The 115,343-nt window shown below is 41.2% G+C and carries 108 protein-coding genes and 3 tRNA genes (2 of these 111 only partly in view); 54 read left to right on the top strand and 57 right to left on the bottom strand.

What is annotated here, in order from left to right; genetic code table 11:
- The 5 genes from FD725_RS05725 to FD725_RS05705 form a co-directional block, all read left to right on the top strand.
- Positions 1–1,013, top strand: partial view of a pitrilysin family protein gene (locus FD725_RS05725; RefSeq protein WP_179051432.1) — the 3' portion only. 274 nt of this gene lie to the left of the window's left edge; only the last 1,013 of its 1,287 coding nucleotides appear in the window; its start codon lies beyond the left edge, outside the window; its stop codon occupies positions 1,011–1,013.
- A gap of 5 nt (positions 1,014–1,018) precedes the next feature.
- Positions 1,019–1,642, top strand: coding sequence for a Uma2 family endonuclease (locus tag FD725_RS05720; RefSeq protein WP_179047235.1), 624 nt, complete (start codon positions 1,019–1,021; stop codon positions 1,640–1,642).
- 490 nt (positions 1,643–2,132) lie between these two features.
- Positions 2,133–4,103: an ATP-binding protein gene (locus tag FD725_RS05715; protein WP_179047234.1), complete on the top strand. Its 1,971-nt coding sequence runs from the start codon at positions 2,133–2,135 to the stop codon at positions 4,101–4,103.
- Positions 4,104–4,257: 154 nt separating this feature from the next.
- Complete coding sequence (locus tag FD725_RS05710; protein WP_179047233.1) at positions 4,258–5,205, top strand: peptidoglycan-binding protein; 948 nt, start codon at positions 4,258–4,260, stop codon at positions 5,203–5,205.
- 283 nt (positions 5,206–5,488) lie between these two features.
- Complete coding sequence (locus FD725_RS05705) at positions 5,489–5,842, top strand: phage holin family protein (RefSeq protein WP_179047232.1); 354 nt, start codon at positions 5,489–5,491, stop codon at positions 5,840–5,842.
- A 145-nt stretch (positions 5,843–5,987) separates the two neighbouring features.
- On the opposite strand, the gene FD725_RS05700 is transcribed toward FD725_RS05705, so the two are convergent.
- Positions 5,988–6,479 (bottom strand): cobalamin biosynthesis protein, encoded by a 492-nt coding sequence (locus FD725_RS05700; RefSeq protein ID WP_179047231.1) that lies wholly within the window; start codon positions 6,477–6,479, stop codon positions 5,988–5,990.
- Between the two features lie 644 nt (positions 6,480–7,123).
- Entirely contained in the window at positions 7,124–8,407 is a 1,284-nt protein-coding gene (locus FD725_RS05695; protein ID WP_179047230.1) for an ankyrin repeat domain-containing protein, read from the bottom strand.
- Between the two features lie 288 nt (positions 8,408–8,695).
- On the opposite strand from FD725_RS05695, the gene FD725_RS05690 reads away from it, so the two are divergent.
- Positions 8,696–9,166 carry a DUF4079 domain-containing protein gene (locus FD725_RS05690; protein WP_179047229.1) on the top strand — a complete coding sequence of 157 codons (471 nt, stop codon included), beginning with the start codon at positions 8,696–8,698 and terminating at the stop codon, positions 9,164–9,166.
- A 77-nt stretch (positions 9,167–9,243) separates the two neighbouring features.
- Here FD725_RS05690 and FD725_RS05685 read toward each other — a convergent pair whose 3' ends face one another.
- Positions 9,244–9,906, bottom strand: a complete 663-nt coding sequence (locus tag FD725_RS05685) for a DUF1997 domain-containing protein (RefSeq protein WP_179047228.1) — start codon at positions 9,904–9,906, stop codon at positions 9,244–9,246.
- Between the two features lie 262 nt (positions 9,907–10,168).
- On the opposite strand from FD725_RS05685, the gene FD725_RS05680 reads away from it, so the two are divergent.
- On the top strand, positions 10,169–10,825 hold the full coding sequence (locus tag FD725_RS05680) for an SDR family oxidoreductase (protein ID WP_179047227.1): 657 nt from the start codon (positions 10,169–10,171) through the stop codon (positions 10,823–10,825).
- A 208-nt stretch (positions 10,826–11,033) separates the two neighbouring features.
- Positions 11,034–11,705 (top strand): glycoside hydrolase family protein, encoded by a 672-nt coding sequence (locus FD725_RS05675; RefSeq protein WP_256871934.1) that lies wholly within the window; start codon positions 11,034–11,036, stop codon positions 11,703–11,705.
- A 7-nt stretch (positions 11,706–11,712) separates the two neighbouring features.
- Here the strand turns inward: FD725_RS05675 and FD725_RS05670 are convergent, their stop codons facing one another.
- The 3 genes from FD725_RS05670 to FD725_RS33085 all read right to left on the bottom strand — a co-directional run bounded on the left by FD725_RS05670 (position 11,713) and on the right by FD725_RS33085 (position 13,260).
- The gene (locus tag FD725_RS05670; RefSeq protein WP_179047226.1) at positions 11,713–12,438 is read right to left on the bottom strand and encodes a cytochrome b/b6 domain-containing protein; all 726 of its coding nucleotides are present in this window, start codon (positions 12,436–12,438) and stop codon (positions 11,713–11,715) included.
- Between the two features lie 187 nt (positions 12,439–12,625).
- Positions 12,626–12,811: a hypothetical protein gene (locus FD725_RS05665; protein ID WP_179047225.1), complete on the bottom strand. Its 186-nt coding sequence runs from the start codon at positions 12,809–12,811 to the stop codon at positions 12,626–12,628.
- A 299-nt stretch (positions 12,812–13,110) separates the two neighbouring features.
- A complete protein-coding gene (locus FD725_RS33085; RefSeq protein ID WP_372726723.1) occupies positions 13,111–13,260 on the bottom strand; it encodes a hypothetical protein in 150 nt (49 codons plus the stop codon).
- Between the two features lie 233 nt (positions 13,261–13,493).
- On the opposite strand from FD725_RS33085, the gene FD725_RS05660 reads away from it, so the two are divergent.
- Both FD725_RS05660 and trpD read left to right on the top strand, forming a co-directional pair.
- Positions 13,494–14,339: a DNA adenine methylase gene (locus tag FD725_RS05660; protein ID WP_179047224.1), complete on the top strand. Its 846-nt coding sequence runs from the start codon at positions 13,494–13,496 to the stop codon at positions 14,337–14,339.
- A 241-nt stretch (positions 14,340–14,580) separates the two neighbouring features.
- Positions 14,581–15,672: an anthranilate phosphoribosyltransferase gene (gene trpD, locus FD725_RS05655; protein WP_179047223.1), complete on the top strand. Its 1,092-nt coding sequence runs from the start codon at positions 14,581–14,583 to the stop codon at positions 15,670–15,672.
- Here the strand turns inward: trpD and FD725_RS05650 are convergent.
- The gene (locus tag FD725_RS05650) at positions 15,602–16,654 is read right to left on the bottom strand and encodes a TIGR02281 family clan AA aspartic protease (protein WP_179047222.1); all 1,053 of its coding nucleotides are present in this window, start codon (positions 16,652–16,654) and stop codon (positions 15,602–15,604) included. The two genes, trpD and FD725_RS05650, sit on opposite strands and share 71 nt — an antisense overlap.
- Before the next feature lie 239 nt (positions 16,655–16,893).
- On the opposite strand from FD725_RS05650, the gene carA reads away from it, so the two are divergent.
- From carA to FD725_RS05625, 5 genes are all read left to right on the top strand, one after another.
- On the top strand, positions 16,894–18,039 hold the full coding sequence (gene carA / locus FD725_RS05645) for a glutamine-hydrolyzing carbamoyl-phosphate synthase small subunit (RefSeq protein ID WP_179047221.1): 1,146 nt from the start codon (positions 16,894–16,896) through the stop codon (positions 18,037–18,039).
- Between the two features lie 256 nt (positions 18,040–18,295).
- A complete protein-coding gene (locus FD725_RS05640) occupies positions 18,296–18,697 on the top strand; it encodes an STAS domain-containing protein (RefSeq protein ID WP_179047220.1) in 402 nt (133 codons plus the stop codon).
- A 264-nt stretch (positions 18,698–18,961) separates the two neighbouring features.
- Positions 18,962–19,414, top strand: coding sequence for a Mini-ribonuclease 3 (locus FD725_RS05635; protein ID WP_179047219.1), 453 nt, complete (start codon positions 18,962–18,964; stop codon positions 19,412–19,414).
- Between the two features lie 97 nt (positions 19,415–19,511).
- Positions 19,512–20,669 (top strand): 23S rRNA (guanosine(2251)-2'-O)-methyltransferase RlmB, encoded by a 1,158-nt coding sequence (gene rlmB, locus FD725_RS05630; protein WP_179047218.1) that lies wholly within the window; start codon positions 19,512–19,514, stop codon positions 20,667–20,669.
- 99 nt (positions 20,670–20,768) lie between these two features.
- Positions 20,769–21,071, top strand: coding sequence for a DUF1816 domain-containing protein (locus FD725_RS05625; RefSeq protein WP_179047217.1), 303 nt, complete (start codon positions 20,769–20,771; stop codon positions 21,069–21,071).
- 299 nt (positions 21,072–21,370) lie between these two features.
- On the opposite strand, the gene FD725_RS05620 is transcribed toward FD725_RS05625, so the two are convergent.
- The gene (locus FD725_RS05620; protein WP_179047216.1) at positions 21,371–22,198 is read right to left on the bottom strand and encodes an alpha/beta fold hydrolase; all 828 of its coding nucleotides are present in this window, start codon (positions 22,196–22,198) and stop codon (positions 21,371–21,373) included.
- A gap of 157 nt (positions 22,199–22,355) precedes the next feature.
- Here FD725_RS05620 and FD725_RS05615 point away from each other — a divergent pair, with 157 nt between their 5' ends.
- Together FD725_RS05615 and FD725_RS05610 are read left to right on the top strand one after the other, a co-directional pair.
- Positions 22,356–22,640 carry a type II toxin-antitoxin system RelE/ParE family toxin gene (locus tag FD725_RS05615; RefSeq protein ID WP_179047215.1) on the top strand — a complete coding sequence of 95 codons (285 nt, stop codon included), beginning with the start codon at positions 22,356–22,358 and terminating at the stop codon, positions 22,638–22,640.
- 13 nt (positions 22,641–22,653) lie between these two features.
- Positions 22,654–22,962, top strand: coding sequence for a HigA family addiction module antitoxin (locus FD725_RS05610; protein WP_179047214.1), 309 nt, complete (start codon positions 22,654–22,656; stop codon positions 22,960–22,962).
- Between the two features lie 5 nt (positions 22,963–22,967).
- Here FD725_RS05610 and FD725_RS05605 read toward each other — a convergent pair whose 3' ends face one another.
- Positions 22,968–23,540, bottom strand: a complete 573-nt coding sequence (locus FD725_RS05605; protein WP_179047213.1) for a CAP domain-containing protein — start codon at positions 23,538–23,540, stop codon at positions 22,968–22,970.
- Positions 23,541–23,679: 139 nt separating this feature from the next.
- Positions 23,680–24,384 carry a CAP domain-containing protein gene (locus FD725_RS05600; RefSeq protein WP_179047212.1) on the bottom strand — a complete coding sequence of 235 codons (705 nt, stop codon included), beginning with the start codon at positions 24,382–24,384 and terminating at the stop codon, positions 23,680–23,682.
- A 566-nt stretch (positions 24,385–24,950) separates the two neighbouring features.
- Between FD725_RS05600 and FD725_RS05595 the strand changes: the two genes are divergently transcribed.
- Both FD725_RS05595 and rpiA read left to right on the top strand, forming a co-directional pair.
- Complete coding sequence (locus FD725_RS05595; protein WP_179047211.1) at positions 24,951–28,532, top strand: response regulator; 3,582 nt, start codon at positions 24,951–24,953, stop codon at positions 28,530–28,532.
- 277 nt (positions 28,533–28,809) lie between these two features.
- Positions 28,810–29,520 (top strand): ribose-5-phosphate isomerase RpiA, encoded by a 711-nt coding sequence (gene rpiA / locus FD725_RS05590; protein ID WP_179047210.1) that lies wholly within the window; start codon positions 28,810–28,812, stop codon positions 29,518–29,520.
- Between the two features lie 387 nt (positions 29,521–29,907).
- Here the strand turns inward: rpiA and FD725_RS05585 are convergent, their stop codons facing one another.
- The 3 genes from FD725_RS05585 to FD725_RS05575 all read right to left on the bottom strand — a co-directional run bounded on the left by FD725_RS05585 (position 29,908) and on the right by FD725_RS05575 (position 37,210).
- Positions 29,908–31,002 (bottom strand): hypothetical protein, encoded by a 1,095-nt coding sequence (locus FD725_RS05585; RefSeq protein ID WP_179047209.1) that lies wholly within the window; start codon positions 31,000–31,002, stop codon positions 29,908–29,910.
- 212 nt (positions 31,003–31,214) lie between these two features.
- The gene (locus tag FD725_RS05580) at positions 31,215–34,607 is read right to left on the bottom strand and encodes a virulence factor SrfB (protein WP_179047208.1); all 3,393 of its coding nucleotides are present in this window, start codon (positions 34,605–34,607) and stop codon (positions 31,215–31,217) included.
- A gap of 62 nt (positions 34,608–34,669) precedes the next feature.
- Positions 34,670–37,210, bottom strand: coding sequence for a proteasome protein (locus FD725_RS05575; protein ID WP_179047207.1), 2,541 nt, complete (start codon positions 37,208–37,210; stop codon positions 34,670–34,672).
- 218 nt (positions 37,211–37,428) lie between these two features.
- Between FD725_RS05575 and FD725_RS05570 the strand changes: the two genes are divergently transcribed.
- From FD725_RS05570 to FD725_RS05560, 3 genes are all read left to right on the top strand, one after another.
- A complete protein-coding gene (locus FD725_RS05570; RefSeq protein ID WP_179047206.1) occupies positions 37,429–37,812 on the top strand; it encodes a VOC family protein in 384 nt (127 codons plus the stop codon).
- Positions 37,813–37,870: 58 nt separating this feature from the next.
- Positions 37,871–38,761, top strand: coding sequence for a ribosome biogenesis GTPase YlqF (gene ylqF / locus FD725_RS05565; protein WP_179047205.1), 891 nt, complete (start codon positions 37,871–37,873; stop codon positions 38,759–38,761).
- Positions 38,762–39,109: 348 nt separating this feature from the next.
- The gene (locus FD725_RS05560) at positions 39,110–40,750 is read left to right on the top strand and encodes an adenylate/guanylate cyclase domain-containing protein (protein ID WP_179047204.1); all 1,641 of its coding nucleotides are present in this window, start codon (positions 39,110–39,112) and stop codon (positions 40,748–40,750) included.
- Between the two features lie 14 nt (positions 40,751–40,764).
- Here the strand turns inward: FD725_RS05560 and FD725_RS05555 are convergent, their stop codons facing one another.
- The 7 genes from FD725_RS05555 to FD725_RS05525 all read right to left on the bottom strand — a co-directional run bounded on the left by FD725_RS05555 (position 40,765) and on the right by FD725_RS05525 (position 47,858).
- A complete protein-coding gene (locus tag FD725_RS05555; protein WP_179047203.1) occupies positions 40,765–41,010 on the bottom strand; it encodes a hypothetical protein in 246 nt (81 codons plus the stop codon).
- A gap of 652 nt (positions 41,011–41,662) precedes the next feature.
- Positions 41,663–42,247, bottom strand: a complete 585-nt coding sequence (gene rdgB / locus FD725_RS05550) for an RdgB/HAM1 family non-canonical purine NTP pyrophosphatase (protein ID WP_179047202.1) — start codon at positions 42,245–42,247, stop codon at positions 41,663–41,665.
- A 94-nt stretch (positions 42,248–42,341) separates the two neighbouring features.
- Positions 42,342–43,778, bottom strand: a complete 1,437-nt coding sequence (locus FD725_RS05545; protein WP_179047201.1) for a phosphoglucomutase/phosphomannomutase family protein — start codon at positions 43,776–43,778, stop codon at positions 42,342–42,344.
- Between the two features lie 312 nt (positions 43,779–44,090).
- Positions 44,091–44,576: a plasmid segregation centromere-binding protein ParR gene (locus FD725_RS05540; protein WP_179047200.1), complete on the bottom strand. Its 486-nt coding sequence runs from the start codon at positions 44,574–44,576 to the stop codon at positions 44,091–44,093.
- Between the two features lie 5 nt (positions 44,577–44,581).
- Positions 44,582–45,730, bottom strand: a complete 1,149-nt coding sequence (locus FD725_RS05535) for a ParM/StbA family protein (RefSeq protein WP_179047199.1) — start codon at positions 45,728–45,730, stop codon at positions 44,582–44,584.
- A 223-nt stretch (positions 45,731–45,953) separates the two neighbouring features.
- The gene (locus tag FD725_RS05530) at positions 45,954–46,571 is read right to left on the bottom strand and encodes a DedA family protein (protein WP_179047198.1); all 618 of its coding nucleotides are present in this window, start codon (positions 46,569–46,571) and stop codon (positions 45,954–45,956) included.
- Positions 46,572–46,781: 210 nt separating this feature from the next.
- Positions 46,782–47,858 (bottom strand): Gfo/Idh/MocA family protein, encoded by a 1,077-nt coding sequence (locus tag FD725_RS05525; RefSeq protein ID WP_179047197.1) that lies wholly within the window; start codon positions 47,856–47,858, stop codon positions 46,782–46,784.
- Positions 47,859–48,569: 711 nt separating this feature from the next.
- On the opposite strand from FD725_RS05525, the gene queC reads away from it, so the two are divergent.
- Positions 48,570–49,247, top strand: a complete 678-nt coding sequence (gene queC / locus FD725_RS05520) for a 7-cyano-7-deazaguanine synthase QueC (RefSeq protein ID WP_179047196.1) — start codon at positions 48,570–48,572, stop codon at positions 49,245–49,247.
- Positions 49,248–49,333: 86 nt separating this feature from the next.
- On the opposite strand, the gene FD725_RS05515 is transcribed toward queC, so the two are convergent.
- The gene (locus FD725_RS05515) at positions 49,334–50,683 is read right to left on the bottom strand and encodes a hemolysin family protein (protein WP_179047195.1); all 1,350 of its coding nucleotides are present in this window, start codon (positions 50,681–50,683) and stop codon (positions 49,334–49,336) included.
- A gap of 45 nt (positions 50,684–50,728) precedes the next feature.
- On the bottom strand, positions 50,729–51,427 hold the full coding sequence (locus FD725_RS05510; RefSeq protein WP_179047194.1) for a hypothetical protein: 699 nt from the start codon (positions 51,425–51,427) through the stop codon (positions 50,729–50,731).
- 203 nt (positions 51,428–51,630) lie between these two features.
- On the opposite strand from FD725_RS05510, the gene FD725_RS05505 reads away from it, so the two are divergent.
- Positions 51,631–51,703, top strand: a tRNA-Ile gene (locus FD725_RS05505).
- Positions 51,704–51,789: 86 nt separating this feature from the next.
- Here the strand turns inward: FD725_RS05505 and FD725_RS05500 are convergent.
- Positions 51,790–52,227: a hypothetical protein gene (locus FD725_RS05500; RefSeq protein ID WP_179047193.1), complete on the bottom strand. Its 438-nt coding sequence runs from the start codon at positions 52,225–52,227 to the stop codon at positions 51,790–51,792.
- 101 nt (positions 52,228–52,328) lie between these two features.
- Between FD725_RS05500 and pyrE the strand changes: the two genes are divergently transcribed.
- The 4 genes from pyrE to FD725_RS05480 all read left to right on the top strand — a co-directional run bounded on the left by pyrE (position 52,329) and on the right by FD725_RS05480 (position 55,673).
- Complete coding sequence (gene pyrE, locus FD725_RS05495; protein WP_179047192.1) at positions 52,329–52,949, top strand: orotate phosphoribosyltransferase; 621 nt, start codon at positions 52,329–52,331, stop codon at positions 52,947–52,949.
- A 98-nt stretch (positions 52,950–53,047) separates the two neighbouring features.
- Positions 53,048–53,641 (top strand): Uma2 family endonuclease, encoded by a 594-nt coding sequence (locus tag FD725_RS05490; RefSeq protein WP_179047191.1) that lies wholly within the window; start codon positions 53,048–53,050, stop codon positions 53,639–53,641.
- Positions 53,642–53,682: 41 nt separating this feature from the next.
- Positions 53,683–54,276 carry a Uma2 family endonuclease gene (locus tag FD725_RS05485; protein ID WP_179047190.1) on the top strand — a complete coding sequence of 198 codons (594 nt, stop codon included), beginning with the start codon at positions 53,683–53,685 and terminating at the stop codon, positions 54,274–54,276.
- Between the two features lie 215 nt (positions 54,277–54,491).
- Positions 54,492–55,673, top strand: coding sequence for a M20 family metallopeptidase (locus tag FD725_RS05480; RefSeq protein WP_179047189.1), 1,182 nt, complete (start codon positions 54,492–54,494; stop codon positions 55,671–55,673).
- A gap of 86 nt (positions 55,674–55,759) precedes the next feature.
- Here FD725_RS05480 and FD725_RS05475 read toward each other — a convergent pair whose 3' ends face one another.
- Positions 55,760–56,143: a DUF4359 domain-containing protein gene (locus FD725_RS05475; RefSeq protein ID WP_179047188.1), complete on the bottom strand. Its 384-nt coding sequence runs from the start codon at positions 56,141–56,143 to the stop codon at positions 55,760–55,762.
- A gap of 123 nt (positions 56,144–56,266) precedes the next feature.
- Here FD725_RS05475 and FD725_RS05470 point away from each other — a divergent pair.
- Positions 56,267–56,339: transfer RNA gene (locus FD725_RS05470), tRNA-His, on the top strand.
- Positions 56,340–57,058: 719 nt separating this feature from the next.
- Here FD725_RS05470 and gatC read toward each other — a convergent pair.
- From gatC to FD725_RS05455, 3 genes are all read right to left on the bottom strand, one after another.
- The gene (gatC, locus tag FD725_RS05465; RefSeq protein WP_179047187.1) at positions 57,059–57,349 is read right to left on the bottom strand and encodes an Asp-tRNA(Asn)/Glu-tRNA(Gln) amidotransferase subunit GatC; all 291 of its coding nucleotides are present in this window, start codon (positions 57,347–57,349) and stop codon (positions 57,059–57,061) included.
- A gap of 160 nt (positions 57,350–57,509) precedes the next feature.
- A complete protein-coding gene (locus FD725_RS05460; protein WP_179047186.1) occupies positions 57,510–58,031 on the bottom strand; it encodes a photosystem I assembly protein Ycf3 in 522 nt (173 codons plus the stop codon).
- 37 nt (positions 58,032–58,068) lie between these two features.
- Positions 58,069–58,749 carry an SOS response-associated peptidase gene (locus FD725_RS05455; protein WP_179047185.1) on the bottom strand — a complete coding sequence of 227 codons (681 nt, stop codon included), beginning with the start codon at positions 58,747–58,749 and terminating at the stop codon, positions 58,069–58,071.
- 203 nt (positions 58,750–58,952) lie between these two features.
- On the opposite strand from FD725_RS05455, the gene FD725_RS05450 reads away from it, so the two are divergent.
- Complete coding sequence (locus FD725_RS05450) at positions 58,953–59,585, top strand: glutathione S-transferase family protein (protein ID WP_179047184.1); 633 nt, start codon at positions 58,953–58,955, stop codon at positions 59,583–59,585.
- 8 nt (positions 59,586–59,593) lie between these two features.
- Here the strand turns inward: FD725_RS05450 and FD725_RS05445 are convergent, their stop codons facing one another.
- The 3 genes from FD725_RS05445 to FD725_RS05435 all read right to left on the bottom strand — a co-directional run bounded on the left by FD725_RS05445 (position 59,594) and on the right by FD725_RS05435 (position 60,901).
- Positions 59,594–59,815: a DUF167 domain-containing protein gene (locus FD725_RS05445; protein WP_179047183.1), complete on the bottom strand. Its 222-nt coding sequence runs from the start codon at positions 59,813–59,815 to the stop codon at positions 59,594–59,596.
- Positions 59,787–60,209 carry a DUF2809 domain-containing protein gene (locus FD725_RS05440; protein ID WP_179047182.1) on the bottom strand — a complete coding sequence of 141 codons (423 nt, stop codon included), beginning with the start codon at positions 60,207–60,209 and terminating at the stop codon, positions 59,787–59,789. Before FD725_RS05440 ends, FD725_RS05445 begins: the two co-directional genes overlap by 29 nt.
- Positions 60,210–60,349: 140 nt before the next feature.
- Entirely contained in the window at positions 60,350–60,901 is a 552-nt protein-coding gene (locus tag FD725_RS05435; RefSeq protein ID WP_179047181.1) for a DUF2231 domain-containing protein, read from the bottom strand.
- Between the two features lie 337 nt (positions 60,902–61,238).
- Between FD725_RS05435 and FD725_RS05430 the strand changes: the two genes are divergently transcribed.
- The 3 genes from FD725_RS05430 to FD725_RS05420 all read left to right on the top strand — a co-directional run bounded on the left by FD725_RS05430 (position 61,239) and on the right by FD725_RS05420 (position 64,259).
- Positions 61,239–62,294 carry a hemerythrin domain-containing protein gene (locus tag FD725_RS05430; protein WP_179047180.1) on the top strand — a complete coding sequence of 352 codons (1,056 nt, stop codon included), beginning with the start codon at positions 61,239–61,241 and terminating at the stop codon, positions 62,292–62,294.
- A 347-nt stretch (positions 62,295–62,641) separates the two neighbouring features.
- Positions 62,642–63,451, top strand: a complete 810-nt coding sequence (locus tag FD725_RS05425) for a TPM domain-containing protein (protein ID WP_179047179.1) — start codon at positions 62,642–62,644, stop codon at positions 63,449–63,451.
- Between the two features lie 184 nt (positions 63,452–63,635).
- Complete coding sequence (locus FD725_RS05420) at positions 63,636–64,259, top strand: precorrin-8X methylmutase (protein ID WP_179047178.1); 624 nt, start codon at positions 63,636–63,638, stop codon at positions 64,257–64,259.
- Positions 64,260–64,381: 122 nt separating this feature from the next.
- On the opposite strand, the gene FD725_RS05415 is transcribed toward FD725_RS05420, so the two are convergent.
- The 3 genes from FD725_RS05415 to psaK all read right to left on the bottom strand — a co-directional run bounded on the left by FD725_RS05415 (position 64,382) and on the right by psaK (position 66,422).
- Positions 64,382–65,074, bottom strand: a complete 693-nt coding sequence (locus FD725_RS05415) for a phosphate ABC transporter permease (RefSeq protein ID WP_179047177.1) — start codon at positions 65,072–65,074, stop codon at positions 64,382–64,384.
- Positions 65,075–65,099: 25 nt separating this feature from the next.
- Entirely contained in the window at positions 65,100–65,936 is an 837-nt protein-coding gene (dapB, locus tag FD725_RS05410) for a 4-hydroxy-tetrahydrodipicolinate reductase (RefSeq protein WP_179047176.1), read from the bottom strand.
- A gap of 225 nt (positions 65,937–66,161) precedes the next feature.
- Positions 66,162–66,422, bottom strand: a complete 261-nt coding sequence (gene psaK, locus FD725_RS05405; protein ID WP_179047175.1) for a photosystem I reaction center subunit PsaK — start codon at positions 66,420–66,422, stop codon at positions 66,162–66,164.
- Positions 66,423–66,745: 323 nt separating this feature from the next.
- Between psaK and FD725_RS05400 the strand changes: the two genes are divergently transcribed.
- On the top strand, positions 66,746–67,951 hold the full coding sequence (locus FD725_RS05400; RefSeq protein WP_179047174.1) for a hypothetical protein: 1,206 nt from the start codon (positions 66,746–66,748) through the stop codon (positions 67,949–67,951).
- 462 nt (positions 67,952–68,413) lie between these two features.
- Here FD725_RS05400 and prmC read toward each other — a convergent pair whose 3' ends face one another.
- The 4 genes from prmC to FD725_RS05380 form a co-directional block, all read right to left on the bottom strand.
- The gene (gene prmC / locus FD725_RS05395) at positions 68,414–69,328 is read right to left on the bottom strand and encodes a peptide chain release factor N(5)-glutamine methyltransferase (protein ID WP_179047173.1); all 915 of its coding nucleotides are present in this window, start codon (positions 69,326–69,328) and stop codon (positions 68,414–68,416) included.
- Positions 69,329–69,330: 2 nt separating this feature from the next.
- On the bottom strand, positions 69,331–70,170 hold the full coding sequence (locus tag FD725_RS05390) for a Tic22 family protein (RefSeq protein WP_179047172.1): 840 nt from the start codon (positions 70,168–70,170) through the stop codon (positions 69,331–69,333).
- Between the two features lie 716 nt (positions 70,171–70,886).
- Positions 70,887–70,960, bottom strand: a tRNA-Pro gene (locus FD725_RS05385).
- A gap of 73 nt (positions 70,961–71,033) precedes the next feature.
- Complete coding sequence (locus FD725_RS05380; protein WP_179047171.1) at positions 71,034–71,585, bottom strand: GNAT family N-acetyltransferase; 552 nt, start codon at positions 71,583–71,585, stop codon at positions 71,034–71,036.
- Between the two features lie 412 nt (positions 71,586–71,997).
- Here FD725_RS05380 and FD725_RS05375 point away from each other — a divergent pair, with 412 nt between their 5' ends.
- Both FD725_RS05375 and FD725_RS05370 read left to right on the top strand, forming a co-directional pair.
- Positions 71,998–72,717, top strand: a complete 720-nt coding sequence (locus tag FD725_RS05375; protein ID WP_179047170.1) for a hypothetical protein — start codon at positions 71,998–72,000, stop codon at positions 72,715–72,717.
- Positions 72,718–72,926: 209 nt separating this feature from the next.
- Complete coding sequence (locus FD725_RS05370) at positions 72,927–73,838, top strand: alpha/beta fold hydrolase (protein ID WP_179051430.1); 912 nt, start codon at positions 72,927–72,929, stop codon at positions 73,836–73,838.
- A gap of 96 nt (positions 73,839–73,934) precedes the next feature.
- On the opposite strand, the gene tsaD is transcribed toward FD725_RS05370, so the two are convergent.
- Complete coding sequence (gene tsaD, locus FD725_RS05365; RefSeq protein WP_179047169.1) at positions 73,935–74,975, bottom strand: tRNA (adenosine(37)-N6)-threonylcarbamoyltransferase complex transferase subunit TsaD; 1,041 nt, start codon at positions 74,973–74,975, stop codon at positions 73,935–73,937.
- Between the two features lie 198 nt (positions 74,976–75,173).
- Here tsaD and FD725_RS05360 point away from each other — a divergent pair, with 198 nt between their 5' ends.
- From FD725_RS05360 to FD725_RS05350, 3 genes are all read left to right on the top strand, one after another.
- Positions 75,174–75,668: a Photosystem I reaction center subunit III gene (locus FD725_RS05360; RefSeq protein WP_179047168.1), complete on the top strand. Its 495-nt coding sequence runs from the start codon at positions 75,174–75,176 to the stop codon at positions 75,666–75,668.
- Positions 75,669–75,707: 39 nt separating this feature from the next.
- The gene (gene psaJ, locus FD725_RS05355) at positions 75,708–75,857 is read left to right on the top strand and encodes a photosystem I reaction center subunit IX (protein WP_179047167.1); all 150 of its coding nucleotides are present in this window, start codon (positions 75,708–75,710) and stop codon (positions 75,855–75,857) included.
- 395 nt (positions 75,858–76,252) lie between these two features.
- Positions 76,253–76,771 carry a photosystem I reaction center protein subunit XI gene (locus FD725_RS05350; RefSeq protein WP_179047166.1) on the top strand — a complete coding sequence of 173 codons (519 nt, stop codon included), beginning with the start codon at positions 76,253–76,255 and terminating at the stop codon, positions 76,769–76,771.
- A gap of 116 nt (positions 76,772–76,887) precedes the next feature.
- Here the strand turns inward: FD725_RS05350 and gmk are convergent, their stop codons facing one another.
- The 3 genes from gmk to FD725_RS05335 all read right to left on the bottom strand — a co-directional run bounded on the left by gmk (position 76,888) and on the right by FD725_RS05335 (position 79,803).
- A complete protein-coding gene (gmk, locus tag FD725_RS05345) occupies positions 76,888–77,487 on the bottom strand; it encodes a guanylate kinase (protein WP_179047165.1) in 600 nt (199 codons plus the stop codon).
- 186 nt (positions 77,488–77,673) lie between these two features.
- On the bottom strand, positions 77,674–77,940 hold the full coding sequence (gene remA, locus FD725_RS05340; RefSeq protein WP_179047164.1) for an extracellular matrix/biofilm regulator RemA: 267 nt from the start codon (positions 77,938–77,940) through the stop codon (positions 77,674–77,676).
- Positions 77,941–78,513: 573 nt separating this feature from the next.
- Positions 78,514–79,803, bottom strand: coding sequence for a DNA cytosine methyltransferase (locus tag FD725_RS05335; protein WP_179047163.1), 1,290 nt, complete (start codon positions 79,801–79,803; stop codon positions 78,514–78,516).
- Between the two features lie 127 nt (positions 79,804–79,930).
- Between FD725_RS05335 and FD725_RS05330 the strand changes: the two genes are divergently transcribed.
- Positions 79,931–80,515, top strand: coding sequence for a Uma2 family endonuclease (locus FD725_RS05330; protein ID WP_179047162.1), 585 nt, complete (start codon positions 79,931–79,933; stop codon positions 80,513–80,515).
- 55 nt (positions 80,516–80,570) lie between these two features.
- On the opposite strand, the gene FD725_RS05325 is transcribed toward FD725_RS05330, so the two are convergent.
- Complete coding sequence (locus FD725_RS05325; protein ID WP_179047161.1) at positions 80,571–81,491, bottom strand: serine protease; 921 nt, start codon at positions 81,489–81,491, stop codon at positions 80,571–80,573.
- A 468-nt stretch (positions 81,492–81,959) separates the two neighbouring features.
- Between FD725_RS05325 and FD725_RS05320 the strand changes: the two genes are divergently transcribed.
- Positions 81,960–82,229, top strand: a complete 270-nt coding sequence (locus tag FD725_RS05320) for a hypothetical protein (RefSeq protein ID WP_179047160.1) — start codon at positions 81,960–81,962, stop codon at positions 82,227–82,229.
- Positions 82,226–82,645 (top strand): putative toxin-antitoxin system toxin component, PIN family, encoded by a 420-nt coding sequence (locus FD725_RS05315; RefSeq protein ID WP_179047159.1) that lies wholly within the window; start codon positions 82,226–82,228, stop codon positions 82,643–82,645. Before FD725_RS05320 ends, FD725_RS05315 begins: the two co-directional genes overlap by 4 nt.
- A 38-nt stretch (positions 82,646–82,683) precedes the next feature.
- Here FD725_RS05315 and FD725_RS05310 read toward each other — a convergent pair whose 3' ends face one another.
- Positions 82,684–86,319, bottom strand: coding sequence for a CHAT domain-containing protein (locus tag FD725_RS05310; RefSeq protein ID WP_179047158.1), 3,636 nt, complete (start codon positions 86,317–86,319; stop codon positions 82,684–82,686).
- Between the two features lie 272 nt (positions 86,320–86,591).
- Here FD725_RS05310 and FD725_RS05305 point away from each other — a divergent pair, with 272 nt between their 5' ends.
- From FD725_RS05305 to FD725_RS05290, 4 genes are all read left to right on the top strand, one after another.
- Positions 86,592–86,861 (top strand): hypothetical protein, encoded by a 270-nt coding sequence (locus FD725_RS05305; RefSeq protein ID WP_179047157.1) that lies wholly within the window; start codon positions 86,592–86,594, stop codon positions 86,859–86,861.
- Positions 86,862–86,979: 118 nt separating this feature from the next.
- Positions 86,980–87,201, top strand: coding sequence for an addiction module protein (locus FD725_RS05300; protein WP_179047156.1), 222 nt, complete (start codon positions 86,980–86,982; stop codon positions 87,199–87,201).
- Complete coding sequence (locus tag FD725_RS05295) at positions 87,198–87,497, top strand: type II toxin-antitoxin system RelE/ParE family toxin (protein WP_179047155.1); 300 nt, start codon at positions 87,198–87,200, stop codon at positions 87,495–87,497. Before FD725_RS05300 ends, FD725_RS05295 begins: the two co-directional genes overlap by 4 nt.
- Before the next feature lie 160 nt (positions 87,498–87,657).
- A complete protein-coding gene (locus FD725_RS05290) occupies positions 87,658–89,139 on the top strand; it encodes a YARHG domain-containing protein (RefSeq protein WP_179047154.1) in 1,482 nt (493 codons plus the stop codon).
- A 597-nt stretch (positions 89,140–89,736) separates the two neighbouring features.
- On the opposite strand, the gene FD725_RS32330 is transcribed toward FD725_RS05290, so the two are convergent.
- A complete protein-coding gene (locus FD725_RS32330; RefSeq protein WP_179047153.1) occupies positions 89,737–93,537 on the bottom strand; it encodes an FG-GAP-like repeat-containing protein in 3,801 nt (1,266 codons plus the stop codon).
- A gap of 409 nt (positions 93,538–93,946) precedes the next feature.
- Here FD725_RS32330 and FD725_RS05280 point away from each other — a divergent pair, with 409 nt between their 5' ends.
- Complete coding sequence (locus FD725_RS05280) at positions 93,947–96,577, top strand: CHAT domain-containing protein (RefSeq protein WP_179047152.1); 2,631 nt, start codon at positions 93,947–93,949, stop codon at positions 96,575–96,577.
- Between the two features lie 89 nt (positions 96,578–96,666).
- Here FD725_RS05280 and FD725_RS05275 read toward each other — a convergent pair whose 3' ends face one another.
- The 3 genes from FD725_RS05275 to FD725_RS05265 form a co-directional block, all read right to left on the bottom strand.
- Complete coding sequence (locus FD725_RS05275) at positions 96,667–97,077, bottom strand: ASCH domain-containing protein (RefSeq protein WP_179047151.1); 411 nt, start codon at positions 97,075–97,077, stop codon at positions 96,667–96,669.
- A gap of 113 nt (positions 97,078–97,190) precedes the next feature.
- On the bottom strand, positions 97,191–98,321 hold the full coding sequence (locus FD725_RS05270) for an aldo/keto reductase (RefSeq protein ID WP_179047150.1): 1,131 nt from the start codon (positions 98,319–98,321) through the stop codon (positions 97,191–97,193).
- A 215-nt stretch (positions 98,322–98,536) separates the two neighbouring features.
- On the bottom strand, positions 98,537–99,034 hold the full coding sequence (locus FD725_RS05265; RefSeq protein WP_179047149.1) for a bifunctional nuclease family protein: 498 nt from the start codon (positions 99,032–99,034) through the stop codon (positions 98,537–98,539).
- A 337-nt stretch (positions 99,035–99,371) separates the two neighbouring features.
- On the opposite strand from FD725_RS05265, the gene FD725_RS05260 reads away from it, so the two are divergent.
- A complete protein-coding gene (locus FD725_RS05260) occupies positions 99,372–100,049 on the top strand; it encodes a riboflavin synthase (protein ID WP_179047148.1) in 678 nt (225 codons plus the stop codon).
- A gap of 209 nt (positions 100,050–100,258) precedes the next feature.
- On the opposite strand, the gene FD725_RS05255 is transcribed toward FD725_RS05260, so the two are convergent.
- The 6 genes from FD725_RS05255 to FD725_RS05225 form a co-directional block, all read right to left on the bottom strand.
- A complete protein-coding gene (locus FD725_RS05255) occupies positions 100,259–101,851 on the bottom strand; it encodes a M23 family metallopeptidase (RefSeq protein ID WP_179047147.1) in 1,593 nt (530 codons plus the stop codon).
- Positions 101,852–101,946: 95 nt separating this feature from the next.
- Positions 101,947–102,891, bottom strand: a complete 945-nt coding sequence (locus FD725_RS32320) for a biotin--[acetyl-CoA-carboxylase] ligase (RefSeq protein ID WP_256871928.1) — start codon at positions 102,889–102,891, stop codon at positions 101,947–101,949.
- 502 nt (positions 102,892–103,393) lie between these two features.
- Positions 103,394–103,609, bottom strand: coding sequence for an NAD(P)H-quinone oxidoreductase subunit O (locus FD725_RS05240; RefSeq protein ID WP_179047146.1), 216 nt, complete (start codon positions 103,607–103,609; stop codon positions 103,394–103,396).
- A gap of 85 nt (positions 103,610–103,694) precedes the next feature.
- Entirely contained in the window at positions 103,695–104,585 is an 891-nt protein-coding gene (locus tag FD725_RS05235) for a DNA-formamidopyrimidine glycosylase (protein WP_179047145.1), read from the bottom strand.
- A gap of 196 nt (positions 104,586–104,781) precedes the next feature.
- Positions 104,782–104,991 carry a photosystem I reaction center subunit IV gene (locus tag FD725_RS05230; protein WP_179047144.1) on the bottom strand — a complete coding sequence of 70 codons (210 nt, stop codon included), beginning with the start codon at positions 104,989–104,991 and terminating at the stop codon, positions 104,782–104,784.
- 427 nt (positions 104,992–105,418) lie between these two features.
- A complete protein-coding gene (locus FD725_RS05225) occupies positions 105,419–106,003 on the bottom strand; it encodes a PAP/fibrillin family protein (RefSeq protein WP_179047143.1) in 585 nt (194 codons plus the stop codon).
- Positions 106,004–106,223: 220 nt separating this feature from the next.
- Between FD725_RS05225 and FD725_RS05220 the strand changes: the two genes are divergently transcribed.
- From FD725_RS05220 to FD725_RS05205, 4 genes are all read left to right on the top strand, one after another.
- Positions 106,224–106,460, top strand: a complete 237-nt coding sequence (locus tag FD725_RS05220; RefSeq protein WP_179047142.1) for a DUF3134 domain-containing protein — start codon at positions 106,224–106,226, stop codon at positions 106,458–106,460.
- Between the two features lie 79 nt (positions 106,461–106,539).
- Positions 106,540–107,643 carry a phospho-N-acetylmuramoyl-pentapeptide-transferase gene (gene mraY, locus FD725_RS05215; protein ID WP_179047141.1) on the top strand — a complete coding sequence of 368 codons (1,104 nt, stop codon included), beginning with the start codon at positions 106,540–106,542 and terminating at the stop codon, positions 107,641–107,643.
- 87 nt (positions 107,644–107,730) lie between these two features.
- Positions 107,731–108,984, top strand: coding sequence for an ABC transporter substrate-binding protein (locus FD725_RS05210; protein ID WP_179047140.1), 1,254 nt, complete (start codon positions 107,731–107,733; stop codon positions 108,982–108,984).
- Between the two features lie 211 nt (positions 108,985–109,195).
- A complete protein-coding gene (locus FD725_RS05205; protein ID WP_218653156.1) occupies positions 109,196–109,387 on the top strand; it encodes a hypothetical protein in 192 nt (63 codons plus the stop codon).
- Here the strand turns inward: FD725_RS05205 and FD725_RS05200 are convergent.
- Both FD725_RS05200 and FD725_RS05195 read right to left on the bottom strand, forming a co-directional pair.
- Positions 109,384–109,836, bottom strand: coding sequence for a nuclear transport factor 2 family protein (locus FD725_RS05200; RefSeq protein WP_179047139.1), 453 nt, complete (start codon positions 109,834–109,836; stop codon positions 109,384–109,386). The two genes, FD725_RS05205 and FD725_RS05200, sit on opposite strands and share 4 nt — an antisense overlap.
- 18 nt (positions 109,837–109,854) lie before the next feature.
- Positions 109,855–110,067 (bottom strand): hypothetical protein, encoded by a 213-nt coding sequence (locus FD725_RS05195; RefSeq protein ID WP_179047138.1) that lies wholly within the window; start codon positions 110,065–110,067, stop codon positions 109,855–109,857.
- A gap of 105 nt (positions 110,068–110,172) precedes the next feature.
- Here FD725_RS05195 and FD725_RS05190 point away from each other — a divergent pair, with 105 nt between their 5' ends.
- Both FD725_RS05190 and FD725_RS05185 read left to right on the top strand, forming a co-directional pair.
- A complete protein-coding gene (locus FD725_RS05190) occupies positions 110,173–110,790 on the top strand; it encodes a TetR/AcrR family transcriptional regulator (protein ID WP_179047137.1) in 618 nt (205 codons plus the stop codon).
- Positions 110,791–110,833: 43 nt separating this feature from the next.
- Positions 110,834–112,516: an RluA family pseudouridine synthase gene (locus FD725_RS05185; RefSeq protein ID WP_179051429.1), complete on the top strand. Its 1,683-nt coding sequence runs from the start codon at positions 110,834–110,836 to the stop codon at positions 112,514–112,516.
- A 170-nt stretch (positions 112,517–112,686) separates the two neighbouring features.
- Here the strand turns inward: FD725_RS05185 and FD725_RS05180 are convergent, their stop codons facing one another.
- Together FD725_RS05180 and FD725_RS05175 are read right to left on the bottom strand one after the other, a co-directional pair.
- Entirely contained in the window at positions 112,687–113,172 is a 486-nt protein-coding gene (locus FD725_RS05180) for a hypothetical protein (RefSeq protein WP_179047136.1), read from the bottom strand.
- A 205-nt stretch (positions 113,173–113,377) separates the two neighbouring features.
- A protein-coding gene (locus tag FD725_RS05175; protein WP_179047135.1) for a COR domain-containing protein crosses the window boundary here: on the bottom strand, positions 113,378–115,343 show its 3' portion. The gene runs 854 nt beyond the window's last position; only the last 1,966 of its 2,820 coding nucleotides appear in the window; its start codon lies off the right edge, out of view; its stop codon occupies positions 113,378–113,380.

The following is a 115,343-nucleotide window of genomic DNA, read 5'->3' as shown; positions in this document are numbered from 1 at the left end:
CTACCGACTACTTTTTATTGTCATTGAAGACCGTTACAGCCGACTTTCCCGAAATTTTAGCATTGGCAGGGAAAATTTTGCGATCGCCCACCTTCCCCGAAACCCAAATCGAACTAGAACGGCGTTTAGCACTGCAAGATATTCGCTCTCAAAAAGAACAGCCTTTCACCCTCGCCTTAGAACAAATGCGCCAGGCGATGTACCAAAACCATCCTTACGCCATGTCAGTTCTGGGGGATGAAACGACCATGAGTAGTTTGACCAGAACAGACTTGGTAGAATATCACCAAACTTATTTTCGTCCAGACAGCCTAGTTATTAGTATTGCTGGTAGACTGACATTACAAGAAGCGATCGCCTTAGTAGAACAAGTATTCGGTGATTGGCAAATACCAGATATAGCCACACCAGCAATTAATTTACCCACAATCACAGCCAATCCCCAACACAAGTTAAAACCTGTACAAACCCAGCAATCTATCGTCATGTTGGGTTACTTGGGCGCATCGGTGAGTTCTCCTGATTATCCTGCACTAAAACTTCTGTCTACCTATTTAGGCAATGGCTTATCTAGTCGTTTATTTGTGGAACTACGAGAAAAACGGGGTTTAGCTTATGAAGTCTCAGCCTTTTACCCCACAAAACTCTATCCAGCCTCATTTGTAGTTTACATGGGTACAGCCCCAGAAAATACCACCATTGCCTTAGAAGGATTAAGTACAGAAGTAGAATTATTATCTAACACGGAAATATCAGAAAGTAGCCTACAAGCCGCCAAGAACAAAATCCTCGGACAATATGCTTTAGGTAAACAAACCAACGGGCAAATTGCTCAAATATATGGTTGGTACGAAATCTTAGGTTTAGGCATTGATTTTGACACCGCATTTCAAGAATTGATTGCGGCGGTAAGTTCCCAAGATACCCTGACAGCAGCACATCAATACTTACAGGAACCGTACTTGTCTTTAGTTGGTCAAGAAGAAGCGATTAACAGCTACAAAAAATCCTAAAAATCATGACACAATCTCTACAAAAATTATTTACATTCGCTGAATTTTTAGATTTTTTAGCAACACAACCCGAAAATATCCGTTATGAATTACACGATGGATATATTATTCAAATGCCACCCCCATTTGGAAAACATGAGGAAATCGTAGCTTTTTTAACAATGATTTTAGGGTATGAGTGTCTTCGCCTTAAACTTAATTACGGTATACCTAAAACCGCTACAGTGAAGCCAGAAAAGAAAATGTCAGGGTACTATCCAGATGTTTTGTTAATAAATTTTTCTAACTTGGATAATGAACCATTATGGGAGAAACAATCAATCCTTAGTCAACCAGATTCAATTCCGTTAGTAATTGAGGTCGTGAGTACTAACTGGAGAGATGATTATCATAAAAAGCTTGCTGACTACGAAGAAATGGGTATCCCAGAATATTGGATTGTGGATTATACTGCTTTGGGTAGTAAGGAGTTGATAGGTGATCCCAAACAGCCAACAATCACAATTTACTCTTTAAGTGATGAGGGTGAATATCGTAGTAAACTGTTTAGGGGAGACGACCGTATAGAGTCGCCAACATTCTTAGATTTAAATCTGACGGTAGCCCAAATTTTTTCAGCCCGTTATTGAAGACGAATTTACTTTAGTCTTAGAGTCTAGGTAGGGGAGGCAAAAAGCGGCGTGGATGTTCCTCCCGCTTTATTGCCGTTGTGTTACGGCTGTGCAAGGATTCAGGGGTTTGAGAGAGTAAAAATGAGCCGTAACGCACCGAGAAACACGGTGCGTTAAGCGTTGCTATAATGCACCCTATAATTTGAGGTTTGCTATCAGCTGATTTCCACTATTTAACAATTAGATCAGTACTATGGGAGCAATGAGGGAGAAATCAGAAGCAATAAAATCTACTTTATCTAATTTTGATAAAATGTCTATCATTGTGAAGTTGATTGAAAAGAAAAAAGAGATAAGAGCTTTTTAGTAGAAAAATAAAAACACTACTTTATCTTAAATTGATAAATCTTAAATTCTCTTAAATTTTTATGTATGATATTGAACTAACGGTTTTTTTAGGGAATTATTTAAATACACATTTCTCTAAAACATTTTAATCAGCTTTTTTATGGCATCAAACTTAAAGATATCAAATAAACCAGAGAATAATTTCCATTCATCTGCTAATTTATCGATGAATTTCAGCTATCAACCTGCTGTGAATGCTCTAGGACAACAAGCACTTTCAGGAATTGAACTATCATCTTTGTTCCAAAATACAGTTATTTTAGTAGCTCAGATTCTCAATATTAAATGCAGTAGAATTTGGCAAGTTCTTTCAGATAATAATTCTTTCCGTAAAGTAGCTAGCATTGGGGAAAAGCCTTTAGATGCAGATGAGCCTGAGATGAATGAGATAACTAATCAACAAGTACAACAGCCAATTATTAATCTCAACACATTCTCTGGTCAAATAGATGATTTTGACATATCCTCTCCCCCAGACAGTGTTGCTGGCTTGAGTGTGCTAATTCCTGGGGTGAGCAAACCTTTAGGTTTTCTAGAAGTATATGCTACCGAGCCGAGAAATTTTTCTGCCGACGATATTCATTTTTTACAATCTGTAACGCACGTCTTAGCAACAGCGATTGAACGTAAGCGTTCAGACGCATTAGTCTACACTCAAAGTCAAGTGTTAGAACAAGTTGCCTTTGGAATGAACCTAAATGAAATCTTTAATCACCTTTGTATTTTGCTAGAGCAACAATTACCTGGAGCTTATTGCTCAATTTTAGTTGTAGACCAAGATAAAAAAAGACTACGGGGAGGAGCAGCACCCACATTACCAGAAGAATTTGCTGCTGGCGTTGATGGTTTGATGATTGGTGAATGTGCCGGTTCTTGCGGTACTGCTGCTTATAGAGGAGATTCCGTATTTGTTAATGATATTGCCAATGATCCTTTATGGGCTGATTTTCGAGATTTTGCTTTGAGTTATAACATTAGAGCTTGTTGGTCATCACCTTTTACTTCACAAACAGGTGAAGTTTTAGGAACATTTGCTATATCTCATAAATTGCCATGTCATCCTACTCAACATCATCTAGATATTCTCAAAACAGCCACTCATATTGCTAGTATTGCCACAGAAACAGCTAGAGCCGCAGCAGCATTGCAAAAGGCAAACAATGAGTTAGAAATAAAAGTTGAAGAACGAACATCTGAATTAAAAAATGCTTTACTCGACTTACAAAAAACCCAAGCTCAACTGGTTCACAGTGAAAAAATGTCAAGTTTAGGACAATTGGTAGCAGGGGTAGCCCATGAAATTAATAATCCCATTGGATTTATTGCTGGTAATCTCGGTTATGCCAATAATTACATCCATGATTTGCTAGATTTAATTGCGGTTTATCAAGAGCAATATCCCCAATTAAATCCCACCATAGCAGCCAAAATAAAAGCGATCGATTTAGATTACTTATACGAAGACTTACCTAAGTTAATGACATCTATGAGAGCAGGTAGTGAGCGCATTACAGATATTGTGTTGGGCTTACGGAACTTTTCACGATTAGATGAAGCAAAAATAAAGTCTGTAGATATTCATGAAGGGATAGATAATACATTAATGATTCTGAATCATCAGTTGGCACTAGGCAATAAATTACCTGATATTCAGATAGTTAAAAACTATGGTCAACTACCCAAGGTTAGTTGTTATGTCAACCAGTTAAATCAGGTTTTTATGAATATTCTCAATAATGCAATTTATGCCTTAAAGGAGAATATAGAACACTGGCAATCTACTACTAAGATACCAAGTATTCAAATCAAAACTTTAGTTGTAGACAACAAGAAAGTTTTAATTAGTATTAAAGATAATGGGCCAGGTATAAATACAGAAATTCAAAAGCACATTTTTGACCCCTTCTTCACTACTAAGCCTGTTGGTCAAGGAACTGGTTTAGGATTATCCATTAGTTATGAGATTGTTGTGGAAAAGCATCAAGGAAAACTCAGTTGTATCTCTGCATTAGATGAGGGAACAGAATTCCAAATGGAGATTCCTATTCAGATGTTCAGTTGTCAGCAATAATTTTGATATTTTTTGCAGGTAATAACTAACTCTTTTACACAAATCATGAAGATACTAGTAGACGGAGTAGAAAAGATGTGATTAATCTCATCTACTACTCAATTATCTCAAGCAGCGCTAATATTAGCATCAGAAGATTCTGGGAGCAATTTCCATGAAAGGCTGCTTGAGAGCAAGTATCAGTTACTTAAAACCACAAAAGGCATTTGGCTATTTCCGCACCAGCAAGTTTTATTGGCTACTTATGCTATCCTCTACAACTATGTTTGTTGGCTCATCGGCTGTAGTTGCAGTTCCCACACCACAATTGATTGCTCAACAAGTGATCATCAGCCGCCCTACCCTGAGAGTTGGTAGTCAAGGTGAACGTGTCTCAGAACTTCAAGCAGCGCTCAAGCTTTTGGGTTTTTATTCTGGGGCAATTGATGGAGTTTACAACGATAATACAGCCAATTCCGTTTCTCGCTTTAAACAAGCAGCTGGCTTGAGTCCTGATGGTGTTGTTGATGCTGTTACTTGGCAAAGACTGTTTCCCAATGAAGCAATAGTCGCACCAACTGCCTCTTTACCCGCTTCTTTGCCCAACCCCACTCCTAATACAGTCGTTAATTCCACAACTGATTTCCCAGTTCCCACCCAACCAGTAGCTAGTCCAACTGCCAACCCCAGACCGACTACTCCCGTTGCCAACACTAGACCAGAACCCAGACCTGCTAACCCTAAACCTGTACAAAATCAAGTTGTCAATACCAGACCTGCCAATACCAAACCAACAACACCCAAACCACAAACAACTACCCCAAAACCATCTTCCACATCTCAGTTCCGCCCCACTCCCCCATCTCAACAAATTGCCGGCATACAGTACACTTCAGAAGGCTGGCCGATTTTACGTGTAGGAATGAAAAATGCGGAAGTTAGCAAGTTACAACAAAGATTGAGTCAGCTTGGTTTTTTGAAGGGTGGTGTAGATGGTTATTTTGGAGTTTTGACGGAGGAAGCTTTGAAAGCAGCCCAAAAACGTTACGGTTTAGAACCTGATGGTGTTGCTGGTGGTGCGACGTGGGAGGCCCTATTGCGGCGATCGCCCCAACGGCGTTAGTCTGAAATGAGTGCTGAGTAGTGAGTCACCGTTCGCGCTTCGCGTCTCCCCTTGGGAGAAGTTTGCCCGGAGGGAAACACTCCTTGCAACTTCTCGCTGAGTTATGAGTAGTGAGTGGTGAGTAAAAATGCCTCTAGGGTATCAAATTCAGCACTCTTGTGAAGACGCAACTTATCTCATGTCTATAGGTACTCATTACTGCTAAACTCATTACACACCACTCCCCTAAATAATTTTTTTGGTTAAATTCTATTCAACTTATTTCTAAGTTCTTGAAACACTAATGAAACACTTTTTATTAACTTGGCTTGGTACTGCGGTGGCTTTGCTGATTACTGCTAAAATTGTGCCGGGGTTTGTCGTCACTAGTTTTGTCGTCGCTTTACTGGCTGCTGTGGTAATTGGCTTAGTCAATGCCTTTGTCAGACCGATTTTAAGTATTTTGGCATTTCCTGTCACCTTACTCACTTTTGGTTTATTTACATTTGTCCTCAATGCTTTAACTCTCTGGTTGGCGAGTGTTCTTACACCTAGTACTGGGTTTCAAATTAAAGGCTTTCTCGCTGCTTTTTTGGGATCAATTGTCCTATCTATTGTTTCTAGCATCATTAATTACATTTTGAGAGCAGTAGAATAATCAGAAAATAGTTTCCAAGTTAGTATTCTGCTGCCAATTTTCATTTTTACCTGTAATTTAGATGTGTGATTTTTTTTGTAGGTTGAGTGTGGGGTAGCTTTATTCAACACCAAGATAGACATTGGGTTCCTGAGATCATGTTGGGTTACGCAAAGCCTCCACCCAACCTACTAATAGTACTAATACTTGATGTTTGGGCTACAGCAATTGTCACTACTCCCAGTTGTCCAGGTAAGCGAAAAACTGTTTTCGGAACCAAAAGCTTTACTCTCAATTCTTGTGGGAATATGTTTGAGGAAAAGGATAAATCAGCCGCCGCTAGCATAGCCGCCGCCTCGGCTACACTGGAAGTCCCAACTTTTTCGGCAATCACTTTGCTGGGGTTGGGTACACAAACGTCAGCCAAAATTGCGGCAGGAAAGGTTTTTAAAGGAAGGCTATACAGACGGCAAAATTCCAGTAAACCAAGTTCTGAAGCTTTTGTATCAATAGTAGCAATACCGGCGATCGCTTCTTGATCAAGTTGATGTACAGAGAAAATTTCTGGGATTGCAGCTACCAGCAATTGATGAGAAATACCTAACTGACAACCAACTCCTATCCATAAATCCGGCTGTTGAGCAGTTTTTTTATCCACTAATAGATTTTAGTATATAGGACTCATATTTGATTTTTGTTGGCGTAGCCTGCGCTTACGCATACAAAACTCAGTACACCTTTATTCTTTCTTCCCAGTCCCCAGTCCCCAGTCCCCAGTCCCCAGTCCCTTACCTCTACGAGTGATTCAGAAATCAAATCGGATTACTATATTTAGGCTAAGTATAGTTTTAAACTTTTAAATTTTTAGCAATTATCTAGTTAACAAATTGTACTTTTGGCGCGTCTACTAAGATACTGGAAATTTGCTAACTATAATACTGTTATCAGAAATGAAAAACTATATATTGAGCATATCTAGCACAGTAGGAAACGCCGGGGGAGGACGAGGTAAAAGTTAAAGAGTAACTTTACTTCTTGAGTTTGGGTTCCTTGAATATCTTGGAAATACAAACGCTTTACCTGGTCTACTTCGGTGTTTCAATTTCTTCGTACCTTGAATGTAGCTATGTTAATTAGCTACAAGTAAGTTTGATTTTTTTAGTTTTTCATTCCTGAATTTGAGTATTATACTTTCCTAGTATTTAATTAAATACCCGGATTTTTATTGCTTGTCAAGATGTTTTTTGAGTAAATTTAGAGAAAAAGAAATTTATGTCAAATTTCCCTAAAAAAGTGAGCAATTTACTCACTCGCTCCAGCCTGCGTTAACATCTGGGCAATACTTCTAAAACCATTAAACTCAGCAATCATTAACGCCGTATAACCACCACGATTTTTAAGATTTGGATCTGCGCCGGCTTGCAACAGGATTTGCGCCGCTTTACCATAACCTGCTGAGACAGCCCACATCAGCGCCGTAGCCCCAGCAGAGTCTTGGTAATTAACATTTGCCCCCTTAGCTAACAATAACTGAATTACTCCTGGATAGTTGCGTTCGGTAGCTTTAATTAAAGGTGTTTTGCCATCATTGCCTGGAATATTGGCATCAGCACCGTAGTCTAACAATACCTTAACTGTTTCGGTGTGACCTTGAATTGTCGCTAATGTTAAAGGTGTCTCACCTAAATTATCTCCATGCAAATTAGCACCATGATGTAGCAGTACTTCAACTATCTGGCTATGTCCTTGTAATGCAGCCACCATTAAGGGTGTATCGCCCAGATGGTTTTTAATTTGGGCATTTGCACCATGATGCAGTAAAATCTGCACCAAATCCTTGTAACCTTCCACCGTGGCAAAATGTAGGGCAGTTTCACCATCTTGGTCTTGGTGATTTACCTCAGCACCGTGGTCTAGTAAAATTTTAGCGATCGCACTATTTCCCACTGCCGCAGCTGCTAACAACGCTGTGTTACCGTCTTCATTCTGTTGGTTAACATTAGCCCCAGCCGCCAGCAAGACTTGTATGACATCCCCATGACTAAAATCTGTAGCAATCGTTAAGGGTGTTTCCCCTTGCTCATCTTCACCATTAACATCTACACCACTTTGTAAAATCAATTCTACTACGGCAGCGTGTCCCTGCTTAATTGCCAGCTTCAAAGCTGTATCATCATCTTTATCAGTAAAATTGACCTCAGCACCAGCAGCCAACAGAGTCTTCACTACTTCCACATGACCTTTCTGTGCCGCCGCCATCAAAGCCGTACTACCATCTTCATTAATGGCATGAACATCAGTACCCCTAGAGATTAACAGCTTGACAATATCAATCTGATTGGCACTAGCCGCTAACATCAACGCCGTCAAACCATAACGTTTTCTGGTTAGATTGATATTTGCCCCTGCATCTAAAAGCGATCGCACAATTTCCGTGTAACCAATACTAGCAGCAAACATTAACGCCGTAGTCCCATCGCGATCGCATACATCCACCCCAACACCAGCAGCCAGTAACGCACCCAACCGCTTAATATCGCCACCCTTAGCAGCCTTCAATAGCAAAACATCATTGTTTTCAGTCATTAGTTATTAGTCATTGGTCATTGGTCAACAGTTCTGGATTCTTGATTATCATACTCTTTCCCTGCTCACCACTCACCATTCATTACTCAGCGAGAAGTTGCAAGGAGGGTTTCCCTCCGGGCAAACTTCTCCCAAGGGGAGACGCGAAGCGCGAACGGTGACTCATTACTCAGCACTCAGCACTCATTACTCCCCAAGAATTAATTACGAATTACGAACTACGAATTACGAATTACCACAAGAGTTGTGCTAATTTTTATTAAGATTTTATAATTGGGCGAGAACACTATGGCTCTGGAACTATCTCCCTCTGTTAAGTACTGGTTAAATTTCTTTCATCCACTGATTATGTGGGTACTGCTGGCGCTGTCACTATATGCTGCGTATCTAGGGCTACAAGTACAACGCACCAGGAATTCTCAAGGCGAAGAAAAGAAAGAACTGATTAAAGGTAGGTATAATATTAAACACCATCAAGTAGGATCAATTCTTCTTGCTTTGATAGTGGTAGGGGCAATTGGTGGTATGGCTGTTACATACATCAATAACGGCAAGTTATTTGTAGGGCCACACCTACTAGCGGGATTAGGTATGACAGGTCTAATTGCCTTTTCTGCTGCCCTATCTCCCTATATGCAGAAGGGAGCAAACTGGGCGCGTGTAAGTCATATTTTAATTAACTTTGTGATTTTAGGATTGTTTACTTGGCAAGCAATTACCGGTGTGGAAATTGTGCAAAGAATTTTGACTAAGGCTTAGTTATTGGTCATTGGTCATTGGTCATTGGTCGATGATGATCACTCTTGACTATTGACTATTGACTCTTGACCATTGACTTACTTTTTCTTCAGATTGTTGGGAAAAGTCAATCCAAAAGATTGATGGAAGTCTTCTTGGACTTTGCGCGTGAGGCGGCGGGAAACTTGGCGGACGATTTGGTTTAATAGGCGATCGCCTGTAGACTGAATTAAAGATTTAGGTAAACGCTGAATAAATCGAGGGAATTGGAGATTCACAACTAAATCTAAATCCCACTCGACCTTTGTGAGAGGCTGATCCCCAGCATCTTCTTTTAACTGGAGTGCAGCCTGATAATCCACATCATAACCAGGTGCTTGATAATCGGGAATGGGGATGGTGCGAATGCGATATACTCCCTCCTGTGGTGGGAGTAATTCCAAACCAATTTTTGGTTCTACTTCATAACCAAACGAGCCAAAACGACCAATAATCAGAGCGTAACCATTTTCACTTAAAGATTGCACTTTCATCGGTTCAGCACAGCGCGTAAACCAAGAAGAGTGAGCATTAAGATACTCAGCAACAGTGTGGGCAGGGGCATACATTTCCATCGAATCGCTATAACGACCAGAAAACTTGCATGGTGTTCCTGCGGCTAATCTTGTATCTGTATCTGCGATTTCTGAGAAATTTGACACAGCAGGCACAGATTTTTCTGGAATATTCAAAGATTGATATTCGCCGTTTGTTGAAAGCATCAATCTGTTCCCCTCTATTTTGGCGTTTGTCTACATTAATGATTCCCAGGTGGCTTGGGTCGTTTAGCACTAGAATCCCATTTTGACCGAAACCTCATGAATCTGTCATGAACTTCACGAAATCACTACAATATAAAACTGGGTCAATCGATTTGAGATTGCCGATTTTGAACCAGTCAGAATTTTTTATCTGAAATTCCCAGTCTAAAATCTCAAATTGCTAGAGTCAATCACATACTAGTTTTTTAGGATAGCGTTTAAAATGAAAGCATTTGTGGCCGGGGCAACGGGTGAAACAGGTCGCCGCATTGTTCAAGAGTTGATAGCGCGGAACATCCCTGTACGGGCTTTAGTAAGGGATGAGCAGAAAGCTAGAGCTATTTTGCCCCCTGATGCGGAGTTAGTTATCGGTGATGTGTTAGACAAAGATAGCTTAAATGCTGCCTTGGGTGATAGTACTGTAGTACTATGTGCAACTGGAGCCAAGCCTAGTTTAGATCCGACAGGGCCATACAAAATAGATTTTGAAGGCACTAAAAACTTAGTCGATGTGGCAAAAGCCAAAGGAATTGAAAATTTTGTCTTAGTAACTTCTTTGTGTCTTTCCCAGTTTTTCCATCCATTGAACTTGTTTTGGCTAATATTGCTATGGAAAAAGCAGGCGGAGGAGTACTTGCAAAAAAGCGGTTTAACTTACACCATTGTCCGTCCTGGTGGGTTAAAGAATGACGATAACTCAGATGCGATCGTTATGCAAGGTGTGGACACATTATTTGAGGGGAGTATCCCTCGGCAAAAAGTTGCCCAGGTGTGCGTAGCAGCTCTATTTGAACCAGCAGCACGGAATAAAATAGTCGAAATAGTTGCTAAACCTGAAGCTACATCAAAAACCTTTATAGAGTTATTTCAACAATGTTAATTGCTAAGGATTCAGGAGTCAGAATACAGGAGTCAGAATAGTTTCTTCGTCTTGGGTGCTGAATTCTTACGTTAATAGAGGCATTGTGTACAACGTCTCTACGATATTTCCGAAATGGGTGTGTCAAGGATTGTTGTTAATTTAAAAGAGCGAATTTGTAAGGAGTGAGAATCTGAAAAGTTTTGAACTCAAAGGCATTGAGAAACTTATTCTCCCTATAGCCGCACTTCTGGGCTTTGTGTACTTATTTCAATGGTACATATTTGGAGAATTGCGATCGCCTTCTGATCCCTTCTTTAAAAATAATTTACCACCATTAGTCATGAAAGGCGGTGATCCTTACATTCGGGCTTTAATGCGGACTATCTCCGCCAGTGAAGCCAACGGTAACCGCCCCTACTCTTTGTTGTATGGTGGACAACAAGTAAAAGACCTGAGCAAACATCCGGAGATATGCGTCACCATTGTCACAGGGCCAAATACAGGTAATTGTTCTACAGCTGCTGGTAGATATCAAATTATCAACACCACTTGGTTTCAAATTGCCCCGCGTTATCATCCAAAACCCAATCAAATGATGTTTTGGTCTGCCTATAGTTTTGAACCAGAATATCAAGACTTAGTAGTTTATCGTTGGTTAAATGATGAACGAGTTTGGAATGTGGATATTTCCCAACTCCTACGCCAAGGTAAAATCAATGATGTTTTACGCCGACTCTCACCCACCTGGACAAGTTTAGGATATGGCATAGAAACAAATTCTGTGAGTAGTTCTCTACCGAAGATTTATCAAAGAATGCTGCAAGAAGAATTAAAAACAGCTACTCAACCCCCATCAGTAGAGATCACACCAAGCCCTACGACGAAAAATCCTAATTAATGGCTACTTACTCACCACTAGACAACAGCAGAGGTAGAATCAGGGCTGTGACAATTCCCAGCACAACAATGACTTCAATAATTTTTAAAAATATATTATCTTGCCGCAGTTGATTAATGCCTACACCAAAATTATTTGATAAATTACTCAACCAATGACGCAAGCGATTTAGCCAATGAGTAGGACTATCTTCTGAGCGAATATTGAATGTAATCATCGAGAGTAATAACGGTACACCACCCACTTTACTCGACATCAAAACATGAATTGCTAAACAAAAAACCATCACAACCCAAGCACTCAAATGCAGCAAGTACCAACTGTGGTTTAACTCTCCCGTGGGTAGCCATTGTTCTTGCATCATTCTGCCAGATAATACAGCTAATACAGCAGCAATGAGCATGAGTGTATTGGCGATTCTTTGCCAACTCACCCACCAAATCGGTCTACCAACCTGAGTTAAATTCTGTAAAGAATTTGACTGTAGCAGGCGTTTATTGCCAGCATGAAAACTATAGAGAGCAAATGCTGGGAAAATCAAAAAGAAAAATACAGCAAATGTGCCGTGAATGTCGATAATTTGCCCAATCCGAGGGATAGGTATTTTACCAAATCTGCCATCGAAAGTGTTGTAAACTAGGAATCCGCTAAAAATGGCAGCAATTGCCAGAATACCACTGATACCGTGTAGTAGTCTTAACAATAAAGGCTGATACGGTGTAGAACGGGACATCCCTATAACCTCGTTTTTGGGGCAAGTTAAAGTATATAGGAATCGATTTGATTTCTGTTAGCCTAGCTTGGCGCAGTCTAATAATTTGTGTAGTTAGGCAATGGGCAATGGGCGATAGGTAATAGATAAGAAGTTCCTCGATTTGTACTGAGTTGTAGAAGAAGAACTTCCTGGACGGGGAGACCTTTTAACTAGCTTGGCTAATACGCCGTTGTAACTCAGTTGCAAATTCTTCATCAGTGCGAGTGATAACCTTTGGTCGCAGGTCTAACCTGTCCATTAGAGTATGAAATGCTTCGGTGTCCTGTGGATGATATCTGACCCAATCTCTTAATTCTGCATCTGACATGGCTTGATAATTCGCTTTAGTCATGGAAATGTCACCTCACCGTTAGAGGACGTTTGAAAAGTCTGTTTTTTTGTCATGTTGAATGCAGCGTAGCGGAATGAAACATCTCGGTATGTGCCACAAAACCTAGATTCTGACTGATGCTCCGTTCCAGTCAGAATGACATTTTTATACCTACTAAAACTTTTCAAACACCCTCTTAGCTCGACTTTATCCAAAATTAAGAACTTGGTTTTCTTAATACGGCAAAACCCTAGCTTTTTGGCAAAAACTTTTTCCATCTTACTAATTCTCAGTGCAAACAAAAAAGTAAAACTCCCGTCTCATAAAGCTTTCAGGGTCAGCTTGAGCCTTGCCAAAAAATGGATAAAGTCGAGCTTAGGATATATCTCTATTTGTATTGTGTCTCCAATTAAAACGTATATGCGTTTTGTTCTTTCGTTCAATCGCACCACGTTGATAGGTTGAAACATATTACTGGCTCTCACACATCTACTGTAAAACGCTTTTAACTGTTCTATTGTTGGTTCCATATTGGTTAGTTCACCCATTGTATGATAATCTCATGACTGCATCATCAAATCACAACCGTAATTGTTGCGAAGGGTATGATAAACTGCTATATGGTTCGCTGCTAGGCTCAATACAATACGTGGGGAGTGTCAGCATTTTAATCAGTGGTTAGTAGTCACATCCACTTTCCCATATGTTGAAAAGTCCTCTTAGATATCCTGGTGGTAAATCAAAAGCCATCAAGCAAATCATTGAATATTTACCAGAAAATTTCTCAGAATTTAGAGAACCATTTGTGGGAGGTGGTTCAGTATTTATTTATCTCAAACAAAAGTTCCCTCATCTGAAAATTTGGATTAATGATTTAAATCGGGAATTATTTTTATTTTGGCAGTTTGCTCAGTCTGATATAGCTCAGTTAGTTCAAGAAGTACGACAAATTAAAGATAAATACCAAGATGGTAAAAGATTATTTTTAGAATTGACCAGGATTGATGTTAATAGTCTCTCTGATTTGGAAAGAGCAGTCCGATTTTTTGTACTTAACAGAATTACTTTTTCTGGTACTGTTGAGTCTGGGGGTTTTTCTCAAGAGGCATTTTCTCAACGATTTACTTATTCATCAATAGAAAGACTAGAAAAATTAGAAAGTATTTTAACCCCAGATATAAAAATTACCAATTTGGACTACAGTCAACTTTTAAATATACCAGAAACAAAGATATTCTTATTTTTAGATCCTCCATATTTCAGTGCAACCAAATCCAGACTATATGGTAGAGATGGTGATTTACATACCTCTTTCAACCATCAACAATTTGCGGACATTTTACAAAAATGTCCCCATCAATGGTTAATTACTTATGACGATTCAGTACAAATCAGAGAAAATTTTAAATGGGCGCATATCTACGAATGGGAATTACAGTATGGCATGAATAACTATAAACAAAAACGGGCGGCAAAAGGCAAAGAGTTATTCATTACTAACTATGAAATTCAATATAATCAACAGCAACAAATAAACCAAAATAGGTAAGAATTCAGCACCCAGGAGTCAGAAGTCAGAATTAATCAGGGTTAAGGAATCTTAGCTTACTCATCAAAATATGAGAATTTGAACTATTCTGAATCCTGTATTCTGACTCCTGAATCCTTACCAAAATAGTTTGGATAACTCAAATTCCCCGTTGCAGCTTGATGTTTTACCTTAACTTTGATGCGGGACAATTTTTCGGTAGGATAACTGCCATGCCTCTCAACGTACACACACTTGAGTTATGACAACTGCCCCAATCTCTACACAAGAATCTTCAACTAGCTGGTATTTGCTACTGCAACAGTTAATAGATGGCGAATCCTTAAGCCGCACACAGGCTGCTGAACTAATGCAAGGTTGGTTAAGTGAGGCTGTTCCTCCAGAGTTATCAGGAGCAATCTTAACAGCACTCAACTTTAAAGGTGTCTCTGCCGACGAGTTGACTGGTATGGCAGAAGTTCTGCAAGCGCAATCTAAATTGGGGACTGGGCAACATAATCAATACCCAATCACCGATCCCCAATCCCCAATCCCCATCATCGATACTTGTGGGACTGGTGGAGATGGGTCTTCTACTTTTAATATTTCTACAGCCGTCGCATTTGTGGCAGCTGCTTATGGTGTACCTGTCGCCAAGCATGGTAATCGTTCGGCATCGAGTTTAACAGGTAGTGCTGATGTATTGGAAGCATTGGGAGTCAACTTGAGTGCTACTAGCGAAAAGGTACAAGCCGCACTGCAAGAAGTCGGGATCACATTTTTGTTTGCACCTGGTTGGCATCCTGCACTCAAGGCGGTGGCTACTTTGCGGCGGACTTTAAGAATACGTACGGTATTTAATTTACTGGGGCCTTTGGTAAATCCCTTGCGTCCTACTGGACAGGTGGTAGGGTTATTTACACCTAAACTTTTGACGACTGTTGCTCAAGCTTTGGACAATTTAGGTAAGCAAAAAGCGATTGTTTTGCATGGGCGAGAAAGACTGGATGAGGCTGGCTTGGGTGATTTAACTGATTTGGCGGTGTTATCTGCTGGTGAGGTGAAGTTAACTACGATAAATCCCCAAGAGGTTGGTGTGACACCTGCACCTATTCAAGCACTGCGGGGCGGGGATGTACAAGAAAATGCGGTGATTTTAAAGGCAGTTTTACAAGGTAAAGGAACTCAAGCACAACAAGACGCTGTAGCCTTAAATGCTTCCTTAGCGCTACAGGTAGCAGGTGTTGTACCGTTGCTAGATCATGCTCAAGGTGTGAGTGTGGCTAAAGAGATTTTACAAAGTGGTACAGCTTGGGCAAAGTTGGAGCAATTGGTTGAATTTCTACAGAGTTAATTTCGGAGCGTGATTGAGGACGAAACTCTACCACATTTCGCTTAATTGTGACATCGTAATTGCCAAAAAAGTCATGTCCTAAAAGTCCAGTTTCTAGTTCCGTGCCAGCGATCGCTACTGGTACTCTATTCACAATCACTCCTCCTACAGCCATCGATTCTACATAACCAATCGGAAATTCCACCGCCCTAGAACTAGCTGTGTTAGCCTTGGCTTTACCAACAGTGACAACTCCCAAAGCACTCGCCATCTGTTGAGTAATCACAGTCCCACTAGCCCCTGTATCCACAATCATGTCAAATTGCTGTTGACCGTTAAAAGTGACAGTCACAATTGGTGTACCACCAACTCGCCGTTTAATAGGGGCAACAAATACCTTAGATTCGGGAGTAATGGCTGCTGATAAAGGTACATCAACTTCATCTGGTGGTGGTTGTGTAGTCCTTGGTGGTGGTACAGCAATGGGGAACTTGGGCGTATTTAATGATTTAGGTGTAGCTACAGCTACCTGGGGATAACTAGTCTGTGGTGATGAACGAGCAACAGCATTGGCTTGACGGACAGCATACTTAACTTGACGCTGGTATTCAGCGATTTTACTGCGAGCGATCGCAAACTCCGGACTTGGCTTTTCAACTTTTTGCATTAAGGCGATCGCATCATTAAATTGACTTGCTACCAAATACCAATCATCCGGTGATTGAGCAGACTGACTAATACTCACAGCCCCAGCCGCCTTATCTAGCCCCAATTCAAAAGCACTCGGCTCCATTTGTGATGGGGGCAAATCTACCGCCGGTGGTACAGTTGGCGCTGCTGCTATTTCTTCCGGCAACGGTACTACGGGATTTTCCGTCACCACAGACTGTTGATTACGCAGAATGGAAGTTTTCTGTTGAGTGTCGCTACAACCAAAACTCGACACAGTCATAGCACCAGCAAGAAAAATCAGGGCTGTAAAAGATACAGAGGGCTGAAGCATAATTAATCTCGATTTTATCCGTCCCAGGGACTGCACATCTACTTTTGCCACTGATTCCCCTTTTAGACTAAATTCCTCTACTTTGATTTTAAGTTTTAATTAATTTCCTGGCGAATACATAATTTACAAACTCATGGGATAATTAGCAGTCGCAGTAGGGATGAGAGAACAAGGGGACAAGAGAAAAATCATGATTCTTTCCCCCCCTCTCCCCCTCCCCCCCTCCCCTTCTCCCTCTTATGCCCCTGTCTGACACAACACCTGCTCTACTTGTCTTAGCGGACGGAACCGCTTATCGTGGTTGGTCTTTTGGTGCGACGGGAACCACCATTGGTGAAGTCGTGTTCAATACCGGCATGACTGGATATCAGGAAGTATTGACTGATCCCAGTTACTGCGGTCAAATCGTCTTGTTTACCTATCCCGAATTGGGGAATACAGGCGTTAATCCCGAAGACGAAGAATCAGCGCGTCCCCAAGTGCGGGGTGCGATCGCCAGAAATATTTGTCATAAACCAAGTAATTGGCGATCAACCCAACCCTTACCCGACTACCTCAAACAGCACCAAATCCCTGGGATATTTGGCATTGATACCCGCGCCCTGACCCGCAAAATTCGGATATATGGAGCTATGAATGGCGGTATCTCCACAGAAATTTTAGATGAAGCGGAATTACTAGAGCAGGTACAGGCGGCTCCTAATATGGCAGGGTTAAATCTAGTGCAGGAAGTTACCACCTCTACAGTTTACGAATGGTCTGATCCGACAGTTGCCGTGTGGGAGTTCAACTCAGAAACACAAATAAATAGTCAGGAATCATTGACAGTTGTAGCCTTAGACTTTGGTGTCAAGCGGAATATCCTGCGTCGTTTAGCTAGTTATGGCTGTCGAGTAATTGTTGTACCTGCCAATACACCACCAGCAGAAATTCTTAAATACAATCCAGATGGTATCTTCCTCTCCAATGGGCCTGGCGATCCGGCGGCTGTTACTGAAGGTATCACCACAGCTAAAGCACTACTCCAAAGCCAAAAACCCATCTTTGGTATTTGTATGGGACACCAAATTTTGGGTCATGCCTTGGGAGCAGACACCTTTAAGCTAAAATTCGGGCATCGTGGGTTAAATCAGCCTGCGGGTTTACAACAAAGGGTAGAAATTACCAGCCAAAATCACAGTTTTGCGATCAACCCAGAGTCCATACCTGAAGCAGTTGTGGAAATTAGCCACCTCAACCTCAACGATCGCACTGTTGCCGGCTTACGGCACAAATCACTGCCTGTATTTTCAGTGCAGTATCACCCAGAAGCCAGCCCAGGCCCCCACGATGCTGATTATCTGTTTGCCCAGTTTGTTCAACAAATGCGAACAGCCAAGCAGTAGGGACTGAGGAGTCGGGAAGGGGACAAGGAAATTTATCTAAATCTCAGTTTCCCTATCCAAGCCTTAGTAAATTCTTAATTTTGAATTTTGCGGAAAGTTCTGTAGGCGGGTTTCCCGCCGTAGGAACGCCACTTGCTATAAGCCGGGAAACCCGTCCAACGCAGTGGCTCAACTTTTCAAGACGAATTTTGAATTTTGAATTGGGTTCCCCCTACCCCAACAGATTGTAGACAACACGTCCAAAAACCATTTATACTTGAGCGTTCACTTTAACGTCGAGGAGGGAATTATTGCTGAACCACTGAATCTAACCGTAAGCCTGAGAGGTACTCGTGAAGCCCGCGATAACTATCAGCTATTCCGCCTCACAGGTCTGTTAGATGCCTTTTCTGAGCCGACATTTCGCAAGGTACTCGGCAGTAAAATTGAGGAAGGCCCAAAGCATATTATTCTGGATCTTTCGCAAATTGATTTTGTGGATAGCTCTGGCTTGGGCGCACTAGTGCAGCTAGCCAAGCAGGCTCAAACCGCCAGTGGAACCTTGCAAATCGTCACCAATGCACGAGTAACTCAAACGGTCAAGCTGGTTCGCTTAGAGAAGTTTCTGGCGCTGCAATCCACAGTTGACGCAGCTGTAGAAAATATCAAGGGTGCTTGACCAAATAGAGTAATTAAGCTATTCGATTTGTTTTCGCAATAGCTTAATTTATAGAAAGGTTGGCAGAAAGCCTCTCTCTATGCGGGAGAGGTCAATCAGCCACCGAAAATTGGGAGTGAGAGAGTGCTGAGTGAGGGAGTGAGGGAGTGAGAGAGTGAGGGAGTGAGGGAGTGCTGAGTGCTGAGTGCTGAGTGCTGAGTGTAAGTCGGAAGTTGGAGAGTACTGACCAATGACTAATGACCATTGACTAATGACTAATGACTAATGACTGAAGAATCAGATATAGATTTATCTTGGACAGAAGCTTTACTGGTAAATACTACGCTGTTAACACAAAATATTTCCCACTCACAGGTACAGCAAATTTCCCCGGCGGCTTTGGCATATTTAGGGGATGCAATTTATGAACTCTATGTTAGAATATCTTATCTACTACCAATACAGCGATTAGAAGCTTATCATCGTTTAGTAGTTGGACAAGTAAGAGCAGAAACACAGGCGCTACATTTGCGATCGCTGACTCCTTACCTCAAGGCAAGTGAATTAGAAATTGTCCGCCGAGGCCGTAATGCTGCCACAGGAAGACCAAGAAGAGTTGATCCCGAAATATACCAACAAGCAACAAGTCTCGAAACTTTAATAGGCTACCTTTATCTCACCGATTTTCCTCGTTTAACCGAACTTTTAGCAAAAATCCATCTAGAGAAAGAGAAATAATTTAGCAATTTCATCTCAATGATTGGAGAATTACTACGATGAGGTTCAGCATATCCAGGACTCGGACTATCTACCCATGCGCCCTAAAAAAACTTTTATGCCTAATAAACCTAAAAAAATCAAGACTGCTAGTGAACCCAGTCGCCCCCAACCTATAAAAATTAAGGGTAAGCGAGTTGTGGCTAGTCCGATTCGCAGTTCCCGAAAGGATGATAGCAATTCTGGGTCTAGCCCTATTCGCAAGTCTAGAAAGGATAATAGTGATTCTGGGTCTAGCCCGATTCGCAGTTCTCGAAAAGATGACAGTAATTCTGGGTCTAGCCCTATTCGCAGGTCTAGAAAGGATGATCACAATTCTAGCTCTAGTGGTCTTGGCAGTTCTCGACAGAATGATGGTGATTTTAGCTCTAGTAGCCCCCGTCCACGCCGCAATTTTTCTCAATCATCACCCGCATCTAAACTACAATTCGCTAAACCAGTAGAAGATAATGACATTATCTACGGTCGTCATCCTGTGTTGAGTGCGTTAGAAAATCAGCGTGGTTTGAACCGCATCTGGATTACCTCTCGTCTACGCTATGATCCCCGCTTTCATCACTTAATACTCCAAGCTAAGGAAAATGGCACAGTCATTGACGAGGTAGAACCTAAGCGTTTAGATCAAATCACCGACCAAGCTAATCACCAAGGCATTGCAGCACAGATTGCGCCTTATGATTATATGGAATTACATGATTTAATCACCCAAGCCAAATCATGTACTGACCCCGTCATTGTCGTTGCTGATGGCATTACTGATCCCCACAACTTAGGAGCAATTATTCGCACAGCCGAAGCTATCGGCGCTCAAGGATTAGTCATTCCCCAAAGAAGAGCATCGGGGATCACCTCCACAGTGGTCAAAGTGGCCGCAGGTGCTTTAGAAAATTTTCCTGTAGCTAGAGTTGTTAATCTCGGTCGTGCGTTAGAAGAATTAAAAGAAGCGGGATTTTGGATTTATGGGACGGCGGCTGGTGCTAGCGAACCTCTCCACACAGTCAGTTTTCGGGGGCCGATTGTTTTGGTGATAGGCTCAGAAGGAGAAGGGCTGAGTATGTTAACTCAGCGCTCATGTGATGTTTTGGTATCAATTCCCCTGATGGGTAAGACCCCTAGTTTGAATGCCTCAGTTGCCGCAGGAATGGCACTTTACGAGATTTTCCGTCAGCGATCGCTTAACACTTTGTACCTAGATAAGTTACAAAAACCTCTTTGAAAATTACCAGTAAAAGAGTATAAAGAAGTGTAACAACCAAAAACGGCAATATCTATTGTTCAACATTCAGTACCACTTTGATAAATTGGCACAATACCCATGAATACAATTTGGAATAATCTGAAGGAAGCTGCTATTAATTCTTTCAACGCACTAGGTTTGGCTTGGTGGGTGGAAATTATCACCCAAAACCCCCGTTGCACTTACTATTTTGGCCCCTTTCTCAATGCTGATGAAGCTAAGTTAGCCATCAAAGGCTACATAGAAGATTTAGAAACAGAAGGCGCACAAGGTATTCAGGTGAACGTAAAGCGCTGTAAGCCAAATGATTTGACGATTGCTGATGACCTGGGGGAACGTCTTGACCGCAAAGTAAAGCCTGCCTTTAGCGGTCAGATGTAATACCAATTCAAAATTCGTCTTGAAAAGTTGAGCCACTGCGTTGGACGGGTTTCCCGGCTTATAGCAAGTGGCGTTCCTACGGCGGGAAACCCGCATACAGAACTTTCCGCAAAATTCAAAATTAGAAAAACCAGATTTTATAAGGGTTTCCGAGTTTGAATTTGTTGCCGAATTTTAGAGAATTGGTATAAGTTAGGCATTGGTCAATGGTCATTAGTCATTAGTCATTAGAGACGTTGCGTGCAACGTCTGTACAAGTAATTATTTGGGACTTGTGGCTTTTGACCGTAGACTTTGGACTATTGACTGCTAATTACCTGTGGGTGCTTTGCTAACCAACAGTCAATGTCACTGAGTACTTGCTGGGGTATTTCCCAGGGGAAAAGGTGAGCAGTATTGGGGTAGCATTGCCACTGACTATTTTGAAGATGTTGAGCAGTTTCTAAGCTTGACTCGGATGTAATGTGTCGATCTTGAGCGCCAGCTAGCACCAAACTAGGGCAGTCAATCTGCTCTAGGTCTGAAAGTCGATTATATCCTAGACGCAAGGCTGTGTAGAGGGCGCGAGTAGCAGCAGCAGAGGTTTGTAAATAAGCTGGTACAGCTGCTGTGGCGATGTATTTGTAGGCTGTGGGTGTGTGTTGTTGGATGAGGTAACGAAACAGCGATCGCTTCCCAAAAGTTTCTATGTTCCAGCGCCAACTTGGTCTGATACAATTCACAAGTCCAGCAACACCAGTGTAAAAATTATCCTGCCAAGTAATTGGAGGATGATTCCCACGAGGTCTAGCTGCTGTCGCCACCAAAATCAATCCAGTGATACGCTGTGGTAAGCGCAAGGCCAGTTCCATTGCCAAAATGCCACCAAGCGACCATCCCAACACTAAACATTTTTCGATCTGCAAGCGGTCTAATAAGGCTTCTAGGTCAGTCAAATGTGCTTGCATAGTAAAATTGCCATGAAAACGACTTTTGCCGTATCCTCGCAAATCTGGGGCGATAGTTTTGTAGCGTTTTGATAGGTGATTAGTAAAGACAGACAAACTCTGACCACTCCCAGGATGACCATGTAGTCCTAAAATGGGGAATCCTTGCCCTTGAATGTGAACGTGAAGATTCGCAGCCATAGAAGTAAGTAATTCGTAATTCGTAATTTTAGATATAAAACTTATATTTGATTTTTCAATAACACTAGTTTCTTAAAGTAGAGTTCAATACTAGTACAAAAATTCATGTATAATACTTACGTTTTACGATAGTAACGTGGTACGATAGTATTAACTTGTGATTATAGGTTTCAAAACTGAAGAAACAAAACTCATTTTTGATGGTTTTACGTCTCCTTCTTACCCTCAAGAAATTCAAAAAGTTGCTTTAAGAAAGCTGCTAATGTTGAATGCGGCAGTATCAATTAACGATCTTCGCACTCCACCTGGTAATCGGTTAGAAAAGCTAGTTGGAAACAGACAAGGACAATATAGTATTCGGATTAATGATAAGTGGCGAATTTGCTTTTTCTGGACAGATGAAAATAATGTAGATGAGGTGGAAATAGTAGATTACCATTAGTTGAAAAATGATTATGGACGATAACCGTTTATCAAACATTCATCCAGGCGAAATTCTGCAACTAGAATTTTTAGAGCCATTAAATATTACTCCCTATCGATTGAGTAAAGATATAGGTGTATCTCAGACACGGATTAGTGAAATCTTATCTGGAAAACGCACAATTACGGCAGATACGGCCTTGCGTCTATCCCGCTATTTTGGTAACAGCGCTCAGTTTTGGTTGAATTTGCAAATAGAATATGATTTACGTCAAGCATTAGCAGAAAATGCGGATATGTATAATCAAATTCTGATTAGACCGTTTACTAATGTACCCTAGCGGACTCAATTATCTGTATAATCGCCAGCGTAGGTGATCACACATATTTGTCTGTATGTCTTGTGAATACCGAATGCTACTCCTGTGACTTTAAAAGCGGGGTTAAAAATGTTGGTGCGATGACCGCGATTTTTGACTCCATCATCAATGATTAACTGCATGATGATATCTTGGGCAGTACTGGAACCGTAGCTAATGTTTTCCCCAGCTGTAAGTAACCAGTTGCCGTAACGGTTCAGTCGGGTAAAGGGATCACTACCATCACTGCCATCATGACCTGTAGCACCTGATATTCCTTGGTCTTTAACGTGATCTCGTGCTGCCAAAGACATACCGAGAGATATACTCAATCTTCCCACAGAACGAGCTGATTTGAGAAAAGCGATCGCCTCATCTACAGCTTTTACCCCTTCTTGAGTTTGCAAATAAACATAATCAGCCAATTTCACTTTGTTACCCTGAAAGCGTTGGTGGTAACTTGCCAAAATCGGTAAGTAACTTTGAGGGTTGGTACGTACTTGGTTCATCTCTTCTACTACTTGTTGTTCTAGCAGTGAGAGTGTGTATTCATCTACCATTTTTCGGAGTGGGGGAGTGATGAGTGATGAGTGCTGAGTGCTGAGTGCTGTTAGCGGAAGCGGGGCGTTTAGCCCGTGCTGAGTGGAGAGTAATAAATTATTCTTCCCTACACCCCTACACCCTTACACCTCTACACCCCTATTTCTCTATATACCCGCCAGCATAGTTAATTACGCAAATAGTTCTGTAAACTTTGTGAGAACCGTAAGCGACACCAGCGACTTTAAAAGCACCGTTAAAGATGGTTGTTCTATGACCGCGTGAGGGTACACCGTCGTCAATAATCAATTGCATAACAATATCTTGGGCGGTATTGGGGCCGTAGCTGATATTTTCCCCAGCTGTGGTTTGCCATTTACCATAACGATTGATGCGAGTGAAGGGGTTGCTACCATCGCTACCATTATGACCTGTTGTACCTTTTACTCCTTGGTCTTTGACATGATCTCTAGCACCTAAAGACATTCCTTTGGATGTTCTCAATGCTCCCACAGGACGAGTGCGCTTGAGAAAAGCGATCGCTTCATCTACCGGTTTTACACCTTCTTGGGTAATCAAATAAGTATTAGCAGAAAGTTTGACTCGGTTTCCCTGAAAGCGTTTTCGATAATTTTCGATGATAGGGATATAGGCTTGAGGATTCTGCCGCACTTTGTTCATTTCTTCCACTACCTGTTGTTCTAAAGGTGAGAGATAGCTAGCTTTTGCTAACAAAGTCGGATTAGGGGCTTGAGCTATAATGGGAGTCGATTGTGCTATTCCATCAGTAATTTGTAGTAGATTATAAGAAAAAATAGTTACTAAAGTACTAAGAGCAAACACATAAAAATTGTGGTGACGCATTAATTACCTCAAAATTTTGTACTTAGGTATGAATTTGCCAAAATATCTGCAAAATAGTCTAATACAGTCAACTTTGACGCATGGTTTGTGTAAAAGTGCCGTTTCGTTATAATATTTTTTGTATTTTTAGGCACTATTAAATATAAATATTTATATAGATGTAGTGTAATTTAGTACTTTATATTCATAGTTTTTATTTCTGATGCTCTAGGAAAATTTATTATAAAGTTAGTAATTGCTAGAGCAAGGCTAAATTATTCAGGGAAAAATATTTCCCAAGATTTTTAACAAGTTGGGGATATGAGACTTCAAGATGCTGACAAATCAGATAGAATTGCTATATCCATACGACTTATGCACCCTACTAAGAAAACCTTCTGAAAGGTAGTCAAAAATCAATAGTTAAAATCAATTTTTTGGACTGTTGATTGTGGACAGAAAAGTCGGAGAATTAGTGTCTATGCGTAATTATTGATAAATATCAATATGCTTTTTAAATAAAAATAGCATCATGTAGTAAATATATATTTTAGCCAGATTGGGTAAATAAAACACCAGAAATAATAATGTTGAACCGCTTAAAAATTGGCTCTAAAATAGGAGCTGGCTTTGCTTTAAGTCTAGTAATTTTGAGTGCGATCAGTTTGATAGCTCACAAAAGTACTCAGGAACTAATTGCCGCTTCTCATAAAGAAAAACATACATATCAAGTACTCAGTCAATTAGAAAATCTCAATGCTCAATTGGCGAAAGCAGAAACTGGACAACGGGGATACATTATTACTGGGGAACAGCGTTATTTAGAACCTTATCAAGTAGCTACTCAAGCAGTAAATATAAAAGTTAAAGAACTGCAAAGTCTGACTATAGATAATCCTAAACAGCAGCGATTTCTCAATCAGTTACAGCTACTGATTAATGAGAGAATTGCCATTATGCAAACTGTGATTGATTTGCGTCAATCTCAAGGTTTTGAGGCTGCTCAACAATCTATCCTCACAGATCGTGGTAGAGCAGTGATGATGCAAATTGAGAATATCAACCAGCAAATGAATGCTGAAGAATTGAGATTGTTAGAACAACGAACGGCGATCGCACGAGCAGCTACTAACAGTACTCTTGGCAGTATTACTTATAGTATTCCTATAGTTGCGTTTACTCTTGTTGTCATTGGTTTCTTGTTATCTCGACATATTTCTACACCACTGAGAAATATTTCTCGTGCCGCCGAGAAAATGTCTGATGGGGATTTATCTGTCAGTTTACCAAAAAGCGATCGCCTAGATGAAATTGGTGTGCTAACTCGTATTTTTAACCAAATGGTAGTTAACCTGCGAGTCACAACCCAAAAAAATGAGGAGCAAAATTGGCTCAAGTCTAATTTGGCTGAATTTACGCAAATATTGCAAGGACAACGCCAGATTGAAAATTTATCTAGCTTAGTTTTATCAAAACTCACACCATTGGTAGAAGCACAGCAAAGTGTATTTTATCTCATGGATAAAACTGATGATGAGTGTATATTGAAGCTGGTAAGTAGCTATGCTTATCACGAGCGCCGACATTTAGCAAATCGGTTCAGATTGGGTGAAGGATTAGTCGGACAATGTGCTTTAGAAAAACAAAGAATTTTATTAACTGAAGTTCCTAGTGATTACATCCGCATTAGTTCTGGTTTAGGATCAGCTTTACCCATCAACATAATTGTCTTACCAATCATCTTTGAAACAGAAGTGACAGCCGTATTAGAAGTTGCTTCTTTGTATCGATTTAATGAATTGCATCTGACATTTCTTGAGCAATTTTGTGAAATGTTAGGTGTATTTTTAAATAATATTGCTGCCAATACAAAAACTCAAAAACTGTTAGATGAATCCCTAGTTTTAGCAACAGAACTCAGAGATAGTAATCAGCTTTTAGAACAGCAAACTCAAAAATTAGAAAAATCACAATTGCTTTTAACACAACAACAACAAGAATTACAGCAATCAAACGAAGAGTTACAACAACTCAATGAAGAACTAGAAGAAAAAGCCGAACTATTAGCAGCCCAAAATCAGGAAGTTGCTCATAAAAATCAGGAGATTGAACAAGCACGACAATCTTTAGAAGAAAAAGCAGCACAATTATCCTTATCTTCTAAATACAAATCAGAATTTCTGGCGAATATGTCCCATGAACTACGAACACCACTAAATAGTCTGTTAATTCTAGCCAAACTAATGGCAGATAATCCGGCAGGTAATTTAACTAGCAAACAGGTAGAATACAGCCAGACAATCTACTCGGCGGGAACTGAACTTTTAGAATTAATTAATGATATTCTTGACCTAGCGAAAATCGAATCGGGAAATCTATCTATAGAATTAGAACCAATCAATCTAGCTGAATTGTGTAAGTATTTGGAACAGAGTTTCCGAGAAGTTGCTCAAAATAAAGGACTCAATTTTAATGTTGAGTTAGAACATAACTTACCATCAACTATATTGAGCGATCGCCAACGCTTACAGCAAATTTTAAAAAATCTCTTAGCTAACGCTTTTAAGTTTACTGAACAAGGTGGGGTAAGTTTAAAAATTGCAGTAGCTGAAGCTAATTCCCCTCAACAGATGATTACTTTTGCTGTAAGTGATACAGGAATTGGTATCCCCAATGACAAACAACAAATTATTTTTGAAGCCTTTCAGCAAGTAGATGGAACAATTAGCCGCAGATATGGTGGAACAGGCTTAGGTTTATCAATTAGCCGAGAACTAGCTAAGATGTTAGGCGGTAGACTGGCATTAGTTAGCCAACTAGAAAAAGGCAGTACTTTTACACTTTACCTACCGCCAACTTATGCGGGAAATGAATCAAGCATAAGTCAGCCATTGAGTTTATCTCGATACCAGCGATCGCCTATCCCCTCAGAAAGTTTACCACTCATTGCGGCATCTCAGACAATCACTGATGATCGAGAAGGGATTCAACCAGAGGATTGTACCTTACTAATTATTGATGATGATGAGAAATTTGCCCGCATTTTACAAGATATGGCACGACAAAAAGGTTTTAAAGTCATCGTAGCTACATCTAGTAAACAAGGTTTAGCTTTAGCACAAAAACATCAACCAGATGCCATTACCCTAGATATTCATCTCCCAGATATGGATGGTTGGACAGTACTAGACCGACTCAAGCACGAACCCCAAACTAGACATATTCCCGTCCACATTATTTCTATTGATGACCGAGAAAAACGAGCCTTACAACTAGGAGCGATCGCTTACTTACAAAAACCCCTATCACCAGAAATCATTAACCAAACCCTCACAAATATTAAAGGCTTTATTGACCGCAAAGTCAAACGACTTTTAATTATCGAAGATGAGCCTCTACAAGCTCAAAGCATTATTGAACTCATCGGGAATGGCGATGTCCAAAGTACAGCAGTCGGTACAGGAACTGCCGCATTAGAGATATTGCGATCGCAACATTTTGATTGTATTGTTTTGGATCTCGGCTTACCTGACATGAGTGGTGTGGAATTAATTGAGCAAATCAAGCAAGAACCAAGGCTAGTGAAATTGCCAATTATTATTTATACAGGCAAAGAAATCAGCCGCCAAGAAGAAACTATATTGCGGGGATTAGCCGAGACAATTATCATTAAAAATGTGCGATCGCCAGAAAGATTACTAGATGAAACTGCTCTATTTTTACACCGAGTACAGGCAAATTTGCCCCAACCGCAACGGCAAATACTAGAGCAACTCCACCAAACCGATCCCATACTAGCGCACCAGAAAATTTTAATTGTTGATGACGACCTGCGAAATATCTTTGCCCTTACCAGCTTGTTAGAAAGCTATCAAATGCAAGTTTTATTTGCCGAAAATGGCAAAGCAGGCATAGAAATGTTGCAAACTCATCCTGATATTAATGCCATATTAATGGATGTGATGATGCCAGAAATGAATGGTTACGAAACTACCCGACAAATCCGTCAACAACCACAATTCCGCACATTACCTATAATTGCACTCACAGCTAAAGCCATGCCAGGCGATCGCGAAAAATGTATCGAAGCCGGCGCATCCGACTACATCACCAAACCAGTAGATACAGAACAACTACTCTCACTACTACGAGTTTGGCTATATCGGTAATGGGGAGTGCTGAGTGCTGAGTGATGAGTAGGGGAGTGAGGGGTGTAAACAGTGAACAGTGAACAGTAAACAGTGAACAGTGAACGTTTATTAACTGGTAACTGATAACTGATAACTGATTTGGGGAGTGAGGGAGTGCTGAGTATAAGACTAATGACTAATGACTAATGACTATTGACTATTGACTATTGACTATTGACTATTGACTATTGACCAATGACCCATCACCAATTTGTAGTATATTCTGCTGTGATAGTGCGTCAATATTTCAGGAGCTTTGGGAATGACAGCAGACCCCATAACATTGATGAAGCAAGAAGTAGGCAAAGCCGCCGCCGCCTTAGTCAAATCAGGTTCAATAGTTGGCTTAGGTACAGGTTCCACTACAGCTTACACGATTCAGTATTTAGGCGATCGCCTAAAATCTGGTGAATTGACAGACATTGTTGGTATTCCCACCTCATTTCAGTCAGAAGTACTAGCCAAACAATACGGCGTTCCTCTCACCACATTAGATGCTGTTGACCATATTGATATTGCCATTGATGGCGCTGATGAAGTTGACCCCCACAAAAACCTGATTAAAGGTGGTGGTGCAGCACATACCCGCGAAAAAGTCGTAGATTACCTCGCCAATCAATTTATTGTTGTAGTGGACAGTGGTAAATTGGTAGACCGCTTAGGTGCAGTTTTTGCTGTACCTGTAGAAGTGATTCCTATGGCAATTACCCCCGTCACAAACGCTATCAAAAAACTCGGTGGTCAACCTGAACTGCGGATGGGTGTAAAAAAAGCCGGGCCAGTCATCACCGACCAAGGTAACTTTGTCTTAGATGTCAGATTTGCTACCATTGATGACCCAGTTAACCTGGAAAAAACCTTAAATAACATTCCCGGCGTTTTGGAGAATGGTATTTTTGTCAACTGCGCAGATATAGTTTTAGTCGGTGAAGTCAAAGATGGTCAGCCACTAGTCCGGCAACTCTAAGATAATCTCATATTTGATTTCTGAAAATTAAGTAGCCAGTAGTGGCGTGGCAAGCCTAAAGTAGTGCATTAGGCGTAGGTTGGGTTAAGCGCAGCGTAACCCAACATGGATCTCAAAAACCTAGTATGGATCTGATGTTGGGTTTCCCAAAGCCTCAAACGCCACTTCACTCAAGTCAAGCCAGCCGCTTGCGGGGTTTCCCCCCGTTGTGCGGACTGGCGTGGGGAACCCGCCCACGTGAGTGGCTCCCCAACCTACAGTTTTAATACAACATTTTAGTTTAGACACGCCACTACCTGAATATTTACTTGATAAATAGGCTCTAATAATTACGAATTACGTAGCTTGCTTCTCGCCTTTGGCGAGTATTACGAATTACGAATTATTTTATCGTGATGAACGAAAAATAACACGTCCTGGTATTTCATCTTGATTAATTCGGGCATATACTCTTAAGCAACTCAATACTTCCCCAGGAATACCGCCCATGTCGAGTTGCAAGTCATCTTTAGATAAAGCACAAATATCAGCGTAAATCCCTGTTAATTGCCGAATCCGCACATCATGACCAGCACTAATTGCTCTATCTGCCACTTTTTTTAAAGCCCGACGAGATTCTTGTTGCAATTTTCCCCACCAAGAATAACGCTCGGCGGGTGGTACAAATACTAAAGAATTTATCGCTTCATCTACATCAATCCAATTACGGAGAGTCAGTAAAGTATCGGCATTTTCTTCGGCTTTTTTTGTGCGCTGAAATCTATCTATAAGAGCGTCAATATATTGATTACGTTGGTCTGGTTTGGAATGTAAAGAGAGAATATCAAAACTAAACACACTCTTTAAAGCATGATGTAAATCGGGATCTATTTCTATAAATTTGCTCCATAGAAGTAAGAAACCAGCTAACAAATTTAGTTCCTCAGAAGCTTGGTCATCAATAATACTGGTGTGAAAAAATGCTGTTTGAGAGAGAGATAATCCTTGAGCATTGATACTACCATTGAGTCCAGGATAGATAATTTCGTTCCGAATAAAAGGTAGTGGATAGACATAAGCATTATCGGCAACTGCACCCATTTCTTGTGCTAAATCTAAAGCACGCTGTCGCCAAATCGTTGCCAAATCTTCGGGAACTCGCAATAGTTTACGGTGAATTTCGTTCCATAAATCCGCATCCGTTTGGCTTTGTAATGGCGAACTATCCAGATATAAATTTAGTTCTGGGTCAGCATCAAAAGCATATCGCAGATGATTTAACTTCAATTCCTCCACGGTTTGTGTAATATCTACTGCTGCTGCTTCTAGCTGGAGTAAATTTTGCAGTTCTTGCAGCACTTCATCACATACTCTAGCACCTGGGTCTTGCGGAAATTCTGACTGAGCTTTTTTCAGGGAAGTTTCCAGTCCATACAGGCTAAACCGCAGTAACCTTGCTAGTTCAGAGTTTTGTATTGTGAGTAAATGATATAAGTGCTGCATGAGAGGAGGGTGGAGAGTGATGAGTGCTGAGTGATGAGTGCTGAGTGCTGAGTGAGGGAGTGAGGGAGTGAGGGAGTGAGGGAGTGAGGGAGTGGGGAGAAAGAATTAGGGACTTCCAGAAAATAAAATCTTCAATGGGTGAAAGCAAATATAATCATGGGATTTTTCCTCCCCTGCTTCCCCTGCCTCCCCTGCCTCCCCTGCTTCACAATTTAATGAATTCCACAAAAGGGGTCGCGTTCTTTGTCAACTTCGTTGGGTTGCAAGTCTAATTCAGTGCGGTAGACGCATCCTGGTTGTTGGAGACATTCTCTGTTTGTGGATGTCCAGTAGGGAACATCGCCGGCGTGTATGCGTAAAATGCCTTTGTTGTCAAGGGTGACGTGATATTGACAGGGGTAATCTGTACTGACATCTGGCCTGGGGAGTGCGCCGATACGTATCCATTTTTTGCTGTTAGTGTCGTTATCGGTTTGGTAGATATAAAAGGTGTGCTGACCGGTTTGGGGGAAGGAGGGTAAAGGGTTGCTAATTAAGCCTGTTCCGGGTTGGGGTGAACCATCGCGCAAGTAATGGAATTTTTGTAAGGATTTATGATCGTTTTTATCGGCTTCAAATACCACATGATAAGCATCTGGTTGGTCTACGGTGGCTGACTCAATCACATTGACAGCAATATCACCATCATGTAAATCTTTATTTGCACCTTCTACGGCGATATTCCACTTCAATTGACCATCAGCAAAGAGGGTAGATGTGTCGGTCAAGGCGGAGATGGCGGAACTGACATCAATTCCGGCAACATCGATTAAATAATGGGGGTTTCCTTGACATAACAAGACGTTCAATTGCAGGGTTTGGTCAATCTCAAATTGAACCTTAATCTTTTTGAGAAACTCTCCCTCGTCCATTCCTAATTTTTCCATCAGGTTTTTGCCATCAAAGCTACCCCAGAGGCGCAAATCTCCATCCTCGTAATCTTGGCGATAGATAATATTAGTTAACTGTATTCCTTGCCAAGCTGTACGCACTTTCGCTACATTTTCCGCAGGTGCAAGTTGATAAAGTTCTTGTCCAGCTTTGAATACTGTTAGCAATTCGTTACTTTGGGTTTTGCGTTTGAAGTTGCAAGGCAGGTAATAAAATAGATTTTTCACATCTATTTCTAGTTGGTTAGCACCTTTACGTAGTAACCCTTTTGATTCTTCGGGGTCAAATCTCAGCCGCCGCAATTTCTCGGCGTAACAAGCACCGGCGGAGGTGGCAAGTTTGGTATATTCCAAAACAAAGGTAATTCTTTCAGGATTCCAAACGAAGTAGGGAGACTTGCTAAATTCTTGATAAATGTGGTTTTGGACTAAATCTAAGTTACAAGTTTTACCTGAGAGAATTAGCCAGTCAACTTTATGAGTGTTCCAGGAATCTATATTGTTACTTTCAGTTCGTAAGCGGCTTTCCATCAATCCTTTGGCAATCCCAATTGCTTCTTTAATTGCGGTAGCAGCAGCACGTTCAAATTGTTGACTATCTAAAGTAACGCTAATACTATCAAGTTCTTTGACTTGAAATTTGATGGCACTTTGGGTCAGCAGTTCAGCAATTTGTGGTTCAGCCAGGGTGAATGTTAATGGAGAATTATCTGTGAGTGATTTTTGTCCTAGTTTGAGTTTAGCTGCTTCGGCATAATCCCAGAGAGTGTAGAAGGTTTGTAGGCGTTGGGGTGCTTGTTGCCAACGGGTAGGGATAACTTTTTCGGCAGTATCTAGAGCATCTTTATAGGCAGCATCACCTTCAGGATTTTCTTTATCTAGACATTTTAAAAGACTACCAGTTTTGAATTTTCCTTGTTCGATGAAGCGTTCGTTTAATTCTGAACTGATTAAATCTTCGAGTTTGTCACTTTCAAGATTACCCATAGTTATGGCTGTGAGTAAAGTATCAGCGATCGCCACTTTTAATAACCGATAAACTCGCAGGGTAATTAATTCCCCGCCTAGTTGTAAATGTCCCGATGAACCTAACAGTTTGGGTGTGAGTTTATAGTAACGTCCACCTAAACCTCGATCTTCATGATTACCAAAGGATGGTGTTTTATCTTCTAGGGTGAGTTCAATTAACGCTAAGTCTGTTGTTCCCCCACCAATATCTAAGACGAGAACATTTTGTGACCATTTATTTTGTTCTTGACGACAACGGGTTTTAAATGACTCAATGCCAATGTTAAGATTACCGCCAAACTCGCGCCAGAGGAAGAAAATAGCAACGGAAACTGCTTCGTCATAAGCAGTTTGTACGTCATCAATACCTAACTCTTCCACTAATTTTTTGACTTCCTTGCGGACAACTGGTGGTGCGACGGTGGGATAAGTGACAACGGCGGTTAAAAAATCTCCTTCGGAGAATCTGCGTCTAGCACGTTGACGATAATCTTCGGTTAAGTCAATTAAATGTGACCAAGCGGCTTGGACGAGTTCATTTACATTAATTGTTTCTTCTCTACCATCCAAAATTACAGAAAATTTCCGTTCTTGGCCAAAATAACGCTTGGGTGAATGGTGAAATCTGCTGATAATTTCTTTAAGAGAACTGCTGGTTCCTTGAGCGATCGCTTTTTTTCTGTTGTCTCTTGCTTCCCTACCCATGCGTAGTTCTAAATCCGTCAATTTAGCCACTTCCAACTCACTGGGAATTTCTGTATCTCGGCGGTCAATATCTAAGACAACGGGGATTAAATTTTGGGATTCTAAAGTCGGGACGCGAAAGACTTCATGGTAGATTTGATATAATTTTCTACTGACGGCATAGCGAAATTTATCACTGTTACCTAGACACAATTCTATCTGTCTAATTGCTTCTAAAAAACGTTCCTTATTATCATTTTCAAAAACTTCTTTTAAGCGACTAGGTTCTATTTCTAAACTCTTACTAATATCAGCAATAAACTTTTCCCATTCACTTTCTTGCACTTCTGGTAAAGCGATCGCACCGGGAGAATTCAACCATTGCGAAAGGCGATCGCGCAATCTTAATTCCTGTTCTCTCGGTAAAACTTCGGCAATTGGTACTTCAATCGGGTCAAAAAGTGTCACCGTAGAATTGGATGTACCGAAATCTAAAGCAAACCATCCCGGAAATCTTGGTTTTTCATCTGATTTCTTCTCATTGTAACTCTGAACTTGTAGCGGATGATTGGTTGGTTCTTTTGGGGTTGTTGGATTCATAGGTAGTGACCACAGATGACAATAAGCTGCTATTTTTTTACGTGCTGATAGCAGGGGATTTCCTGAATAATCAGAATCAAAATACTCAACAATTACTTGTAAATTACAGTTGATTGCTTGTGTTAAAGGTTGCTCTAGTTTACAAGGATACTGTTCTAATTGACCGATTTGGGAGATTTTTGGCGTATCAGATGCAAACTGTCTGTATGCTTTTTCTATTTTGAGAGCTAATTCGCTTGGTGCGCCTTTAACAGTACAGGTGATGCGAGCAATATGCGGAACATCGTTACCATAACCAATTAATTGAATTGTCGGCAGTTCCAGATATTTCTTGTCGTTAACCCGCACTTGGAAGCGAGGTGCAAGCTGAATTTTTACAGGCATTTGATATGTTCCCTATGCAGTCAAAAGTAATTAGTCATTAGCAGTGGTTCACTAATTACTTCTTACTGATAATTGACTGCCAAATCGGCAATTTCTGAGAGATTTTGCAACCAAGTAGGAACGGCCCCCTGGGATGGAGAATCACCAGCAGCAATAAATCTCAGTAAGCTATCTTTCTTAGAAAGATTTTGCAAGGTGGGAATGATTTGATCCAAAATTCCTGCTAATTCAGCGTTTACTTGTTGATTAACTTCACTGACATACTGGACTAAATGTAAGCTAGCGCTAGCAGTCAGTTCATCTCGTAAACGGAGAACAAACATTTGGTGATTAGTCGAACGAGAAAATTGACTTTTTTCTGGTGACCAATCAAAGATTTGGCCAATATTGTGTTTTTCATCCTGACGCGCCAGAGGAAACATTACTTCTGGTGTCAGGGATTTATCTTGCTGATTAATCTCCGAAATAATTGCCGATTGCCATTGATTAGGATCGCATCCTAAAAGTAATTTGTAAAATAAATCAGCCGCTTCTGCACCAAATTTGTTTTCAATCTCTGGTTCTATTTCTGGATTGAGAATTGTTTGTAGACGATCGCGCTCTGAGACAATTTGGTGCGATAATTTATGCAGTAAGTCTAACACCGCTTGCCGAATGCGATCGCGGGCAAATTCTTCCAACTCTTGCACCGTCTTAGCAAAGGCTGGATAAAAATCATCGCTTTGTGTGGGGATAGTAGTATTGGTTTTATTCCCCCGGTCAAATAACTTACCAGCCGCACCTTTTGATTCGGTAATAGTGATTGTGCCATTTTGAGCTTTGTTAAATAACAAAGTCCATTGATGCCAACTTAAAATTCTAAAAGTTAGTTCATCTTTCACCACATCACTGACAACCATTCCCCGCCGATCTTTGAGTGGTTCTTTCCCTAAATCTTTTTGAAAGTTGCGATAAGTTTTATCTAAATTCTCTAGCGCCGTTCGCAAATCAATTAAATCCTGACTGTCGCCAGTGGGGATACCTTGAGCATGAATTTCCGCAATAATATTTTTGAGATTTTCCTGTTGTTGCTGTAAATTTTCCGCAGCTCGTTGAGTATCTGCATACAATTGCTTCAGTCCGTGAGTAGCCACATGACTTTGAATCAATTCCCGTAGCTTGGCAATACCCCCATCCTGAGCAAAGTAACCCAATTGTCGGCTTAAATGACTGCGTGGATCTGATTCTAGCAGGCGATCGCTCAACCTGCCCCACTTTTGCTGCAACCGCTTCGACCTCTCCAAGTAGTCTGGATAGTCTAAATTAGCTAAAAACTCCGGCGAACCCGCTTTGACGCTGCTAGAACGTTTGGATAATTCTGCCAGTCCCAAAAGCGGCGACAATAAAACAATCCGGTCTTTTTGGCTAGTGAATGCACTTGCACCATCGATGGTGGTTTGCAAAACTCGCAGTTTTTGTAAAACCTTATCGGCCGAGACATTAGGGTTTTGATTATCGTCAATGAGTTGGTCGAGTTCCCTTTCTCCCCCTTCACTTTCTAACGGTAATTGATCAAAACGTCCCACCCCCACCAAAATCAAATCCTTCAAATCTTGTCCGGGACGCTGCTGCTGCATCATCGTGAAAATTTTGTTAGCGCGATCGCTCCCTGGCGACTTACCATTAAGTAACACCAAAATCGTCTGCACTTCTGCCAATTCTCGCAAAGATAAAAACGTATCCCTCGCGCCAGAATTCGCCGCACCCAAGCCAGGAAAGTCTAAAATAATAAACTCAGAAGCATCAGTTATATCCCAAATTTCCCGCGAAATTTTGACTGTAATATCAACACGACGAATTAATGGGAAGCTATTTTGTAATAACTTGATCGGTAAATTTTGTGGTGGACTCGGTAAGCGGATATGCGCTGGCGGTAAATCTTCAAAGCCAAGAGTTTGAATAGCTAATGGCTGTTCTGCTAATTGTAAACCCTCACGGGCAGATGTCGCGTCAATTTGGTAACGTCCACCACACAAGGCTTCCCCATACGCACTATAGGCGCGGATAAATAACACCAATTCCCGCAACAGATAACGCAATTCTAAATTGTTGCTGCTATTCCAAGTCGCCTCACACCAGTCGAGAATATCTTTCCCGGAGTTGAGTTTTGCAGGTTGAATTGCGGGAAGTCCGGCGGCTAAGGTACGACGGTTAGCTTCCCCCAGCATGAACCGCAAACACTCATTCACCCCCTCACGAGTCAGATACTCAACTGTAAAATTATCAACTTGTGTAGTTGCAAAGCCTGTTTGGGGAACGAGATGAATAGCTGTGACGTTCCCTGTGGTAGGATTTTCGCTGATGGGTAAAGCATCTGCATAACCGATGAGGCTACCCAAAAGGAGAGTTTTGCCACTGCTAAATTCTCCCATCACGCCAATTTTTACAGGCGAAGTAGCTAGTTCTACCGTTTTTTCCGCAGCTTCTCGGAGACGTATCAGACACTCATCCAAGCTAGCAGGAACCCAATCTTCTTTTTGTGAGGGAGATTGGGGGACAAAATCCAGTTTTTGTAAAATAAGTTCACCGTAATCTTTAAAACGGCTGAGTTTTTCTGGCTCCATAGAGTAGCCTGTTGTTAAGTTAATTTGCTGTGAGTTTTATAACACAAAAAAAGGCTTTTTATTTCTCTATGTGCCATTTGGATGGGTGGATAGGCTTTTTTTGAACGCAGAGGGACGCGGAGGTTAGCGCAGAGGAATGAGGAGGTTTTTGAGGAGAGTTTGCTAGGAGTGGAGGAAATGGTGTAGTGAGTTAAAGTATGTAATTGGTAGTTGATATTATGGGTTTTGAATATACAGATACAATTGTGGCGATCGCTACGTTAAATATTGAGAAATTGGTAGAGTTTTACACTAACTTATTAGGACAAGAACCAATAACTTTTATCCCTAATGTGTATGCTGAATTTAAGTTTAATAGTTGGCGTTTAGGGATTTTTCAACCTCAACAAACACATGAATCAGAATTTCCCCACTCAGACAAGAATCGAATTAGTTTATGCTTAGAAGTGAGTAATCTAGAAGAGGCGATCGCTCACTTAACAAGTATAGGTTTTCCCCCACCAGGAAAAATAGCGATCGCCTCTCACGGTAAGGAAATTTACGCCTACGACCCCGATAACAACCGCATCATTTTACATCAGGCGATAACAAGTAATAATTGAACTCAGCACGGGCTGAACGCCCCGCTACCGCTAACAGCACTCATCACTCATCACTCATATGTCTTTAACAAATAACTATAAATTAAACCTAATTCAATGGTATCCCGGTCATATAGCCAAGGCAGAAAAGAATCTCAAAGAACAGCTATCACGGGTAGATGTGGTATTTGAGGTTAGAGATGCGCGGATTCCTTTAGCCACATACCATCCGCAAATAGATGAATGGGTGGGAAGTAAAGCGCGAGTTTTGGTGATCAATCGGTTAGATATGATACCAGGACAAGTGCGATCGCTTTGGGAAAAATATTTCCAAAACCGTGGGGAGACTCCCTATTTTACCAACGCTCAACACGGTCAAGGTGTCGTTGCCGTAGCAAAAGCAGCTCAAGCAGCTGGTGTAGAATTGAATCAGAGAAGACGCGATCGGGGAATGTTACCCCGTGCTGTTCGTGCTGTAGTCATCGGTTTTCCTAATGTCGGCAAATCAGCCTTAATTAACCGTCTCCTCGGGAAGCGAGTCGTCGAAAGTGCGGCGCGTCCTGGGGTAACTCGACAACTACGTTGGGTGAGAATTTCTGACGAGTTAGAATTATTAGACGCGCCTGGTGTGATTCCGGCTAAGTTTGGCAATCAAGATGCGGCTGTAAAATTGGCAATTTGTGATGATATTGGCGAAGCATCTTATGATAATCAACTAGTCGCTGCCGCATTAGTAGATTTACTGAATTTTCTCCTAGAACAAGCTGGTGAAATACTACCAAAATCACCTTTATATTCACGTTACGAACTTGACTCCATACCCCACACCGGAGAAGCATATCTACACGCTTTAGCCGCACATCGTTATCAAGGCAATGTGGAAAGAACTGCTAGACAACTGTTAACAGATTACCGCAAAGGCTTGTTAGGAACTCTACCCCTGGAATTACCGCCTAACCTATTTTCTTGATTCCTCAGAAACATCGGTGTGAGAGTGTGAAGGCAACTTAACAGTTATCAGTAAACAGTTATTAGTCAAGATAATTGGGTTTAAGTCCCCCACTATATCAGCGTTAACTGACAACTGACAACTGGTAACTGATAACTGATAACTGATTTATCCCCTGTGTGTAAAGACGATAATTTGTCGCGTCTTCCTGATTCCGGTGCAATGTCTTGAAAATAAAAGTAATATTTATTACATCCAGTTGTCGTAATGCCATGAACAGTGCCATAAAGAAATGGTAAAGAATTTGTGAATATCCTTTATCTCAAATAACTTTGTGTTCTCAATCCCCAGGATCGACATATCACACCCATGACTCAACTGACTTTACGCCTACAACAAGGAGATACGGAAACAACTGTTACTGTGGAGCAAGATATCTTCACAATTGGACGGTTGCCAGAATGTGATTTATATCTACCTTTTGGGGGTGTTTCTCGCAAACACGCTCAACTTGTAAAAAAAGCTGATAGTACATGGATCATTAAGGATCTGGGTAGTAAAAATGGTACGCAAGTGAATCAAAATACTGTTAACAACACTCAACAGTTACAGCATGGAGATGTCATTTGGTTAGGAAATGTGAACTTGGTAGTGTCGTTACAAGCTCCTGTGCCATCATATCCGCACAAACACGTAGAAATGGCAGCAGATGGAGAACAAAGAACAATTTTTCGTAATGTCAAACAACTACAACAACAATGGATAGATGCTGATAGCCATGATGGGAACATTGGTAATAAAGATAAAACAATTGCTCGTCTCAAAGACCTAGTAGACATAGCTAAAAATCTCTGTGCAGCAGCATCCATAGAGGAAATTTTTTCTCAGGTGCAACAGGTGGTTTTTCGCTACCTCAGTAGTATTGACCGATTGGCATTGCTAATTGATGTTGGTGGTTGCGGTCATTTAGAGTTAGTTAATGCTGGTACTAGAAGCATGACGCAACAGAAGTATTTACTAGCTGATGGTAGTTGGATTAGTCGGACTATCTGTCAAAAAGTATTTGCAGAAAAAGTCGTTATCCAAACTGCTGATACCCACAAAGATGAGAGATTTTCTAGCGAACACAGCATTTTACTCAAAGGCATTCGTAGCGCTATGGCTGTCCCATTATGGGATGAAAATAAAGTTGTAGGTGTGCTGTACGCTGATGCTCATTTATCTTCTTATCATTGGGCCAATGAAGGTGAAGAAGAACTCAGCTTTTTTTCCGCCTTAGCAAATCTTGTGGCTTCTAGCGTGCAACGTTGGTTATTAGCTGAAAAACTCAAAACCGAAGAAGTAATTCGTCATCGTTTAGAACGATACCATTCCCCCGCAGTTGTTCAACAATTAATTGCCGTTGGTGGTTCACCAGACGGACGTTTACCCCCAGCAGAAAGTGAAATTAGTATTTTGTTTGCCGATTTAGTTGGCTTTACAGCAATTTCGGAAAGATTAACACCAACAGCGATCGCTCAATTGTTAAATAATTTATTTGAAGAGATGCTGCAAGAAGTTTTTGCTTATAGCGGCACTTTAGATAAATATATCGGTGATTGTATTATGGCTTTTTTTGGCGCTCCCGAACCCCAGGCAGACCACGCTGATCGCGCTACAGCTGCGGCTAAAGGTATGCTCAATCGTATGGAACGCCTCAATGCTAATGGTTTCTGGCAAGAACCCCTACAATTACGCATTGCCATTAATAGTGGTAAGGCAGTTGTGGGCGATGTTGGTAGTTCCCAAAGGGTAGAATACACAGCATTAGGAGGAACGATTAATCTAGCAGCACGTATGGAAGGAGTCTGTCCCCCCAGCGAATGCGTTATTAGTGAAGCTACTTATCAATTACTATCGCAACATTCTGATTTTCACGAAATGGGGAATCATCGTTTTAAAGGTATTGATAGATTAGTCAAAGTCTATCAAACAAAATTACAACAAGTGACAACAATTATTAGTCATTAGTCATTGGTCATTGTTTATAATTTTTTATCGGTTATTTCTGGATTGGATGGTTTATCCTGCTTTTTCTTTTTGATTAATTCCATATAGATATTAATCTCATCAACTTCTATATCATGCTCAATTCTGGTTACTCGCCAATTCTCCTTTTTTAGGTAAATTTCCTCTCCTACTCTGGGAATAAATTGGAGATCATAGAACTTTTTCACAAAATCTTTTTGGTTTTCTTCCCATAAAACAACTTTGACTACTTCTCTGCTCATGAGTTATCCCTTTTTTGAGATTAAATGCAACTCAATAACTTGAGGACATACAGCAAGTCTACCTCACCAATTCAACTTCATAGCGTAGTTAAAACCACATTATCAAACAGAATTCAGGAGTCAGAAGTCAGAATTCAGAAGTCAGAATTCAGGAAGTGTAGGTTGGGTTAAGCGCAGCGCAACCCAACATAGATCAACGTGAGTGCGATAAATCTTTTTTGACCTCTCCCCCAACCCCTCTCCGACGCACAGAGGGCAGGGTGGTTTCATACGAAAAAAGAAAAATACATACATCTTGATTTGTCGCTTTGTAGCAGAAGTTTTGACCCCTCTCCAAACCTCTCCCCCACGGGGGGAGAGGCTTTGAAACAAAGTTTTGTTTTTTCTCTGTTTGTATGAAACCACCCTGCTCTCCGACGCGGAGAGGGGAGTAGAGATCATAATATATCAACGAAAAATGAGGGTTTTAAAGCCTCTCTCCTTGTAGGGGAGCCAGTTGCGTGGGCGGGTTTCCCGACTTGAGCAAACTGGCGTGAGAGGTTTGGAGAGGGGTTTTTTCTAGTCGTCGAACTCACGTTAGATCAAGGTATTGGGTTTCCTGATGTCAACCCAACCTACATCTGTGTTAGCCTGTAGTATGAGAATCTGAATCTCAATCAAAGATCGATAATTTTTCTATTTGGGGCAGTAAAGCGGCAAAAGCTTTACCACGATGACTAACTGACTTTTTCAAGTCTGGTGTCATCTGGGCAAAAGTTAATTGCTTTTCGGGGACATAAAAAATCGGATCATAACCAAAACCACCATCACCAATAGGTGTATGCAGAATTTCGCCGTGACAAATACCTTCTGCTTGTAGTACGATCGCCCCATCAGGAGATGCGATCGCCACTACACACACAAACTGCGCTTGTCGATTCACTTCATTACCCAATTCCCGCAGTAATCGCGCAATTCGTTCAGAGTCAGTATTACTGTAACGCGCAGAATACACCCCTGGCGCACCATTCAAGGCATCTACTTGTAAACCAGAGTCATCAGCGATCGCCCAATTTCCCGTTGCTAGAGCAATCTGAGAAGCTTTCAGACAAGCATTAGCCGCAAATGTCTCCCCCGTCTCTTCAATTTCCAATTCCGCCGGCTTCAGTCTCAATTCCCAGCCAGTATTCACCAGATAAGCCTGCATCTCTCGCAACTTACCCTGATTACCTGTTGCTACCACAAGAAGTTTAGTCATTAGTCATTAGTCATTAGTCATTAGTCATTAGTCATTAGTCATTGGTCATTCGACTTCCACTCAGCACTCAGCACTCCCTCACTCCCTCACTCCTTCACTCGGCCCACTGTTTCGCCCAAGCTAGGGTTTGATGCACTTCTTCCAGGGTGGAGGCTTCGCAGTAGAGGCGTAAGACTGGTTCCGTACCACTGAAGCGAATCATTAACCAGCTATTATCCGCTAGGCGGTATTTGTAGCCGTCGATAGTGTTACAGTCAATAACTGCTTTACCTGCGATTTCGGTGAGGGGTTGGGTTTGGAGTTGTTGCAGAAGACGCGCTCTTACATCCATACTTGCTAGAGGTAAGTCGATGCGATCGTAGGCGGAAGTAAAGCCTGTTTCCTGTTGTAAGTGGCGATAATAATCTCCTAAATCTTGCCCAGATTCGACAATGGCTTCTAAGACGTACAATGCTGCTAAAAGGGCATCCCGTTCGGGTATGTGGCTTCCGTAACCGATTCCCCCTGATTCTTCTCCACCTAATAATACTGGTGCAGCTAACATTCTGTCAGCGATGTATTTATAACCTACGGCTGTTTCAAATACTGATAAGTTATGGAGTGCAGCCACTTTAGGAATCAAATCGGAACCACTAACAGTTTTGACGATTTCCCCTGTAAAGTTGCGTCTACTCTTTAAGTGGTCAATTAAGATGGGGATTAAAATTTGCGAACTTAAAAAATTAGCTTCTCCATCGACTGCGGCAATGCGATCGCTATCACCATCAAATACAAATCCTACCGCTAAACCTGATTTATCTTGCTCTCGATGATTGCGGATCATCTCAAATAATTTTGTCAAGTATTTAGGCAAGGGTTCCGGCGCACCACCACCAAATAAAGGATCGCGATCGCTGTTAATTTCTTTCACGTTTTCACCTAGCAATCGCCCCAAACCGCTTGCTGCTGCACCGTGCATCACATCCGCAAATACAGTGACTTTCCCAGAAGCGATCGCTTGTTGAATTTTGCCAATATCAACTTTACTTTTTAAACCTTCTGTATAACTAGGCCAAGGATCAAAACTTTCCAATTTACCAGGAGTTGTTGCGGGTGGAACTCCCTGTAGTAGCAGTGCTTCAATATCTTTTGTCACTTCTGGCGATACTGAACCACCAAAATAACCCTTGACTTTTAAGCCCAAATATGCGCCAGGATTATGACTAGCTGTAATCACCAGCGCCCCCAAAGCATTGAGTTGTTTAGCAGCCCAACTAAAAGCAGGAGTAGGAGCATAGCTTTCACTGAGCAAAACATCAAATCCGATAGCAGTCACAGCATCAGCCACAGCACGGGCAAAATTTTCTGCCATAAACCGGCGATCATAACCCACGATAATTGTGCGGCTACCCACGCTTGAAAAATACGTATCATATAATACCTGTGCTGCCACTGGTGCGACCAAAGCTAGGCGTTCAAAGGTGAACTCATCACCAATCACGCCCCGCCAGCCATCTGTACCAAACTTGATTGAGCTAGCTATAACTGCCATTGGGGTATCCTCAGCCTACACTTGAGGATTTTAACATCATGTACAGTTTAGTGAGTAGTGAGTGATGAGTAGTGAGTGCTGATACCAATTCAAAATTCAAAATTCGTCTTGAAAAGTTTCCTACGGCGGGAAACCCGCCTACAGAACTTTCCGCAAAATTCAAAATGAAGAAATAATAACTCTTGCCTAATGACTATTGACCAATGACTATTGACCAATGACTATTGACTCTTGCCCATTAAATTAATAATCCTTAATAGTAAATACTATTAAGGACACTAGCTCAATATTACTCACAACAATGGCTTGTCACTAAAAATCATCAAGATATTGACTTAAACGACTGATTAAAGGGTCAACTTCTTCCTGAGAATTCACAGCATAGGGAGTATTGACTACATCTACGGCTGGTGCTGATTGAGGTTGATGGTAAACCACAGGTCGTTCTGTGACGATAATTGCTAGATGCGCCATTTGTTGTGTTAGTTGCAAAATTTGGCGTTCCAGCGCTTCTAGACGATGAGATTCTTTGGCAAAAAAACGTTCCTCAAGGTCACGTACTTGACGTTGCAACTCATCGATTTTTTGTTCAGCCGATTCTGTTACTGCCGTCTTGAGACCAGGTTTTACAGATTCCGGTACGCATAAAGATTGCCATAAGGCCTCTTTACAGAGGTCGCTAAAAGTCTTGTCTGGTTGTTTTTCAAGATAGCTTTCTACAACCGCTAACAAACTCTCATCAGCGACTCCTGGATTGAACGTGACCGATTTAACTACCTTTTTTGACCATTGGAACATTCTTTTTAAGCCCTAGAAGAGCGACTGGAGGATAATTGGGCCTCTCCATAAATATACTGCCCCAAGGCGTTCGCTTGTCTAGAAGGAGCAGCTAAGTGAGCATTAATTTTGGCTTCTTTGAGTAGACGTTGCACATCTTCCCAGAAAAACTCACCACCACCACCAGTGATAATCACATCGGTGACACGCTCTGGCAACCAAGCTAACACACGGCTGCAAATTTCTCTGGAAAATTGCTCTATCAAGTTGGGTAGGAAATCATCAAGGTTAGCTGGCTTACTAGCACCTTTGGGACGATAAAAACGTTCGCCTTTGGGTTTATTCACAGCTGAGATTAATGCTAAAGATTGGCTATCTGCGCCTTCGATTTCGGCTGCTACTAGTTCATAGAACTTATTCATCCCGAAGTCTTCACTCTTAGAAGCACCTCTAGCAAAGCGGAAATTGTCCACCATTAATAAATCGATGGTTTGATGACCGATATCGACAATTGCCACAGAAATTTTTGTAAAATCGGGGCTAGTACCACCTTTCTTGGGTTGGGCTTCTGACCACAGAAGACTACCATAACCTTCTGGCATCACCCAAACCTTAGTGATATTTAAAGCTACAGACTCGCCACGGAAATTTAAAACATGAGGCCCTGTAACTTGACTAATTAATTGTGCTTTTTCTCGCTCAAATTGTTCTAAAGAGAGAAAAGGTAAACCCAGCACCACAGAAATTTCATCTTTGAGTTTGAAGTAGCCAGCACTTGCCAATACCTTGATAATGGCATCCTCAACTTTAGATTGACCGACTCCCAAATTAGCCCCAAAATCTGCTGCTAGTTGACCGACGGCATAGCCTTTGCCTTGATACTCCAGCCATAAGTCCATTAAAGGATCAGTAGCACGGGCTTCAAAAACGCCCCCGCGTACTTGCTCGATGGACATTTGCTTAACGTTAGCAGGTACAAACACCACGTTATTGGGTTCGCGGCTGACACAAGTTTTGGTGGAAGTTCTGCCTAAATCCACACTGAGAATAGATTTGCTCGAACCATTGCTGGGCTTACTAGCTGGAGCAGCGTTAATTGGGGTAGATGCTGACACTCTGTTTAAAGGGATGGCAGCAGCATTCATCGGGGTTGCGGCGGAAGGTTGGTCTGTCATATTAAAGCTCCTAGTCCTACTTACCTGTAAAAAGTTATCATGCTCGTCGTACAAACATGGGGGATACCAGAAATTTTTAGTCTCGTCAAGTGTAGCTACAAATACGCCAAATTTTAAAATTTTAGTAAAATTTAGGCGATCGCTTCGTCAGCATTATTTGGCATAGTGTAGGCGAATTTTTACCAGATGTAACCCCCACGTGCAAATTTAAAGCTACTTTACGTCAAATTCTGGTATTTCTACGCTTACGATTGAGTATCCAGATAACAAATGCCAAAACCAAAGTCCCTAGAACGATTTTGGATACAGGGGCAAGGTACTTATCCACAAGTTCATACTGACTACCCAAAACGTATCCTGAGTATGTTAGCAAACCCACCCAAGCAGCGCTACCTAAAGTTGTATAAAATAAAAAAGGTAGCAGAGGCATATTGCTAACGCCTGCTGGTACGGAGATGAGGGTACGCACTCCTGGAATTAGCCGACCAATCAAAACTGCTTTATTGCCTTGAGTGTCAAACCAGCGTTTTGCTTTGGTAATATCCTTGCTAGATACGCTAATCCACTTACCATACTTATCAGCTAACTCTCTTAAACGTCTCTCACCCAGAAATTTTCCTGGGTAGTACCAAACCAGCGCACCGACGACAGAACCTAAAAGTCCAGCCACAAACACGCCCGTCAGATTGAGTTTGGAGCCTGGCAGATTAGCTGTATATCCTGCCAGTGGCATGATTAATTCTGAAGGAATTGGTGGAAATAAATTCTCTACGAACATCAGCAGAGCAATTCCCCAATAGCCCAGGGATTCGATAATATTTTTGATCCAATCAGATGACATGGATTCGCTTATTGAAACTGCTTAAATATTTTCGTTGCTAAGTTTAACCTGTGTTTTCAAAAAAGCAGGAGGCTTTTGGACGGGAGAGGGGAAGATGGGGGGAGTGGGGGATGGGGGGAAAGAGTAATTAAGTAATTTTCTCCTTGTCCCCTTATCTCCTTGTCTCCTTGTCCCCTTATCTCCTTGTCCCCTTATCCCCTTCCTTGTCTCCTAAACAGTTGGTGTCAATGATTGGACTCTCGATTCAGATTGCCAATCTGAGGGGTTCCATACCCGTTCTTCTAATGCCATCTGTTCGATTAAGCTGGCTAATCTCAGAGCTTTGAGGGCTTGTTCACCACCAACTGAGGGTTGATTCCCACCATGTACACAGTTGACAAAATGCTCTAGTTCTGCACTTAGGGGTTGAATATTAGTGGTGTAGACTTTCTCAATTAAGCCGTCTTGTCGATAATGACGATGGTCATTGAGAGAGTTAGCGGGGGTTTGACGATGAATCAAAATTTCATTTTTGAGAAAATCTGCTTCCGTAAAAGAGTTTTTGCAGTGGGCGACAATGCGGCGAATTTTCCGGTGGGTGACTTTGCTGGCTGTGAGAGTAGCAACAATCCCATTGGCAAATCCAATAGTCGCAGTTACGTAATCTAAGTAACCGGAGTCTAAAGCACGAGTCCCACTGGCGGTTAACTTAGTTACTGGTGAGGCTGCCAATTCCAGGAGCAAGTCAATGTCATGGATCATTAAATCCAGGACTACCGAAACATCATTAGCTCTGTCTGAATAAGGACTCATGCGATGAGCTTCTAGGGCTAAAACTTCTTCAGTTTTCAGCACCTTATTCAGTTCGCGGAATGCTGGGTTGAACCGTTCAATATGACCTACTTGCAAAATACACTGTGACTCGGCAGCAGCATTGACTAGCGATTCTGCTTCAGAGATACTAGCAGCGATCGGTTTTTCAATTAAAACGTGAATTCCTGCCAACAGACAGTTAATACCGACAGCATAATGTAAGCGAGTGGGGACAGCTACACACACTGCTTCCACGTGAGGAAGCAAGTCACAATAATCCTCAAAAAAACGCACCTTATATTTGCTGGCAGTTTCTAAGCCTCGTTCGACATTGATATCTGCCACTCCGACTAGTTCAACATCCTTCATTGAACTGAGTACACGGGCATGATGTTGTCCCATGTTACCCACACCGATTACGCCTATGCGAATCGGTCGTGGCTGGTTGCGCTGTGTATATGAATTTGGTTCTGCCACTGACATGCTATTTTGCACTATTGTTCTCTCCTCAACCACCAAATTTAGAGACGCTATGGCCGTTGGCGTTTATACTGAACAGCCAGTTATGATCCGTCTAAAACCATCCAGATGGTAACATAGAGGCCTTGTTTATGAAGAATTTCAAAGTTTGCAATCAGTTCCCGTAATCGGGATGTGTTTTGTATCCACAGTCCTCAATTACTTTGTTCTCTGTCAGGTTACATAAAACAAGTTGCATCTTTTAACTACATTCAAAAACACAGTAATACCTAAATGCAAATTCTTGAAAGACTTTTAAGCAATCAAGTATCTAGATGGATAATTAATAATTTTATTGTTAGTAAAATTACCAATTAATATAAATGATACACGGAGATGGACAAATAAAAAAAGATTTATTTAAGACTTAGGCATTATCAAAGATTTTTTATCCTTTTTTGTCAATGGTCAACAGTCCAAAGTCCAAAAATCTTGATTTTTACTTTTGACTTTGGATTTTTGACTACTCAGAGTTATTGGTGTGGGAAATGAGTTTCAATAGACGCAATCAACTGAGTCTCTATAAGGTATTTCTGGATTGATATCACATTATGAATGTCTAGGTAAACAATGTGATTTGGCTATTTGTGAGGCAATACAACTTCCTGAAGCAGAGTATTTTGTATTCCTTTTAACAGAAACTAGAAGTGTAATTGGGCAGTTAATCATCTAGAATTTGCAACGGAAATGAAAGCTGTAATTTTATTGTCTGGCGGATTAGATTCTTCCACAATTCTCTACCAAGCTAAAGCAGATGGTTGTGAGTGTTACTCTATTGCGTTTGACTATCAGCAAAGACATCGACGGGAATTGCACTCAGCTTTTCTGGTAGCACAAAAAGTGGGAGTAGCACAACATCGGGTAGTTAATTTTGACTTGCGACAGTGGGGTGGTTCGGCATTGACGGACGACAAAATTGATTTACCCCAAGAGCGTTCTTTAGATGAAATGTCACAAAATATTCCGATTACCTATGTACCTGCACGGAATACTATTTTTTTAAGTTTTGCGTTGGCTTATGCTGAGGCGATCGCAGCTCAACGAGTATATATCGGAGTTAACGCCCTAGATTATTCAGGATACCCCGATTGTCGCCCAGACTATATCCAGGCAATGCAAGAAGTATTCCGACTAGGAACCAAACAAGGACGCGAAGGTCAACCCATTCAAATTGTTGCCCCGTTAATTGAGTTAAAAAAAACCGAAATCATTCAATTAGGCAACCAATTAGGCGTTCCTTGGGAACTTACTTGGTCTTGCTACGCTGGTGGTGATGCGGCTTGCGGTGTTTGTGACTCTTGCCGCTTGCGTCTAGCAGCTTTTGCCGAATTAGGCTTACAAGATCCAGTGAGTTATGAGTGCTGAGTAAGGAGATAGGGAGATGGGGGGATGGGGAGATGGGGGGAAAGAAACTATATAAATACTCTCTCCTTGTCCCCTTGTTCAAATCTCTACCCCTCGTTTAAACGTCGGACTTGAATCTGATGCAGGCGTGGCCCGTCCATTGAGACTACGGTAAATTCGAGATTGTCGTAGCAGAAAATTTCGCCTTTTGTGGGCATTTTTTGCCATTGATAGAGCAAAAAGCCAGCTAGGGTTTGATATTCCCTGGTTAGGGGTAAATTGAGATGCAAGACTTGGTTGAGGTCTTCTAGGTTGATTTGAGCTTGGACTAAAAATGTCTGCTGATTTAACATCTGAATCAGCAAATCGTCGCTGCTGGGAGATGCGCCTGCGTTACCGATAATTTCGGCAATGACATCTTGGATAGTTACCAACCCTACAGTCCCACCAAATTCATCGACGACTATAACCATAGCAGGCTTCTCTTGCTGCATCATAGGCAATAGTTCACTTAAGGGTGTGTGTTCTGGGACAAACCGGGCGGGACGCATCCAAGATTGAATTTGGGTTTCTAAAGATAGTTTGCCAACGGCTAAAGGTTGGGCTAAATCTCGAAAGTAGACAATTCCCCGAATATCATCTAAAGAATCGCCAATCACAGGATAACGAGAGTGTCCAGTGGTGATCATTTCTTGCAGCAAGCTTTGGAAAGTAGCGTCGTTGGATAAAGCTGCAATTCCATTCCGAGGGATCATCACATCTTGGGCTGTCACGTCACCAAACTCAAAAATGTTGTTGAGTAGTTCTCGTTCTGCTGTTTGTAAACCAATAGATTCTCGTTCTGTAGAGATAATTATTTGTAATTCTTCTGGCGTTACAGGGGGTCGCCAACTTTGGCCTGTGTATTCAACACCAAAAAGTCGCAGCAGATAGCTGGTAGATTGATTGAGAATCCAGATTAAAGGGCGGAAGAAACGGACGATCGCTTTAACTGAAGGCCCTAAAAAACGTGCTAGCTGTTCTGAATATATTATGGCTATAGATTTAGGACACAGTTCACCCAAGACAATTTGCAGATAGGCAATGAGAAAAAAAGCGATGGGAATAGCGCAAGAATGAGCGAGTACATGACTCATATTTGCGGGTATGGGCAAAGATTTGAGTGATGCACTCACCAGCACAACAATCGAACTTTCACCAATCCACCCCAAAGCCAAGCTAGACAGCGTAATTCCTAATTGGGTTGTCGATAATAGTCTATCAATGCTCTTTTGCAGTGTTTCTACAGCGATCGCCTGCACATCTCCAGCCTTGACTAGCTGATGAATACGCGATCGCCTCACTGTCACCATAGAAAACTCAGCTGCTACAAAAAACGCATTAATCACAATCAGCAGCAGCACTGATAATAACCGCAGCCCCACATCCGTCAAGCTCAAATTAGGAAATTCATTCACTGCCAAAGCTCGTGCAACATATTATTTGGGACTAGCCTCTATCCCCTACCTTCCCACTGGAATATTTGATACCTCTAACTTCAATTTTTGATCGGGATAATCTGTAAGAGCGAGAGATATTTTCTTCACATCATCCAATAGCGCTGTGGGAATGCTGACTGTACCAGTAAATGCTGGGCCATTTGCGGGTAAATCTGCTGGTAAACCCTCTGTACTGGCGCTGAGTGTTCTCCCTTTATCATCTGTAACATCTAAAAAGCTATACAAAAAACGTACAGAATCAGCGCCTTTATTCTGCATTTTTACCTTTAATAGTAAATCGCCACCAGAATAACGGGCAGATTGCACGGACAACGTTACGCCTTCATTCTCGGCGGCTACTGGAAATCCAGGTTGGAGTTTCTCTTCAACTACCTGTGGGGGTTTTTCTTCTGGCTTCTGCTTTTTACCGTTAATATCTTCATCATCTTCGTTTGTCTCGTCGGATTTAGCAGCTTTGGTCTTACCGTCGATGCGTGACTTGACTACTTTGAGGATATCTTCCTCTTTCAGAAAAGCCACTGCACCTGATTGCGGGTTTGTCTTGCTGCTGGCAAACTTGCTTGTAGGACGACCATCAGGGGTTGTCACGCCTTTAAGTGCAGAACTTCCAAACGTAAATCCCAAAAATGCACTGACGGAACCCGCACCTAACATTAGAAATAACAAAACCAAAGTAAGAAGTACAGTAGAATTTATTCTCATTGCTGAAAAGCGATTGCAAAAGAATGCTGGTCTATCTTAGCTGGTCTATGTTAAGAGTGTTGAAGGTATGTACCTCAAACCTTAAAATAACTTAACTAATCATAGTCTCAACTGTTCTATAAATAAATTATGTAGTATAAAAATCTGAGAAACTATCTTTGATGGTAGACAAAAGATAAACTTAGGATACAATTTAAATTCAACCAGGGTTGGCCGAGCGGTTGAGGCAGCGAACTCATAATTCGCCCAAGGCAGGTTCAACTCCTGCACCCTGGATTACTACTAAAAGGTCAATAGTCAAAAGTCAATGGTCAATAGGTACTTGACTATTGACCATTGGTACATGATGTTTGAAAAAGACATCAACGAGGTATCGATGTTTCAAATCGAAACTCTGTCCCCATTTTCAACTTGTTAGCGTTCATGCGCGGGGACATGAGTAAGGATGTGTCGTAAGGATTGGGTAAGTCTGGTGTACGCAAATAGGGATCGTTGGTTGCTTGTTGTTTGAGAACATCTTGATAAAGCATATTCACCAATTCAGCATCACGGGCAATTTCGTTGTCTGTGAAGGAATCGCGGAAGATAGAGCCAGAAGTACCTAATAATGAGTCTAGCTGGCGTTTGGGTGTGTTATTTTCATAAAAATTGCGATCGTTGCGGAAATAAGCTCGCTCAAAAACATCGCTTGTGGTTTCATAGTTGGGTACTGGTGATTCAGCGCTCACCACTGAAGGAAAAGCTATGTTAGCAGCTAATAATACTACTAAGCTACTGAGAACTGGATATTTTATACCCATCTTTTTTACTCCTCAACTTTTGGGTAAATCTTAACTTATGCTTAATTTCAGAACTCCCATGAGTTCAACCTTTGGTGTAGCACAACTTTTAATGTTTTGTAATGACGTATTCTACTGAAAACCTTAGCCAGTCAGATATTTGGGCAGCCACTGCTGATGTCACCACTCTGCGCCAAAAACTCCTGGATTTATTTACCCAACTCGCCTATCAAGAAGGTGATTTTGTCCTTTCTTCTGGGCTACGTAGTTCTTACTACATCAATAAGACTCAAGTGACACTTCATCCCCAAGGTGCTTTAGCTGTTGGACGGCTGCTGTTTCCGCTTTTGCCAGCTGATACTCAAGCTGTAGCAGGTTTAACATTAGGTGCTGACCCAATTGTGACCGCAGTCAGTGTGGTGTCTGTGTATGAAAATCGACCGATACCAGCACTAATTATTCGTAAGGAAGCTAAAGGTTACGGAACAAGAGCATATATTGAAGGCCCTATTTTACCAGAGGGTGCAAAAGTAGTAGTTTTAGAAGATGTAGTGACTACTGGCCAGTCTGCCTTAAAAGCAGTTGAGCGTCTGCAAGCAGCAGGTTATACCATTGAGCAAGTAATTGCACTGGTAGACCGCAAACAGGGAGGCGCGGAGTTATATGAGTCGGTTGGCTTGAAGTTTACAGCCTTGTTTGCTATTGACGAGATTCAGCAAAGATACCGGGAATTAGGCAATTAGTTGACATACTCATCGAGGTTCTACGTCGGTGAGTATGTCAACTAGCAATCCTTTAGCGATCGCTCATAATAAAATAAAGCTTAATTAATCAAACACCTATGAAAACTGTCACCCTAAGCATACCTCCCAATGTAGGTTTAACAGATGAACAGTTTTATCAAATTTGCCTAGCCAATGACGAATGGCGGATAGAACTCACCGCCGAAGGAGAATTAATTCTGATGCCTCCTACTGGTGGTGAAAGTGGGATTAGAAATTCTGATTTAACTACAGATTTAAACTTGTGGAATCGTCAAACTAAATTAGGGAAAGTTTTTGACTCATCAACAGAATTTCACTTACCCAATGGTGCATATCGTTCCCCAGATGTGGCTTGGGTGAAACTAGAACGCTGGGAAGCATTGACGGCTGAACAAAAACGACGCTTCCCACCACTATGTCCAGATTTTGTGATTGAATTACGTTCTGAAAGTGATTCTTTAACAAAATTACGCTCCAAAATGCAGGAGTATCGAGATAATGGTGCGCGTTTGGGTTGGTTAATTGACCCTAAAACATTTTTAGTAGAAATTTATCGCCCTGGTGTTGAGGTAGAAATCATTAATTTCTCTGTTGATAACCCTCCACAACTTTCTGGCGAGGATGTGTTACCTGGGTTTATTTTGGATTTAAGCATTATTCTTAATCCATAGATATTGCTCATAATAAAATAAAGCTGATTAATCAAACACCTATGAAAACTGTCACCCTAAGCATACCCCCCAATGTAGGTTTAACAGATGAACAGTTTTATCAAATTTGCCTAGCCAATGACGAATGGCGGATAGAACTCACCGCCGAAGGAGAATTAATTCTTATGCCTCCTACTGGTGGTGAAAGTGGGATTAGAAATTCTGGTTTGACAGCTAAAATTTACAATTGGAATGAGCAAGCCAAACTAGGGAAAGTTTTTGACTCATCAACAGAGTTTCACTTACCAAATGGTGCTTATCGTTCTCCAGATGTGGCTTGGATGAAACTAGAACGATGGGAAGCATTGACGGCTGAACAAAAACGACGCTTCCCACCACTATGTCCAGATTTTGTGATTGAATTACGTTCTGAAAGTGATTCTTTAACAAAATTACGCTCGAAAATGCAGGAGTATCGAGATAATGGTGCGCGTTTAGGTTGGTTAATTGACCCTAAAACATTTTTAGTAGAAATTTATCGCCCTGGTGTTGAGGTAGAAATCATTAATTTCTCTGTTGACAACCCCCCACAACTTTCTGGTGAGGATGTATTACCTGGGTTTATTTTGGATTTAAGCATCATTCTCAATCCATAGGAGTCAATAGTCATTAGTCATTAGTCATTAGTCAGAGGCAATAGGTAAGAGTTATTATTTCTTCATTTTGAATTTTGCGAAAAGTTCTGTAGGCGGGTTTCCCGCCGTAGGAAACTTTTCAAGACGAATTTTGAATTTTGAATTGGTATCAGCACTCCCCACTCCCCACTCCCTTACTTATCATGGAAACAAAGCTCCTCAATTAATATCAAGCAATGCTCACTCGTATTAAAGACTTAGCCACCAAGTTAGCACCTCGCCTCATTGAGATTCGTCGTCATATTCATTCTCATCCAGAACTTAGTGGTCAAGAATATCAAACTGCTGCTTTTGTGGCTGGTGTCTTATCTTCTAGTGGTTTGCGTGTACAAGAAGGTGTTGGCAAAGTCGGTGTAGTTGGCGAATTGCATACTATCAGCAAGGATGAGCATTTCTTGGCTATTCGGACTGATATGGATGCTTTACCCATTCAAGAATGCACTGGGTTAGAATATGCCTCACGAAAGGAAGGGATGATGCACGCTTGCGGTCATGATGTCCATACTACCGTGGGTTTGGGAACAGCTATGGTATTGTCGCAGATAGCTGAGGAGATAGGCGGAAATATTCGGTTTCTTTTTCAGTCTGCTGAGGAAATTGCCCAAGGTGCAGGTTGGATGGTGAAGGATGGGGCGATGGAAAATGTCTCAGCTATCTTGGGTGTTCATGTTTTCCCTTCTATCCCCGCCGGCTCAATTGGGGTGCGTTATGGGGCTTTAACGGCGGCGGCGGACGATTTGGAGATTGTCATCATTGGAGAATCTGGACATGGTGCGCGTCCCCATGAAGCTATTGATGCGATTTGGATTGCAGCACAGGTAATTACTGCCCTACAACAAGCCATTAGCCGCACTCAAAATCCGTTGCGTCCGGTGGTGTTAAGTATTGGTAAAATTAATGGTGGCAGAGCGCCAAATGTGATATCTGATAAGGTACAGCTATGGGGGACAGTGCGATCGCTCCACCCAGAAACCCGCGCTCAACTCCCTAATTGGATTGATAAAATTGTCGCTAGTGTCTGCAATTCCTACGGGGCGCGTTATCAAGTCAATTATCGTCAAGGTGTCCCCAGTGTTCAAAATGATTATACCTTAACTCAGTTGTTGCAATCAGCAGCTGAAGAAGCATGGAGTAGCGATCGCGTCCAAGTTTTACCAGAACCGTCTCTAGGTGCGGAAGATTTTTCTGTTTATTTAGAACACGTCCCCGGCTCAATGTTCCGTTTAGGTGTAGGCTATCCAGACAGGATCATTAACTACCCACTGCATCACCCAGAATTTGAAGTTGATGAGTCGGCGATCGTCACAGGGGTAGTAACTATGGCATACGCTGCATATAAATACTGGGCAAAAGATTGAAGGAGATAGACTCTTAATAATATATAAACAGGGTAAATACACCCCGAATCTGAGGCTGATAGGCAAGCGAATTCTTGCTTTCAGCCTTATTGTTCTTCCGCGTTATAAGTATAAAAGTTATTGAATGCTCCTACAGTTTCAAATCTGTAAGCAGGTATCCAAGTACTGAGTTTGAATTCTGTCCGATAAATACTAAACAAAACAAAGTCTTGCCTTTCGGTTGTCGCTGAGAGAACTTCTCGTATTTGTGGATTAGCAGAGTCTACTAATTTGTCACATTTGGTATTGATTAACTTTTCGATCAGCTTTGATGTTTTATTGCAGACATCACTTTTTAAGTATCCTGTGAGCTTTTGTACAGCATAGTTTTCATATTCCACTTGATTAGGATTTGTTTTCGCCATTGCTACTCCCAACACAGCAGCTAATCCTAACGCTCCTAAATATGCCATGATGGTCAGGGGTTTCATACGTTCTAACTTTAATTCCCTAAATTGAGTTGAATTCCCAAGACTCTAAATTAACAAACTGCGTTCCAGCAAAAAGTTCTGGATCATTTCACTAAATAAGTGCTATAATCAGGATTGTCTGTGGCGAGCGTAGCCAAGTGGTTAAGGCAGTGGATTGTGGTTCCACCACTCGGGGGTTCAAGTCCCCTCGTTCGCCCTCTTTGCTAAGGAACAGCAAATAATAGTGAGCTAATCAATCAGGTAGCAGCTTTTATTGAGATAAAAAGCACTATCTAAATATTAATATATAAGCTGATTTTACAGATATGAAGGGAAAAGTATATTTATTTAATTAGTTCATTAGCAAGTTATACCAATTCAAAATTCAAAATTCAAAATTAAGAAAGCCAGATATCACAAGGGTTTCTAGGTTTGGCTCTGTAGCATTGTTTTTTAAAATTGGGATTAGGTGGAGTGTAAGCAAATGGCTCTTACAAACCCATGATAATTTGTGTTGGGTTACGTAAAGTCTGCACTCAACCTACATCTATAGGAATCTGATTTGATTACTGAACAGACTTGTTTAGCTACGTAACAGGCGACAGGTAACAGGTGACAGAAAAGAAGGAAATTAGAGGTGTACTGACTTTTTTGTGTAAGCACAGGCTACGCCAACAACAATCAAATATGATTCCTATACATCCATGTAAGTATAACCCTGAAAAGTAAATTGGGAACTCAGTCAACCTTCAGTTAATAAGTCTGAAATTTTCAGGTTATTACTTGCTTGTTGAGAGTTCCCAAAAATGTTATTTACTACTACTGCTAGTAAGCAAAATAACTGTTACTACACACTTTTACTTCTAACTAAAGAAGTAACTTTCAAATCCTTACCCATGAGGGAAGAGGGTTTTTACTGCTTTTAATGAAAAATAACTACTCGACATTGAGAATTTTTGGTACTCTAAAAAATTCACCTTCTTGTTCAGGGGCGCTATTCAAGATAGCGTCTCTTTCCGGATAGGGTTGTAGGTCATCTTCTCTAGTAACATTACTCATGTCAATAGCTCGTGTTGTTGGAGGTACATCACTTACATCCAGTTCACTTAGTTGTTGGACATAATCCAAAATACTGCCTAACTGAGTGGTGAATTTTTCTTCCTCTTCTGGAGTCAATTCTAAACGTGCAAGTAAAGCTACTTTACGGACTTGTTCACGGTCAATCATAATTGGTTATTGGTCATTGGTCATTGGTCATTGGTCATTGGTCAATAGTAAATCATTTTTTACTGTGGACAATTGACTATTGACTCTGGACAATTGACTATTGACTCTGGACAATTGACTATTGACTCTGGACAATTGACTATTGACTCTGGACAATTGACTAGAAGAATACGTCAATTTGCATTCTTCCAGTGGTTTTTAGCCAATTTTGGGCTTCGATGTAGTTGTTGGGAGCCATGCGTATGGCGCGAATCCAATAATCGGCGGCTTGATCAAAAAGTGCTTCACCACCATCATAATCTCCTGCTTCCTTGGCTTTTTCACCTTTGTAGTGATATATCACAGCAATATTGTTCAAAGCTTGGGGTAGACGGGGATTGAGTTCAACGGCTTGATGGTAAAATTCTAAAGCTTTTTCGTGATCACCATTACTGGCATAAATCAAGCCCATATTGTAGAAAATATAACCGCGATCATTAGTGTCTTCCTCTAGTCTGAGGGCTTCTTCATAGTATTCTAATGCCTCGGCATACTCTCCTTCTGCTTGGGCTGACATCCCATCACGGTAATAAACAAATGCTTCTTTAGCTTTTCTGTTAGCGGGCAGTATCTTGAGAATGATATCTGCCATAACTGTAAAGGATTTGTCAATAAAGTTATCGTTTTTCTGTGTTCTTGGCATATGAGCTTTTATGGTGTGTAGCTATTAGGTGGGTATTTTACTGCTTGATGGGGATGATACACTCTGGGCTGTTGTGTTTTGGGCTATTGACTATAGTGCTGACTGGGTGAGCAATCATTGCTGAGGCTGGGTAGGGAGATAATAAGTTTTGTAAGACTTGGGGATTTTGCTCTTGGGGGTTTAACCATAGGTCATAATCTTGAGGAGCCAGAATTACTGGCATCCGGTCATGGATGGGTTGGAGTAGTTCATTAGCTTGTGTTGTAATTATTGTACAGGAAGTGATTTCGTCATCTGTGGGCGATCGCCATTTTTCCCATAATCCCGCAAAACCGAATGGCTGTCCATCTTGTAGCTGAAAATAGAATGGTTGACGGGCTTTTTGCTCTGGCTGTTTTTGCCACTCATAAAAGCCATCAGCCACCACTAAACAGCGTCGGCGTTTAAATGCTGAACGGAAAGCAGGTTTTTCCGCAACAGTCTCGCCTCTAGCATTAATTAGCTTATTACCAATTCCCGCTTCTTTCGCCCATGAGGGTATTAAACCCCAACGCAATTGCCATAATTCTCGTTTGTCGCTTTCCGGGTTATGTACAACTGTCACTACCATTTGCGTAGGTGCAATGTTATATTGCGCCTCTAAATCCACAACTTGCTGGAGATGAAAAACTTCAGCTAATGCTGTTGCTGACTGGTTTAAAGTGAATCTTCCACACATATTTCTATTTTAGACTATTGCATCAATTAAAACATTTAAACATGGGAGTTAAATAATACTATTATTTTTATTTTTTCAAATAATTTATATTTAATAGAACAATCAAAAAAATAAAAAAATTATCCTGTTTTACAACAATCTTTTTGTAGGATATTGTATTTTAGACCGTTGTTCAGTAACACGTTCCGCATTATATTTTGTACATGGAAAACCTACAATTGTACGATTTTTTACCTTCAGGTAATGGTTATAAGATTAGGCTTTTATTAACACAAATGGGCATCCCCTTTGAGCGAATAGAAGTGAATATTTTAAAGGGAGAGAGTCGCACACCAGAATTTTTAAGTAAAAATCCTAACGGTAAAATACCAGTTTTAGAAATTGAGCCTGGAAAGTATCTAGCAGAATCAAATGCTATATTGCTTTACCTGAGCGAATATACAGAATTTCTTCCATATGATCGCTATTTAAAAGCCCAAGTCATCCAATGGTTATTTTTTGAACAATATAGTCACGAACCTTATATTGCCACAGCAAGATTTTGGGTGACTATTTTAGGTAAAGCTGAAGAATATCGTCTGGCTTTAGAACAAAAACGTGAACAAGGTTACGCAGCTCTCAAAGTGATGGAAAATCATCTGAGTGTTCATAGCTTTTTTGTCGGTGAGCGTTATACAGTTGCTGATATTGCGTTGTTTGCTTATACTCACGTTGCTGATGAAGGTGGATTTGATTTAACACAATTTCCGGCAATTCGAGCTTGGATAGAACGAGTCAAAGCCCAACCCGGATATATCAGTATTACTCATGAACCCCAACTTTGTTTTGATTGGTGATCAAGGGACTAGAGATCAATCTCAACTAACTTTTGTCGTGAGGATAAACCAGACTTAATTCTGATATGAGATTTTGGGACATCAAATTTGTCTGCTAGGAGTTTGATTAACTCCTCATTAGCTTTACCATCTACAGGCAAAGATTTTAAATGTATCACAAAACTGCCATCAGGCTGTTCTAGAATTTTTTGTTGTTTGGTATTAGTTTTCACCTTCACCTTTTTTTGCATAACCCATATTTTCTATTTGTCTAAGCCACAACCAACCGAGGAGACAACCCAAGGCATAATGAGGAAAATCCCACCAAGCAAAGGTAGTACCAAGCAGTAGTTTACCTATTAATGTAGCTCGCACATAGTTTAATATCGGTGGATGCCAAAGTTGCAAAAATTCTAAGATGCAGGTAAAGATAAAAACCCAAATCGGAATTTGCACAACAGCTGCTTTGCTGCTAAAAAACAAAAATGCCAACAGACACCAGAATATTTCGTAAAATACGGCGGCTGCATAGTTATTTAACCATTCATGGGCAAAGCCATTGTAGTACTTAAACAACAAGCCCATCACTATCACAACGAACAGGGATAAGCTGATAACTTTTAGTTGAGTGCGTTGATGAAACATTATATACAGGCTAAAAACTAACAAAGATTTTAGCCTTGATATGAAGAAAGGGAGTAGTACCAGAGAAATCTAGGCACAGCTTTATCAGAGAGTAAAGCAACACCAAAAGCCTTGAAATTCAGCACTCCCTACTCATTAATTTAAGGATATCTTCTACTCCCAGCACCAACTACACCTATTTTGTGACGATAGGAAAGTTCTGCACCAAACCAGCCAGAAAGGCTAGTGAAAGTACCTACGACTAGTGAAATCAAAAGTCCCCAGGGTAAGATTCTGGCTTCAGCGTCGCCCCATCGGAGGAGAAAGTTAACTAGTGTTAAGATGAGGATGGATACATTGAGAATCAGGTGAACCCAGCCTGCTTGACGCTTCCGGACACGCTCAATTTTCAAAAAGTCGCTTAAGCCGATGAGTGATGCGATCGCACCTCCTGCTAAACCTAGACCAATTAACCAAAGAGAAGCCCTAGCCCAGAAAAAGTCACGGGTTAGCCAGTAACCAAAATCACTCCCCAAAGCAGCTGCTAAGAAAGCGATGGGAAAGATCACGCTGAGGGGATGTAAAGGATGTCCAGCGATCGCTACTGTGCTAGGTACACCAGTATCGTTATACTCGCTATCATCACTTTCAATTATCGGGGGAATGTTAGGAAAAGGTGTGGAAGCAGAGGAAGTTTTTTCTGTAGTTTCCATAGGTAAAATATCCTAGTTGTGAAAAAATAGACTGTTAATTTTCGGCTTGATTTAATTCCTGATTTTTTTGCTTTTTCAGCATAATTTAATTGCCTATCTACAAATATCTTGGAGTTACTTTAGACAAGATAAACAGGAAAATTTATCTATCTAGTGATAGGTATCTATGTAATATTTGTCAGTCTGAGAGGAGAAGTTTATTTTTAAAATTAAAAAAGTTTGGTTTCTATCCTGAGTCACGTAGCTAATCGTTCAAAAGAAAGAGGAAATATCACAAAGTACTGTGTCAACCTGAAATTAGTTAAGAATAAGACTACTTTTTTGAGGAGAACACAGGATGGTATCAACTTTAGATGATGCAAAACGTAATGCTATTGCTGTAAAACTAGCAGATGCAAAACTCCTTCAACAGTTGTTGATTGAAAATGAACAGCAATTTTTGAGAGAAGCAAGTGATAAGGAAATATCTGATCGTATCCGCAATTTCCTTGAAGATGACCAAAAGAATTTGGGAGTTTTAGAAACTGTAATTGTCCAGTATGGTATTCAAAAAGAACCTAGACAAACAGTGCGTGAATTGGTTGATAAAGTCCGTCAACTCATGAAAGGTTCTGAACTCAGCTTTTATGAAAAAGTATCTCAGCACGAATTGCTCAAACATCAACAAGTGATGAGTGGTTTACTGATTCATAAAGCAGCCCAAAAAGTTGGTGCTGATGTGTTAGCCGCGATCGCTCCTCTTAATACTATCAACTTCGAGAACCGCGCTCACCAAGAACAACTCAAAGGAATTGTCGAAGTTTTGGGTGTGCGTGAACTCACTGGACAAGATGCAGATCAAGGTATTTGGGGAAGAGTCCAAGATGCGATCGCTGCTTTTAGTGGTGTAGTCGGTAGTGCTGTAACTCAAACCTCCGACAAACAGGATGTCAACATCCAAGATGTGATCCGTGCTGATCACAATAAGGTGAATATCCTGTTCACAGAACTACAACAAAGCAACAATCCGCAAAAGATTCAAGAATATTTTGGTCAAATCTACAAGGATTTAACTGCTCATGCTGAAGCCGAAGAAGAAGTAGTCTACCCCAGAGTACGTTCTTTCTACGGTCAAAGCGACACCCAAGAACTATATGACGAACAAGCCGAAATGAAGCGCTATTTAGAGCAAATCAAAGCTATTAATCCCTCTACTCCTGAATTCAAGGAGAGAGTCAAACAACTAGCAAACATCGTCACAGACCACGTTCGTCAAGAAGAAAGCACCTTATTTGCGGCTATCCGCAACAACCTCAGCACCGAACAAACAGAACAATGGGCTACAGAATTTAAAGCTGCTAAGAGCAGAATTCAGCAAAGATTAGGTAGCCAAGCTACTGGTGCAGGCGTTTAATTAACGATTCAGTGACATAACAATCCTCGATTAGCAGCCTATTGGGCTGGTCGCGTTCAGCGAAGAAACAGCTCCCCTACTTTCGTAAGATGTAGGGGAGTTTTTCTATATTGAATAGACATCTGGTGAAAATGAATGTAGAGACGTTGCACTGCAACGTCTCTACAAGGATTTCGGGCAACGTAGAATTAATTTCTACCAGATGTCTAATGCAGTAACCCAGAGAATCTTTGCTTTCATCACCAAGATTAGAGTAAAGTAAACAAGTGTAACAAAGTATCACTTTTCTCACTGGCTTTTAAAACAACTTGTTCACTTCTACTGTTGATATTTGTATAAGAACGTCCATGCAGTCTCGTTTTTGGCGACACATTTTAGTATCTATTACAGTATTTTTCTTAGCTGGGTCAGTTTGGGTAATGCACTCTCCCTCTGCTCTGGCTTACGATAATCCTGACTTGTTACCCAAGTTTTTTACCCCAGTAGTAGACTTGGCTAAATCCTTACCTGATCCGCAAGAAGAAAAACTAGTCAAGGACATAGAACAATTTGAAACTGATACAGGCTGGAAACTGCGCGTCTTAACTCAGTATGACCGCACTCCAGGACGCGCAGTCATAAATTACTGGGGTTTAGATGACAAAAGTATTCTCTTGGTAGCAGATTCTCGTGGCGGTAACATTCTCAGTTTTAGTGTTGGAGATGCAGTTTATGATCTGCTTCCCCGGACTTTCTGGATAGAACTACAAACTCGCTTTGGGAACTTATATTTTGTCCGCGAACAAGGTGAAGATCAAGCAATTTTACAAGCTTTAGATTCAGTCAAAGGCTGCTTACTCAAAGGCGGTTGCAACGTTGTTCCTGGACTACCAAGGGAACAGTGGATTTTAACTTTAATTAGTTCTATCATTGGTGGGATTATTTGTGGTTTTGCAGCTCAACCGCGCACAGAAGGACAAGTTTTTGCTTGGCAATGGGCTTTAATTTTTTCACCCTTGTGGGGAATTTTGTTTCTAGCTTTTGGTATCGGCCCTGTAGTCACCCGTACTAGTGATTGGTTACCTGTATTCCGCAACGTCTCCGGCTTCTTTATTGGAGCTTTAGTTGCTTTCTTGTCACCTGTGTTTAATCGTCCTTCTTCTGATACGTCATCTTAAGTGAGGAGTGGGGAGTGCTGAGTGGGGGGACAAGGGGACAAGGGGACAAGGGAAAAAATTATTTATTACTCTTTGCTCCCCATCCCCTCATCTCCCCTGCTCCCCTGCTCCCCTGCTCCCCTCGTCCCTAACCCCTTTCCTGATAAGCTGAAAGCTAGTCTCTCAGAACTGAATAATTATAGTTATGGAATGGCACGTCACAGATGCTCAAAGTTTAGCAATTATTGATGCTCAGATTGGTGATCATGTTTTCTCACCGGCAGAGTATGAAATTGTCCGACGGGTCATATATGCTACGGCTGACTTTGAGTATCAGTCTTTAATCAGGTTTTCTGAGCGTGCTTTACAAGCTGGGGCGGCAGCATTAGCGGCACGTGCTGCTATTGTGGTGGATGTGCCGATGGTGCAAACAGGTATTGCCTATGATGTGCAGAATACTTTTGCTAATCCGGTTTATTGCAGTATTGAGGCTTTGACTCGTCCCCAACCAGAAAAAACTCGTGCGGCTTGGGGAATTGAAACTTTAGCTAAACAATATCCAGAGGGAATTTTTATTGTCGGTCAAGCACAAACAGCATTAACTGCACTGGTAGATTTAATTGAAGCTGAAGAAATTCAACCAGCGTTAATAATTGCCACTCCTGTAGGATTGATGGATGTGGAAGACGCGAAAAAGCGCTTACAAGATTCTCTAGTCCCCAACATTACAATTGACAGCTCTAAAGGTAATGCAGTTGTCGCAGCAGCGATCGCCGACGGTCTGATAGACTTAGCATGGCAAGCCTACGGTCAAAATAGAAATGGGTGAAGCGAGGCTAGAGACTAGAGCTTTATTGTAGGGCATTACGAATTACGTTAGCGTAGCGGTAGCGAGTCCGCGATAGCGCAGCGTTAGCGACGCAGGAGCGTCGCGTCATTACGAATTACAAATTATTCCCTCTCTTCCCTTCTCCGACGGCGACGGCGTGGCCTGTCTTGTGAATCTTCGCGTAAACGGCTGCTGACTTCGTTAAAAAAATCTCTCCTCAGAAACGGATAGTCACTTATCCAGATGTTTTGACTAGGAATATAAACATCGCTAAATTCTTCGATGCTGCTCAAATCGGGTCGATTTGATAGGACAATCATCTCCGCAATTTGACCACGGGTAATCGCTTTATGAATAGGACGTAACGGTGCTTCTAACTCGATGCTAAATCCGGTGTCATCGCCTACTTCTATATTGATGCGTTTTTCTCGGTTTTCGACAATTACCAATTCACCTTTACTGTTGACTGTTTCTTGTTTACCCATCAACTTATCACTAATCCACCAATCCAGAATTCGACCACGGAAAAAACCACCATATTTGTAACGGCGGCATTTTGAATTGCGGAGACTGGCCTGAAACACTGGATACCACAGCCAAAACATTGCACCGAATACTCCCAGAAAAAACATAATCAGGCCAAATTCCAACCCAAAAACGGATCTGATTAGTAATATGACAACTATTGCCACTACCGAGATTAATAGGCGCTGCAAAAAATTGGCAAACTTTCCCCAGTAATATTTGTACTGTAGTCCGGTGGCAATCAAGGGAATGAGTTGTTCAAGTTTCTGGCGAGTTAGGGGAACTAACATGAGTGAGGAGTAAGGAGTTTGAAGTTTATAGTATCTTTTCTAAACCATACACTAACGACTTTAATTGTAAGACCTTGCGAATTGCCAACAAAACCCCTGGCATATAGCAGGCGCGATCGCTTGTATCATGGCGTAATGTATAAATTTGTCCAGGTGAGCCAAAAATTACTTCTTGATGGGCTATCAGTCCAGGTAAGCGGATACTATGAATTCTAATCCCTTCTCCCGCTAAACTACCTCTGGCTCCTGGTATTTTCTCCGTTTCCTCGACAATAGCAGGGTTAAATGTTTTACCCATTTCCGCTAGCAACTGGGCTGTCTGAATCGCAGTCCCACTAGGCGCATCAGCTTTTTGATTGTGATGTAGTTCAATAATTTCTACATGATCAAAATACTGTGATGCTGTGACAGCTGCTTGTTGCAACAACACCATCCCAATAGAAAAGTTGGGAATGATGAGACAACCAGTACTAGCCTTTTCGGCAAAGTCAGCTAAATTGTGAATTTGTTCAGGACTTAACCCAGTCGTGCCGACAACCGGACGAATTCCGTAGGCGATCGCACTCCGCACATTATCATAAACTGAATCAGGGTGAGTAAAATCTACAATCACCCCTGGCGGCCCCTGTCTTTCGCCAGCCACATACCCCAACATTGGTTCTAGTTGGTCAGTAATTGGTACTTCCAAAGGTTCACTCAAACCCGCCAGTTCCCCAGCATCTTGACCTTGATATGCTGGACTGCGGTCAATTGCACCCAATAAATTTAAGTCTGGAGCAGCAGCTACTGCTTTCACCACTTCACGACCCATCTTACCAGCAGCACCATTAATAATTACTGGAATAGGAGCTTGATTACTCATAATCAGAAAAATGCCTTTTCAGCCAACAAAGGTTTTATTTTAAAGACTTTGGTGTGCTATTTTCAACAAAAAAGAACCAGAGAATTAACTCTCTGGCTCAGAGATACAGACACAACAAAAATCAACTGAAGCCAATTTTGGTATTAATCTAATACAACATGGTGTAACTAGACACACCAATTAATCAGCAAATAGCCAATAGTATCTTGGCTGATGCTTTTGATCCTAGATTCTGCCTAGATTGTGCAAACCTAGAACAATACCTACCCCTAGAATATGACCGAAAGCAGTAGTCGCCAACAATGCGGGTAAACCAAAACCACCAAAAAGATTAGCTGAAGGTAAAGCTGGTTCTGAACTGGGATACTTGATGGAGGACTTACCAAAAGCGATCGCAATGATATTGGCGATAATTATAATAATACCTACCGTGGGACTCCATTCCAGGGGTGTGGTTGCAGCAGCAAGTAAGGTTGAAGTTAACACCTGATTAGCTCCTGAAATTTTATGAATGATTGAGAACATCATCGGGATATTTCCGAACTAAATTCAAGAAAAACCCCGATTTTGCAGCATTATTTAACATTAGTTTTCATTCCTTAATAAATGAAAGCTAAGTGAAGAGTGAGGGAATACTAAGAGGGTGTTGGAAAAGTTTCAGTAGGTATAAAAATGTTATTCTGACTGGAGCGGAGCGTCAGGAAGAATCTAGGTTTTGTGGCACATACCGAGATGTTTCATTCCGCTACGCTGCATTCAACATGACAAAGAAACAGACTTTTCAAACGTCCTCTAATGACTAATGACTATTGACTAATGACTACAAAGTGAGCAAGCGGATGATTTTTAAAGAAGAGCAAAAAGAATGCCAAGAGATACTTAAGCAATTACACGAAGATATTAACGAACTGATTCAACAAGTAGAGAGTAAATTTCAAGCGACAAACATTAGTTTAGAGAAAGATAATAACCTGATATTATCGGAACCGAGTTATTTTATTTTTGAAGAAATTCAGGAAGAAATAGCCAATCAAGTCATATTATTACAACATTTAGGAGAACATATTGCTAAAATTCAAAGACATAAAAATAAATATATATCTGAGTGTATAATTCTTCGGTCTAAACTGAATTCCATTAAGTTAGCAATATCTTTTCTCCTGACTGGCAAAACCCAAAAAATAGTTTTTGCTAAAAATATTAGATACGGCATAGAGTATTTTTTAAATAGTAAAAAATCTGGGGGTTGGCTGATCAATTTTTTTAAGCAAGCTGTTCGGGAATGGTCAGCACCAACTAAAGTATTACTGGGACTGGCAATGGCTCTACCACTCTATACAATTGCTGTTCCTGGCTCCTTACTTATTGCGGGGATGTTAACGATCGCCACTAATATCAATTTGTCGCCATCAGTAAATAACTCTCGTCCAGTCAAAATTTCCGAGCGACTGAACAAACTAGAACCAACTGAAACTCAGTTATTTTTTGAAAGATACACTCTAGTCTTGGTATCTGGTATAGCCGGGACATTTGGCAGTATAATTAGCATTTTACTAAGATTAAAACAATATCGTGATAGTGCTTATAAAGGTTCGGCTGCTCCTATTTTAGTTGGTTTTGCCAAGCCTTTAATTGGTACAGCTTTTGGGATATTGGTATTTACAATCGTCAACTCTAATATCATTTCCACAGTACGAGTTCCAGAATCAAATCAATCTTCAGAAGATAACGAAATTAAATATTATTTCTTCTTCTCACTGGCATTTGTAGTTGGTTTTAGTGAACGATTAGCTGGTGACATTATCCACAGAGCAGAATCTACCTTGTTACCAGAAACCGCCAATAAACTAAAAGAAGCTGGAGAAAATTTTCAGATTTCAGCTAAAGATATCCACGCGGCTGGAGAGGATTTTCAAAACTCTGCTAAAAATATTCAAGCTGCGGCTGTAGACTTGAAGCAAACCACGAGCAATGAAAGTAATGATAATTCTCAGGACGTAGAGAGTGATGCTTGATCAATTCCCAATTCATACCATTTCACGCTAATCATGATACACATAAATTATGTAGAGACGTTGCAATGCAACGTCTCTACTGTTTCACTGAATTCTGACTCCTTAATTCTGAATTCTGCTGTATTAACGTGAGTTCGACAAGTCTTTTTTGACCTCTCCCCCCTCTCCGACGCGGAGAGGCAGGGTGGTTTCATACAAACAGAGAAAAAACAAAACTTTGTTTCAAAGCCTCTCCCCCCGTGGGGGAGAGGTTTGGAGAGGGGTCAAAACTTCTGCTACAAAGCGACAAATCAAGATGTATGTATTTTTCTTTTTTCGTATGAAACCACCCTGCCCTCTCCGACGCGGAGAGGGCAGTCAAAAACATAAAATATCAACGAAAAATCAAGGTTTTAAAGCCTCTCTCCTTTTAGGGGAGAGGTTTGGAGAGGGGTTTTTTCCAGTCGTCGAACTCACGCTGTATTACTGAATATAAGCTAGAGCAAAACGTTCAATACCTGCCAAATCAGTGTGAATTTGAATGTGACAATAACTACCTTGAGCTTCCAACAATGACCGGATAGTATCTGCCTGTCCAGACATCATTTCAATTAACCAAATACCCCCAGATTGCAAATAACTGGGGGCAATTTCTATTAAATGACGAATATCATCTAAGCCATCAACACCGCCATCTAAAGCCAAATGTGGTTCATGGTTTACTACTTCTGGTTGTAGGGTAGATACAATTTCGCTGGGAATGTAGGGTGGATTGGATACCATACCGCTAAATTGACCTTTGAGAAAAGTTAACGGCTCCCACCAGCGACCATGATAGAATCGCATCCTGTCAAATAGACCCAAATTGTGAGCGTTTTGTTGAGCGATCGCCAAAGCTTCTAGACTACAATCAACAGCATGAATTGTGGCTTGGGGGAAAGCATCTGCTAACCCCAAAGCGATCGCTCCACTCCCAGTTCCCAAATCTACCCAATGTCCTTGTTGTAGTTGTGTAGCTAATTCACTACTAGCAGTAGCAGCCACAGCTAAATCAATTAAAGACTCTGTTTCTGGTCTGGGAATTAAAACTGCACTCGACACCACCAGTTTAAAGTTTCGCCAAGGTGTCACCCCAGCAATGTATTGTACTGGCAAGCGATCGCTCAATCGCCTTTGCCACAACTGCTCTAACTCTTCTAAAGACAAAGCCATGAAAATCTCCGCTTGGTCTTTAAAAGATTCTAAACGCAGCGCTAGACGGTCTAAACCAGCTATCTCTTGCAGTAGCCAATCCACCTCAGCTACTGGGACATGATCAGCGATCGCCTCGGTAATTGCTCTAGAACGCCATTGCCAAAGTTGTAAACCAGAAACTACATTTAGCTGTGTCTTTGTCATCCCTAACGTTGATTTGGCTTGGGTGCTGGTCGTGAATTGTTGTTCTGAGTAGGTGCAGTTGGCGGATTCGGCGTTTTACCTTGAGGTAAAGTCCTGATATACTCTCTAGACTCTGGGGATGGTATTAAAACAACTTGCTTCAACCAAGCATCATTCTTATCTTGTAATGTCTTAATAACTCCGTCTACGTCTATCACCTGAATATCCGCTTTCGGAAACTTCGGTTTGACCTGACCTAATAAGCTTTGTGCATCTTGCTTGCTAAAAAATAGCGGTACAACTTGCTCTTTCTCTGAGCCTAATGTAATCGGTACATATCCCTGATCTGGTGCAAATCTGACCGCAAAAATTGGTACACTCTTAAACTGATTTACCTGTTGACCACCCTGGCGCAGTAACTCTAATGCCCCTTTAATTTCCTGATCCACAGGTTTAAAGGCAAACAACAAACGATTGGGATCTTTTTTAGTTTGTTGTAATTGTTGATAAATTACTCCCAAAGGTACTGGAGTCACTTGCAAGCTTTTCACTATGTCCTGCATCTTTGGGTCTGTATTTTTGCTGTTTCGCAGCTCGTTGATAAAAGCTTGAGCTTCCTGGCGACTCAAATAAACACCAGTCACAGAACCACCTGCTTTTTGACCATTTTGTGGTGCGGGTAGCGGGCGGCTCAATGGTAACCCTTGGTTGTTGGTAATAATATAAACCGGCACAGAGTCTAATTTTTCTTTGATTTGTTGTTCTGACAGTGCTAGTACGGGTAAGTTACCGAAATATACTGTTCCCAGCAGAGTACTGCCAACTAAACCTAATGTTGCGCCCCAGCGAACTAATGCTTTCATGAGTCTTCCTCGCATCAATGAGTTCAATTTAAGTCGGCGAACTTGTTGGACTTACACGTCACCGACTCGTTTTAGTTATATATCAATCCTTTGAAAATGTGAAAAAGTCGTGGTGGTAGTTAAATGCTCCTAATTTACTCTTAAAACGGTAGATTTTCAAATCTCCCAAGAGTCTTGTGGTGTCCTTACCACCTGTTAACCCCATTCCAGTTATGCTTTTCTCAGCTTTACTTTACTATTCACTACGAATTAGTGTAGATGCTTATTATGTCTATTTGTCATAGAACAAAAACTTTCCCGACATTATAATACTGTTCATGCCATTTTCTTGTTTTTGTCCAAATATAGGGACGATATTCAAGAGTTAATCGTTCCCTCTCATAGTTAGTGATTAACTGCTCCAATTTATACATAAATAATTAGATTGGAACTTTGTGATTTAAGAATAATTTTCCTGATTCTTACTCTCTATTTATCCACATATCAAAATATTTACAGTCAAAAATTAAGTATAAAATTAAACAATCTTTAAAGGAGAAAATTCTCTCTTCCCCTACACCCCTACTAAATCAGTTAACAGTTAACAGTTACCAGTTAATAAATGTTCACTGTTCACTGTTCACACCCCTACACCCCTCATTCCCCCAGCATTGTCAACACAAAAACCCCATCTCCTTTTTTCATTAGATTTGGGGTTAATTTATTAAAGTTTTGAATCGGGATGACAGGATTTGAACCTGCGGCATCCTGCTCCCAAAGCAGGCGCGCTACCAAGCTGCGCTACATCCCGATGAGGTTTTTACAAGCCTCTGCCATTGTAACTGATTTTTTGGTGATCGGCTATGTTTATTTCTCCCAAAAATTTAGTGTGGATACCAAAACATCCCTTTAATACCTTCCGGATCTGCCATAAAACCCATAGTCCGGTAAAAATCTACAACATGAGGGTCGGCAAAAAGAGTGACGTTACTAATTTCTTCACTCCTAAGTTTTTTGAGTACATATTTCATCAATGCCTTACCCAGTCCTTTATTTTGAAAATCTGGGTGAACTACCACATCCCAAATCGTGGCATTAAAAGCGTGATCTGATGTAGCGCGGGCAAAACCAATCAATCGCCTCTGGTTTCCTCGCACTTGCCACATCGAGGCAACGAGAAAACTATGCTCAATAGCTTTCTTAACTTTTCTTAAAGGACGACGCGACCAACCGACAGCATCACAGAGTTCTTCTAGTTCATACAGGTCAATATCTCGCTCCGTGCTAAAAACAATGCGTTCTGCATTTCGTGTAGCTGCGGAAGCGTCGCTGCTGGGGTTAGAGCTACCCACAGCGTCTACCGTATGCTCATCAAAGGGGTGTGTTTTATTTGTCGCCGACTCAGGAGTACTAAACCAAGTTTTCCAAAAACCCATGCCAAAGTGGTTCGGGGAGTATAACTGAATTGGTTACCACTATCGAGAGTGTGATTCACACTTGACAAAGCCGTTACCATTTTTTTATCCTTCCACTCAATATTTTTTATGAGTTTTCGGGAATTTTAATGTCAATAGCCAATTACAGTGTGTTTCAGACCAATTATTTTCAACTTTAGCACTTTGTTGTAAAGCCTAGAAGAAATTCCTCAAAAGGAGAGGATAAAGAGTGAATTGTATATATAAAAGTGATTAGGTATTGGGCTTTGAGTAGTGCTGAGTTATGAGTGCTGAGTGCCGAGTTATGAGTAGTCAGTAGTGGTTATTCTCCCCTGCTCCCCTGCTCCTCTGCTCTCCATCTCCCCATTCCCCAACCCCCGGTGACAAAAGTAAGCGATTCTTACCCTTAACAATGGCGTCTGGTTTAAAAAATTCGACACTGGAACTTCTCAAGCGCTTTAATCGAGCGTTTCCCCAATTTTATGAACAATTTGTCAGCAGTGAGATTCAGCTGCAAAATTTGCGGCTAGCTTATCGTCTCTATAAGACTAAACGTGCCGTGATCGAGTTGAAACCAGAAGGTAGCAAAAGCGCCTTGCACTTTGCCTACCGGAATCAGTCGTTTCTCCTCAGCGATATTTTTGGTGTACTGGCAGCTTATGGACTAACTATTCATGGTCTGAGTCTCTATGGGCAGATTCGACCACCAATGTTAGTTTTTATCAAATTATTGGTATCTCGCGGTAGCAAAGCTTTGACTGAAAAAACCGCAGATAATGTCTGTCGGGCTATTCGTGAAGCTTTGGGAGGGCGGTTTGAAGTAGAGGAAATGCTAGCAGTAGAATTTAATCTGGATGTTGGACTAGAACAAGTACAGACTGAATTCTATGTTGATCCCGTTTTTCATCTGCCGGCTTTAGTCATTGAGGCTGATAATCAACCGGGGTTATTTTACAAAGTAATGTATGCCATCTGGCAAGAAGACTTACTAGTGGTCAATGCCAATTTACTGGTTTGGCGCGGACGTACCAGACTGATTCTCTATCTATTAGGGCCAAATGAAAGCCTAATTCCTGAATATTTAGGACATAAAATTGCGGAAGGAGTACGCCAAAGATTGTTGGGTAAGTGATTTAGGTAATAGTCAATAGTCATTGGTCAATAGTCAATAGTCATTGGGCATGGGGAATGAATTATTCTCTTTTGTCCCCTATTCCCCTATTCCCTGTCACCTGTTACCTGTTCCCTATTACCTGTTACCTATTCCCCATTTTTAAATCTTTAACTAGTCTTTTCTATTCTGTATTTTGTCGTACCCACCCTTGAGGGTACGATATGAATATGGCAACTATTGAAATCTTGGGCTATCCGCACGCATACGAGCTAACAGCCCCTACATCCTGCCCCCATGCTTTAGTTTTTGTCCACGGTTGGCTCAATAGCCGTGGATACTGGCAACCTGTGATTTCTCGCTTGTCAGTAGATTTGCAATGCTTATCGTATGATTTGCGTGGATTTGGCGAGTCTCAGTCACAGCTAGAAAGTGATTTTCATCGGGCGGAAGGTTCTATGACTTTATCTGCTCAGTCTATGCGATCGCTCAGTTCGTCTTTTGATTCTCTTTACACACCAGCTGCCTATGCTCAAGACTTGGTAGCTCTACTCCAACAGCTAAATATTACTAGTGCTTGGCTGATTGGTCACTCCCTCGGTGGGACGATCGCTCTTTGGGCTGCTTCTCAAATGCCTGATTGTATCAAGGGCGTGATCTGTATTAATGCTGGTGGTGGTATTTACCTCAAGGAAGCTTTTGAGCAGTTTCGGTTGGCTGGGCAAAAATTTTTACAAGTACGTCCCCGTTGGCTCTCTCAAGTACCTTTAATTGATTTACTCTTCACTAGGGCTAGTGTTTCTCGTCCTCTAGATCGTTATTGGGCGCGTCAACGTGTGATTGATTTTGTTGTCGCCGATCCTGAAGCTGCTTTGGGATCTCTCTTAGACTCAACTACAGAGGAAGAAGTCAACCGTTTACCAAAGTTAGTATCCCAGCTAAAGCAGCCAGTTTATTTTCTGGCTGGGGCTGACGATAAGGTGATGGAACCCAAATACGTCCGTCACTTAGCCAGCTTTCATCGGCTTTTCCAATACTGCGGCGACAATGTAATTGAAATTCCTGATTGTGGACACCTAGCAATGCTAGAACAACCAGATGCCGTTGCTCAAAGTATTCGGGAAATTGTTATTGGTCAGTAGTCATTGGTCAATAGTCAATAGCCAATAGTCATTGGTCAACAGATTCTCTTCTTGTCCCTCACTCCCTCACTCCCTCACTCAGCACTCAGCACTCCCTCACTGATATAACTTCATAACTTGGCTCAGGGATAGCCTAGATTCCACTCCCAAAGTGATGGGTGAGATATGCCCTCGTGATAGGTGATCGGCGGCGGCACAGGCTATCATGGCGGCGTTATCGGTACAAAATTTCAGGGGGGGGAAGAGGACGCGCAGGTTGTGTTGGCTTGCGGCTGCTTGTAAGTGTTTTCGCAAGCCACTATTGGCGGCTACACCACCACCGACAGCTATGGTGTCTAAGCCATAATCTATGGCACAGGCGATCGCTCTTTTGGTTAATGCTTTGGCTACGGTTTCCTGGAAACTGGCGGCTATGTCCATCAGAGGCAGTTCTGCGCCATTTTTTTCTAATTGCTGGACTAAACGCAGTACAGCTGTCTTTAAGCCGCTAAAGCTGCCGTCATAGCGATGATATCCGCCATCTGGTAAGGAAACTTTTCCTTCTGGTAGGGCAAAGGCTTGGGGATTTCCGGTTTGAGCTAGTTTGTCAATGATGGGGCCACCGGGATAACCCAGCTTTAATAACCTAGCGACTTTATCAAAAGCTTCACCCGCCGCATCATCACGGGTTTCCCCTAGTGTTTCATACTGACCACATTCCTTAACGTAAATTAAGCTTGTGTGTCCGCCAGAAACTAGTAAGCTAAGAAAAGGGGGATCTAAAGTTGGCTCACTCAAATAAGTCGCATAGATGTGACCTTCGAGGTGATGAACTCCCAAAAATGGCTTGTTATGTAAAATTGCTAAAGTTTTGGCAGCCGTTAGCCCCACTAATAGCGCTCCTACCAGTCCCGGCGCACAAGTGGCAGCGATCGCATCGATTTTTCCCCAATCTAATTCTGCTTCTCTCATTGCTTGAGCGATCGCCTCATTGATCGTTTCTAAGTGCTGACGAGAAGCGACTTCCGGTACTACTCCCCCATATTGCTGGTGGACAGGGATTTGTGAGGCTATAATACTGCCGCAAACTTGACGATTCTTAACAATCGCCACGGCAGTTTCATCACAACTAGTTTCGATGGCTAAAACAGTGGTCATGTTGAGTAATGAGTGCTGAGTGCTGTTAGCGGTAGTCTCTTAAGATTTGTTTGAGAAGCTTTAACTTTTATTTACTTCAACTTTACTCGATTACCGCGCAAGAGTATGATGACTTGCTAGTTAAGCAAATCGAGACTGTACAAGCCGCTTCGTTTTGTACATAAAACTTTTTCTTGTGTAATAAAAGGAAACAAATCCATGCGTCGATTGTTTGCTTTGATTTTGGTGATTTGTCTGTCGTTCAGTTTTGCTCCCCCAGCAAAAGCTCTTGGAGCGAATCTGACACCTTGCGGAGACAATGCTGCGTTTAAAGAACTGGCTAAAAATGCCCGCAATACTACAGCAGACCCCAAGTCAGGACAAAAGCGTTTTGAGCGCTATTCTCAAGCTCTATGTGGCCCAGAAGGTTATCCCCACCTGATTGTTGATGGTCGTCTTGATCGCGCTGGCGATTTCTTGATCCCCAGTGTTCTGTTCCTCTACATTGCGGGTTGGATTGGTTGGGTAGGTCGTGCCTACTTACAGGCTGTTGGCAAAGGCTCTGATGCGGAACAAAAAGAAATCCAAATCGATTTGGGTACTGCATTACCTCTAGTCGCTAGTGGCTTTGCTTGGCCTGCTGCCGCAATTAAAGAACTTCTGTCTGGTGAATTAACTGCTAAGGACTCAGAAATCACTGTTTCCCCTCGCTAATTCATCTCAATTAATTTCACTTTTTTTGGAGAAAAAAACATGGCAGAAAAAACTGATCAATCCAGCTACATCATTAAGTTTATTTCTACAGCACCAGTGGCAGCTACTATCTGGCTAACCATCACAGCCGGGATTTTAATTGAATTCAATCGCTTCTTCCCAGACTTATTGTTCCATCCCTTACCATAGGTTAAACCTGGGATTTTCATAAGTAAAAATTCAGGAGTCAGGAAAAAAATACAGGATAAATTCTGTATGGATTGGTAGATTTGACTTGCTTCTCTTGAGCAGTTAAATAAACTTAATTACTATCTCCTTTTCTGACTTCTGAATCAGTCTTTTATTACTTTTTTGCCTAAGATTGTGTGGTTGATTTACTTAATCTAAATTAGGTAAGTTTATCAGCAATATAGGCAAAAAAAACTTTTATTTAAACTCGTGATCTTAATTATGGCTGGCGGGTTTCTGAGTTGTTAAATCACCTAAATTAATTTTTCTAAACTTCTCTAGCAAAAAACATCTTTGGCTACAATTATTATTAATATAAAAATGCCACCATTGTATTTTTGAGGCAAACATAAAATATGGCGCAAGCAGTAGACGCATCAAAAAATCTCCCCAGTGACCCTAGAAATCGGGAAGTTGTTTTTCCAGCAGGAAGCGATCCTCAATACGGTAACTTAGAAACCCCGGTGAATTCTTCTCCCATAGTTAAATGGTTCATCGGTAACTTACCTGCCTACCGTCCTGGCCTAACACCTTTTAGACGTGGCTTAGAAGTTGGTATGGCTCATGGCTACCTGCTATTTGGCCCCTTTGCTAAATTGGGCCCACTGCGTAATGCACCTAATGCTAACTTAGCTGGGTTGCTAGCATCTATAGGCTTAGTAGTAATTCTTACTGCTTGCTTATCTCTCTATGCTAATAGCAATCCTGCTCCGGCACTTGCTAGTGTGACTGTACCCAATCCTCCAGATGCTTTTAACTCCAAAGAAGGCTGGAACAATTTTGCCAGTGCATTCTTAATTGGTGGTATTGGTGGTGCAGTAGTTGCTTACTTTTTGACTAGTAATTTGGCATTAATTCAAGGTCTTGTAGGCTAATTAAACCTTTGGTAATTGGGTGTTGGATATAGGTAATTGTCATTTTACCCATGACCAATACCCCATTACCAATTGCAAATTGAATGTGACTTGGGGGTGACTTGGGGATTTGTCAATTACCCAAATAAAGCTACTTCGATCGCCTGGAGAGCAGTTTCCAAATCGTCATTGACAATTTGAATATTAAATTCATTGGCGGCTTGAATTTCTGCTTTAGCGCGTTGTAACCGACGAGCGATCGCTTCTTCTGAATCTTGTCCCCGTCCCCGAATCCGTTTTTCTAACTCTTCAAAGGAAGGCGGCAAAATGAAAATACTCAAGGTTTCAGGAAAGGACGCACGGATTTGTCTTGCTCCTTCTAATTCAATCTCTAATACGACTAACTTCCCAGATTGGACTTGATTAAGCACATTTTCGCGGGGAGTCCCGTAGTAATTACCCGCAAATTCTGCCCATTCTAGGAATTCACCTTCAGCCACTAATTGTTCAAACTTGTTGCGGCTAATAAAGTAATAATTTTCGCCATTGATTTCGCCAGGGCGGGGGGAACGAGTTGTGGCGGATACAGAATAATAAAGTTCCGGATGACGCTGTAGTAGCGATCGCATTAAAGTACCTTTACCGACACCACTAGGCCCGGTTAAAACAATCAACTTGCCTGACGATAGAAATTCTTTGGTAGTAGCACAACTCTGGATGGGTAAGACTTGCATCATCCGTTAAACCTGTGAATTAATCAAGAAACATCATTCATTAGTAGATTTAGTAATTTAATCTGATTTGCGTCGCCAAAGCAAATTTTAACTAACGAATTTGTAGCACGAGTGACAGAAAACTTGTCTAATTCACATAGTACCGCCGATATGGTGCAAAGAGGGATGGGGTTTTACTCCTCTTCCCTATCAATTCTCTACACTTTGATGCTCGCGGGAAATCACGAACCGATTTGCTACCGTTTCCGGTTGGATAGCCGACAGGATTACGTGACTGGAATCGGTGATAATTACAGCCCTGGTTCTGCGACCATAGGTAGCATCAATCAGCTGGCCTCTGTCTCTCGCGTCGGTAATGATCCGCTTAATGGGAGCAGATTCTGGACTCACAATGGCAACGACTCGGTTAGCCGACACAATATTGCCGAAACCGATGTTAATTAACTGTATTTCCATAAAAAAACTGACACCTGATGTGGTGTTCTAAACTAAAAGGGAATTTAATATCATGTTATCCCCAAAAAATAAGAGTTACAACGCATTACATCTAGCAAACTTGAGTTTTTATATGACATAAGCTTTTTTTAGCTGTTTATTAGTTAAATCTACGGAAAATATTTCTTAAGACACAGGCGCAACTATATGAATAGGAAGTAGGGGATTGGGTATTGGGTATTGGGTATTGGGAATAGGCAATAAGCTTTCTGAGTTGTATTGAGTTTTGGCAAAAATCAAATAGGAATCTTAGAGGGTGTTTGAAAAGTTTCAGTAGGTATAAAAATGTCATTCTTCCTTACGCTCCGCGTCAGGAAGAATCTAGGTTTTGTGGCACATACCGAGATGTTTCATTCCGCTACGCTGCATTCAACATGACAAAGAAACAGACTTTTCCAACGTCCTCTTAGATAACAAATACTATCTAAGGGTAATTGATGTTTATTTACCTCTTCCTTAAGATACTAAAACTCTAGAAAAAACACTACCATAAGTTCTAGATAATACAAATTACCAATCCCCAATCCCTATTCCTCATTCCCTACCCAGATAATATTGTGTTGCTTGAGAAATATTTAATTGCAATAACTGCTCTGCACCCAACTCATATTGCATACTTGGTTTAACAGGTAATATATTCAAACTACGAATAATTTCTGTCGCTACAGCCTTAGCTAGTAATGGCGGAACCGAGTTACCAATTTGGCGAAAACCATGCCATTTGGTCACATGAAATCTGAACCAGTCTGGGTAAGAATGTAAGCGTGCTGCTTCCCTAACTGTGATACATCGGGGTGTAAATGGATGAATTGGTCTGGGAGAAGTATAAGAACCTCTATGCTGATCTGTGCCTGCTCTTAAAGTATTACAGACACCAGCCGGATGTAACTTATGAAATCTGCTAATTGGCTCTCTTTCGCCTTGGGAGGTATGATGAAATCTGTCAATAGTTGCTTGTGAGTGTTTGGTTCTCAGACTGGAAGAAAGAATCTGAGAATTGAAATGACGATGATATGAATAATCATCTATAAAAGTGCTAAGTCCACGAAGAGAGGAAGCATAATTACTAGGTTTACCATATTCTGCAATAATCCAATCTTGTTTTAATAACTCTGAGTGTTGTTCTACTTCTGGTAAATCGCCAATTGCTTCCCCAACTGTGGGACACATGGGTAAGTCGGAAAAGTATTTGCGTTGAGAGTTACTAATTTTAGGGGATTTAGTAATTGGTTTTGGGTATTTTGGTAACGTCATATCTGCTCTAGCGCCAAGGAGAAATAATCTTTCTCTAGACTGGGGTACGCCATAGTAGACAGCATTGAGAATTTGATAATTTTCTTCTACTTGATAGCCTTGATTTTTAAATTCATCAATTAAAGTTTTGAGGATTTGTTTGTGTTCACCAAAGGTAATTCCTCGAACATTTTCCATGACAAAAAACTTCGGTTGCAATTCTAAAACTAATCGATGAAAATGAAATACTAAAGAATTGCGCGGGTCATCAAAAACCCGCTTACCCATGAGAGAAAATCCTTGACAGGGTGAACCACAAATTACAGCATCAATCTCACGTTGACCAATTGGCGATCGCTCTCGGATTTCTGCCCCTGTTGTCTCTTCTACACTTTTACACAAAACCGAGCAAAAGGGGAAATTATACTCATGTACCGCGCAATGAATAGGGTCAATTTCCACAGCCGCCAGTACATCAAAACCAGCCTGTTCAAACCCAAGCGTCATCCCACCAGCACCCGCAAATAAATCAACTGCGATCGGTCGTTGACAAACAGTGCTAAGTTCTAAGTGCGGTGTACTGAGTCTCATTTGTGGTTTAGATGCTGACCCGTAAATTCTGATGGAACTATTTTCAGAATAAATTAATAGATCCTATCACAATCCAAATTTGCAGCAGTAGCATTGTATTATCGCTACTCTTGTTTAAATTAACTTTATGGTTATCAGCCCTTTGACATTAAACCTAGACACAGTTCATTTCACAGACGAACAGTTCTATCAACTATGTCAAAATAACACTGAATGGAAATTTGAGCGATCGCCTAGTGGAGAATTAATGATTATGCCCCCCGTTGGCGGAGAAAGCGGTAATAAAGAAGCAGACCTTATTGCTGATTTAGTATTTTGGAATCGTCAAACGGGACTCGGTTATACTTTTAGCTCATCTACCATATTCAAATTACCAAATGGAGCCAATCGCTCTCCTGATGCGGCGTGGATTCAACGAGAACGTTGGGAAAGCCTCACTCCTGAACAAAAACGTAAATTTCCTCCCATTGCACCGGATTTTGTCATTGAATTAAGATCAGCTACAGACGATTTAGAAAAGCTGCGCCAGAAAATGCGGGAATATATAGATGCTGGTATAAAATTGGCGTGGTTAATTAATCCCCAACAGCAGCAAGTGGAAATTTATCGTTCCACCCAAGATGTAGAAGTGCAAAATCTGCCTACAGAATTATCTGGTGAAAATGTCTTACCAGGATTTAAATTGAGTCTACCTAATTATGGCAATTCGTAATAGGCTGCGCTTAGTTTGCATTTCCAAAATCCAGTATGAATACCAGACTAACTTTCTAGTTTTGTTGCAACCACTCATTTAGGCGAGATATTTCTACTGCACGGTTCAACAACAATCCATTAACTTTATTTGAGCCAGAATGCAGAGCTAATACATAATACTTACCACCAATATTACCGATAATTGCACCACCAGAAGCCCCATGATTAGTATCACAATTATGGTAGAGCAAGTTATCTTTGCGGCGGAGAATACTACATCCTATGTGAACACCAGCAGTATTGCTTTTACCAGCAGTGAAATTTTCATAACCTTTCTTCTGAGGGTTGGGAAAATCGCCAGAGTAGCCAACTAAAGCAAAACTTTGAGTATCACCTACCAGACTAGAACCAGGTAGAGATTTCCAACCCAGATAACCATATTTTTGACCAATAGGCTTGTTAAGTTTCAAAATAGCCCAGTCGTTTGCATAATCGGCTAAATCACGGTTTTTAAAATCTGTGCCGTAATAAACATTAGTGGCATAAGCGACATCATTTTTACTTCGCAGGATACCATTAATTAAGTTTGGACGAAATGCGATCGCTTGACTAACTTTTCCAGTTTCCGGGTTAACAACACAGTGAGCATTTGTCAACACAATATCTTCTGCAATCAAAGTCCCCGTGCAACTATAACCGCTACCATCATCACCTACCCCCTCAATTTTACCCACCGCCGACCAAGGATAATCTCTGCTAGTCATGGGGATACGGTCATCTTTTCCTATAACTACCCGTTGTCCTGGGAGTTTTTCTTGTTGATTGAGTAATGATGGTTCTCCTTTTCCTTGTAAGTTAAATTCTTTGGGATTGTCTACTTTGGTAAACTTGGGTGGGGTTTGTGATTCGGCTGAGACTGAAGCCCAAATTCCTAAAAAACCAATTGTGGCTATGGAGGGGAGGATGAATTGTTTGGATAGAAATATGTTTTTCATGAGAAATCACTCGTGTAAATATTGAGGTAAGAATTTAAACGCAGAGGGGCGCGGAGGTAAGCGCAGAGGTACGCAAAGTAGGAGGGGAATTACGTTAGCGTAGCGTAAAGCCTTCTCTTTCAGAGACGCTAACGCGAACGGCATAGCTTCGCTTAGAGCAAGTCTTCTCCCAAGGGGAGACGCTACGCGAACGAGCGTCATTACGAATTACGAATTATTTAATTGTCGTCAGTGATATTGCTGAAACTTTGTGTTGATTTTATGGTGAATGTTTCAGGTTACAGTTGTGGTTTCTGTTTTTGTAACGAAAAAGTCTGATTTTCTTGTTCTGACGCTTCCTAGCAGGAGATTGAGGTGGAGAAAAAGATATGTCTACTTATACTTAATTACAAGCAATTGTTCATCTACGCTTTAGCTAAATGACATAAATAAAAGGATAAAATCGAATCAGACTCAAATATAAAAATTATGGAAACAGATCCAATTATTAGAGTAACTGACGAAAAGCAAATAAATCTACCAGCAGAAGTTCAATCTCAACTTCAACCAGGTGATGAATACAGAGTAATTATCAAGGAAAATTGTATTGTTTTAGAAAAAATAACTCACCCAGATGTAGATTTAGATGAGTTTTTACAACGTCTTGATGAATTAGAACCCGATCCCAGTCAACCTACCTTGGAAGAAATTAGTGAAATTGTCAAGGATGTCAGACGAGAGTTATGGTCTAATCCATGAGAGTTATCCTTGATGTCAATGTTTGGATTTCAGCTTTATTGTGGGGAGGTGTTCCTGGTAAAACTCTGCGTTTAGCAAGAAATCAACAAATTAATGTCTTTGCTTCTGAACTTTTATTTTTGGAACTAGAAATAACTTTAAAACGTGATAAATTTCAACTGCGACTACAACAAAGAGGTTATACAGTTGAGGATTTGATGTCTGTAGTTAAGGGTTTAGCAAATGATTGTTCAACTATTTCTGTAGATGCTCCTCAATTGCGCGACCCAAAAGATACCGTAGTTCTGGCTGCGGCTGTCGCAGCAAATGCTGAAGCAATTATTACTGGTGATTTAGATTTATTGGTTTTGATAGAATTTAACAAAATTCCAATTTTAACTCCACAAGATTTTCTCAGTCATTATTTTTCAAATTGATAATTAGAAGTCTCTTAAACTAGTAAAATTGCCATTATTTATTCCCACTCGCCCAACAGGGTAAAGGCTGACCAAGAATAGGGATTACGCCATTTTTCCTGTTCCCACATTTTGAGTTGTGCGGCGCGGAGGGCAGCAGCAGGAGTTTTCCCTTGCTGCAACATTTGGCTGTAAAATTGGCTCATCAATAACGATGTGGCTTCATCATCAACGTTCCATAAAGACATAACTACTCTCGATGCACCTGCATACATTAGTCCTCTTGTCAATCCTACTAGCCCTTCTCCTTTCACTTCCTTACCCAGCCCGGTTTCACAAGCACTCAGCACCACCAACTCCGCAGGGAAATTGAGGTTAAAGATATCAGCGAGTCGGAGAAAGCCTCTTTGGGATTTGCCTTGTTTATCGATGAGGGAAAGAACAATTCCTGATAACTCTGGGTTGGTGCTGTCTAGAAAGCCGTGAGTAGCAAAGTGCAGCATCTTGTATTGACTCAGTTGCTTGTTGGTAGCCCAGTTATAGTTAGCATCAAAACCAAAGGCTTGTAGGTTCTCGGAAGGTGAGACAAGTTTGAGAATCTCTTTTGCTTCTTGTTCTGTACCTGGGAGTCTTTGAATTTCACTGCGGTTGATGTTTCTCGTAGACCGCTTGAGGGCAGACTCTTCTAGTTGCTGGTCAATGTTATTATTGGCAATATTAGAGGATTTGCCAGTAAATCGCTCATCCTTAGCACTAAATACTGGGTCTGCCAGGATGGCTAGGGTTTTCGGTGCTTTTGTTCGTCCTTTGGTTTGTTTCCTGATAATGGCAATGGTGGAGGCGGAAGGTAGAGAGATAATTTCATGGTTGACTACCAATGGTTGATAATTGACCTCTCCCCCAACCCCTCTCCTCTTAGGAGAGGGGAGTTTATCTTGCTCCCCCTTCCCTACCAGGGAAGGGGGTTGGGGGGTTAGGTCAGTTAAGGCGGCGAAGGGAATGTATTGTAAGGCTTCATCACCAACAATTACTAGGCGTTTCTGCCCCAATTTATCAGCAACGGGTGCAAGGATAAGTTGACTTAGTTCATTAGCAGCTTTGGCTGTATCTTCTGGGGAAACTCCCTGGTATCCTGGATTTTTTAAGTAGTTGTTGTATAAATTCTTGGCTACTTTGTCTATCTTCTCGCGTCCGGGGAGTTCATAGCTATGGAGAGAGTCGGGTGTGACAGCCCAAAGGTAGCTACGTTCTGCACCTAAAGAATATTGCAATAGCAGTGTGTTTTTATCTAATTGTTGTTGAATTTGTTTGAGAGTTAGCGGTTGGGGATATTTTAAGTCGGCATATTCAGGGTTGCTGGTGCGGATTTTGACTTCCAGTTCTCGCTGTTGTTTGAGTAGGTCTTGGAGTTGTTGTTTGGTGTTGGTTAAAAGTTGTTCTGGGGTTTCTTTTTTAGATGATAGTTCTGATAGTAATTTTTCTCTAGCATTGATTTGCCATTGTAGACGGCGTTCTTCTGCTAAAAGTTTTGGGTCAATGCCTTTTTTGATGTCTATGTTTGCTTCGGTGAGTAGTTCTATTAGACCACGGGCGCGGGAGCGATCGCTCACTTGCAGTGCCAAAGCATCGTATCCTTGGGATGGGTCTTTTTTGTGCAGTTGCATTAAAAGGTCGATGTAGAACTTATAATAATCCTGTACTGTAGCGAAGTAGGAAGTACGTAAGTCTTCACTAGCAACTTCTTGGCGGATGTTTTCGATAATGGCGATCGCTTTATCTATTTCGGTGATAGCTGCTGGCAATTGGTTATTTTGCTGTTGCAGTTTAGCAATATTGTAGAGGCTTTGAGCTTGTTCGGAAAGTAAGCCCATTTCCTGATACAAAGCAAGTTGTTCTTGATAAGTTTGTATGGCTTTTTGGGGTTGTTTGAGGGCTTGGTAAGCTTCAGCAATTGTGGCGATCGCATTCGCCTCTATTTGCTTAAAGGCGGATTCTCGACCCAATTTTCTAGCTTTTTGAGAATATTCTAAAGCTTTGGCATAATTTCCTTGTTTAATTGCAACTTGAGCAAGAATATCAAATATCTGAGATTCTCCACTTAATTTGTACTCATCTATATCTAATTTCTGAACCACCGCTAAAGCCTGATTACTAAAATTAACCGCTTGTTGATAATTTTCTGCTGCGAAGTGATGGCGACTAATATTAACTAGTAAGAAAGCTTCTCGTTGACAGTTTCCAGTTTTTTGGGATATAGACAAAGCTTGCTGATAATAATTTAAGGCTTGTGGGTATTGTTGCAATTTTTTATAGATAATACCAATCTGTTTGAGAGTGTCAATTTCATCGTTCCGCTTGCCAGTAATTTGTGATAAAAATAATGCTTGTTTATAGGCATTTAAACTTTCAGAATATGCTCCTAAAGACAAGTAAACATCACCTAGAGTTAGTAAAGTATTTGCTTGGGCGGGACGAGTTTTAAGCTGACGTTGAATATCTAATGCTTGATTGAGGGCATTAATCGCTTCTTGTTTTTTTCCTTGCGAGTTGAGAATATGACCAATATCGGTAAGTGTCTCTACTTCTTCAGGTTTAGCGCTCATTATTTGCCTAAGTTTGAGTGCTTGTTGATAAACTTCCAGGGCTTTTTGATATTCCCCAATTCTTGCGTATTCCAGACCGCCAAGCAGTTCTAGAAAATCGGCTTCACTTCTAAGAATTTCTAGTGTGCGATATTTTTGAGCATTTTGTTGGAAATTTTCGATATTATTGTTGATAGCTGGGTCAGAATTATTGGTTACTGATTTGTCAATCTGGGAAGGCTTGTTTAATGATGCTAATTTATCTACACAACTGAGGCTTGATAACGAAAGGTAAAGCAGATTGGTTTTGCTTTTTTCTCTTTTAAATTCTGGATCGAGATTATTTGCTTGCTGAAGAATTTCTATGCTTTTATCTATTTCACCAGATAAGAAGTAATGATAAGCAATAGATTGAAGTGATTCAGCTTGTTTGACGACATCACCTGTTTCTTTTGAGAAAGCTAGAGCTTGATTGTAAGAATCAAGTACTTTCTGTTTTTCACCTAATTTATCATGATTCCGGGCAATGTTTAGTAAAATACCAAATCGCGCTCCGACGTGTTGAGTAAACTGTAGTGAGACTTTTATAGCGTCGATCGCCTTTTGGTATTCTCCCATTTGTTCATAGCTCAAAGCAATGAAAGTAGTAGCTAATGCCTCAGATTCGCGATCGCCTATAGCTTGACAAACAATCACTGCTTCCTGTGCATATTTCAAAACTTGCGGATATTCACCACGGACATAATATAATCCAGAAATTGTGTTGAGCTTTTGAGCTTCTTTCTTGAGGTCTTTTGCTAAACGCCAATATTTGAGGGCTTCTTTATGTTTAGCAATGATTTGAGTAATGGGTGTTGTTTTTGTGTTTAACTTGTTAGCTTCTGCGTCTGCTTTTTCAGCTGCAACACGATAGATGTCTGGGGTGTTAGTTTGGCTTATGGTCTCTTGCGCAACTGTTTTTGTATCCCGTGCTATCTGCAACCCTCGGTTTCTCGGTGTCGCCCCCATAGCATCAGACATTAAAACCGCACTCAGCAACAAAGTTAAACTGTAGTGGGTCAATTTTGGTAAAAACCACCAGCAAACCCGTTGAGACTTTGCACTCCTCTTCATTCTTTAGCCTTACTTCTCAATCAGTGATTATTTACAGCCTTATTCCGTCGGCATCAATGCCGATTATTAGTCAATTATTTAATCGTCGCCAGTAATATTGCTGAAACTTTATGTTGATTTTATGGGTGCGGTTGAGAGTTGTGGTTCTGGTTTCTGTTTTTGTAACGAACTTCCTCGGCAAAGTCTGATTTTTTCGTTCTCGCGCTTCCTAATGGGAGGTGGGGAGATAAGGAAGAAAAGGATAAAATTTATAAAACTGGTAAATTTAAACTATGAATACAAATATTGTTGCCAAAGTGACGGCTGAAGGAAAACTCGAAATCCCGCCAGAGGTGTTAGTTAAACTCCAACCTTTGACAGAATACGAAGTCTTGGTTAGAGAAGATGAAATTGTATTTAAAAAAATTAGTAAACAATTGACTTGGGCAGAATTATCAGAAAAAATTGAAACTTTAGGAGTAGATGCCGATGAACCTACTCTTCAAGAAATTAGTGAGATGGTCAAAGAAATGCGACGGGAACGACGCTCTAAAAAATGGTAGCTGATCACCTATTGTATGAGGGGCAAGATCCCTGACTTTTTTGAAAAGTTGGGGATCTGGGAATCTGATTAAGCAATAGCTTAAAATTGTAGATGTTAGTCAACAATAGCAAATAACCATGAATCCTTTATTAAACGTTGATATTTCCCAATTAAGTGTATCCGAACGAATACAACTTGCAGAGGATTTATGGGATAGCATTCTGAATGATACTAATGCAGTAACTCTGAGCAACGAGCAAAAACAAGAATTGGATAGACGTTTAGAAACACATCGTCAAAACCCAAATCAAGGTTCAACCTGGGAAGAGGTTAAACAAAGACTAGGTTTTGGTCAATGATTTATCAGTTAATTATTAGCCAAGAAGCAGAGCTTGATATCCAAGATGGTTTTGAATGGTACGAGCAACGTAGTTCTGGATTAGGTTCAGAATTTGTACGTGCTGTCGATAGTAGTTTGGCATTAATCGGACGCAACCCTTTAGCTTATCCTGAAGTGTATCGACAAGTACGACGAGTTTTAATACGTCGATTTCCTTATGGAATAATGTATATTTTGTCAGAAGATGTAATTACTATTATCGCCTGCTTTCATGTCAAACGTGACCCTAAACAATGGCAGGATAGAAATATTTGAAAGTCTAGCGATCGCTAGTAAAACAGTTATTACACTCATGTATTATTACTCACAACGGTTTTATGTACTAAAAACTTTTCAAAAAACCTCTAAGTCTTTTGACTGTTGATTTTCGCTTTGTCATACTGTAATGACTAGTCCCTAAACTTCTGCGTCTCTTATGACAACACAGCTGTTAAACGATCGCTATCAAGTTATTCGGACATTAGGCGCTGGTGGGTTTGGTGAAACTTATCTCGCTGAAGATACTTATATGCCCTCCCAGCGCCGATGTGTGGTAAAACAGCTACGACCAATTCAAAATAACCCCCAAATCTACCAGCTAGTACAAGAAAGGTTTCAAAGAGAAGCCGCAATTTTAGAAGAACTGGGGGGAACGACCGACCAAATCCCTGTACTCTATGCTTACTTTACGACAACCGGGCAATTTTATTTAGTCCAGGAGTGGATAGAAGGGGATACACTGACAGCAAAACTGCGACAGCAGGGGTTATTCAGTGAAAGCGCTGTCCAGGAACTTTTGGTGAGTTTGTTACCAGTTTTGGAATACGTTCATTCCAAACACATCGTTCACCGCGATATCAAACCGGATAACATTATTCTGCGTCATCGTGATGGTAAACCTGTGTTGATTGATTTTGGTGCGGTGCGGGAATCGATGGGAACAGTGGTAAACTCCCATGGGTTACCTACCAGTTCCATTGTTATTGGCACACCTGGATATATGCCCAGCGAACAAGCCGCAGGTAGACCAGTTTATTCTAGTGATTTATATAGTTTAGGTTTGACAGCTATATATTTATTAACTGGTAGACAGCCACAAGAATTAGCAACAGATCCTCAGATGGGTGAGATTATGTGGCGAGAGTATGCCAGTCATATTAGTCCCGTGATGGCTAGTGTAATTGATCGGGCGATCGCTTATCATCCACGCGATCGCTACCCGACAGCTAGAGCTATGTTAGACGCTTTGCAAGGCACTACCAATCCCATTCCACCCACACAACCATACTCTCCCCCATCGCCTGTATCTACACCACCGACACCCACTGTTCCTGTAGCACCCAAGGCGACAGTTACCAGTAATAATCAAAAAGGTATTCTCTTTGGGAGTTTAATTGCTGGAGGATTAGTTGGTGCATCTATAATTTTTGCTTCGGTATTTAGACAAGAACAAAAGATTACACCCGAAGTCACATCATCAATCACACCCACCCCCATTGTTTCCCAACCTCCCGTTACACCACCAGTAGTTACATCTTCTACACAACCGACAAGCATTTCAAAATCAGTAGTGATATCCCCCACACAACCCACGAATATATCAAAATCAGTAGATGTCAACCCAACCAACAACGACGACAATTATGTTTGGCTATCTGAAAGACCTGTAACTGATGCAGATTTGGAAAATAAAGATGGCTTGCAACTAGATATTATGCGAAATACCATTTTCGCTCGTCATGGTCGCCGTTTTGACACTCCTGGTTTACAAGATTATTTTAATAATCAACCTTGGTATAATCCTACATATTCACCCAAGACATTTCCGACAAAATTACTTTCCAAATTAGAGCAACGCAATGTAGATTATATTGCAAAATACCAAGAACGTTATAATTTGAGATACTTTAAGAAATGAATTTTTACTAATTAGCTATTTCCCGTAGCTTGGAACCCAAAAAATGATGTCGAGCAATCGGTAACTAGTCAATAAAAATATTTAAATACTACTGATGTAAATAGTATAAAAATAAGGCAAAAAGAAAAACTGTTACATCTCGATGTAACAGTAAGAAATAACTGGGGAGATATTTAATTGATGTACATAATTAGCATTTTTTGTGTTAGTTCAGTTAAGCAGAAAAGTAGGTTGGGTTGAGCGACAGCGAAACCCAACAAAGTCTTGATACTGTTGGGTTTCATTCTTCAACCCAACCTACACCAGTTATAGTTTTTAGCCTTAACTGAACCGTATTGGTACATAATTAGCATTTTTTGTGTTAGCTTACGGCGCGGATAAATTTACTATTATGCTGCAAATATATAAGCGCTTATTTATAAAGTAAGTATTCAGGTAGGGTGTGTTAAGGCTGTGCAAGGATTTGGAAGTTTGAGAAAGTAAAAATCAGCCGTAACGCACCATATTTCTATTTTCAGCGTGGTTTTTATGCCCTATCTCTTATGCAGCAAACTTTATAGGTAGGTTGTCACCCTCTGAGCTTCAACCTACAAATAATTAGACCAGAACAATATCGAGTTGAGTTGAGAAACCAGCCGGCTTATTTTCAAGAGTTCCTAACTGAATAGCTGCCAGATTATCCGTGGGTGAAGCATCAAAGAATAAACCACCAGTACTGCTGTTATATTTGAATTGGCTGAGGGAGGTAGCGCCAAAACTTGATTTGATGATTTCAATCTTGTCGCCTTCAGTACGGTTGAAGTCTTTGATGATGTCGATACCTTCAGTTCGAGAGTTGAATCTGAATTTATCTGCGCCTAAACCACCAAAGAGAGTATCAATACCATTACCGCCAGCTAAGATATCGTTACCATTACCGCCAGTTAATACGTCTTTGTCATCGCCACCGAAAAGTGTGTCATTACCATCGTTACCGTAGAGGACATCATTACCTGTGGAACCTCGCAGGGTGTCGTTGCCCTCGTTACCATAGAGGATATCGTTACCTGTTCCACCATCAATGTTGTCATTGCCAATGTCACCAGCAATTGTGTCATTGCCAGCACCACCATTAATCACATCATCGCCGGCTCTGCCATTGATTTGATCATCTCCCCCTCTCCCGTCGATGATGTTAGCGGCAGCGTTACCTAAAATATAGTTATTCAAGTCGTTACCCGTGCCATTGATGACAGCAGAATCTGTCAAGGTGAGGTTTTCAACGTTTGCTCCCAAGGTATAGGTTTTGCCTGTGATGACGGTATCAGTTCCCTCAGAAGCATTCTCAATTACGACATCACCATTATCAACAAGGTACTTGTCGTTACCGCTACCACCAAACATTTTATCAGCGCCAGCGCCGCCGTTGAGGTAGTCGTCCCCTGCTCCACCATTGAGAATATCGTTGCCATCGCCACCAGCAATAGAGTTATTGGCAGCATTACCAGTAATAACGTTGTTGAGAACGTTACCAATACCATTAATCGCCGCAGTACCATTTAAGGTTAAGTTTTCCACGTTTGCTGCCAAGGTATAGCTGCTAGTAGCGTAGACAATATCAGTTCCTTGACCAGCATACTCAGTAATTACATCAGCAGTATTATCGACAATGTAGGTGTCGTTACCACTACCACCAAACATTTTATCTGCACCAGAACCACCATTCAGATAGTCGTCTCCAGCACCACCAGAGAGGATATCGTTGCCGTAACCACTGATTAGAGTGTCGTTGCCGTTACCGCCATCAAGCACAGCCCAGTAGTTAGGATCACTGATGATGGTGTTATTATTACCATCTCCGGTGTAAACTTTATAGACTCCGCCGCCAGCAAAGTTGATTTGCTCAATACCTTTGAGTATGTCAGTCCCTTCACTACCAGTAACTTGTATATCTCCATTGCCATTAAAGGAGACATTATAGTTGGTATACACTTCGCTGTAGATAGCAAAGTCGTAGCCAGTGCCACCGATTAGGGTATCGTTACCATTGCCTCCATAAAGTGTGTCGGTGTAGTTACCACCGGTTAAAGTATCGTTACCGCCACCGCCGTAAAGAAAAGACCAGTAGAAAGGATCGGCAGTGAGGATGTTATTACCCCCATCTCCATTGTAAATTTTGTAGACTCCGCCATCACCAAAGTTGACTTGCTCAATACCTATTAACAGGTCAGTGCCGTCGCTACCTGCGACTTGTAAGTATCCCTCACGGGTGAAATAGGTATTATAGCTGGTATATGATTGGCTGTAGAAAGCGGTGTCGTAGCCACCACCGCCGATGAGGGTATCGTTACCAGTACCTCCGTCTAGGCTATCGTTGCCTTCTCCGCCATTCAAGGTGTCATTGCCATCACCAGACAAGGCAACATATACATTATTATTGCCAAAACCAATGATGTCAGCCCGACCATCACCATTGACATCAGCAACTTGGCGGGGATAGCGATCAAAGCTACTCCAACCACCGCCAATGACGTTGAAATCATTATGAACATAGACTGCTCCGCCAAAAGTACCGTTAGCTTGACCGAGGGCTGCATACACACCATTTTGCCCAAAACCCACGATATCAGCCCGACCATCACCATTGACATCTGCGAGTTGGCGGGGATAGCGATTGAAACTATTCCAACCACCATTGATTTCGGTAAATTGGTTAGTTGCAGCGATCGCTCCACCAAATGTACCATTAGCTTGACCAAGGGCAACATAAACAGTATCAATGCCAAAACCCACGATATCAGCCCGGCCATCGCCATTGACATCTGCAAGTTGGCGGGGATAGCGATCAAAGCTACTCCAACCACCACTGTTCGGGGCGAAGTCAGCGATCGCAGCAATGGACTGACCAAATGTGCCATTAGCTTGACCAAGGGCAACATAAACAGTATCAATGCCAAAACCGACAATATCTGCTCGACCATCACCATTCACATCTGCAACTTGGCGGGGATAGCTGTTGAAGCTCGTCCAACCACCATTATTCGGGGCAAAGTCAGCGATCGCCGCGATCGGTTGACCAAATGTACCATTAGCTTGACCAAGGGCGACATAAACGGTATCGATGCCAAAACCGACGATATCTGCTCGACCATCACCATTGACATCGGCAACTTGGCGGGGATAGCTGTTGAAGCTCGTCCAACCACCATTGTTCGGGGCAAAATCAGCGATCGCTGCAAAGCCTGGACCAAAAGTACCATCAGCTTGACCGAGGCCGACATAAACAGTATCAATCCCAAAACCAATGATATCTGCCCGACCGTCACCATTGACATCTGCAACTTGGCGGGGGTAGCGATCAAAGCTACTCCAACCGCCTCCATTCACGTTGAAGCCAGAATTGGCGACGATTATTTCACCGAAAGCTACACCGCTACCACCACCTCTGAGAACATCGTTTCCTGCGCCGCCATCGAGAGTATCGTTACCTGCTTCTCCATGGAGAATGTCATCTCCTCCTTGACCATAAATAGCATCGTTCCCTATTCCACCATTGAGGTAATCGTTGCCATTACCGCCGATCAGAACATCATTGTTATGATTGAGTTGACTTAGCGGTAAGCTAGAAACCTGCTTGACATAGTACGCATAGATACCCAAATCACTATAGTTACCAGATTCTATCCGACTGTAATAATCTTGAACAATTTGAGCTTGCTGCTCATAATTGAAACTACTGAGTCCTTTCCCTTGAAACATCCGGTTGAGTAATTCACTCACACCACCATAGTCATAGCCATCGTTGGCTTGAGCATCAATCGCCCTGGGTATATAATCCGCACCATAGCGTTCAAACTGCCAAACATGGGTTAATTCGTGAATCAAGGTATCATCACTGATGCCACCCCAAGTATTAATCGTGTGGAAAGTAGTGTAAGCGCGATCGCCGTTCAACAGTCCAGTAAAGGTATATTCATCAATCCGCACTAAATCTAAGCGAATGGAGTCACCGAAAACGCTTCTGGCAAGCTCCTTTTCTCTGGCAGTTAAGGTACGAGTATTAAACTTAATGATGTCTGCGGCTGTTTCTAAAATCTCAGGAATTCCCGCCAGTTCAGCAGCATTTAATAAGTTAGTTCCAAACCATTTACCAAAATTGGTGTAGATTTGCTCGTTAAAAAGATCCTTAAAATCTTGTTCCAAGTTACTAGGCAGTGACTTGACATAATTAACAGCTCGATCAACTGTCCCTTGAATTTTTTGTCCTATTTTATCACTTAACCAATTTGCACCATCTCCCACAAAGTCTAAGCCGACTTGCTCAAAGGCAAAATCTAAACCATCTCCGATTTTATCGAAGGCGTAGGAAATTTTGCCCGATAACCAGCTTACCCAATCGAATGGATTCCACCAAGACATTTTTGTTTCTCCTGAAAATCATTTAGTTACAGGTTCTCAATTAGCCTCAAATTAGAGGGTGTTGGAAAAGTTTCAGTAGGTATAAAAATGTCATTCTGACTGGAGTGGAGCGTCAGGAAGAATCTAGGTTTTGTGGCACATACCGAGATGTTTCATTCCGCTACGCTGCATTCAACATGACAAAGAAACAGACTTTTCAAACGTCCTCTTAGGTAATGAGAAAGAGTTTGTTGATTACTATTGCTATCTTCTTTGATAATTGCTAAGAATAATTGAGTCAAAATCAGGTATATATCGTTGAATTTAAATGATCTGTTTTAGTTAAATTCAGTTAAATTCAGGTGCAGAGATCAAATTTTTGCTCATAATCAATGAATGAACTAGGTTACAACCCTGATTCCTATTGTCTATGAGACGCGCTTTGAGATTAGTTGTGTTGGTGATTTTCGGCTTAAGCTTTAGCTTGGGTATGTCAATCCTATTTCCTGTCGTTGCTCAAAATTATCCCAGTCCAATTCAACAGACATCAGCCTTAACGCTAGTACAATCTGGTAAACAATATTATGATGCCGGGCAATTTGCTGTAGCTACACAACTTTTACAACAAGCAGCACAAGTTTATCAAACTTCAGGAGACATAGCTCACCAAGCTCAAACATTGAGCTTACTGTCTTTGGTTGAGCAAAAACTTGGGCATTGGCAGAAAGCAAAAACTGCAATAGATGCTAGTTTAAATTTATTAGCTAAGTTACCATCTGACAAAAAATTGAGCCGCATTCATGCTCAAGTATTGAATAGTTTAGGACATTGGCAATTGGCACAAGGACAAACTGAGTCTGCTTTAGTCAGTTGGGAAAAAGCAGAAAAATTATATATTCAATCTCAGGATACTCTTGGTGTTGTTGGTAGCCAAATTAATAGAGCTTTGGCACTGCAAACTTTAGGACTTTACCGCCGTGCAGAGAAACTGCTAGTGCAAGTAGAACAACAACTCTACCAACAACCAGACTCTCCTCTTAAAGTTAATGGTTTACTTAACCTGGGTAATCTGCGCCGATTTAATGGTGATTTAGAAAAATCTCGGGAAATTTTAACCCAGAGTTTGACCATTACTCAAAGATTGCGTTTACCTGAAGCCGAAAGTACAGCTTTACTCAATTTAGGAAATACAGAATTAGCGATCGCCCACCAAGCTGAAGAATTAAAAGACACACAACGTACTGAAGAGTATAAACAACAAGCTTTAGAACGGTATCAGAAAGCTAATGCGATCGCTACTTTACCCACGACCAAAATTCAAGCTCAACTGAATTATTTTGCTGTACTAATTGAAACTAAGCAATTTACATTAACTTCACCTATAATTGCACAAATCACAGCCGACCTGAATCAATTACCAACAAGTCGAGTATCTATTTATGCTCGTGTGAATTTTGCCAAAAGTTTACTGAAAATGGCGAAAACAAGCGAGCATCCACAAATTATCCAGATACTAGCAACAGCCATTGAACAGGCTAGAAACCTAGCAGATCAACAGGCAGAATCCTATACCCTTGGCACTCTCGGTGCAGTTTATGAACAAGCTGGAGATTGGTCTAATGCCAAAAAACATACTCAGTCTGCTTTAGTCCTGGCTCAAGCAATTAACGCACCAGATATTAGCTATCAATGGCAATGGCAAATGGGGCGATTACTCCGGGCAGAAAATACCCCGACTCAAGCTATTACATATTACACCGAAGCTTTTAAAAATCTCAGTAATTTACGCAGCGATTTAGTTGCTCTGAATCCAGAAGTTCAGTTTTCCTTTAGAGCCAGTACAGAACCAGTTTATCGGCAATTAGTTGATTTACTCTTATCATCGCCACAAACAAGTCGAGATAACCTGATTCAAGCGCGTCAGGTAATGGAAGCACTACAACTAGCAGAACTAGATAACTTTTTTGGGGATGCTTGTGTGCAACCAAAACAGGTAAATATTGATCAATTAGACCCCAACGCCGCCGTTATTTACCCAATTATCTTAGCTAACCGCTTGGAGGTGATTGTTAAATTACCAGGCTCAGATAATTTACGTCATTATGCTCATACCAATATTTCGGAAACCCAAATCGATGCAGCCGTCACACAACTGCAAAAGTCTCTCAAACGACCCAGCACCAGTTTAAAACAACTAAAAACACAATCGCAACAGATATATGACTGGTTAATTAAACCGTTTGCAGATGAACTGGAAACTGCAAAAACACGAGAGCAAAGCCAGATTAAAACTTTAGTTTTTGTCCTTGATGGTTCATTGCGAAATTTACCCATGTCAATTCTGCACGATGGACAAAAATATTTGATAGAAAGATATGCTGTGAGTGTCACCCCGACATTGCAGCTACTTGAAGCCAAACCGCTACAAACAGAAGTACTGAGGGTTTTAATTGCTGGTGCAACTGACGCACCTAGCTTTAAAAAAGAAGGATTAGGCACAATAGATAATGTGGCAGTCGAATTAGAAGGTATTAAAGAGAATATTCAACGTCATCAGATCCTAGAAAATCAAGCATTTATCAAGAAAAATGTCCAAGCCAATATTAATCAAAAACCTTTCAATATTCTGCATTTAGCAACTCATGGAAAGTTTAGTTCCAACCCCGAACAAACCTATATTCTTGATTGGAATGGACGCATCAATGTTAAAGATTTAGATAACTTACTGCGTTTAAATTACCAAAGAAGTACTAATCCTATTGAATTATTAATTTTGAGTGCTTGTGAAACAGCCAGTGGTGACAAACGCGCCGCTTTGGGATTAGCAGGAGTAGCGATTCGTGCCGGTGCGCGCACTACTCTAGCTAGCTTGTGGCAGATCAACGATGCTTCTACAGCCGAGTTTATGATTAAGTTTTACCAAGAATTGAATAGGGGAAAAATTACTAAATCAGAAGCTTTAAGAAATACGCAACTGTCATTTTTACAATCATCTACCAATAGAGATTATAATCGTCCCTATCATTGGTCGGCATTTATTTTAGTAGGTAATTGGCTGTAGTTAGGGATTTTCAGTTATGTGTAGGTTGGTTTAAGCGCAGCGCTTGGCGCGCCAAGCTGCGCTAACAGTAATCAAAGCGGATTCCGATATTACTTTAATAAATAACTTCTTATCTGTTCACTTGCCAATGTGAATACTACTTTTCTGTCTTCGTTAGTCGCGCCCCAGAAGATAGATTGTGAGCCTGCACAATCTATGGGAATTCTAAATTCAAAAGCTTCTGATAATTGATAAGCATAGTTATCAAATCCAGCTTGCCTACAGCTTATAATTTTGCAGGCTCCGATAATTGCACCACGTTTAATATTTGCTGGATTAATCCCATATTGTTGAAAACAATCATCGCTTGCAGTTGATTTTGAAGCGTGAATTAATATCCATCCCTTCCGTTTTGTTGGCTTACTTCTGTACTCTTCATGTTTCAATCGCCGTATAATTGCGTAGGCATAAGGTGGATGAAGTGAAATTGCTTTAAGCTTGGCTGGATAGTTAATTTCCATGTTTTTTATAATTGAATAATCGATTTTTAGCTTATTTAATTATAAAAACTAGCAATTTCAGTGATAACTGAATATTTACGGTTATGGTAAGAAATGTTGTTAGCCGTGCTTCGCTATCCCCAAAGTCTTCTACCAGCTTTACCGCTTAATCGATTGTGAGTGTCTTCTAATAATGCTGGAATATCTAAATTTTCTGGACAACGAGGTAAACAATCACCACATTCTGTACAACGGTTGGCTTTCATCCCTGGGAACCAGTGACCAGCATTTTCAAACATTCCATAACGATATTGTCCGTAATCTGTCATATCATAAGCTACTGCCAAATTACGTAACCGCAGAACTTCCGGAATATTGATGTTTTCTGGACAAGGTAAACAGGCATAACATTGACTACATTGTGTAGTTCCTAAAACTGTTTTTTGCTGCTTTTCTAGGCGTTGAAAAGCTAAGGTTTCTGCTGATGTTAAATCACTATTATTATCAGCAACCTTTAGAGGTTCTATTAATTCTTCTGGATTGGCTGCACCGACACTTAGGGTAGTAATTCGTTGGTCACTTAATAAAAATCTGTAGTTTAATGCTAAAGGTGAAAATGGCTGAGACAAATCTTTAAGTAGTTGGGGTGGTGTATAAAGCCGTCCGCCCTTATCGGCTGGGGAGATAATAAAAATGCCCATATCTTTTTGGGTAGCTAACTCAATTGCTGGTGCATTTCTTTGAAAAAAATAGTAATAATGCAGATTGACAAATTCAAAAAAATCTGTATTGATGGCGGATTGAATAATCTCTAATGAACCATGGGTGGAAAAGCCAACGTGTCTAACTCTACCATCAGCGATCGCTTCTGCAACGGCTAGCATACAACCACCTTTGGCTTGCACCCACTCCAGATGTTCCCAAGTGTTCAAACCATGAATTCCCAGACAATCGAGATAATCTACTTGCAAGCGTTCGAGCGATTCATCAATGTACCGACGCATACTCTCAGCATCAGCCGTGGGCGGAATTTTGCTGGTGATGTGAAGCTGAGAACGGGGTACTAACAAGCCACTGATAATTGCTTGACCAAGATACACTTCACTTTGACCATAACCTCTGGCTGTTTCTAGATGATTAATTCCTAGCGCTAAGGCTGTGTTGATAGTGTTCTTGGCATTTTCACTATCAGCTAGATAACGCATTGTTCCTAACGAAAAAACCGAGAGGTGGAGGTTAGTTTTACCAAAGCGTCGGTACTGCATAAACGGAGTGCTGAGTAATGAGTGATGAGTAAATAAAAAGTTTTATTTTCATCTCTTGTTGAAGATTTACGCTAGATCATTGAAAAATTAGTCACAAAAGACATCAAGAAATAGGTATAAGAGATAACTTTAACTTAAGTCCTATTCTTTATTCTTTCTCAGCACGAGCTAAATCGCTCGGTCTTTGTTAACTATACTCATGACTCAGCACTTTCCTAGCTATCACCATTGCCAAAGCGTTTGATTAAATCTTCTGGACGAAGATTAGAAATAAACTCCCGGAACGCTTGTTGTTCTGCTTCATCAGCGTCACGATCAACGGGGATAGAAGCATCAGCAATGACTTCTTCCATTACCCATATGGGAGCATTTGTCCGGAGAGCAACAGCGATCGCATCGCTAGGACGTGCGTCAATTTCTTTTTTGACTTCGCCTTGCTGGACAATCAATGCTGCATAAAATGTATCCTTTTGTAAGGAATGAATGATGACCTTTTCTAGGGTCATACTCCATGCTTCTAGGATATTGACAATTAGGTCATGAGTTAATGGTCGGGGAGGCTTTTGGTTATCCAGTGCGCCCATAATTGCTCTTGCCTGTTCTTGACCAATATAAATTGGTAAAGCACGCCGATCTGAAGCATCTTTTAACAAAACAATTGGGCTACGGGTTATGGCATCTAATGCTATGCCAGCGACTTTCATTTCAATCATTGGCTAAGTCTCTACAATTCTTTGAGCGCTTAATGATAGGTGATAAAACATACCCTTTATCGGGTAGGTAGAAACTGAAATAAACATAGGCATTGTTTTCTATAATTGCCTCTATTAAACTCCGAACTGGTAGTGAACACCAGAGTAAGTCAAATTGGTCTTTGTAGACAATAACCTCCTTAACCAAGTATGCCCTGTGAAGGATGGCATTGTGTTAATAACCTTATAATAAAAAAAGTCAGAAAATATACTCAGAATTTTCGGCATTCTTGTGAGAATTACCAGTGGATTTTCCGCAAAATTAAGTAATAAATAGAGTTAGTTTGACAAAAAAGCCGTGTTTACAGGATTAATCCAAGCATTAGGAACAATCAAGCCTTTAGGGGGCGATTCTTGGCAAATTACTTGTGTGAGTCAGTCATTATCAATTATGTCGGATTTGGCTTACGGTGACAGTGTAGCTGTAGATGGTGTTTGCCTGACAGTGGCAGAAATTTTAAAGGATGGGTTTATTGCCTCAGCTTCCCCAGAGACTCTGCGCCGGACAACTTTAGGCATACAGCAAGCACAACAGGGGTATGTGAATCTAGAAACTTCTTTACGAGTAGGAGGCAAAGTCGGTGGTCATTTTGTCATGGGTCATGTAGATGGGGTAGGTCAATTACTAGCGGCTGAACAGACTGCTAGTTCTTGGGAAATGAGTTTTACAGCACCAGAAGCGATCGCCCGTTACATTGTTCCCAAAGGTAGCATTACTGTCAACGGCATTAGTCTCACGGTAGCTGCTTACGAGCCAGAATTATCTCAGTTCACCGTGGCAGTTATCCCTCTCACTTATGCCGAGACGAATCTCCGCTATCTTGTCCCTGGCAGCTTAGTGAATTTAGAAGGAGATATCTTAGGCAAATATGTAGAAAAGTTTCTGCAACCCGGTCAACGACACACCACAACTACAGATAGTAACAGTCCTGGAGACATATCACCAGCTTTTCTCCTGGAGCATGGGTATTTGTAGTTCGTAATTCGTAATACCCTACGGGTACTCCAAAGGAGAACTCGAAGAGTAGGCTTGCGCCTACGTAATTCGTAATTATGAATTGGGGAGTGGGGGATGGGAGGATGAGGAGAGGGGGAGATGGGGAGAGGGGGAAAGAATTATCCTTGTCCCCTTCTTTCATTTTGAATTTTGAATTTTGAATTGATTTGTCCCCAATCCCCAATCCCCTATCTCCCTGGCTCCCGGAGTGCTTGGGCGGTTTGTATGCCTTGGAGTAATTGACTGAGGGCGATTTGCAGTTGTACACCGGGGTCAACGGCAACCCAGCCATTTTGGGTGAGGTGGCGGACTTCAAAGTGCAGGTGGGGGCCTGTGGAGTTGCCTGTGCTACCCACACGACCGATGACTGTACCTGGTTCTACCCATTGTCCTGGCTGGACTAGTAGTTCTGACATATGCCCGTAGAGGGTTTGTTGGGCAGAACTGTGATTGAGGATGACGGTTAAACCGTAACCACCTACCCAGTCAGCAGTTGCTACTTGACCTCTGGCGGCTGCTAACACGGGTGTTCCTGTGGGCGCACCCAAGTCAGTCCCAGCATGGAAGCGGCGATCGCCTGTGATGGGGTGGACGCGCCAGCCAAATAAGGAAGTAATGGGAGAAGGTACAGACAAGGGATAAACCATGCCTGTACCCTGATAAGCAATGGTGCTGGTGTAAGGAATTTGTGGTAATACCGAGGCTAGGGGGATGTCATAAGCCACCGTACTGTCACGGGGAACGATATTACCTTCAGCCATTGGTGGGGGTAGTGTACCACCGCTAGGGGCAAGAGGAGTATTGCTGACTCTGGTGGTGGCGACAAAATCACTGGGGTTAGGAATAAATCTATTAGGGCGATAGCCTGTTTTGGTAACGCTACCAGCACCAATTTCAGAATTACCCCATTTACTGTTATTGTTAGTAGTAGCTAGTAAGCGTCTGCCTGTAGGGACTGTAGCTAATTGAGCATTTTCGCTTCTTCTGAGCCAAGTGGGGGTTGATTTACCACGAGAATTTGCTAGGCGATCGCTACTGGATGGTTTAGCACAAGCACTGCCAGATACCCCTTGTCCAGACGACAAAACGGTACGACAACCACTAGCACGTTCTGTCAGAATCACCGAATTTGGTGCTTGATAAGTCCCGGCTGTCTTATCACCATAGTCAATCGGGTCAATATAGGCGTTGTTATAATCCTTGGTTTTCTCTGCTGTGACACCACTATTCGAGTTGTTTGTGGGTTTAGCAAATGCTGGCAGATTATCAGATAAGGAGTTATCAGGAGTTACGACTGCTGGCTTTTTAGTCGGGGTAACTCGTTGTGTCTCGGCAAATTTGGGTTTAACTTCTGGGTTTTTAGTGGGAGTAACCTGTGGTTTCGATTGTCTTACACTAAACACAGGCTCATTAGACTCAATCTTAGGTGGAGATTGTCTAACTGACTCCGTTGACTGAGAAACGGATTGTTTACGCAGTCTTTGTCTAAGTGTGGTTCGCCTTTCAGAGAATTTTGGCTGTATTGGTGCTGCTTGTGGTATAACAATATCTCTTTTTACAGTATTTGTCCCGGCTGTAGGCTGAGAATTTTCAATAGTAGGAACGATGTTATCTATTGATGTTTCCGTTTGGGCTAACACCAAGCCACCACTTAGAAGGCTCACGCTACCTAACAAGCACAAACCCTGTGCTGGTAAAGTATAAGCCAAGCTTTTGGGCTGGAAACTTCGCTGTTGTGATTGGTGTGAACGGTTGTGGGCAGAGTTATTGCGCTGCGTCATTTGTTCTCTCAGTTATGTTGAATTTTACTAAACAGATGATGCTAGTGGTTTGTCTTGCCCAAAGAGCGAATTTTTAAACAAACCGAATATCAACCTCAAGAATTACGATAACCCAAACTGATTGTACCGGGTTCTAGATAAAGTTCTGGTGTTTTTATATCAGTTATGCAGTCCGTCTCCAAAGATAACCTTAATTTGCCTTGGGTTGTCACACCAACAACAATACCTGAAAGTTCATTCACAGATACGCGATCGCCCATATTCACCAAAAACTCTACATAGCGAGACAAGAGTATGTCTACTCCTTCTTGCCCAAGACAAACCATACCGGATTCTATTCCCAGTAAAACCTTGGAGGTGAGAGTTTCTAGACAAGAGATGGGAAGAGGGGGAGATGGAGGGAGGGGAAATGGGGAGAAAGAATTGTCCCCTTCTTTCATTTTGAATTTTGTTAGCGCAGCGTTAGCGAGTCCGCGAGCGTCATTTTGAATTTTGAATTGATTTGTCCCCCTGTCCCCTATTCCTTCCTTAGCTAGCCAGGATTTTAAATTAATTCCCGTCTCTGGAACTGGATTAGACCAATTAATACCCACACCCACTACAGCTTCCGTAATCTCACCTTGATTAATTTTAGTTTCTGTCAAAATGCCGCCGAGTTTACGACCATCTAAAACTAAATCATTAGGCCATTTAATCCCCACATTTATCCCACATTCACGTAGCTGATGAGCAATCCCCCAAGCACTAGCGAAGGTTAATTGGTAAGCATAATTAGCAGCTAGTTGAGGAGAAATAGCCACAGAAACATATAATCCACCGTTGGGAGAAACCCACTGACGACCCCATTGTCCCCTTCCAGCTGTTTGCTGAGTAGCAATGACGACTGTACCTGCACCTGCACCTTTGTCGATTAATTCCCACAGGGTAAGGTTAGTTGAAGCAACGCAATCAAAAATATGTAGTGAAAATGGTAAATATGAATACTGACTTTCTACCTGGAGAACTGCTGCTAATTTTTGCTGATTAAATTCCACCACAATTGACCCGAATTCTGTTGAGAAGAGTTAATAGTACAGCCTTTTTTAACTCTATAAACAAACATCGGCAACCGTAGAAGGCAGATTAGCAGACGATTAAATTACCAAACCCGTAATGATGGTAAGTTCATAAGTATTGATTATAGTGCTGAGTGCTGAGTCAATACAGTTCGGTTAGTGTCATTGCGAGCGTTCGCGTTAGCGTCTCGGAGAGAAGCGAAGCAATCCCAGAGACTTTGTGATTGCTTCGCTTCTCTCGCAATGACTGTAAATATTTTTGCTCATCTACCTAAAAACTTTATTTGTCTCTTTAACCGAAACGTATTGAGTGCTGAGTAAGAGAGTGAGGGAGTGCTCTAAAGCCCTTAGAGCATGGCTGCGCTTAGAGCAGTAGCGCGGCGATGAGCAGCGTGCTGAGTCATTAGTAGTGATTAATTATTCTCCCCTGCTCCCCTGCTCCCCTGCTCCCCTGCTTCTCTGCTTGCCTAGCCCCTAGCCTCTATCCTTATTTAAATGCTTCAATTTGATCTAAACGTAACCAAATATTTGGTGTGGGGACTTTTCCAAATTTCACTAGAGCGTAATCACCTTTAATATCGACAACTTCGCCTTGACTTTCAAATAAATAAGCAGGAAATCTTGTGTCGCTGGCTTTTGCTTCTAAACTATTTTCTAGTTTCTCACGGACGGCGCGAACCAATTCACCTTTTTTTACTGGCATAAGTCCCCTCTGAGGTTTTTACGTTGCTTCTTAGAGGATTTTAGCTTAATTGAGGATGGGGTATGGTTTTAGTCTCTCATATCTTTTAATGCTGGCACTGGGGGCAAAAATGACTGGATCTACCACCTAGTTTTATGCGCTGGATTATGTCACCACAGATTTTACAATTTTCTCCAGCACGATTGTAAACCCAGGCGACACCGCCGTAGTTACCGTTGATCCCGTTGACATTGAGGAAGTTACTAAAAGTTGTACCACCAGCTTGGATACTGGTTTCTAGTACTTGAATAATCGCGGTTCGCAACAGATCAACTTGCTTCGGTTGCACATCTGTGCATACAGTTTCTGGTAACACGCCACTTTTAAAGAGCGCTTCATCAGCATAGATGTTGCCTAATCCTGCCACAACTGACTGATCTAATAGTGCAGTCTTGATAGGACGACGGCGATTATGTAGTTTATTGGCTAAATATTCAACAGTGAATTCAGGTGAGAAGGGATCTACAGCCAGTTTACCTAAGCCAGTAATGACACTTTCTATGGCTACTCCAGGCGGAACCCACCACATTTGACCAAAGGTACGCTGATCAACAAACCGTAATTCCTGCTGTTCTGCCAAAAATAATCTGACTCGTGTATGTTTGTGTAAAGTTTCCTCTGGCTTTAACCATAATAATTGACCGGTCATTCGGAGATGTACTCCCAGCCAACCACCGGGGGGATGGGGGGATGGGGGGAGGGGGGAAAGAATTGTCCCCTTGTCCCCTTGTCCCCTTGCCAATTCTGCCAGGAGATATTTACCGCGACGATGCCAAGTACTAATCGTACTCCCGGTAATTCCATGAATAAATTCATCTACAGAAAAAGGGTGGGCGATGGTGCGGTTCAGCAACACATCTCCACCCGTAATTTTCCGGTTAACGGTTAATTGATTTAGTCCTCGTCGGACTGTTTCAACTTCTGGCAGTTCGGGCATTTAAACTGATTTAGCAAGCGATAGGAATGTTTTTTAGAGGTGAGAAAAGAGAATCAGTAAATACCCGCAGGGCTATTCTCGTACTGTAGAGTAGGCTGGGGTCAAGGATGAAAAACTATAATTTTATCCTTCGGACACTCTTTAAGCTTTCTCTTCATCATCCCATTAAATAATCCCTTTGAGCTTGGGCTAATGATTATTTAGCCTTAGCTTTAGGTGCTGCTACCTCTAGTAATTCATCGGGAGCAAAGTTGTTGGTGTTGATACCAGAGTAATTTACCTTATCAAAGCGGACAATTACTGAGTACTTGATACCACTTTGGTCAACAGATGCTACGGTTCCTGTATCTTGGAACCAGTAGGATTCTGGGCGGAGAATACGTACTTTAGAACCACGTTGAACCATGATTATCTTCCCTTTTAGTTATCAATCGCCAATTAATAGGGCTGTTTGATTTCACTCTACATCTTGCAGGGCATTACTAGAGGCTTTGTTAAGTTATTTGTCATTAGTTCAGTGGGAGAGAGTGCTGAGTGCTGTTAGCGGAAGCGGGGCGATGAGCCGCGTGCTGAGTGAGGGAGTGAGGGAGTGAGAGAGTGCTGAGTGAGGGAGTGAGGGAGTGAGGGAGTGCTGAGTGGTAACTAATGACTATTGACTAATGACTATTGACTAATGACTAATGACTATTGCCTATTGCCTATCCCCCATCCAATCTCTACCTTTAGTCACTGTTCCACTTTGGGTATCACACCTAATATAGTGTCACACCCTGCTTGACAAAGTTCCCATGATCGCGTAACTTCGTTCGCAAATACATTTTTTAAGAAACAGCTTATGTTTTGCTTAAAACAAACACGCTACCCTCGTTGCCCCTGCCGATACGCATATCGTTGTCTAGGTAGGTGATATCCAACCAACCTGTTTGTGTATCACTCTGAATCGGCACGTCGATCGCTGTAAATTTTTTGCCAGCCTCAATTTGTTGGATAAAATTTGCCGGTGAGGTGTAACCGATTAGTTTCTGTAAACCAACGATAGAACGTTGAAATTTTACTTGGACACGGCGCTCAGAAACTGGTGCAAATTTAGCTGCTACACTGACTAATCCTTCTAGATAAGGTAAGCCGTAAATCTCGGCTATGTTGTAGACGCTGGTGGTTTCTACTCGAATACACTGATAAATTTGACCAAGTTTATAGACGGGTACGCGATCTAAGTTTAAAAGAGCTTTGCTAGTGGTGTATAGTAGTCGCCAATTGCCCTCTAATAAGTTGGGAGCTTCTACTGGACGCGGTGTAGGATTGAGGTCTTCTAAAGTAGCGATCGCTGCCAAGATAGCCTGTTTCTGCTGTTGAGTCGCTAGTAAGCCGCGATTTGTCCCAGCGATCGCATCGAGTAAAGCTGTTTTTTTCAACATGATTTATTTCCTCAAAAAAAATCAAAATTACAATCAGATTAAGTAGCCGTGAAAATTACGCAAAATCCCTTTTTGATCGATTTATATCTATTAGATAAATTATTTTTGACAGCTTGCGGATTTATGAATCCGAGAGTTGAAGGAATAACTAAATTATCGCGTCTCAAGTGATAGACTGCTTAATGTCTAGTTACATAAGTCTTGTTGTGTATTTGTCGATATGTTGAATTCTCCTTTACGTGAAGAACCCCGCAACCAACGGGCAGCTGTCATCCCCCTAAAGCAAGAATCTTCTTTATTAGATTGGTTGCAAGCAAATAATCGTCTGATTGCGCGTGACGTTCATGAACCTGATTTTTCCGATGAGGAAGAAGAAATATCAGAGTTTCTGGGAGGAGAAGACGGTATTGACTATCTTGATGATGATGATGACGACATCACCATAGAAGAAGATTAGTCTTCTCAAAAGGGGACTTGATCAATATAATTCGTCCCTATTGTTCATTTTTATAAGTGTGGAGTGAAGGGAAACTGTTGTGGACGCTAAACTATCGCCTAACCAAGGATTAAATATTTCTGGTATCGGTCTTGCTTCTTCTCTAGCCATTGGGCTAGGTTTGGCAGCGATGTTTCTTGATTGGCTGGCAAATAGAACCCCCTGGCAGGGTATGTCACTTACTTTGCCACTTTTGCTATGTACGCTGATCTCGGCTGCTGTGGGCTATGTTGTCATACCTGTATTACAAGCACTCAAAACGGGGCAAATCATCCGCGAAGATGGCCCCCAAGCCCATTTAAAAAAGGCGGGTACACCTACGATGGGTGGGATATTTTTTATCCCGGTGGCGGTGATAGTGGCTTGTGTCTGGTCTAGTTTTGCTCCTGAAGTGCTAGCGGTTTCTGCTTTGACTCTTAGCTATGGGTTTATCGGCTGGATTGACGATTGGCAAATCCTCCGCCGCAAGTCGAATAAGGGTATATCCCCCCGGATGAAACTAGCATTGCAAATTGGTTTTGCTGTGGCTTTTTGTCTGTGGCTGGCGTTTAATCAACCCGCAAATATTACCAGTATTGCTTTACCTTGGGTGAGTTTTGCTCTACCTTTGGGTTTCTTGTTCTGGCCTCTAGCTGGCTTTGTCCTTGTGGCAGAGAGTAATGCAACTAATTTAACTGATGGTATCGATGGTTTGGCAGGTGGGACTGTAGCGATCGCTTTACTAGCGTTAGGTGCTATAGTTGCTCCTACTTCCCTGGGATTGATGGTTTTCTGTGCAGCGTTAAGCGGTAGCTGCTTGGGTTTCTTAGCCCACAACCGCAACCCAGCTAGGGTGTTCATGGGAGACACCGGTTCTCTAGCTTTGGGCGGCGCACTAGGCGCTGTGGCGTTGCTAACTAACAGTCTCGTAGCATTGTTTATCTTAAGTGGTATCTTCTTCGTCGAAACCTTGTCTGTGATGGCACAGGTTAGTTATTACAAAGCCACAAAAGGCCCCGATGGTAAAGGTAAGCGGTTGTTCAAAATGGCTCCTTTACACCATCACCTAGAATTATCTGGCTGGTCGGAATTAAAAGTTGTGGCAGTATTTTATTTAGTTGCCGCGATCTTGGCTACTCTGTGTTTAGCGATCGCTCCATTCTAGACTAAAATATTTGACAAAATTAGTCGAAAATGAAAAACAACCCCACATCTAGAGGAGGTTGTTTTTTTGTATCTCTTAGAGACATCTATGAAAAATAGCTTTTCTGTCAGACTGAGTGTCGCCATCTCTCATCACACAAAATTATTATTTATCTGTTCTCTGCTGCTGACAGCTTGTGTTAAAAATGGCGATGTTGCTGTAAATTCTGCGAATAATTCCCCAGCAACTACAGGTGCAGTTAATGATATTTCTATTGGTGTTGCCTTTGCTCAAACCAGCAATGTGGCATTACTTGGTCAAGAAGGAACTGATGGGATAAAAATTGCTGAAAAGTATTTTAATAACAAAGGTGGTGTTAATGGTAGACCGATTAAATTAATCTTTCAAGATACTGGTGGCGATGAAGTGGGTGCAATTAATGCCTTTCAAACTTTAATCAATCAAAATAAAGTTGTGGGTTTAATTGGCCCTACTCTATCACAACAAGCATTTAGCGCTGACCCTATAGCAGAACGCTATCAAGTTCCTGTTGTTGGGGCATCAAATACGGCTAAAGGTATTCCCGAAATTGGTGATTATATTGCTCGTGTTTCCTCATCTGTCAGTGTCGTTGCTCCTTATGCCATCAAAGCCGCACTACAACAAAATCCGCAACTAAAAAAAGTAGCAGTATTTTATGCTCAAAATGATGCCTTTAGTAAGTCGGAAACAGAAATTTTCCAGAAAACAATTAAAGATTTAAAATTAGATATAGTCACAATCCAAAAGTTTCAAACCACAGATACAGATTTTCAAACTCAAGTTAGTAGTGCGATTAATTTAAACCCGGATTTAGTTATCATTTCTGGGTTAGTTGTGGATGGAGGTAATTTAGTTAAACAATTACGAGAACTTGGTTACAAAGGTTTAATTGTGGGTGGTAATGGATTTAATTCATCTCATATATTTGCAGTGTGCAGAGCGCTTTGTGAGGGTGTAATTGTTGCCCAATCTTATAGTCCCGAATACAAGAGCGAAATTAACACGGTATTTCGTCAAGCCTATCTTGAGCAATATCGTAGAGAACCACCCCAAATCAGCGCTCAAGCTTTTTCTGCTTTACAGGTTTTTGTAGAAGCACTGCAATCTTTAGATAAGAAAAAACCAATTAAAGATTTGACTTTACCACAGTTGCGTACAGAATTGAATCAGGAGATACTCAAATTAACTTATCAAACTCCTCTAGGAGAAATTGCTTTCACACCCGTTGGCGATGTGATTCAAAAACAGTTTTATGTTGCTCGATTAAAGACGGAAGCAAACGGTGTTAATGGGAAATTTGATTTTTTAAATATCAAATAATTTGCCAGTAGAGACATTGCAATACAACGTCTCTAAATAATTTATGTGTATCATGATTAACCCTGCATTTCTCGCAAAATGGTAGGGGCGGGTTTACGAGATATTTGTGCATGATGGAAGCATATTTGTGAACCCGCCCCTACAGCCTCTGGACTTCGGTGTTATAAATTTCGTGATGTATCCGTTATCAGATTTGATTGACTGTGATTTGATGGCTGATAACTCATCTGTGAGTTATTGGTATGAAGGATATTGTTGGCAATCTGGTGATTTATTAAGATTGCCGCGTAATGATTTAATAGAGGCGATCGCTCATGGTTTAATGAAACATCTAGCGACCGATGCGCTTTATTCTCGTCAAGGAAAAATGTATGGTGTGTTGGTGGAATTACCACACCGTTAGTCTTCAATTGGAGGCGCAGAAGCTTCTGCAATACCGTAAGCTGACAAACGCTTCATTAAAGCTTCAACTCGATGTGTATCCAGGTAAGCATGGATGTATACAGCTTTACCCCACTGCATCTTGATGATGTGAACTCCTTCATTGACATACTCTGAACCATCTGCGGGTATGGCGCTATCAACCCACTCCACAGCAATTGTTGTGTCCCAAGGAACCCCGCTAACAACAATGTTTTTAATCTCAAATTCTAATTTGGGTGACAAACGATAAAGACGCTGAAACCACTGTCGCATTGCCTCAACACTATGACGAGTCCCGCCCAAGGCATGAGTGCCGCTAAAGGTATGAGTGATTGCCGGAGAAACACCTTGAAGAACTGATTCATAATCACCGTTGTTTAAATACTCAAAGGTTCTCTTGACAAACTGACGAACAATATAGGTATACATACTGGTGGCTCCTTGTGATTAAGCTTTTGTTTGGTGCTGAGATGAACTCAGAAGTTGTTTTATTTGCTGTCCTTTCCACATCCACAGTCCAGTCAGAGTTAAGACTGGAATAATCAATATCCGCATAAATAGGAGAAACTCAGCTTGATTCCGCCAGGGTGAATAAACAAAGGTTCCAATTGCCACAGAACTGATGAGATGAATCCATCGGATGAGTTTTCGTTCTTTCATGACTTGTATGTTTACACTGTCAACATTAATCTAGCACCTCATGTTTACAGTGTCAACATACTTGTTTTAGAATTTAGGCATCATGTATATACCAGATCACAACTGATGTCAGAACAAGAACCTTATCATCATGGAGATTTGCGTCAAACTCTGATTACCGCTACCTTAGAACTCATTTCTGAGAAGACTGTTGCCGGGGTTTCTCTGAGAGAGGTAGCACGTCGAGTTGGTGTCTCCCATGCAGCGCCCTATCGCCACTTTGCAGATAAAGAGTCTCTGCTGGCAGCCGTAGCCAAAGATGGATTTGAAATGCTGCATCACAAATTGGCAGAGGCAATTCAAACCTCATCCACTGATCCTTTGCAGCAAATACAGGATATTGGAGTTGCATACATAACATTCGCCCTTGAGCATCCTTCCCACTATGATTTGATGTTTGGTGCTTATCGCTCGTCCTCCAATCAACAAAATCCTGAGTTGGAATATGCTGCCAGAGAAGTCTTCATGGTTCTTGTTGATGTGATTGCACGAGGGCAAGCGGTAGGGGTAATTCGGGCAGATGACTCTGAACAATTAGCCTTAACTGCTTGGGCATTGGTGCATGGTTGGTCAAAGCTGTGGATGGATGGTCAAATTCCCTTCTCTGCTACTCAATCCTTTGATCATTTCGCTGTCTTTGTCACCCAAATATTAGTTGAGGGACTAGCTAAAACAAAAACTTAGTGCTTACTTGTATAAAAATCATATCCCACCCCTTTTTCTCATGATGTCTCTGTCAGAGATTTTGCATCCGTTATCAGATTTTCTTGACTGTGATTTGATTGCTGATAACTCATCTGTTAGTTATTGGTATGAAGGATATTGTTGGCAATCTGGTGATTTATTAAGATTGCCGCGTACTGATTTAATAGAGGCGATCGCTCATGGTTTAATGCAACATTTAGCTTCAGATGCGCTTTATTCCTGTGAGGGTAAAATGTATGGTGTGTTGTTAGTGGAATTACCTACAGGTGAACAAAGGGTAATCAAAGCTTTTTCCGGTTTACTTAATGGTCAAAGTATAGTTGCAGGTTGGGTTCCCCCAATTCCAGGGAGAGAACAAGTTGCTTTAGCAGAAGCGCGGACTGTAGCTGAGTTGGATGTTATTAAAAAAGAACTGATTCACCTCAAGGAATTACCAGCAAGAAAACAGTATGAAAAATTCGCTGGTGAGTTTGAACAACAGTTGCAAATGATAAATGAACGTCACCGCGATCGCAAATACCAAAGGCAACAAAAACGTCAGCTACTAAATACACTCTCTCCCGCAGCCCTAGAACAACTGGATGAAGAAAGTCGTCAAGATGGGATGGAAAGACGGCGATTCAAGCAACAACGAGATGCTGTATTGCAACCATTAGAAACAGCGATCGCTTCAGCAAATCACCGCATCCAGGAACTCAAACAACAGCGTAAAGCCTTATCTCGGCAATTACAAGCACAACTCCACGCTGCTTATTCGCTGATGAATTTCCTTGGACAATCTGTATCATTACAACAATTAATGCCTGGTGGATCAATGCCTACAGGAACAGGTGACTGTTGCGCCCCCAAATTATTACATTATGCAGCGACACATCAACTCAAACCTCTAGCAATGGCCGAGTTTTGGTGGGGGACATCTCTAGGAGACAAAATCCAGGGCGAATTTTATGGCGCTTGTGCTGAACGTTGTCAGCCGTTGATGGGGTTTTTGTTGTCGGGTTTAAGACCTAACCCCCCAGCCCCCTTCCCTGCAAGGGAAGGGGGAGTCAAAAGCCCCTCTCCTACAAGGAGAGGGGTTGGGGGTGAGGTAAAGATTATTTATCAGGATGAATGGATAATTGCTGTCAACAAACCGGCTGGACTGTTATCAGTTCCAGGGCGTTATTTAGAAACTCAGGATAGTGTTCTTAGCCGCTTGAGTTATCAGTTCTCTGGAGTGACTGCTGTGCATCGCTTGGATCAAGACACATCTGGTATTCTGTTACTAGCAGGCGATCGCCAAACTCATCATCAATTAAGCCAGCAATTTCAACAACGACAAGTCCATAAGGTTTATGAAGCCATACTCGCTAGTGTTCTCACCCAAGAACAAGGTGTCATAGACTTGCCATTATGGGGAAATCCAGAGAATCGTCCCTATCAACAAGTTGACTGGCAACGTGGTAAACCCAGCATTACCCACTTTCGCATCATAGCTAGAGAGGGGGACTACACCCGTGTAGAATTTGTACCGTTGACCGGACGTACCCATCAACTGAGAGTTCATGCTGCGGATAGGGCAGGATTGGGAGTGGTAATATTAGGCGATCGCTTGTATGGGTGTAGTGCTGGAGTCATGCGTTTACATTTACACGCCAGAGAACTGAGTTTCACCCATCCCCACACAGGAAAAACTCTTCATTTACAGACACAAACACCGTTTTAACAGTTATCAGTAAAGAATGATTTACGCCGTGACTCACATCTTGCATCTAGACCTAGCGATTAGAAATCGCGGACTAACGTAAAACCAAGCCTTTAACCCGCGTAGGCGGGTTTTGTCTGTGTAGCCGCGACTTCTAGTCGCCTGGTGCAAGATATGATGTGATAACCGTTTTAAGAGGGTTTTTTATACAATTGAACAAGTGTTGTCACCTGTGGCTGACTGGGATTACTCAAATTTAATTTATAAAAAGTTCTGAATACCTCTTCATCGTTATCGCCTTTAACTATAACTATATACTTAGCTTCTTGAGAAGCAAGTTTTTCTACTTTTTCAATCTGCTTATCTTGAATAAAGTTCAATAGAGTTAATCTTTGATTAGGTTGCTGATTAGTTCCTAACAAACAAAATACCCGTGTAGAATCAGGAAATCTCAGCACTTGCAAAAAGTATTTTTGATTATTTGCCTTAAAGCTAGAAGTAAAATATACAGTTCCCCGATTTTCTGGAGGAATTTTGCTGATAGTTTCTGGCTTTCTTAGATACAAGCGGCAATTTCTATCAATAATTGGTTCCCCTGCAACAACTGTCGCCATATTGACAGTGACAAAACTTAAACCTGTTAGACTTAAAGCCACTAAATTTGCACGACTAAGCATATATACAAATCCTTAATTAACCCTTTTTTACTTACAACTAAAAACCTGAAAATTGATATATCCTATTCATTCTGATAATTCACAAGCGCTCAGGATGATGTACAACATTTATAATGACAAATTTCTCTGTGTTTTTGTGCCTTTGTGGTAAAGAAGTATATTTAACTACAGAGACACAAAGACACGAAGTTAAGATATGAAATATTTAACTATTGACTGCTACTTTAATTTTCTTACATATATTAACTAATGCCTCATCTAATTCTGATTCACTGAGCTTCTTTAAAGGATTTTTCGGCTCGTGTGCTGCCTGATACTCGGCAATTTCAGTTTCTTCGTAAGAGCTAAAACTTAAAGGTATCCAAATAATTGTCAGTCCTTCTGCTTCAGCCGCATTCAACAAAGGTGGTAATTCATTATCAGCAATAAAATCTGATGCTAAAAAGTTTGGGCTGACCATTAAAACTGCCACTTTTGCTGCTGCTAAAGCATCTTTAATCTCTATACGCCACTTAGCACCAGGTTTGATTTTTGTATCATCCCAGGCTACTAATGTTTGGTTGCGAATCATAGGTTTTAAGTGCGTCTGTAGTTTAGTCAGCCACTCTTGATCTTGATGGCTATAGCTGATAAAAACTTGATTTCTAGTCATAGGTTTAAATGTGCTTTGTATATCTTGATTTGTTGTTAAAACATCGTCAATTAATCTAAGTACATCTACCATCAGAAAGCTTTTTTGGCATTGTATTTGATAATTCTTAACATTCAAAGAATTATGTAACACGTCCAAGGGATAGGCATGAGGTACTTGACTATCCTTACATTCTTCACAGTTACAGGGAACAAGTTCTTTATATTGCAGGCGTTCGTAAGAATTGTGAATTTTTTCTAGTTCATGCCTAATGATTGCTAGCAATTCCTGCTTACGATTTCCGGCAACACGAATTTTAATTTCTCTTTGATGATAATGTTCAATTACTTCTGCACGGCTGTTGTCTTTGTTGAGAACAACACCAGTTTTCCAAACAAGAGTTTGTTGTTCAATAAAACGGTGTGTCTCTACGATGAAGCGGCTTAAAATACCCTTGGGCATAAATTCATAACTGTAGCGCAGAATCAGGTTATCAGAATCATCCCAGTTATATTCAGGTTGATTTGCAGAGAGTAATTGAGGTGCGATATAAGTACCAGGACAACTGGGAATTTCATAGCATAGTTTAAATTTCATCATTAATTGCAACAATTCTGGGAGCATATTGGCATATTTGTTATCACGCCAAATATTTGCTAAATCATTGCGTGTGAATTGACCATTGTTTTGAATAACTTGTGGGTTATCTAATACTTTGTAAACTGCATCTGTTCCCCAAGTTGGTTTGAGAATTACAGTTTTTCTGAGTAAGTCATCATCTTGAAAATGTAAGCATACGCCTAAATCGTGAAGATATCCGCTAAGTTGGAGTTTATCCTCCTGATTAGTAAAACCATGTTTTTGGCAAATATCTAGATATTCTTCCAAACCAATATATTCATGTTTATCAAGCTCTAAAGCTTCTCGTACTTTAATCCAATTTTTAGGTAGTTCTACACCTACATGAGGTAGGTTGCTAATATAATATTTAATTTTGTTCAGGATTTCTTGTAAGCCACGATTTGTCGCAAAGTTTGTAGATAGTGTTTCTTTAAAGTTGGTAAAATTAGCTTTTAAATTTCTCTCATTTATATCTCGTTTACGATCTTGCTTTTCATTTTTGATAATTAATATAGGACTATTATCACTTAGTAATTCTACAACATTCAGCCAATAGTAAAAATCTGTGTCTTCTTTACGAGTATCTGCGACCACAACATAAAGTGAGCGTTTAGTGAGAAAAAACTGGTGAGTAGAGTGGTAAATTTCTTGTCCTCCAAAGTCCCATATATTAATCTGAAATTCCCTATCTTTATCTAGTGGAAATTTCCATTGAATAACATCAATACCCTCGGTAGATTTTTCATCTGCTTGTAGTTGATAATTTGTGTTTTGAATTTTTTGAGCTAGGGTAGTTTTACCTGCACCACCTTCTCCTATGATGAGTAACTTTGCTTCGTAGATGTGATCAGTTTCTTGTTCTAGCTGTTGTCTGTAAAAGTTCAAAATTGCTTTTAACCCATCTTTAAGTATTTCTGGT

It is taken from the genome of Nostoc sp. TCL26-01, assembly GCF_013393945.1.
Taxonomy (GTDB): domain Bacteria; phylum Cyanobacteriota; class Cyanobacteriia; order Cyanobacteriales; family Nostocaceae; genus Trichormus.
Note: the sequence above shows the minus strand (reverse complement) of the source record. Positions and strands in the feature narration are given on the sequence as shown.

What these genes read in the sequence shown, in the direction of transcription:
- FD725_RS05635 (WP_179047219.1), top strand. Translation starts at nt 18,962, where the DNA reads ATGACTGAAGAATCAGATATAGATTTATCTTGGACAGAAGCTTTACTG.
- FD725_RS05585 (WP_179047209.1), bottom strand. Translation starts at nt 31,002, where the DNA reads ATGCAGCACTTATATCATTTACTCACAATACAAAACTCTGAACTAGCA.
- FD725_RS05595 (WP_179047211.1), top strand. Translation starts at nt 24,951, where the DNA reads ATGTTGAACCGCTTAAAAATTGGCTCTAAAATAGGAGCTGGCTTTGCT.
- queC (WP_179047196.1), top strand. Translation starts at nt 48,570, where the DNA reads ATGAAAGCTGTAATTTTATTGTCTGGCGGATTAGATTCTTCCACAATT.
- FD725_RS05300 (WP_179047156.1), top strand. Translation starts at nt 86,980, where the DNA reads ATGAATCCTTTATTAAACGTTGATATTTCCCAATTAAGTGTATCCGAA.
- FD725_RS05230 (WP_179047144.1), bottom strand. Translation starts at nt 104,991, where the DNA reads ATGGTTCAACGTGGTTCTAAAGTACGTATTCTCCGCCCAGAATCCTAC.
- FD725_RS05180 (WP_179047136.1), bottom strand. Translation starts at nt 113,172, where the DNA reads ATGCTTAGTCGTGCAAATTTAGTGGCTTTAAGTCTAACAGGTTTAAGT.
- FD725_RS05555 (WP_179047203.1), bottom strand. Translation starts at nt 41,010, where the DNA reads ATGAGCAGAGAAGTAGTCAAAGTTGTTTTATGGGAAGAAAACCAAAAA.
- trpD (WP_179047223.1), top strand. Translation starts at nt 14,581, where the DNA reads ATGACAACTGCCCCAATCTCTACACAAGAATCTTCAACTAGCTGGTAT.
- FD725_RS05270 (WP_179047150.1), bottom strand. Translation starts at nt 98,321, where the DNA reads ATGCAGTACCGACGCTTTGGTAAAACTAACCTCCACCTCTCGGTTTTT.
- FD725_RS05490 (WP_179047191.1), top strand. Translation starts at nt 53,048, where the DNA reads ATGAAAACTGTCACCCTAAGCATACCTCCCAATGTAGGTTTAACAGAT.
- FD725_RS05320 (WP_179047160.1), top strand. Translation starts at nt 81,960, where the DNA reads ATGGAAACAGATCCAATTATTAGAGTAACTGACGAAAAGCAAATAAAT.
- FD725_RS05390 (WP_179047172.1), bottom strand. Translation starts at nt 70,170, where the DNA reads ATGAAAGCATTAGTTCGCTGGGGCGCAACATTAGGTTTAGTTGGCAGT.
- FD725_RS05375 (WP_179047170.1), top strand. Translation starts at nt 71,998, where the DNA reads ATGGCGTCTGGTTTAAAAAATTCGACACTGGAACTTCTCAAGCGCTTT.
- FD725_RS05185 (WP_179051429.1), top strand. Translation starts at nt 110,834, where the DNA reads ATGTCTCTGTCAGAGATTTTGCATCCGTTATCAGATTTTCTTGACTGT.
- FD725_RS05660 (WP_179047224.1), top strand. Translation starts at nt 13,494, where the DNA reads ATGTTGAAAAGTCCTCTTAGATATCCTGGTGGTAAATCAAAAGCCATC.
- remA (WP_179047164.1), bottom strand. Translation starts at nt 77,940, where the DNA reads ATGGAAATACAGTTAATTAACATCGGTTTCGGCAATATTGTGTCGGCT.
- FD725_RS05530 (WP_179047198.1), bottom strand. Translation starts at nt 46,571, where the DNA reads ATGTCATCTGATTGGATCAAAAATATTATCGAATCCCTGGGCTATTGG.
- FD725_RS05240 (WP_179047146.1), bottom strand. Translation starts at nt 103,609, where the DNA reads ATGCCAGTAAAAAAAGGTGAATTGGTTCGCGCCGTCCGTGAGAAACTA.
- FD725_RS05265 (WP_179047149.1), bottom strand. Translation starts at nt 99,034, where the DNA reads ATGATTGAAATGAAAGTCGCTGGCATAGCATTAGATGCCATAACCCGT.
- FD725_RS05600 (WP_179047212.1), bottom strand. Translation starts at nt 24,384, where the DNA reads ATGCGTCACCACAATTTTTATGTGTTTGCTCTTAGTACTTTAGTAACT.
- FD725_RS05210 (WP_179047140.1), top strand. Translation starts at nt 107,731, where the DNA reads ATGAAAAATAGCTTTTCTGTCAGACTGAGTGTCGCCATCTCTCATCAC.
- FD725_RS05545 (WP_179047201.1), bottom strand. Translation starts at nt 43,778, where the DNA reads ATGGCAGTTATAGCTAGCTCAATCAAGTTTGGTACAGATGGCTGGCGG.
- FD725_RS05190 (WP_179047137.1), top strand. Translation starts at nt 110,173, where the DNA reads ATGTCAGAACAAGAACCTTATCATCATGGAGATTTGCGTCAAACTCTG.
- FD725_RS05280 (WP_179047152.1), top strand. Translation starts at nt 93,947, where the DNA reads ATGAGACGCGCTTTGAGATTAGTTGTGTTGGTGATTTTCGGCTTAAGC.
- FD725_RS05415 (WP_179047177.1), bottom strand. Translation starts at nt 65,074, where the DNA reads ATGTTAGTTCCCCTAACTCGCCAGAAACTTGAACAACTCATTCCCTTG.
- FD725_RS05370 (WP_179051430.1), top strand. Translation starts at nt 72,927, where the DNA reads ATGGCAACTATTGAAATCTTGGGCTATCCGCACGCATACGAGCTAACA.
- FD725_RS05235 (WP_179047145.1), bottom strand. Translation starts at nt 104,585, where the DNA reads ATGCCCGAACTGCCAGAAGTTGAAACAGTCCGACGAGGACTAAATCAA.
- FD725_RS05685 (WP_179047228.1), bottom strand. Translation starts at nt 9,906, where the DNA reads ATGCTTTCAACAAACGGCGAATATCAATCTTTGAATATTCCAGAAAAA.
- FD725_RS33085 (WP_372726723.1), bottom strand. Translation starts at nt 13,260, where the DNA reads ATGTTTCAACCTATCAACGTGGTGCGATTGAACGAAAGAACAAAACGC.
- tsaD (WP_179047169.1), bottom strand. Translation starts at nt 74,975, where the DNA reads ATGACCACTGTTTTAGCCATCGAAACTAGTTGTGATGAAACTGCCGTG.
- FD725_RS05325 (WP_179047161.1), bottom strand. Translation starts at nt 81,491, where the DNA reads ATGAAAAACATATTTCTATCCAAACAATTCATCCTCCCCTCCATAGCC.
- FD725_RS05295 (WP_179047155.1), top strand. Translation starts at nt 87,198, where the DNA reads ATGATTTATCAGTTAATTATTAGCCAAGAAGCAGAGCTTGATATCCAA.
- FD725_RS05540 (WP_179047200.1), bottom strand. Translation starts at nt 44,576, where the DNA reads ATGTTCCAATGGTCAAAAAAGGTAGTTAAATCGGTCACGTTCAATCCA.
- FD725_RS05670 (WP_179047226.1), bottom strand. Translation starts at nt 12,438, where the DNA reads ATGTCCCGTTCTACACCGTATCAGCCTTTATTGTTAAGACTACTACAC.
- FD725_RS05500 (WP_179047193.1), bottom strand. Translation starts at nt 52,227, where the DNA reads ATGGGTATAAAATATCCAGTTCTCAGTAGCTTAGTAGTATTATTAGCT.
- FD725_RS05255 (WP_179047147.1), bottom strand. Translation starts at nt 101,851, where the DNA reads ATGACGCAGCGCAATAACTCTGCCCACAACCGTTCACACCAATCACAA.
- FD725_RS05620 (WP_179047216.1), bottom strand. Translation starts at nt 22,198, where the DNA reads ATGGCTGCGAATCTTCACGTTCACATTCAAGGGCAAGGATTCCCCATT.
- FD725_RS05580 (WP_179047208.1), bottom strand. Translation starts at nt 34,607, where the DNA reads ATGCCTGTAAAAATTCAGCTTGCACCTCGCTTCCAAGTGCGGGTTAAC.
- FD725_RS05705 (WP_179047232.1), top strand. Translation starts at nt 5,489, where the DNA reads ATGAAACACTTTTTATTAACTTGGCTTGGTACTGCGGTGGCTTTGCTG.
- ylqF (WP_179047205.1), top strand. Translation starts at nt 37,871, where the DNA reads ATGTCTTTAACAAATAACTATAAATTAAACCTAATTCAATGGTATCCC.
- FD725_RS32330 (WP_179047153.1), bottom strand. Translation starts at nt 93,537, where the DNA reads ATGTCTTGGTGGAATCCATTCGATTGGGTAAGCTGGTTATCGGGCAAA.
- FD725_RS05425 (WP_179047179.1), top strand. Translation starts at nt 62,642, where the DNA reads ATGCAGTCTCGTTTTTGGCGACACATTTTAGTATCTATTACAGTATTT.
- FD725_RS05435 (WP_179047181.1), bottom strand. Translation starts at nt 60,901, where the DNA reads ATGGAAACTACAGAAAAAACTTCCTCTGCTTCCACACCTTTTCCTAAC.
- FD725_RS05430 (WP_179047180.1), top strand. Translation starts at nt 61,239, where the DNA reads ATGGTATCAACTTTAGATGATGCAAAACGTAATGCTATTGCTGTAAAA.
- FD725_RS05420 (WP_179047178.1), top strand. Translation starts at nt 63,636, where the DNA reads ATGGAATGGCACGTCACAGATGCTCAAAGTTTAGCAATTATTGATGCT.
- gatC (WP_179047187.1), bottom strand. Translation starts at nt 57,349, where the DNA reads ATGATTGACCGTGAACAAGTCCGTAAAGTAGCTTTACTTGCACGTTTA.
- FD725_RS05220 (WP_179047142.1), top strand. Translation starts at nt 106,224, where the DNA reads ATGTTGAATTCTCCTTTACGTGAAGAACCCCGCAACCAACGGGCAGCT.
- prmC (WP_179047173.1), bottom strand. Translation starts at nt 69,328, where the DNA reads ATGACAAAGACACAGCTAAATGTAGTTTCTGGTTTACAACTTTGGCAA.
- FD725_RS05225 (WP_179047143.1), bottom strand. Translation starts at nt 106,003, where the DNA reads ATGTTGAAAAAAACAGCTTTACTCGATGCGATCGCTGGGACAAATCGC.
- FD725_RS05680 (WP_179047227.1), top strand. Translation starts at nt 10,169, where the DNA reads ATGAAAGCATTTGTGGCCGGGGCAACGGGTGAAACAGGTCGCCGCATT.
- FD725_RS05290 (WP_179047154.1), top strand. Translation starts at nt 87,658, where the DNA reads ATGACAACACAGCTGTTAAACGATCGCTATCAAGTTATTCGGACATTA.
- FD725_RS05315 (WP_179047159.1), top strand. Translation starts at nt 82,226, where the DNA reads ATGAGAGTTATCCTTGATGTCAATGTTTGGATTTCAGCTTTATTGTGG.
- FD725_RS05335 (WP_179047163.1), bottom strand. Translation starts at nt 79,803, where the DNA reads ATGAGACTCAGTACACCGCACTTAGAACTTAGCACTGTTTGTCAACGA.
- dapB (WP_179047176.1), bottom strand. Translation starts at nt 65,936, where the DNA reads ATGAGTAATCAAGCTCCTATTCCAGTAATTATTAATGGTGCTGCTGGT.
- FD725_RS05710 (WP_179047233.1), top strand. Translation starts at nt 4,258, where the DNA reads ATGAAAGGCTGCTTGAGAGCAAGTATCAGTTACTTAAAACCACAAAAG.
- FD725_RS05665 (WP_179047225.1), bottom strand. Translation starts at nt 12,811, where the DNA reads ATGACTAAAGCGAATTATCAAGCCATGTCAGATGCAGAATTAAGAGAT.
- FD725_RS05610 (WP_179047214.1), top strand. Translation starts at nt 22,654, where the DNA reads ATGGACGATAACCGTTTATCAAACATTCATCCAGGCGAAATTCTGCAA.
- FD725_RS05195 (WP_179047138.1), bottom strand. Translation starts at nt 110,067, where the DNA reads ATGAAAGAACGAAAACTCATCCGATGGATTCATCTCATCAGTTCTGTG.
- rlmB (WP_179047218.1), top strand. Translation starts at nt 19,512, where the DNA reads ATGCCTAATAAACCTAAAAAAATCAAGACTGCTAGTGAACCCAGTCGC.
- FD725_RS05475 (WP_179047188.1), bottom strand. Translation starts at nt 56,143, where the DNA reads ATGAAACCCCTGACCATCATGGCATATTTAGGAGCGTTAGGATTAGCT.
- FD725_RS05650 (WP_179047222.1), bottom strand. Translation starts at nt 16,654, where the DNA reads ATGCTTCAGCCCTCTGTATCTTTTACAGCCCTGATTTTTCTTGCTGGT.
- FD725_RS05440 (WP_179047182.1), bottom strand. Translation starts at nt 60,209, where the DNA reads ATGTTTCATCAACGCACTCAACTAAAAGTTATCAGCTTATCCCTGTTC.
- FD725_RS05510 (WP_179047194.1), bottom strand. Translation starts at nt 51,427, where the DNA reads ATGAGAATAAATTCTACTGTACTTCTTACTTTGGTTTTGTTATTTCTA.
- FD725_RS05695 (WP_179047230.1), bottom strand. Translation starts at nt 8,407, where the DNA reads ATGACTGAAAACAATGATGTTTTGCTATTGAAGGCTGCTAAGGGTGGC.
- FD725_RS05720 (WP_179047235.1), top strand. Translation starts at nt 1,019, where the DNA reads ATGACACAATCTCTACAAAAATTATTTACATTCGCTGAATTTTTAGAT.
- FD725_RS05330 (WP_179047162.1), top strand. Translation starts at nt 79,931, where the DNA reads ATGGTTATCAGCCCTTTGACATTAAACCTAGACACAGTTCATTTCACA.
- FD725_RS05535 (WP_179047199.1), bottom strand. Translation starts at nt 45,730, where the DNA reads ATGACAGACCAACCTTCCGCCGCAACCCCGATGAATGCTGCTGCCATC.
- FD725_RS05305 (WP_179047157.1), top strand. Translation starts at nt 86,592, where the DNA reads ATGAATACAAATATTGTTGCCAAAGTGACGGCTGAAGGAAAACTCGAA.
- psaJ (WP_179047167.1), top strand. Translation starts at nt 75,708, where the DNA reads ATGGCAGAAAAAACTGATCAATCCAGCTACATCATTAAGTTTATTTCT.
- FD725_RS05450 (WP_179047184.1), top strand. Translation starts at nt 58,953, where the DNA reads ATGGAAAACCTACAATTGTACGATTTTTTACCTTCAGGTAATGGTTAT.
- FD725_RS05715 (WP_179047234.1), top strand. Translation starts at nt 2,133, where the DNA reads ATGGCATCAAACTTAAAGATATCAAATAAACCAGAGAATAATTTCCAT.
- FD725_RS05625 (WP_179047217.1), top strand. Translation starts at nt 20,769, where the DNA reads ATGAATACAATTTGGAATAATCTGAAGGAAGCTGCTATTAATTCTTTC.
- FD725_RS05480 (WP_179047189.1), top strand. Translation starts at nt 54,492, where the DNA reads ATGCTCACTCGTATTAAAGACTTAGCCACCAAGTTAGCACCTCGCCTC.
- rdgB (WP_179047202.1), bottom strand. Translation starts at nt 42,247, where the DNA reads ATGACTAAACTTCTTGTGGTAGCAACAGGTAATCAGGGTAAGTTGCGA.
- carA (WP_179047221.1), top strand. Translation starts at nt 16,894, where the DNA reads ATGCCCCTGTCTGACACAACACCTGCTCTACTTGTCTTAGCGGACGGA.
- FD725_RS05310 (WP_179047158.1), bottom strand. Translation starts at nt 86,319, where the DNA reads ATGAAGAGGAGTGCAAAGTCTCAACGGGTTTGCTGGTGGTTTTTACCA.
- FD725_RS05605 (WP_179047213.1), bottom strand. Translation starts at nt 23,540, where the DNA reads ATGGTAGATGAATACACACTCTCACTGCTAGAACAACAAGTAGTAGAA.
- FD725_RS05485 (WP_179047190.1), top strand. Translation starts at nt 53,683, where the DNA reads ATGAAAACTGTCACCCTAAGCATACCCCCCAATGTAGGTTTAACAGAT.
- FD725_RS05560 (WP_179047204.1), top strand. Translation starts at nt 39,110, where the DNA reads ATGACTCAACTGACTTTACGCCTACAACAAGGAGATACGGAAACAACT.
- gmk (WP_179047165.1), bottom strand. Translation starts at nt 77,487, where the DNA reads ATGATGCAAGTCTTACCCATCCAGAGTTGTGCTACTACCAAAGAATTT.
- FD725_RS05455 (WP_179047185.1), bottom strand. Translation starts at nt 58,749, where the DNA reads ATGTGTGGAAGATTCACTTTAAACCAGTCAGCAACAGCATTAGCTGAA.
- FD725_RS05570 (WP_179047206.1), top strand. Translation starts at nt 37,429, where the DNA reads ATGGGTTTTGAATATACAGATACAATTGTGGCGATCGCTACGTTAAAT.
- FD725_RS05690 (WP_179047229.1), top strand. Translation starts at nt 8,696, where the DNA reads ATGGCTCTGGAACTATCTCCCTCTGTTAAGTACTGGTTAAATTTCTTT.
- FD725_RS05205 (WP_218653156.1), top strand. Translation starts at nt 109,196, where the DNA reads ATGGCTGATAACTCATCTGTGAGTTATTGGTATGAAGGATATTGTTGG.
- FD725_RS05360 (WP_179047168.1), top strand. Translation starts at nt 75,174, where the DNA reads ATGCGTCGATTGTTTGCTTTGATTTTGGTGATTTGTCTGTCGTTCAGT.
- FD725_RS05460 (WP_179047186.1), bottom strand. Translation starts at nt 58,031, where the DNA reads ATGCCAAGAACACAGAAAAACGATAACTTTATTGACAAATCCTTTACA.
- FD725_RS05200 (WP_179047139.1), bottom strand. Translation starts at nt 109,836, where the DNA reads ATGTATACCTATATTGTTCGTCAGTTTGTCAAGAGAACCTTTGAGTAT.
- FD725_RS05275 (WP_179047151.1), bottom strand. Translation starts at nt 97,077, where the DNA reads ATGGAAATTAACTATCCAGCCAAGCTTAAAGCAATTTCACTTCATCCA.
- FD725_RS05445 (WP_179047183.1), bottom strand. Translation starts at nt 59,815, where the DNA reads ATGCAAAAAAAGGTGAAGGTGAAAACTAATACCAAACAACAAAAAATT.
- FD725_RS05380 (WP_179047171.1), bottom strand. Translation starts at nt 71,585, where the DNA reads ATGGGTTTTTGGAAAACTTGGTTTAGTACTCCTGAGTCGGCGACAAAT.
- FD725_RS05350 (WP_179047166.1), top strand. Translation starts at nt 76,253, where the DNA reads ATGGCGCAAGCAGTAGACGCATCAAAAAATCTCCCCAGTGACCCTAGA.
- FD725_RS05575 (WP_179047207.1), bottom strand. Translation starts at nt 37,210, where the DNA reads ATGGAGCCAGAAAAACTCAGCCGTTTTAAAGATTACGGTGAACTTATT.
- pyrE (WP_179047192.1), top strand. Translation starts at nt 52,329, where the DNA reads ATGACGTATTCTACTGAAAACCTTAGCCAGTCAGATATTTGGGCAGCC.